This is a genomic window from Clostridium sp. Marseille-Q5894 (assembly GCF_946902305.1).
Lineage (GTDB): Bacteria > Bacillota_I > Bacilli_A > Erysipelotrichales > Coprobacillaceae > Thomasclavelia.
Genome location: NZ_CAMPPT010000004.1, coordinates 57672 through 173014, shown reverse-complemented (window position 1 = coordinate 173014; position 115343 = coordinate 57672). Strand labels below are relative to the sequence as shown.

Here is a 115343-nt window from a genome sequence, read left to right as displayed (position 1 = left end):
TTATGGTGCAAAATGACTAAAAGATTAAGTTTTGAATATGAAATGATTTTAGAATTTGATGATTTTATCTCTAATCAACAGTTCCAGTTGCGTTGTGTTCCTAAAGACGGAACATATCAACGGGTTGAATCAGTAGCGTATTCAATATTTCCTACAGATTTAGTTTCTCGGATGCATGATGGGTTTGGAAATTTGATTTATGTAGGAAGTTCTTTAAAAAAACATAAAAGTTTTACTTTTAGGGTGAGAGGGGTAGTTGTTACAAGTTTGACGCCTTTAGCTGAAAGCGATTATTTTCATCCAATATATAAATATGAAACAAAATTAACGATGGCAGATCAAAATATTAAAAATTTTGCAGACAAAATAAACATAGATGATTATAAAGATTATGCTGTTACATTGATGCATTTAATTTATCAAGAAATGACTTATACTCCAGGAGTTACTAATATATATACCGATGCAATAAATGCATTTGCTTTAAAAAAAGGTGTCTGTCAAGATTATACACATATTATGTTAAGCATGTTAAAATATCGTGGTATTCCATCAAGGTATGTAGCAGGAATGATGGTAGGTGAAGGCGCTACCCATGCCTGGGTTGAAGTGTTTTATAAAGGTTTTTGGGTCGGCGTGGATCCTACTAACGATCGGATAGTAAATGAAGATTATTTTAAATTAGCACATGGCCGGGATTATAATGACTGTATTATTGATAAAGGGGTATTTACAGGTAACTGTAATCAAAAGCAGAAAGTCAGAGTAAGGGTCAAAGAATTAAAATAAATATATTTAGAAGTAACTAATTATTAAATTATAAAACCTTTTATAGGTTTTATTTTTTGTTTTATTAAAAAAAGTGTTGCATTTATCAAATATTAATGTATAATTCGTAAGTGACGCGATATGTGTTACTATGCGTGGAAGGACACTGTCCATTTGACCACAGCACGGACAAATTTTATATAGGAGGTTATGTCACGTGAGTAAAAAAGTTGTAAGAGTTATGAAGATTCAATTCCCTGCTGGGGGAGCTAAACCAGGTCCAGCATTAGCTGGAGCAGGTATCCAAATGCCTAAATTCTGTACAGCGTTCAATGACCAAACTAAAGATCGTATGGGTGAAACTGTACCTGTTGTCTTAACAGTTTATGAAGATAAAGATTTTAGTTTTGTATTGAAAACTGCACCAGCAGCTGAAATGATTAAGAAAGCTTGCGGAATCAAAAAAGGTTCAAGCAACGCTGGAACTACTACTGTTGCTAAGTTATCAGCTGATAAGTTAAGAGAAATCGCTGAATACAAAATGCCAGACTTAAATGCTAACGATATAGAATCAGCAATGAGAATTGTTGCTGGTACTGCTCGTAATATGGGCGTTGAAGTTGAAGCATAGTTAAAAAATAGAGAATTATCGTCATTTGTGGAAGGATAATCCGTTAGACCACTAAGGAGGAAAAGTAATGGCAAAGAAAAGTAAAAGATATCAAGAAGCTGCTAAATTAATTGAAAAAGGTAAAGCTTATTCAATCGAAGAAGCAGTTGCATTAGTAAAAGAAACAAGTAAAGTTAAATTTGATGCTGCTGTAGATGTTGCATTTAGATTAGGAGTAGATCCTCGTCAAGCAGACCAACAATTACGTGGAGCATTAGTATTACCAAACGGAACAGGAAAAACTAAAAAAGTTTTAGTTGTTACTGAAGGAGCTAAAGCACAAGAAGCTAAAGATGCTGGAGCTGATGTTGTTGGTGGTAAAGAAATTTTAGAAGACATCAAAAAAGGATGGTTAGATTTTGAAGTTATGATCGCTACTCCTGATATGATGGCTGAATTAGGTAAATTAGGTCGTATTCTTGGGCCTAAAGGGTTAATGCCTAACCCTAAAACAGGAACAGTAACTATGGATGTTGCTAAAGCTGTTAAAGAAACTAAAGCTGGTAAAGTAACTTACCGTACTGATAAAGAAGGAAATGTTCAATTAACTATTGGACGTGTATCATTCGATAATGAAAAGTTAGTAGAAAATTTCACTGCTATCTATGATTTATTGGTAAAAATCAAACCTTCTACTTCAAAAGGTGTTTATATGAAAAATATTGCTATCTCATCTACAATGGGACCTAGCATTAAAGTATCAGCTGCTAAATAGTAGCTATTAATTAGTCGCAATCAATATACCCAAGACAGTAACTGGGAAACCTTAATTTGTTACCGAGGTGTTAAAGAAATATATTATATATATTAACTTTGACTCTCGTTTTACGAGAGTTTTAGTTTGAGTATATTGTTGCATATATAGAAAATTACAGGAGGTGTGACAATGTCAGCAGAAGCAATTAAAGCAAAAAGCGCATTAGTCGAAGAAATCGCTGCTAAGTTAAAGGAAGCTCAATCTGCAGTAGTAGTTGAATACCGTGGATTATCTGTAGCAGAAGTTACAGAATTACGTAGAAATTTACGTGCTGAAGATGTTGAATTCAAAGTTTATAAAAACACATTGGTTCGTAGAGCAACTGAAATAACTGGTTATGAAGGACTTAATGCACAATTAACAGGACCAAACGCAATTGCATTTGGTAACAGTGATGCTGTAGCACCAGCAAGAGTACTTGCGAAATTCGCTAAAGATCATGAGGCTTTAGTAATTAAAGCAGGAGTGGTTGAAGGTAAAATATTAGATGTTGATGAAGTTAAAGAAATTTCTAAATTACCTAATCGTGAAGGTATGTACTCTATGTTGCTTGGTATGTTACAAGCACCAGTTAGCAAATTTGCGCGCGTAGTAAAAGCTGTTGCAGAGGCTAAAGAAAACGGAAGCACTGCAGAAGCTACAGAAGAAGCTGCACCAGTAGAGGATGCAGCTAGTGAAGAAACTAAAGAAGAAACAGCTGAATAATCAGCTAAATAAAATTGGAGGAAAATAAACATGGCAAAATTAACACATGAAGATATCTTAGCTTATTTAGAAGAAGCTACAATCTTAGAATTAAATGATTTAGTAAAAGCAATTGAAGAAAAATTTGATGTAACTGCTGCTGCACCTGTAGCTGTAGCTGCTGCTGGAGCTGAAGAAGCATCTAGTGAACCAGCTAACGTTACTGTAACATTAACTGCTCCTGGTGGAACTAAAGTTGCTGTAATCAAAGCTGTAAGAGAAATTACAGGATTAGGATTAGTTGATGCAAAAGGTTTAGTTGATAAAGCACCATCTGTAATTAAAGAAAACATTCCTGCTGCTGAAGGAGCTGAAATTAAAGAAAAATTAGAAGCTGCTGGAGCAACTGTTGAAGTTAAATAATTAATTTAACTAATAAGAGCCCTCAAGGGCTCTTTTGTCTTTGGAGGGAATATGAAACATTATTATACCAATAATGAAGATTTAGTGAGTGCTCCTGAACAATTTAGTTTTTTTTATCGTGATAAAGAATTGAAATTTATTAGCGATAATGGAGTTTTTTCAAAAAAAATGATTGATTTTGGTTCGAGGGTACTACTAGATGCAATAATTATTGATGAAAGTAAAAGTAGTTTATTGGATGTTGGATGCGGTTATGGGACTTTTGGCATTGCTTTGAAAAGTGTTTACCCATTTTTACAAATTGATATGGTTGATGTAAATGAGCGGGCGTTATCTCTTGCAAAAAAAAATTTACAGATAAATAAATTGGATGCAAATGTATTTTTGAGTAATGTTTATGATAATGTTGAAGGTAAATATGATTTGATTGTTACGAATCCTCCGATTAGAGCGGGAAAGGAAATTGTGACAAAAATTTTGGTAGATGCCAAAGAACATTTAAATCCAAATGGTGAGATTTGGGTGGTTATCCAAAAGAAACAAGGGGCTCCTTCGGCAAAAAAGAATTTGGGAACAGTTTTTAAAAATGTAAATGTAGTAAAAAAAGATAAAGGGTATTATATTTTAAAGGCTGTTAATTGTTAAGGATGGATGTAAAAGCATTGATTATTAAGTAATAATCAATGTTTTTTATTTGTCAATAGTTTTTTTTAAAAAAGACAAAAAAGTTATTGACTTTAAAATATCCTTGTGATAGAGTATTAAAATGCCTATTAATGTTTAAAATCAAGCGCTATTGCGCGCTCTAAAACATGATGATAGAGAAAAATAAAGGGGTGGAATTAATACGTGGAAAGTAAAATAACCAAAGCAAAGAGCAAAATTACTCGTCGGAATTATTCAAGAATTAGTGGATCTTTAGAACTTCCAAATTTAGTTGAGATTCAAACAAATTCATATAAATGGTTTAAAGAAGTTGGAATTAAGGAAGTTTTTGAAGATATCTACCCAATCACTAACTTTAATGAGACATTATCGTTAGAATTTGTAGATTGTACATTTGATGAAGCAAAATATTCAGTTGAAGAAAGTAAAGATCGTGATGCAAATTATGCAGCTCCAATTCGCGCATCTTTACGTTTAGTTAATTCAGCTACTGGTGAAATTAAGGAACAAGAAGTATTTATGGGTGATTTCCCATTAATGACAGATTCTGGAACCTTTATTATCAATGGGGCTGAACGTGTTATTGTATCACAATTAGTTCGTTCACCTGGTGCTTATTTTGCTGATGCATTAGATAAAAGTGGTAAAACTGTATTTAATGGTAGTATTATACCATCAAGAGGAACTTGGCTAGAATTTGAAAATGATGCTAAGGATGTTTTAAATGTGCGTATCGATCGTAACCGAAAGATGCCAGGAACAGTATTATTAAGAGCTTTAGGATTATCTAGTAATGATGAAATTATCGATGTTTTTGGTGAACATGAGTTTATTATGAATACTTTAGCTAAAGATAATACAACAAATATGGAAGAAGCTTTGATTGAGATTTATAATAAATTAAGACCTGGAGAACCTGCTACATTAGAAGGGGCTAATAACTTATTATTTGCGAAATTTTTTGATTGTAAACGTTATGATTTAGCTAAAGCGGGACGTTTTAAATTCAAGAAAAAATTAAGTCTTTTAGATCGTATTTCTGGACGTATTTTAGCTCAAGATTTAGTTGATATTAATGGTGATATAGTATATCCAGAAGGAACTTTGATTACTCAAGAAATTATAGATGTAATAAAACCAGTACTTGAAGCTGGTGCCCATACGCGTGAACTTAATACCAACCCTAGATTAGAATCAAATGGTGTTATTCAAGTGCTAGATGTGTATGTTGATGACACAAAGAGTAAAAAAATGAGAGTAATTGGGACGGATTTATCTTTAAATAGTAAATTTGTTACAATTTCTGATATGATTGCAGCATATTCATATATGTTCAACTTAGTTGATATATATAATTCTTTAGATTTAACTGCTGAAGATCGTGTTAATTTAATGGCACGAATCGGTTTATTAGATGATATCGATCATTTAGGTAATCGTCGTGTGCGTTCAGTAGGAGAATTGATTCAAAATCAATTTAGAATTGGTTTATCAAGAATGGAAAGAGTTGTTAAGGAAAGAATGTCTTTGTCTGAGGTTGATTCAATCACACCACAGTCATTGACTAATATTCGACCATTGACAGCGGCTATTAAAGAATTCTTCTCTTCTTCACAATTATCTCAATTCATGGACCAAATAAATCCACTTGCTGAATTGACAAATAAAAGACGTTTATCAGCATTAGGGCCAGGGGGATTAAGTCGTGATCGAGCTGGATATGAAGTTCGTGACGTTCATGCTTCTCACTATGGTAGAATTTGTCCAATTGAAACTCCTGAAGGTCCAAATATCGGGTTGATTTCAACTTTGGCATCATATGCTAAGATCAATCAATATGGTTTTATTGAAACACCATATCGAAAGGTTAATAATTGTGTTATTGACGAAGGCGATGTCCACTATTTAACAGCTGATGAAGAAAAAAATTATATTATTGCTCAAGCAAATGTAAAAACTGATAAAGACGGAACTATTTTAGATGACCAGGTTATTGCTCGTCATTTAGGTGAGAATATTATGGCTAAGCGTGAAGAAGTTGATTTTATTGATATTTCACCAAAACAAATCGTATCAGTTGCAACTTCATGTATCCCATTCCTTGAAAACGATGACGCGACTCGTGCTTTGATGGGAGCTAACATGCAGCGTCAAGCAGTACCTTTATTAAATCCCCATACACCATTTGTTGGGACAGGAATGGAATATCAGGCGGCTCGCGATTCAGGAGCTGCAGTAGTAGCCCGTGAAGATGGAATAGTTAAATATGTTGATGCTAAGAAGATCATCGTTGAAGATAATGAAGGAGTAGAGCATCGCTATCGTTTAGCGAAATTTAAAATTTCTAACAATGGAACATGCATTAATCATAAACCAATCGTGGATCTTGGAGAAAAAGTTTTAAAAGGACAAGTAATTGCAGATGGTCCAGCAATGGAACAAGGTGAATTAGCTTTAGGACAAAATGTATTAGTAGGTTTCATGGAATGGAACGGATATAATTATGAAGATGCGGTTATAATGTCAGAAAGATTGGTTAAAGAAGATGTTTATACTTCGATTCATATTGATGAATATGCAATCGAATGTCGTGATACCAAATTAGGACCTGAAGAAATCACTCGTGATATTCCTAATGTTGGTGATGAGGCTCGTAAAAATTTAAATAGCGACGGTATCATTATGATTGGGGCAGAAGTTAAAGAAGGAGATATTTTAGTTGGTAAAGTAACGCCTAAAGGACAAGCTGAACTTTCTGCTGAAGAAAAATTGTTGTTAGCTATTTTTGGAGAAAAATCTCGTGAAGTTAAAGATAATTCATTACGAGTACCACATGGTGGAGCTGGAATTGTTCATGATATTAAAGTATTTGAAAGAAAAAATGGCGATGAATTACAGCCAGGAGTAAATAAAGTAGTTAAAGTATATATTGTACAAAAAAGAAAAATTTCTGAAGGAGATAAAATGGCGGGACGTCATGGTAATAAAGGGGTCATCTCAAGAATATTACCAATTGAAGATATGCCGCATTTAGAAGATGGGACGCCTTTAGATATCATGTTAAATCCATTAGGGGTTCCTTCTCGTATGAATATCGGACAAGTGCTTGAGTTACATTTAGGATATGCCGCTCGGCAATTAGGTCTATATATTGCAACACCAGCTTTTGATGGTTTACATCCAAATGATCTTGAAGATATCATGGCTGAAGCAGGTATGTCTAAAGATGGTAAACAACCAGTAATTTCTGGACGTACAGGTGAATATTTTGATAATAATATTTCAGTTGGAATAATGTATATGATCAAATTAGCGCACATGGTCGATGATAAATTGCATGCACGTTCTGTTGGACCATATTCATTAGTAACACAGCAGCCATTAGGTGGTAAAGCTCAAAATGGTGGACAAAGATTTGGAGAAATGGAAGTTTGGGCTCTTGAGGCATATGGAGCAGCATATACATTGCGTGAGATTTTAACTGTTAAGTCTGATGATGTTGTTGGACGTGTTAAAACTTATGAAGCAATCGTTAAAGGACAGCCATTACCGGAACCAGGATTACCTGAATCTTTCCGAGTATTGAAAAAAGAATTACAAGCTTTAGCTTTAGATATTCGCTTATTAGATGAAAATGATAATGAAGTAGACATGCGTAATATTGAAGAAGAAGAGCATCGTTTCCCTCGCAGTATCGATAAAGATGAAGTGATTGAAACCCCAAATACTGAAGATGAAGTTGATGAAGAAATCATTGAAGATGATTTAGAAGTTGATGAAGATTGTGAAGTATGTGATGAAAATGACTTTGAAGCTGATGACTTCGAAGAAGATGATATTGAAGAAAGTGAATCATTATAGGAGGGATAGAGATGGCAAATACAAATAAATTCTCAGCAATTCAAATTGGTTTAGCTTCTCCTCAAAAGATTCGCGAATGGTCTTATGGTGAAGTAAAAAAGCCAGAAACAATTAACTATCGTTCTCAAAAACCAGAAAAGGACGGATTGTTTTGTGAAAGAATTTTCGGTCCTTCAAAGGATTGGGAATGTAGCTGTGGAAAATACAAAAAAGTACGTTATAAAGGTGTGGTTTGTGACCGCTGTGGTGTTGAAGTAACTAAATCAGCTGTTCGCCGTGAAAGAATGGGACATATTGAATTAGCGACACCTATTGCTCATATTTGGTACTTAAAAGGAATCCCTTCAAGAATGGGACTTATTCTTGATATGTCACCAAAACAGCTTGAAGAAATTATTTATTTTGTTTCTTATGTAGTTATTGATAAAGGAAGTACGCCTTTAGAATATAAGCAGGTATTATCTGAAAGAGACTATCGTAAATGTTTTGAACAGTTTGGTCATACTTTTGAGGCTAAGATTGGTGCTGAAGCAATCCAAACATTATTAAAACAAGTGGATCTTGATGCTGAATTTGAAAAAGTAAGCAAAGAATTAAAAGAGGCTCAAGGTCAAAAGAGAACAAAATTATTGAAACGATTAGAAGCGATAGAAGCTTTTAGATCTTCAGAAAATCAACCAGAATGGATGATCTTAGAAGCTTTACCTGTAATACCACCAGATTTACGGCCAATGTTACAATTGGATGGAGGGCGTTTCGCTACTTCTGATTTAAATGATTTATACCGTCGAGTTATTACTCGTAATAATCGTTTAAAGAAATTATTAGAATTAGGGACTCCATCTATCATTGTTCAAAATGAAAAGAGAATGTTACAGGAAGCAGTAGATGCATTAATTGATAACGGACGTCGTTCTAAACCAATTACTGGAGCTGGGGGACGTGCCTTAAAATCATTAAGCCATACTTTAAAAGGAAAACAAGGACGTTTCCGTCAAAACTTGCTTGGTAAACGTGTCGATTATTCAGGGCGTTCTGTAATTGCAGTCGGTCCAGATTTAAAAATGTATCAATGTGGTATTCCTCGTGAAATGGCACTAAATTTATTCAAACCGTTTGTAATCAACGGATTGGTAAGAGATCAATTGGCAACTAATATTAAAGCTGCTGAAAGATTGATTGAAAAAATGGATGATCGCATTTGGCCAATCGTAGAAGAGGTTATCAAGCAGCATCCAGTATTATTGAATCGTGCACCTACTCTTCACAGATTAGGAATCCAGGCTTTTGAGCCAAAGTTAGTTGAAGGACGAGCAATTCGTCTACACCCATTGGTTACCCCAGCATTTAACGCTGATTTTGATGGTGACCAAATGGCTGTCCATGTACCATTAGGTGAAGAGGCTATTCAAGAAGCACGTCAATTAATGTTAGGGTCAAATAATATTTTGGGACCTAAAGATGGTAAGCCGATCGTTACGCCTTCTCAGGATATGGTATTAGGTAATTATTATTTAACTTTAGAAGATGTAGATGGTATTGGTGAAGGTACTGTTTTTGCTGATCGTAATGAAGTCGATCATGCTTATTTTGCAAAAACAGTTGGATTGCATACGAGAGTGGCAATTAAAGCTTCTGCTTTGAATAATAGTACATTTACAGAAGCTCAAAATAAATGTTATTTAATTACGACTGTTGGTAAGATTCTATTTAATGATATCTTTGATGGACAATTCCCATTTATCAATGATCCAAGTAGTGAAAATTTAATTGCAACACCAGATAAGTATTTTGTACCAATGGGAACAAATATCAAAGAACATATCAAAAAGCAGCCAATTATTAAGCCTTTAAATAAGAAATCTTTAGGAAAAATAATTGATGAAGTATTTAAACATCAAGCGATGTCAGATACTAGTTTGATGCTTGATAAGTTAAAAGATCAAGGTTTCTATTATTCGACTATTGCGGGAACAACTGTATCTGTATACGATATTCAGGTTCCTCATGCAAAATATGAAATTTTTGAAAGAGCTGATGAAAAGCTTGAGCAAATCAAAAAGTTCTATAATAAGGGTAAATTAACAGAATCTGAAAGATATCAAAATGTTATTAAATTATGGACGGATGTCAAAGATGAGGTTCAAGAAGTAGTTCGTCAAGAATTCGAAGCTGATGATCGAAATCCAATCTTCATCATGTCAGATTCTGGAGCCCGTGGATCTTTATCAAACTTTACACAGTTAGTTGGTATGCGTGGATTGATGTCTAACCCAAAAGGAGAAACGATTGAGTTACCTATCAAATCTTCGTTTAGAGAAGGGTTAACAGCATCAGAATTCTTTATTTCTACCCATGGTGCTCGTAAAGGATCTACAGATACAGCGTTAAAGACTGCCGATTCAGGTTATTTAACAAGACGTTTAGTTGACGTTGCACAAGAAGTAATTATTTCTGAAGAAGATTGTGGAACGGATCGTGGCTTTATTGTTACAGAGTTATACAATAATGATGATAAATCAGTTATTGTACCATTGCGAGATCGTTTAGTAGGACGTTTTTCACAAAAAGATATTTTCCATCCAGAAACTCGTGAATTAATTGTCGCTGGAGGAGAGTTGATTACAGAAGCGATAGCTGATGATATTGTTAATGCTGATATTAAAGAGGTTGAAATTCGCTCAGTTCTTGGATGCAGCGCTAAAGGTGGTATTTGTCGAAAATGCTATGGTCGTAATTTAGCTACTGGAGATGTTGTTGAACTTGGTGAAGCAGTAGGAATTATGGCGGCTCAATCAATTGGAGAACCTGGTACCCAACTTACAATGCGTACTTTCCATGACGGTGGAGTAGCTGGTGGTGCTGATATTACACAAGGGTTACCACGTATTCAAGAATTATTTGAAGCTCGTAATCCAAAAGCAAAATCAATTATTAGTGAAATTGAAGGTGAGGTAACTAATTTAATTGATAATGCTGGAAGAATGGAAGTTGTGATTACTAATGATTTGGAAACACGCAGCTATTTAGCTCCTTATGGTGCTAAAATTAGAGTTGGAGTTGGAGATCATATCAATATTGGTGATAAGATTACAAAGGGGTCTATCGATCCAAAAGAGTTGTTATCAGTTGCTGATGTTGAGGCTGTTGAAAATTATATTATTAAAGAAGTTCAAAAGGTTTATCGTATTCAAGGGATTGAAATTTCTGATAAACACATCGAAATTATTGTTAAACAAATGTTAAGAAAGATGAAAGTGATAGAAGGTGGCGATACGGGATGTCTACCTGGTACTAATATTAATGTCAATGCATTTACAGAGTTAAACCGCGATGTTTTGAGATCTGGTAAACATCCTGCTGTTGCAAGACCAGTATTACTTGGAATCACAAAAGCTTCTCTTGAAACAGAATCTTTCTTATCTGCTGCATCATTCCAAGAAACTACAAAGATTTTAACCGATGCATCAATTAAAGGTAAAAAAGATTTATTAAAAGGATTGAAGGAAAATGTTTTAATTGGAAAATTATTACCGGCTGGAACAGGACTTCGTGGACCTTTGAAATCTCCTGAAACTTTAAAACGTGAAGCCGAAGAAGCTTTCGCTGCAAGTCAGGAAGTAGTTGATGAATCTATTGATGAATCAGAAATTGTATCTGAGGATAATGAAGTGATAGAACAAGCAGGATAATCCTGCTTGTTTTTAATTTTTAATATTCATACTTGTATGAATATATAGACTTAAGTCAGTTGAGCATACGAAGTATGCGAAATAAAAAACCACCTGCTATGCGGGTGGAGCGATAAAAAAGTTATACAAATATTCACCTTTCCGATATATATTAAAGTTGTTCAAGCTATCATATATGAAAGGAAAGGTGATAGAAGTATGGCTCAAAAAGCAAATTCATTGGCACATACAAAGTGGATGTGTAAATATCACATCGTCTTCACACCCAAGTATAGACGAAAAGTGATTTATAATCAACTAAGAAAAGATATAGGTGAAATTTTAAGGACGCTATGCAGATATAAAGGAGTGGAAATAATCGAAGGGCACTTAATGTCTGATCATGTACATATGTTAGTAATGATTCCACCAAAGGAAAGTGTATCAAAGTTCATGGGATATTTGAAAGGAAAATCAGCATTAATGATTTTCGATAGACATGCGAATTTAAAATATAAATATGGGAATAGACATTTCTGGGCAGAAGGATATTATGTGAGTACAGTAGGATTGAATGATGCAACAGTCGCAAAGTATATAAGGGAACAGGAACGACATGATATTGCGATGGACAAATTGAGTGTGAAGGAATACCAAAATCCATTCGAGGATAAGGAAATAGAGGAAGAAAAGAAAAAACAAGAAGTTAAGAAGAAAAAAGTAAAAAAATGAAAATAATCCCTTTGAGGGATAGCGAGAGTCAAAAGCAATAGCTTGAGCGAAGTGAAAGCAGCGCCTTGAGACGCGAGCAAGTAACAAAGGCTTATAGCCTCAGAGAAAACCACGTCTTTTAGGCGTGGTTTTTATTGTGAAACAAAATATCACGTGCTATGCACATGATAACAATAATATTAAAGTATGAGAAATAAGATTGGATGTATAAACTTGTATAAGAAAAAATAAAAAAAGTAAAAAATATGTTGACATAAACAAGTAAATAGATTATTATGATTTACGGTGCTCGTTATGGAGCGCGTTGTTTATTACGAAATATGAAACACCCGGTATTGTGTGTTTGAATATGGAAGAAAGGAGAAAAGTAATGCCTACTATTAATCAATTAGTAAGACAAGGTCGTACCGACAAAACTACAAAATCAAAATCACCAGCGTTAAACAGAGGTTTTAACTCATTGGCTAAAAAACCAACAATAACTAATTCACCTCAAAAACGTGGTGTTTGTACTCGTGTTGCTACCATGACACCTAAGAAACCTAACTCAGCTTTACGTAAATATGCCCGTGTTAGATTATCAAATGGTATGGAAGTAACTGCATATATTCCAGGAATTGGACATAACTTACAAGAACATAGTGTTGTTTTAATTCGTGGTGGTCGTGTTAAGGATTTACCAGGGGTTCGTTATCACATTGTACGTGGTACTATGGACTGTGCTGGAGTTAACAATCGTAAACAAGGCCGTTCAAGATATGGTGCTAAAAAACCAAAAGCTTAAAATCAAGTATAGGAGGAAAATTAAATGGCAAGAAAAGGTCAAGTTGCTAAAAGAGACGTTCTACCTGATCCAGTGTACAATTCTAAAACTGTATCTAAATTAATCAACAACATTATGCTTGATGGTAAAAAAGGTGTAGCGCAAAACATCTTATATGATGCATTTAAAAAAGTTGAAGAAAAAACTGGAAATCCAGCAATGGAAGTTTTTGATCAAGCAATTAACAATATTATGCCAGTTCTTGAACTTAAAGTTAGACGTATTGGTGGGGCAAACTACCAAGTACCAGTAGAAGTTTCTGGGGAAAGAAGAATGACTTTAGGATTAAGATGGTTAGTTAATTATTCTCGTTTGAGAAATGAAAATACAATGGTTGATCGTTTAGCTAACGAAATCATTGACGCTTCTAATGGAGCTGGGGCTTCTGTTAAGAAGAAAGAAGATACACATAAAATGGCAGAAGCTAATAAAGCATTTGCTCATTTCCGTTGGTAATATCCAACCAAAAATTAAGAAAGGAGAAAAATTATGTCTCGTGAATTCTCGTTAGAAAAAACTCGTAATATAGGAATCATGGCTCATATTGATGCTGGTAAAACAACAACAACTGAACGTGTTCTTTATTACACAGGGAAAATCCACAAAATTGGAGAAACTCATGAAGGGGCTTCTCAAATGGACTGGATGGAACAAGAACAAGAACGTGGTATCACAATTACATCTGCAGCAACTACTGCTCAATGGAATGGATATCGTGTTAATATTATCGATACACCGGGCCATGTTGACTTCACTGTAGAAGTTGAACGTTCTTTACGTGTATTAGATGGTGCCGTGACTGTATTAGACTCTAAAGCTGGTGTTGAACCTCAAACTGAAACAGTTTGGCGTCAAGCTACAACTTATGGAGTACCTCGTATTGTATTCTGTAATAAAATGGATGCTACTGGAGCTGACTTTATTATGTCTTTAGAATCTTTAGATAAGAGACTAGGAGTGCATGGTGTAGCTATTCAATTACCAATTGGTGCTGAAGATACATTTGAAGGTGTTATCGATTTAATTAAAATGAAAGCAGTATATTTTGAAGGGGATAAAGGTGAAAACGTTGTTTATAAAGATATTCCTGAAGAATATATGGCTCAAGCAGAAGAATATCGTGCTAAAATGTTAGACTCTGCTGCTACTTATGATGATGATTTATTAATGAAAGTCTTAGAAGGTGAAGAACCAACAGAAGATGAAATCAAAGCAGCTATCCGTAAAGGGGTTTTAGCAGTTGAATTATTCCCAGTATTATGTGGATCTGCTTATAAAGATAAAGGTGTTCAACCAATGTTGGATGCAGTTATCGATTTCTTACCTGCACCTACTGATATTCCATCAATTAAAGGTGTTGATGAAAATGAAAATGAAATTGAAAGACATGCTTCTGATGAAGAACCATTTGCAGCATTAGCTTTCAAAATCATGGCTGATCCTTTCGTAGGTAAATTAACATTCTTCCGTGTATATTCAGGAACTGCTGAAGCTGGAAGTTATGTATTAAATTCAACAAAAGACAAAAAAGAACGTTTAGGACGTATTCTTCAAATGCATGCTAATAAACGTAATGAAATTAGTACAGTATATGCAGGAGATATTGCTGCTGCAGTAGGTTTTAAAAATACTACAACTGGTGATACTATTTGTGACGAAAAGAATTTCGTTATTCTTGAAAAAATGGAATTCCCAGAACCAGTTATTGAACTTGCTATTGAACCAAAAACAAAACAAGATCAAGATAAACTTGGTACAGGATTAGCAAAATTAGCTGAAGAAGATCCAACATTTAAAACTTATACAAATCCTGAAACAGGTGATACTGTAATTGCTGGTATGGGTGAATTACACTTAGATGTAATTGTTGATCGTTTAAGAAGAGAATTTAAAGTAGAAGCTAATGTAGGAGCTCCACAAGTTGCTTATCGTGAAACAATTACTCAAGCAGCTGATTGTGAAGGTAAATATGTTAAACAATCAGGTGGTCGTGGACAATATGGTCACGTATGGATTAAATTTGAACCTAATGAAGGTAAAGGATTTGAATTCGTTGATGCAGTTGTTGGTGGTGCTGTACCTAGAGAATATATCAACTCAGTTAAAGTGGGTCTAGAAGATGCACTAGAAACAGGTATGATTGCTGGATATCCAGTTTTAGATGTTAAAGCTACATTATTTGATGGATCATACCATGATGTCGATTCATCAGAAATGGCTTATAAAGTAGCTGCCAGCTTAGCACTTAAAGCTGCAGGTAAAAAATGTGCTCCAGTTATTTTGGAACCAATTATGGCTGTGGAAGTTGTTGCCCCAGCTGAATATTTAGGTAGTGTTATGGGTGACGTATCTTCACGTCGTGGTATGATCGAAGGACAAGAAGAAAGAGGAAATGCTATTTCTGTTCAAGCATCTGTACCTTTATCAGAAATGTTTGGTTATGCAACAGATTTACGTTCATTTACTCAAGGTCGTGGTAACTATACTATGAGATTTGATAGATATGAACCTGTACCAAAATCTATTAGAGAAGAAATTATTAAGAAAAACGGTGGAAACGATTAGCACCAATTAAAATCTTATTGATTTTTTCAAATAAATAAATTAGAATGTATATGTACAAAAATATAAATTAGGAGGAACCTTAAATGGCTAAGGAAAAATTTGACCGCTCTAAAGCGCATGTAAATATCGGAACTATTGGTCACGTTGACCATGGTAAAACAACTTTAACTGCTGCTATTACAACAGTTTTATCAAAAGAAGGGCAAGCACAAGCTATGGACTATGCTTCAATCGATGCTGCTCCAGAAGAAAAAGAACGTGGTATCACAATCAACACTGCACACGTTGAGTATCAAACAGCTACTCGTCACTATGCACACGTTGACTGTCCAGGTCATGCTGACTATATCAAAAACATGATCACTGGTGCTGCACAAATGGATGGAGCTATCTTAGTAGTTGCTGCAACAGATGGTCCTATGCCTCAGACTAGAGAACATATCTTATTATCTCGTCAAGTAGGTGTACCTTATATTATCGTATTCTTAAATAAATGCGATATGGTAGATGACGAAGAATTATTAGATTTAGTAGAAATGGAAGTTCGTGAATTATTAAGCGAATATGATTTCCCAGGTGATGACACTCCAGTTATCCGTGGTTCTGCATTAAAAGCTTTAGAAGGAGATCCAAAATGGGTTCCAGCTATTCATGAATTAATGGAAGCTGTAGATACTTATATTCCAACTCCAACTAGAGATACAGATAAACCATTCTTAATGCCTGTAGAAGACGTATTCACTATCACAGGACGTGGTACTGTTGCTACTGGACGTGTTGAACGTGGACAATTAAAATTAAACGATCCTCTTGAAATCGTTGGTATCCATGAAACTCAAAATACAGTAGCTACTGGTATTGAAATGTTCCGTAAATTATTAGATTATGCTGAATCAGGAGATAACGTAGGGGTTTTATTAAGAGGTATCAACCGTGATCAAATCCAACGTGGACAAGTTTTAGCTAAACCTGGATCAGTTAATCCACACAAAAAATTTAAATCTCAAGTATATATCTTAAGTAAAGATGAAGGTGGACGTCATACTCCTTTCTTCGCTAACTATAGACCTCAATTCTACTTCAGAACTACTGATGTAACTGGTGTAATCCAATTACCAGATGGTGTAGAAATGGTTATGCCTGGGGATAATGTTGAATTAACTGTAGAATTAATTGCACCAATCGCAATTGAAAAAGGAACTAAATTCTCAATCCGTGAAGGTGGTAGAACTGTAGGTTCTGGAAATATTTCTGATATTATTGAATAATATATCAAATAAAAAGGGAGTCATTATGGCAATGTCATTATGAACTCCTTTTTGTTTTTTATATTTGTATATAGATTATGTATATTATGTTAGTTATATTTAGCAAAAAATAATCGAAGAGAAAGGTCCTATCTGATAATTATAGGTGTAAAAATAATTGGTATTAAGTCAATAAAGATGTAAATACCTATGAATATTTTAAAGTAAAAAGAGTTAATAAAAATAAGGCGATTTGTATTGAAAATATGTGTCTAGAAGTTATCGTAAGAAGTTGTATTTAATTGAAAATAACAGTATAATCGGTATTTCTTTTACATTTTGAAAATCATTGAAACCGCTTGAAAATGATATGTCAGTTGGGTATAATATAAGGGCAGATGTATTTCTGAAAATTTGTGTTATAAGGAGAAATCAAAATGGATGAACAAGAACAAATAGTAATTAATCTAATTGTAAACAGCGGTAGTGCTCGTAGTTCTGCAATTGAAGCTATTCAGTACGCTAAAGCTGGTGATTTAGAAAAGGCAGATGAATCTTTACAAGCTGCTAAAGAAACAGTAAATGAAGCTCATCATTCACAAACAGAATTAATTCAAGCTGAAATTCGTGGTGAAAAATCACCATTAAATTTACTAATGGTACATGCTCAAGATCATTTGATGACTGCATTAGTTGTTATTGATTTAGCACAAGAATTTATTGATGTTTATAAAAAAATTGGTTAATAAGGATTTAGTAATTCCATCTCTTGTTTAAGGGGTGGTTTTTTATTGAAAAAACAGTTTTAATTTAAAAGTAGATAAAGAGTGCAAAAAGTAAAGAAAAAACTGTAGTGAAAAGTTAAATTCTATTTATCATAACATATATAACTTATATTTTTTGAGAAAATAAGATTTTAGGTGAATTTGTCTTTTTATTTTAAAAATATCTTATTTGATGAATCCTTCATATATCACATTATTTAGAAATTTTATCATTGCATTTAGTCTTTGAGATTTTATTAATTCAGTAAGTCTTAAAGTTCTAAATCAGTATATTAGGAAATACATATTTGAATTCCTTGTAGTTGTTTTCAAAACCTTAGCGTGCTTATAAAAGTATCATGAGTAAGAGCATCATATGACTGGGTTAAAGCATTAGACATATTTCTTTTTGTTTTATTTTCGTAAGATAGAACAATGATAAAAATTCAAACGTACAAATAAAAAATGCACAATGCATCAGTTAAAACAAGCGTAAGAATTATTTTGTTGAGAACTATTTAAGTTATGAGTTATTATTTTGCTTAAAAAAATAAAAATAATACTTTACAAAGAGGGAGAGATATGGTAAATTAAGGAGGCACTCAAGAGAAGGGATAAAGTAACCCGAAGAAAAAGAAAAAAAAGTAAAAAAAAGATTGACTAAAAAGAGAAAAGAGTGTAAGATAATCGAGTCGGCGAAAGAAGCCGGAGAGATCATTGAAAACTAAACAGAATTAAGAAACACACGTCAAAGAAGGATCCGGAAACGGATAGAAGAGAAAAAGAAGAGCTAAACAAACGAAAGATTGTAAAGATAAAGAGACAATGGAGAGTTTGATCCTGGCTCAGGATGAACGCTGGCGGCGTGCCTAATACATGCAAGTCGAACGCGGGCAGCAATGCCCGAGTGGCGAACGGGTGAGTAATACATAAGTAACCTGCCCTTTACAGGGGGATAACTATTGGAAACGATAGCTAAGACCGCATAGGTAAAGATACCGCATGGTAAGTTTATTAAAAGTGCCAAGGCACTGGTAGAGGATGGACTTATGGCGCATTAGCTAGTTGGTGAGGTAACGGCTCACCAAGGCGACGATGCGTAGCCGACCTGAGAGGGTGACCGGCCACACTGGGACTGAGACACGGCCCAGACTCCTACGGGAGGCAGCAGTAGGGAATTTTCGGCAATGGGGGGAACCCTGACCGAGCAACGCCGCGTGAAGGAGGAAGGTCTTCGGACTGTAAACTTCTGTTATAAAGGAAGAAAGGCGGATACAGGGAATGGTATCCGAGTGACGGTACTTTATGAGGAAGCCACGGCTAACTACGTGCCAGCAGCCGCGGTAATACGTAGGTGGCAAGCGTTATCCGGAATTATTGGGCGTAAAGAGGGAGCAGGCGGCAGCAAGGGTCTGTGGTGAAAGACTGAAGCTTAACTTCAGTAAGCCATAGAAACCGGGCAGCTAGAGTGCAGGAGAGGATCGTGGAATTCCATGTGTAGCGGTGAAATGCGTAGATATATGGAGGAACACCAGTGGCGAAGGCGACGATCTGGCCTGCAACTGACGCTCAGTCCCGAAAGCGTGGGGAGCAAATAGGATTAGATACCCTAGTAGTCCACGCCGTAAACGATGAGTACTAAGTGTTGGGAGTCAAATCTCAGTGCTGCAGTTAACGCAGTAAGTACTCCGCCTGAGTAGTACGTTCGCAAGAATGAAACTCAAAGGAATTGACGGGGGCCCGCACAAGCGGTGGAGCATGTGGTTTAATTCGAAGCAACGCGAAGAACCTTACCAGGTCTTGACATACTCATAAAGGCTCCAGAGATGGAGAGATAGATATATGGGATACAGGTGGTGCATGGTTGTCGTCAGCTCGTGTCGTGAGATGTTGGGTTAAGTCCCGCAACGAGCGCAACCCTTATCGTTAGTTACCATCATTAAGTTGGGGACTCTAGCGAGACTGCCAGTGACAAGCTGGAGGAAGGCGGGGATGACGTCAAATCATCATGCCCCTTATGACCTGGGCTACACACGTGCTACAATGGATGGAGCAGAGGGAAGCGAAGCCGCGAGGTGGAGCGAAACCCAGAAAACCATTCTCAGTTCGGATTGTAGTCTGCAACTCGACTACATGAAGTTGGAATCGCTAGTAATCGCGAATCAGCATGTCGCGGTGAATACGTTCTCGGGCCTTGTACACACCGCCCGTCACACCATGAGAGTTGATAACACCCGAAGCCGGTGGCCTAACCGCAAGGAGGGAGCTGTCTAAGGTGGGATTGATGATTGGGGTGAAGTCGTAACAAGGTATCCCTACGGGAACGTGGGGATGGATCACCTCCTTTCTAAGGAGAAAGAAGAGAAGTGAAGTTTCATTAATACTGTTTAGTTTTGAGTGATGCTCAGGAGGAGTATTGCTTAAAAGAGATCATTGAAAACTGGATAATAGAAGAAATTTGCGATAGAAAAGAAGAGATCGAGATAAGAAGATTATTGAGGTCTTTCTAGAGAAGTCGAAAACTAAGAAAAGAATCACTGAAGAGACGAAAGTAAATAGTAAAGTGATCAAGAACACCAATAGGTAAAGTAAGAAAGAGCGTATGGCGGATGCCTAGGCACAGAGAGGCGAAGAAGGACGCAGCAAACAGCGAAATGCGACGGTAAGCAGTAAGCATGCGAAGAGCCGTCGATATCCGAATGGGGGAACCCACCCGGAGTAGAGACCGGGTATCCTGAAGTGAAAAAATAGCTTCAGAGAGGCGAGACTCAGGGAACTGAAACATCTAAGTACCTGAAGGAAGAGAAAATAAAGAAATGATTCCCTAAGTAGTGGCGAGCGAAAGGGGAGGAGCCCAAACCGATCCAAGGATCGGGGTTGAAGGACTGTCGAGAAAGAGCAAGAAGACATTATAGACGAACGGAATGGGAAGTCCGGCGAAACAGGGTGAGAGCCCCGTAGTCGAAATAGTGAGGAAGCTTGAGACAGCACCTGAGTACGGCGGGACACGAGGAATCCTGTCGGAATCAGCCAGGACCATCTGGCAAGGCTAAATACTACTCTGTGACCGATAGTGAACCAGTACCGTGAGGGAAAGGTGAAAAGAACCCCGGGAGGGGAGTGAAAGAGAACCTGAAACCATATGCTTACAAGAAGTTAGAGCCCGTTAAAGGGTGATAGCGTGCCTTTTGTAGAATGAACCGGCGAGTTACGATATGGAGCGAGGTTAAGCAGGATATGCGGAGCCGAAGCGAAAGCGAGTCTTAAGAGGGCGAAAGTTGCATGTCGTAGACCCGAAACCGAGTGATCTAGCCATGACCAGGTTGAAGTTGGGGTAGAACCCGATGGAGGACCGAACCGACCCCCGTTGAAACGTTGGCGGATGAGTTGTGGCTAGGGGTGAAATTCCAATCGAACTCGGAGATAGCTGGTTCTCCCCGAAATAGCTTTAGGGCTAGCGTCGAGAGAGAGGTCAAGTGAAGGTAGAGCACTGAATATGTGATGGCCCCATCCCGGGGTACTGAATATAATCAAACTCCGAATGTCACAGAGACAGGCTCGGCAGTCAGACAGCGGGTGATAAGGTCCACTGTCAAAAGGGAAACAGCCCAGACCATCAGCTAAGGTCCCAAAATATATACTAAGTGGAAAAGGATGTGGAGATGTCCAGACAACTAGGAGGTTGGCTCAGAAGCAGCCATCCTTTAAAGAGTGCGTAACAGCTCACTAGTCGAATGACTCTGCGCCGATAATTTACCGGGGCTAAGTATATTACCGAAGCTATGGATTTACAGAGATGTAAGTGGTAGGGGAGCGTTCTATAGGCGGAGAAGCTGTACCGGAAGGAGCAGTGGAGCGTATAGAAGAGAGAATGCCGGTGTGAGTAGCGGAACGCGGGTGAGAATCCCGCGCACCGAAAACCCAAGGTTTCCAGAGGAAGGTTCGTCCGCTCTGGGTAAGTCGGGACCTAAGGCGAGGCCGAGAGGCGTAGTCGATGGACAACAGGTAGAGATTCCTGTACTTACGGTATGAATGAAGGAGTGACGGAGCAGGCTAGCGCATCCTGGAGCTGGAAAAGCAGGTGCAAGCGAGGTAGCTGACAGCCAGGCAAATCCGGTTGTCGAAAGGCGAAGGCGTGAAGCGGATGGAAAGCTAAGGCGAGTACAGAAGAGCGTGAAGCAAGCTTCCAAGAAAAGCTTCTAGTGCTAATCATACAGTAACCCGTACCGAAAATGGACACACATGGGTGAGGAGAGAATCCTAAGGTGAGCGAGAGAACTATAGCTAAGGAACTCTGCAAAATGACTCCGTAACTTAGGGAGAAGGAGTGCTCATAGAGATATGAGCCGCAGTGAAACGGCCCAAGCGACTGTTTACCAAAAACACAGCTCTATGCTAAGTCGAAAGACGACGTATATGGGGTGACGCCTGCCCGGTGCTGGAAGGTTAAGAGGATGTGTCAGCGCAAGCGAAGCACTGAATTGAAGCCCCAGTAAACGGCGGCCGTAACTATAACGGTCCTAAGGTAGCGAAATTCCTTGTCAGGTAAGTTCTGACCCGCACGAAAGGCGTAACGATTTGGGCGCTGTCTCAGCTGTAGACTCGGTGAAGTCTTAGTACCTGTGAAGATGCAGGTTACCCGCGACTAGACGGAAAGACCCCATGGAGCTTTACTGCAGCTTGATATTGGACTTTGATGCAGGATGTACAGGATAGGTAGGAGACGAAGAGACATGCACGCCAGTGTGTGAGGAGTCGCTGTTGGGATACTACTCTTCGTGTATTGGAGTTCTAACCGGATGCCATAAACTGGTGACGGGACAGTGTCAGGTGGGCAGTTTGACTGGGGCGGTCGCCTCCCAAAGAGTAACGGAGGCGCCCAAAGATACCCTCAGCTTGGATGGAAATCAAGCGCAGAGTGCAAAGGCAAAAGGGTGTTTGACTGCGAGACCAACAAGTCGAGCAGGGACGAAAGTCGGGCTTAGTGATCCGGCGGTGCTGAATGGAAAGGCCGTCGCTCAACGGATAAAAGCTACCCTGGGGATAACAGGCTGATCTCCCCCAAGAGTTCACATCGACGGGGAGGTTTGGCACCTCGATGTCGGCTCATCGCATCCTGGAGCTGAAGTCGGTTCCAAGGGTTGGGCTGTTCGCCCATTAAAGCGGTACGCGAGCTGGGTTCAGAACGTCGTGAGACAGTTCGGTCCCTATCTGTCGTGGGCGTAGGAAGTTTGAGAAGATCTGTCCTCAGTACGAGAGGACCGGGATGGACATATCAATGGTGCACCAGTTGTCACGCCAGTGGCACAGCTGGGTAGCTAAATATGGAAGGGATAAACGCTGAAGGCATCTAAGTGTGAAACCCACTTCAAGATGAGACTTCCCAAAACGCAAGTGAGTAAGACCCCTTAAAGACGATAAGGTAGATAGGTCAGGAGTGTAAGCATGGCGACATGTTAAGCGGACTGATACTAATAGGTCGAGGACTTAACCTAAAGAGAAGGTTGGAGACGAGCAAATGGAAGGAACTATTATCCGGTTTTGAGTGATTCTCGAAAGGAATTGCTTAAAGAGAAGAGATCTGGTAGCGATAGCATGATGGACACACCTGTACCCATACCGAACACAGAAGTTAAGCATCATAACGGCGAAGATAGTACTGCGGTGCGAAAATAGCAAGCTGCCGGTTCTTTTTTTATTTTGGATACCTCGGGTATCCTTTTTTTGTATTAGGCAAAAAATCAAGGAAAAAAGTAAAAAAATAAAAATAATACTTTACAAAGAGGGAGAGATATGGTAAATTAAGGAGGCACTCAAGAGAAGGGATAAAGTAACCCGAAGAAAAAGAAAAAAAAGTAAAAAAAAGATTGACTAAAAAGAGAAAAGAGTGTAAGATAATCGAGTCGGCGAAAGAAGCCGGAGAGATCATTGAAAACTAAACAGAATTAAGAAACACACGTCAAAGAAGGATCCGGAAACGGATAGAAGAGAAAAAGAAGAGCTAAACAAACGAAAGATTGTAAAGATAAAGAGACAATGGAGAGTTTGATCCTGGCTCAGGATGAACGCTGGCGGCGTGCCTAATACATGCAAGTCGAACGCGGGCAGCAATGCCCGAGTGGCGAACGGGTGAGTAATACATAAGTAACCTGCCCTTTACAGGGGGATAACTATTGGAAACGATAGCTAAGACCGCATAGGTAAAGATACCGCATGGTAAGTTTATTAAAAGTGCCAAGGCACTGGTAGAGGATGGACTTATGGCGCATTAGCTAGTTGGTGAGGTAACGGCTCACCAAGGCGACGATGCGTAGCCGACCTGAGAGGGTGACCGGCCACACTGGGACTGAGACACGGCCCAGACTCCTACGGGAGGCAGCAGTAGGGAATTTTCGGCAATGGGGGGAACCCTGACCGAGCAACGCCGCGTGAAGGAGGAAGGTCTTCGGACTGTAAACTTCTGTTATAAAGGAAGAAAGGCGGATACAGGGAATGGTATCCGAGTGACGGTACTTTATGAGGAAGCCACGGCTAACTACGTGCCAGCAGCCGCGGTAATACGTAGGTGGCAAGCGTTATCCGGAATTATTGGGCGTAAAGAGGGAGCAGGCGGCAGCAAGGGTCTGTGGTGAAAGACTGAAGCTTAACTTCAGTAAGCCATAGAAACCGGGCAGCTAGAGTGCAGGAGAGGATCGTGGAATTCCATGTGTAGCGGTGAAATGCGTAGATATATGGAGGAACACCAGTGGCGAAGGCGACGATCTGGCCTGCAACTGACGCTCAGTCCCGAAAGCGTGGGGAGCAAATAGGATTAGATACCCTAGTAGTCCACGCCGTAAACGATGAGTACTAAGTGTTGGGAGTCAAATCTCAGTGCTGCAGTTAACGCAGTAAGTACTCCGCCTGAGTAGTACGTTCGCAAGAATGAAACTCAAAGGAATTGACGGGGGCCCGCACAAGCGGTGGAGCATGTGGTTTAATTCGAAGCAACGCGAAGAACCTTACCAGGTCTTGACATACTCATAAAGGCTCCAGAGATGGAGAGATAGATATATGGGATACAGGTGGTGCATGGTTGTCGTCAGCTCGTGTCGTGAGATGTTGGGTTAAGTCCCGCAACGAGCGCAACCCTTATCGTTAGTTACCATCATTAAGTTGGGGACTCTAGCGAGACTGCCAGTGACAAGCTGGAGGAAGGCGGGGATGACGTCAAATCATCATGCCCCTTATGACCTGGGCTACACACGTGCTACAATGGATGGAGCAGAGGGAAGCGAAGCCGCGAGGTGGAGCGAAACCCAGAAAACCATTCTCAGTTCGGATTGTAGTCTGCAACTCGACTACATGAAGTTGGAATCGCTAGTAATCGCGAATCAGCATGTCGCGGTGAATACGTTCTCGGGCCTTGTACACACCGCCCGTCACACCATGAGAGTTGATAACACCCGAAGCCGGTGGCCTAACCGCAAGGAGGGAGCTGTCTAAGGTGGGATTGATGATTGGGGTGAAGTCGTAACAAGGTATCCCTACGGGAACGTGGGGATGGATCACCTCCTTTCTAAGGAGAAAGAAGAGAAGTGAAGTTTCATTAATACTGTTTAGTTTTGAGTGATGCTCAGGAGGAGTATTGCTTAAAAGAGATCATTGAAAACTGGATAATAGAAGAAATTTGCGATAGAAAAGAAGAGATCGAGATAAGAAGATTATTGAGGTCTTTCTAGAGAAGTCGAAAACTAAGAAAAGAATCACTGAAGAGACGAAAGTAAATAGTAAAGTGATCAAGAACACCAATAGGTAAAGTAAGAAAGAGCGTATGGCGGATGCCTAGGCACAGAGAGGCGAAGAAGGACGCAGCAAACAGCGAAATGCGACGGTAAGCAGTAAGCATGCGAAGAGCCGTCGATATCCGAATGGGGGAACCCACCCGGAGTAGAGACCGGGTATCCTGAAGTGAAAAAATAGCTTCAGAGAGGCGAGACTCAGGGAACTGAAACATCTAAGTACCTGAAGGAAGAGAAAATAAAGAAATGATTCCCTAAGTAGTGGCGAGCGAAAGGGGAGGAGCCCAAACCGATCCAAGGATCGGGGTTGAAGGACTGTCGAGAAAGAGCAAGAAGACATTATAGACGAACGGAATGGGAAGTCCGGCGAAACAGGGTGAGAGCCCCGTAGTCGAAATAGTGAGGAAGCTTGAGACAGCACCTGAGTACGGCGGGACACGAGGAATCCTGTCGGAATCAGCCAGGACCATCTGGCAAGGCTAAATACTACTCTGTGACCGATAGTGAACCAGTACCGTGAGGGAAAGGTGAAAAGAACCCCGGGAGGGGAGTGAAAGAGAACCTGAAACCATATGCTTACAAGAAGTTAGAGCCCGTTAAAGGGTGATAGCGTGCCTTTTGTAGAATGAACCGGCGAGTTACGATATGGAGCGAGGTTAAGCAGGATATGCGGAGCCGAAGCGAAAGCGAGTCTTAAGAGGGCGAAAGTTGCATGTCGTAGACCCGAAACCGAGTGATCTAGCCATGACCAGGTTGAAGTTGGGGTAGAACCCGATGGAGGACCGAACCGACCCCCGTTGAAACGTTGGCGGATGAGTTGTGGCTAGGGGTGAAATTCCAATCGAACTCGGAGATAGCTGGTTCTCCCCGAAATAGCTTTAGGGCTAGCGTCGAGAGAGAGGTCAAGTGAAGGTAGAGCACTGAATATGTGATGGCCCCATCCCGGGGTACTGAATATAATCAAACTCCGAATGTCACAGAGACAGGCTCGGCAGTCAGACAGCGGGTGATAAGGTCCACTGTCAAAAGGGAAACAGCCCAGACCATCAGCTAAGGTCCCAAAATATATACTAAGTGGAAAAGGATGTGGAGATGTCCAGACAACTAGGAGGTTGGCTCAGAAGCAGCCATCCTTTAAAGAGTGCGTAACAGCTCACTAGTCGAATGACTCTGCGCCGATAATTTACCGGGGCTAAGTATATTACCGAAGCTATGGATTTACAGAGATGTAAGTGGTAGGGGAGCGTTCTATAGGCGGAGAAGCTGTACCGGAAGGAGCAGTGGAGCGTATAGAAGAGAGAATGCCGGTGTGAGTAGCGGAACGCGGGTGAGAATCCCGCGCACCGAAAACCCAAGGTTTCCAGAGGAAGGTTCGTCCGCTCTGGGTAAGTCGGGACCTAAGGCGAGGCCGAGAGGCGTAGTCGATGGACAACAGGTAGAGATTCCTGTACTTACGGTATGAATGAAGGAGTGACGGAGCAGGCTAGCGCATCCTGGAGCTGGAAAAGCAGGTGCAAGCGAGGTAGCTGACAGCCAGGCAAATCCGGTTGTCGAAAGGCGAAGGCGTGAAGCGGATGGAAAGCTAAGGCGAGTACAGAAGAGCGTGAAGCAAGCTTCCAAGAAAAGCTTCTAGTGCTAATCATACAGTAACCCGTACCGAAAATGGACACACATGGGTGAGGAGAGAATCCTAAGGTGAGCGAGAGAACTATAGCTAAGGAACTCTGCAAAATGACTCCGTAACTTAGGGAGAAGGAGTGCTCATAGAGATATGAGCCGCAGTGAAACGGCCCAAGCGACTGTTTACCAAAAACACAGCTCTATGCTAAGTCGAAAGACGACGTATATGGGGTGACGCCTGCCCGGTGCTGGAAGGTTAAGAGGATGTGTCAGCGCAAGCGAAGCACTGAATTGAAGCCCCAGTAAACGGCGGCCGTAACTATAACGGTCCTAAGGTAGCGAAATTCCTTGTCAGGTAAGTTCTGACCCGCACGAAAGGCGTAACGATTTGGGCGCTGTCTCAGCTGTAGACTCGGTGAAGTCTTAGTACCTGTGAAGATGCAGGTTACCCGCGACTAGACGGAAAGACCCCATGGAGCTTTACTGCAGCTTGATATTGGACTTTGATGCAGGATGTACAGGATAGGTAGGAGACGAAGAGACATGCACGCCAGTGTGTGAGGAGTCGCTGTTGGGATACTACTCTTCGTGTATTGGAGTTCTAACCGGATGCCATAAACTGGTGACGGGACAGTGTCAGGTGGGCAGTTTGACTGGGGCGGTCGCCTCCCAAAGAGTAACGGAGGCGCCCAAAGATACCCTCAGCTTGGATGGAAATCAAGCGCAGAGTGCAAAGGCAAAAGGGTGTTTGACTGCGAGACCAACAAGTCGAGCAGGGACGAAAGTCGGGCTTAGTGATCCGGCGGTGCTGAATGGAAAGGCCGTCGCTCAACGGATAAAAGCTACCCTGGGGATAACAGGCTGATCTCCCCCAAGAGTTCACATCGACGGGGAGGTTTGGCACCTCGATGTCGGCTCATCGCATCCTGGAGCTGAAGTCGGTTCCAAGGGTTGGGCTGTTCGCCCATTAAAGCGGTACGCGAGCTGGGTTCAGAACGTCGTGAGACAGTTCGGTCCCTATCTGTCGTGGGCGTAGGAAGTTTGAGAAGATCTGTCCTCAGTACGAGAGGACCGGGATGGACATATCAATGGTGCACCAGTTGTCACGCCAGTGGCACAGCTGGGTAGCTAAATATGGAAGGGATAAACGCTGAAGGCATCTAAGTGTGAAACCCACTTCAAGATGAGACTTCCCAAAACGCAAGTGAGTAAGACCCCTTAAAGACGATAAGGTAGATAGGTCAGGAGTGTAAGCATGGCGACATGTTAAGCGGACTGATACTAATAGGTCGAGGACTTAACCTAAAGAGAAGGTTGGAGACGAGCAAATGGAAGGAACTATTATCCGGTTTTGAGTGATTCTCGAAAGGAATTGCTTAAAGAGAAGAGATCTGGTAGCGATAGCATGATGGACACACCTGTACCCATACCGAACACAGAAGTTAAGCATCATAACGGCGAAGATAGTACTGCGGTGCGAAAATAGCAAGCTGCCGGTTCTTTTTTTATTTTGGATACCTCGGGTATCCTTTTTTTGTATTAGGCAAAAAATCAAGGAAAAAAGTAAAAAAATAAAAATAATACTTTAGAGTGCTTGTTATTTCAATGAGGGTAATAAAAGTATGAGCCTTGACAAGTTTAGAATTGTTAGGAATCTTATGATTCTTCAATCTTTTTTTAAGACAGCCAAGCAGAAGAATCAGTATGTCCATTGAGAAAAGCATCTTTAACAGTAATAGTGGCATAATTACTAATAGAATGGACATTAAAAACAAGAGTATTAATAGAAACAGATAAAAATTCAATGAATTGAGTTTTATTAGTATTACGTTTATGTTAATATGTACTGCATTAACCCGATTAGGTGTTGACAATAAATTCATAGTAAATTGAAAATATTTATTTTTAGTTTTTTCGCGATTTAGTATAGGTGTTCATATATAGTTTTGTTTATTTGGTTTTGATCGACTAAAATAAATACAATTTCTATGAACAGTTTTATGTAAAAATGAATAACGAATCTTAAGAGACAGCAAAGAAATATAAAAATGACGAATTGATTTTTACAGTCTCTTAATTCCAGTTTCATTTTACAATACACAGATTAAAATAAACTTGAAATAAATATAAAAAAACCTTGCAATGAGGCATCTTTTTTGTTAAAATATCACCGTTGGCGTTGCGTAGATGTGCGAGGTTGCTGAAACACCGAAGAGCGTTGTCATGAAACGGCATGTTTCAGGGAATTCGTATTGAGCAAGTCAAATCCTATGAAGTTGAAAGGAGAAAAATCATGGCAAATAATAAAATTAGAATTAGATTAAAATCGTTTGATCACAAAATTCTAGATAACTCAGCAGAAAAAATCATTGGTGCTGCTAAGAAATCTGGAGCACAAGTAGTAGGACCAGTTCCTCTACCAACAGAAAAAGAAATCTATACTATTTTAAGAGCTGTTCACAAATATAAAGATTCTCGTGAACAATTCGAAATCAGAACTCACAAACGTTTAATCGATATTGTTAATCCTACACAAGAAACAGTTGATATTCTAACAAGATTAGAATTACCAAGTGGTGTAGACATTGAAATTAAATTATAAGAAAGGTAAATGGTGTAACTCATGAAAGGAATCTTAGGTCGTAAGATTGGAATGACTCAAGTCTTCACAACTGATGGTTTATTAATCCCTGTAACTGTAGTAGAAGCTACTGAAAATGTTGTATTACAAAAGAAAACAGTTGCAACTGATGGATATGATGCTATTCAAGTTGGATTTGAAGATAAGAGAGAAAAATTAGCTAATAAAGCTGAATTAGGTATTGTAAAGAAAGCTAACACAGCTCCTAAGCGCTTCATCAGAGAATTTCGTTATGACGAAATGATGAGTTATGAAGTTGGAGATAAAATTACAGTTGATAGCTTCGTAGCTGGTGAAGTTGTGGATGTAACTGGAACTTCTAAAGGTAAAGGTTATCAAGGTGTTATTAAAAGACATGGACAACATATCGGTCCAAAAGGACATGGTTCAGGAGCTCATAGAATTGTTGGTTCAATGGGACCAATTGCTCCAAACAGAATTGCTCCAGGTAAAAAGTTACCAGGGCAAATGGGACATGTAACAAGAACAGTTCAAAATTTAGAAATTGTGGCTGTTGATGTAGAAAATAATTTATTATTAATCAAAGGTTCAGTACCAGGACCTAAAAAAGGATTAGTAATTGTAAAATCTGGAATTAAAGCAGCTGGTAAGGTAAATGAAGCTTATGAATTAGTAGATTTCACACCAGCAGTAGAAGAAACTAAAGAAGCAGATGCAGCAACTGAAACAGCAGTTGAAGCAGCTGAATAATTTAGGGAAGGAGGATTCGATATGCTTACAGTTAAAGTATATAACCAAGAAGGTTCTGAAGTAAAAGATTTAGAATTAAATGAAGCGGTATTTGGAATTGAACCAAATAAACAAGCATTATTTGATATGGTCTTATTACAAAGAGCATCATTAAGACAAGGTACTCATAAAGTAAAAAACCGTACTGAAGTTCGTGGTGGTGGTAAAAAACCATGGCGTCAAAAAGGTACTGGTAGAGCTAGACAAGGATCAATCCGTGCACCACAATGGCGTGGAGGAGGAGTTGTATTTGGTCCAACACCTAGAAGTTATAAATTTAAATTAAATCGTAAAGTTAGAAGATTAGCTCTTAAGTCAGCATTATCTACTAAGGTTAACGATAACGAATTCATGGCTTTAGAAGCTATTAAATTCGATGCTCCAAAAACTAAAGAAATGGTTAAAGTATTAGCTAATTTAGAAGCACCAGCTAAGACATTAATAGTTGTAGACGAAATTTGTCCAAATGTTGCTAGAAGTGCTAATAATATTCCAGGAGTTAAATTATTAGATGCAAAACATGTAAATGTTTATGATATATTAAACAGCAATAAGTTAATTATGACTGAAGCTGCTATTAAATCTGTTGAGGAGGTACTAGGATAATGGCACACATTACAGATGTATTGAAAAAACCTGTACTTACTGAAAAATCAATGACCCTTCAAGCAGAAGAAAACAAATACACATTTGATGTAGACGTTAATGCTAATAAAATTGAAATTAGACAAGCTGTAGAAGCAATGTTTGATGTAAAAGTTGAAAGTGTTAATGTAATCAATGTTAGACCTAAATCAAAAAGAGTAGGTAAATACGAAGGTAAAACTAACCGTAGAAGAAAAGCTATTGTTAAATTAGCTGAAGGTAGTGAAATTAGTTATTTCGGTGAGGAATAATCGATAAAATATTGGAATACATAATTCCAGATAAATAGGAGGAAACTAAAGATGGCAATCAAAACTTATAAGCCAGTGACTAATGGTCGTCGTAATATGACTTCATTAACTTTTGAAGAAATTACAACAAATAAACCTGAAAAATCTTTAGTTGCAAAAGTAAGTAAAAACGGTGGTCGTAATAACCAAGGTGTTATTACAACTCGTCATCATGGTGGAGGACATAAACGTAAATATCGTATTATTGATTTCAAACGTAATAAAGATGATATCGTTGGAACTGTTGCAACTATCGAGTATGATCCAAATAGATCAGCAAACATCGCATTGATCAACTATGCAGATGGTGAAAAAAGATATATCTTAGCTCCAAAAGGATTAGAAGTTGGAAGCAAAATCATATCTGGTGAAAATGCCGATATCAAAGTAGGAAATGCTTTACCAATGGGAAATATGCCTGAAGGTACAGTAATCCACAATATTGAAATGCAACCTGGTAAAGGTGGACAAATCGCACGTTCTGCTGGTGTGTCTGCTCAAATCTTAGGTAAAGAAGAAAGATATGTAATTGTCAGATTAGCATCTGGTGAAGTACGTAAATTATTAGCTGTATGTAGAGCAACTGTTGGAGTTGTTGGAAATGAAGACCATGGATTAGTTAACTATGGTAAAGCTGGACGTATGAGATGGAAAGGTGTAAAACCTACTGTACGTGGTTCTGTAATGAATCCTAACGACCATCCTCATGGTGGTGGTGAAGGTAGAACTTCTATCGGACGTAAGGCTCCAATGACACCTTGGGGTAAAAAAGCTATGGGTGTTAAAACTAGAAAAAATAAGAAAGCGTCTACTAAATTAATTGTACGTCGCAGAAATTCTAAATAATAAGAGGAGGAAGAAATAATGGCACGTAGTTTAAAAAAGGGACCATTTGTTGATGAACACTTAATGAAAAAAGTTGAAGCATTAAATGCGTCAGGTAAAAAAGAAGTTATCAAGACTTGGTCTAGACGTTCAACAATCTTCCCTCAATTTATTGAGCACACATTTGCAGTGTATAATGGAAGAGAACATATCCCAGTATATGTAACTGAAGATATGGTCGGACATAAATTAGGAGAATTCGCTCCAACAAGAACTTATCACGGTCATAGTGCTGATGATAAAAAAGCTGGAAAATAGAGAGAGGAGAATTTAAAACATGGAAGCAAGAGCTCAAGCTAAAATGATTCGTGTTTCACCTCAAAAAGCAAGATTAGTTGTTGACTTAGTGAGAGGTAAGCAAGTTAAAGAAGCACTTGGTATGTTAGAATATGTTAATAAAAGTGCAACTCCTGCAATCATTAAAGTTGTAAAATCTGCTGCACAAAACGCTGTTTATAATAACGGTGCTGAAGCAGAAAAGTTATATATTAAAGAAATCTATGTAGATGAAGGTCCTACATTAAAAAGATTCGCTGCTAGAGCAAAAGGTAGCGGAACAAGAATTTTAAAAAGAACTAGCCACATCACTTGTGTGGTAGAAGAAAGATAGGAGGTCACATTATGGGTCAAAAAGTAAGTCCAATTGGTTTGCGAGTTGGAATTAACCGTAATTGGGATTCTAGATGGTATGCTAACGATCAAGATTTTGCAGGTCTATTACATGAAGACATCAAAATTCGTGAATACTTATTAAAGAAACTTAAAGCGGCTTCAGTTGCTCGTGTTGAAATCGAAAGATCAAAAAACCGTGTTACTATCTTTGTTCATACATCTCGTCCAGGTGTTGTAATTGGTAAAGATGGTGAAGCTGTTGATGCGTTAAGAAAAGAAGTTAGTAAAATGGTTAAAGATAAACAAGTGTTTATCAATATAGTGGAAATTAAAAATCCAGATGTTGTTGCTCAATTAGTAGCTAATAACATTGCGGAACAATTAGAAAATCGTGCATCTTTTAGAACAGTTCAAAAACGTGCTATTCAAAGAGCAATGAGAGCTGGAGCTAAAGGAATTAAAACTAGTGTTTCAGGACGTTTAGGAGGAGCTGATATGGCTCGTGCTGAAGGTTACTCTGAAGGGAATGTCCCTCTTCATACTTTAAGAGCTGATATTGATTATGCAACTGCAGAAGCAGATACTACTTATGGTAAATTAGGAGTTAAAGTTTGGATTTGTAAGGGAGAAATCCTTCCTGAAAAGAAGAAAGGGGATAAATAATCATGTTGATGCCTAAAAGAACAAAATACAGAAGACCTCATCGTGTTAAATATGAAGGTAAAGCTAAAGGCGGAACTCAAGTATCATTTGGTGAATTTGGATTACAAGCAACAGAAGGTGCTTGGATCACTTCTCGTCAAATCGAAGCTGCCCGTGTTGCTATCAACCGTCGTTTAAACCGTGGTGGTAAAGTATGGATTAGAATTTTCCCTCACTTAGCTAAAACTAAAAAACCATTAGAAGTACGTATGGGATCTGGGAAAGGTTCTCCAGAAGAATGGGTAGCAGTTGTTAAAACTGGTCGTGTTCTTTTTGAAGTAGCAGGTGTTGATGAAGAACTTGCTAGAGAAGCTCTTAGACTTGCATCTCATAAATTACCTATTAAATGTAAAATCATTGGAAAGGGTGAATAGTCATGACAGTTCAAGAAATTAGAGAATTAGATAACGCTGCTTTGTTAGAAAAAGTAGAAGAATACAAAAAAGAGCTATTTGGACTTCGTTTCCAACAAGCTACTGGACAATTAGAAAACACAGCACGTATTAGAACGGTTCGTAAATCTATCGCTAGAATTAAAACAATTATTAGAGAAAGAGAATTGAACCAATAGGAGGAGATACAATGGAAAGAAACAATCGTAAAGTTTACACTGGTACAGTTGTATCTACTAAAATGGATAAAACTATTACAGTGCTAGTAGAAACACATGTAAAACATAAATTATATGGTAAACGTATGAAATCTTCAACTAAGTTTCATGCTCATGATGAAGAAAACGTTGCAAATGTTGGTGATACAGTAAAAATCATGTCAACAAGACCATTATCTGCAACAAAACGTTTCCGTTTGGTAGAAATCGTTAAAAAAGCAGAAACTGTTTAATATATTAAAACTCTAAAAGGAGGTAACCAAGAATGATCCAAAACGAAAGTAGACTTAAAGTCGCTGATAACACTGGAGCTAAAGAAGTATTAGTAATCCGTAATTTAGGTGGATCTAATCGTAAATTTAGTAACATCGGTGATGTTGTTGTGGCTACAGTTAAACAAGCAGCACCAGGTGGTTCTGTAAAAAAAGGTGAAGTAGTAAAAGCGGTTATCGTAAGAACTAGATATGGAGTCGGAAGAGAGAATGGTTCATATATCAAATTCGATGACAACGCTTGTGTAATTATAAAGGAAGATAAGTCTCCAAAAGGGACTCGTATCTTCGGACCAGTTGCAAGAGAGTTAAGAGATGCAGATTTTATGAAAATCGTATCATTAGCTCCAGAAGTATTATAGGAGGAACTTAAACATGAAAATCCGTGTAGGTGATACTGTAGAAGTTATCGCAGGTAAAGATAAAGGAAAACAAGGTGAAGTGTTACAAGTTCTTGCAAAACAAGACAAAGTAATCGTTGAAGGAGTTAATATGGTAACTAAACATATTAAACCTTCACAAGCAGATCCTGAAGGTGGAATTGTAACAAGAGAAGCGCCTATTCATGTTTCTAATGTTGCATTCTATGATTCAAAAGCTAAGGCTCCTGTTAAACTTGGATATAAATTTGTTGAAAAAGATGGTAAACAAGTAAAAGTTCGAGTTAACAGAAAAACTGGAGCTGAAGTTGATAAAAAGAAAAAGAAGTAGGAGGATAAAGAATGAGCCGTTTAATGGAACGTTATCAAAACGAAGTGGTTAAATCTTTAATGGAAAAATTCAATTATTCTTCAAAAATGCAAGCTCCTAAGATTGAAAAAATCGTTTTAAATATCGGTGTAGGTGATGCAGTATCTAATTCAAAATTATTAGATGAAGCTGTTAATGAATTAACATTAATCAGTGGGCAAAAACCTGTTATCACTAGAGCTAAAAAATCAATCGCTGGATTCAAATTACGTGAAGGAGCACCAATTGGGTGTAAAGTAACTTTACGTGGTGAAAGAATGTATGAATTTTTAGATAAATTAGTTAATATCTCTTTACCTCGAGTTAGAGATTTCAGAGGTGTTTCAAACAATTCATTTGATGGAAGAGGAAATTATACTTTAGGTATTAAAGAACAATTAATTTTCCCTGAAATCAACTTTGATAAAGTAAATAAATTAAGAGGAATGGATATCGTATTCGTAACTACAGCTAAGACTGATGAAGAAGGTCATGAATTATTAGCTCAATTAGGAATGCCATTCAAAAAATAAGAAGGAGGACTCACAAAAATATGGCAAAAACATCAATGAAAGTGAAACAACAACGTCCTCAGAAATACAAAGTGCGTGAATACACACGTTGTGAACGTTGTGGAAGACCACATTCAGTAATTAGAAAATTCAAACTTTGTAGAATTTGCTTCCGCGAATTAGCTTACAAAGGTGAAATTCCAGGTGTTAAAAAAGCAAGCTGGTAATAATTTTATCCAGATGGAAGGAGGATTTAGCAAATGGTTATGACAGATCCAATTGCAGATATGTTAACAAGAATCCGTAATGCAAACAGACAACATCACGAAACAGTAATGGTGCCTGCTTCAAAATTAAAAGTAGATATTGCTGAAATTTTGAAAAATGAAGGATTCATTAAAGGATATAAAGTTGAGGGCGAAGGTCCAATTAAAAATATCGTTATCACTTTAAAATATAGAGGTAATGATCGAGTAATCACTGATTTAAAGAGAATCTCTAAACCAGGATTACGTGTGTATGCTAAAGTAAATGAAATTCCTAAAGTATTAAATGGATTAGGAATTGTAATCTTATCAACTTCTCAAGGTGTAATAACTGACAAAGAAGCTCGTGCTAAACAAGTCGGTGGAGAAGTTCTTGCATATATTTGGTAATAAAAAATATAATTCAGGAGGTGCAAACTGATGTCTCGTGTCGGTAATAAAATTATTAATGTACCTGAAGGAGTTACAGTAGAAGTCGCTGAGGATAATACAGTAACTGTTACAGGTCCAAAAGGGACTTTAGTAAGACAATTTTCACCAGTAATTTCAATTAATCAAGAAGATAATGTAATTACTGTTGCTAGAAGTAGTGAACAAAAAACTCATAAACAATTACATGGTACAACAAGAGCATTACTTGCAAACATGATCGAAGGAGTACACGTTGGATTCAAGAAAGAATTAGAAATCGTCGGAATCGGATATCGTGGACAAATGAAAGGGAATACCTTAGTTTTAAATATCGGTTATTCTCATCCAGTAGAAGTTGAAGGTGAAGAAGGAGTTAAAATTGAAACTCCATCAAATACTAAGATCGTTGTATCTGGTATTTCAAAAGAACGTGTTGGACAAGTTGCTGCTCAAATTAGAGAAGTAAGAAAACCTGAACCATACAAAGGTAAAGGAATTAAATATGTTGATGAAAGAATCATCAGAAAAGAAGGAAAAACTGCTGGTAAGAAGTAGTTTTGAAAGGAGCAAATTAAAATGTCAAAATTACAATCTCGTAATGATGTTCGTTTAAAAAGACATGCTAGAGTTCGTGCTAAAATCAGTGGGACTCCAGAATGCCCAAGATTAAATGTGTTCCGTTCAAATGCTCATATTCATGCGCAAGTTATTGATGATGTTAATGGTGTAACTTTAGCTAGTGCATCAAGTGTTAATATGAAATTAGAAAACGGGTCTAACATTGCTGCAGCAACTGCTGTTGGTAAAGCTGTTGGAGAAGCAGCACTTGCAAAGAATATTAAAAAAGTAGTATTTGATCGTGGTGGATATGTTTATCATGGTCGTGTAAAAGCCCTAGCTGAAGCTGCTAGAGAAGCTGGATTAGAATTCTAGAGGGAGGTCAATATGGAACAACGTAAACCAAGAAACAATGGACCAAGAAACAATGGACCTAAAAAAGGTCAAAGAAACAATGGACCTAGAAGAGAAGAAAAAGAATTTGAAGAACGTGTTGTTACTATTAACCGTGTAACTAAAGTAGTTAAAGGTGGACGTAAATTCCGCTTTGCAGCATTAGTTGTAATTGGTGATAGAAAAGGTAGAGTTGGTTTTGGTACAGGTAAAGCTAACGAAGTACCTGATGCAATCAGAAAAGCTTCTGAAAATGCAAAAAGAAATATTATCAACGTTCCTTCAGTTCATGGAACAATTCCTCATGATGTTACTGGTATTTATGGATCAGGTAAAGTATTTATTAAACCTGCTTCTCAAGGTACTGGAATCATTGCCGGAGGACCAGTTCGTGCCGTTGTAGAATTAGCTGGATATACTGATATTTTATCTAAATCATTAGGTTCTAGAACACCTATTAACATGGTTAGAGCTACAATGGAAGGATTAGCATCATTAAAAACAGTTAACCAAGTTGCTGAATTAAGAGACAAAAAAGTAGAAGAAATTTTTGGATAGGAGGGCGTAAAGATGGCAAAAACAGTTATGATTACGCTTGTAAAAAGTCCAATTGGTCGTTTACCAAAACAACGGGCTACTCTTAAAGCGTTAGGTTTAACAAAATTAAATAAAACTGTAGAAAAAGAAAACAACGAATTTATTCAAGGAATGATCAAAGTTGTTGAACACCTAGTAAAAGTAGAAGAAAAATAGGGAGGTGTAACTAATGAAACTACACGAATTACAATACACTGAAGGTGCACGTAAAGCTAGAAAACGTGTTGGACGTGGTACAAGTTCTGGTACTGGTAAGACTGCTGGTAGAGGACAAAAGGGTCAAGGTGCTAGATCAGGTGGTGGAAAGAAACCTGGATTTGAAGGGGGACAAACACCATTATTCATGCGTTTACCAAAACGTGGTTTTACAAATTTCAACAGAATAGAATACGCTATTGTTAATCTAGAACAATTAAATTCATTTGAAGCAGGGGCAACTGTTTGTCCTCAGACTTTAAAAGAAGCTGGAATTATTAAAAAAGAATTAGACGGTGTGAAGGTTCTTGGTAATGGTAAATTAGAAAAAGCTATTACAGTTAAGGCTCATAAATTTTCTAAATCTGCTGTTGCCGCAATCGAAGCTGCAGGTGGAAAAACTGAGGTGATTTAAGATGTTTACATTTTTGAAAAGCGTTTTCAAAAAAGGTGAACTTCGCCAAAAAATAATTTTCACTCTAGGAATTCTATTTGTTTACCGTTTAGGGGCTGCAATTACTATTCCGAGTGTCAACACTGGAGCATTAAGTTCTAGTGATGCCACTAATGGGATTTTTGGGATTATGAACTTACTTGGTGGGGGAACTTTAGAAAGATTCTCATTGTTCTCACTAGGAGTTTCACCTTATATCACTTCTTCTATCATTATTGAACTTTTATCAATGGATGTAATTCCTGTTTTAAGTCAATGGCGTAAAGAAGGTAACACAGGTAAAAAGAAAAAAGACCGTGTTACAAGATATGTAACTTTATTTTTAGCAGCATTACAAGGAGGCGTGTTAACATACGCTTTTGATAATGGATATAATATTTTATCAGATTCAAGTATTTGGACATACATCTATGTTGTTTTAGTTATGATGGCTGGAAGTATGTTAGCTGTATGGTTAGGGGATCAAATTACAAATAAGGGAATTGGTAATGGGGTTTCATTATTAATTTTCACAGGAATTGTTTCTAACTTACCAACTAGCTTTATAACTACTTTTAATAATTTAGTTGATACTAGTGGTAAAGCTGTTGATATGTGGTTAGGAATAGCTTGGTATGCATTATTTGTGATAGTTTATCTTTCAATTGTAATCTTTGTTGTTTTCAATGAAGGCGCTGTAAGAAAGATACCAATTATTTATGCAACTAGCTCTAATACAACAATGAGAACTAAAGATCAAACACATATGCCTATTAAGATTAATAGCTCAGGGGTTATTCCTGTTATCTTTGCTTCTTCAGTATTAGCAGCTCCAAGAACTATTGTTAGTTTTATGGAAACTAGCAGTGTTACTACTTGGATAAATACAATTTTTAATTATCAAGAACCAGTTGGATTTATTCTATATATCTTGATGATTATTGGATTTACATTTTTCTATTCTAATTTACAGATCGATGCCGATAAAATCAGTGATGATTTGAAGAAAAATGGTGGATCTATTCCTGGAGTTAGAACGGGAACAGATACTAAAAATTACATTAAAAAGGTCTTAAACAGAATTACAGTAGTAGGATCTTTATCACTATGCATTATTGCCGCTATTCCTATCATCACACCAGTTATTTGGTCACAAACTGCTAATGCGTCATTATCACTTGGTGGTACTGGATTAATCATCGTTACTGGTGTAGCATTGGAAACTGTAAAACAGATTAAAACACATATTACAAGAAAAGAATATCACGGTTATATTCGTAGATAGTATAAGAAAGAGGGCGCATATACATGAATATTATTCTAATGGGACCACCTGGAGCCGGTAAGGGTACTCAGGCAGCAAACTTAGTTAAAGAGTATGGACTTACTCATATCTCTACAGGGGACATTTTTAGAAAAGCACTAAAAGAACAAACAAAATATGGTGTAATTGCTAAATATTTTATGCAGTTTGGTCATTTAGTTCCTGATGATTATACTATCCAAATGGTAAGAGAATATTTACAAGAAAATGAATTCCCAAAAGGATTTATTCTTGATGGATTTCCTCGTACTATAATTCAGGCTCGTGAACTAGAAAGTATTGCTAAGGAATTTGGTTTTGAGATCGATGCTGTAATTAATTTAGACATTGAATTAGATCGCTTAGTACCACGACTTTCTGGTAGAAGAACTTGTAAAGAATGTGGAGCAAGTTATCACATTGAGTATAATCCACCTAAAGTTGAAGGAATTTGCGATATTTGTGGTGGAGAATTGTATCAAAGACCTGATGAAAGCGAAGAAGCTGTAAAAGTTAGACTTGATACTTATGAAAAACAAACTAGACCTTTAATTGATTATTATACAATGAAAGGACAAATCACTAATATTAATGGTGATCAATCTATGGAAGACGTCTTTAAGGATATCAAAGCTAGCCTGGAGGTTAAATAATGATTGTTACCAAAGACCGTAGAGAAATTGAATTGATGAGAGAAGCTGGAAGAATTGTTGCATTAGTGCATGAAAAACTTAAAGAAGTGATTGTACCTGGAATTACAACTAAACAAATTGATGAGATTTGTGAGAAAGTAATTCGTGACAATAATGCAACTCCTTCATTCCTTCATTTATATGGATTTCCAAATAGTGTTTGTACTTCAATAAATGAAGTTGTTGTTCATGGAATTCCAAGTGATCGAAAATTGGAAGAAGGAGATATTATTTCAGTTGATGTTGGGGCTTGCTATAAAGGATATCACGGTGATAGTGCCTGGACTTATGCAGTCGGAAAAATAAGTGATGAAGCTAAACGTTTAATGGAAGTTTGTGAAGCTTCGTTATATGCAGGTTTACAACAAGTTAAACCAGGGAATCGCTTATCAGATATTTCTCACGCTGTACAGGTATATCTTGAAGATCATGGTTGTACTACACCACTTGATTATACTGGACATGGAATAGGTAGTGAAGTACATGAGGATCCAGCTGTTCCAAATTATGGTAAAGCGGGTCGTGGACCAAGACTTAAAGCAGGAATGACACTTGCAATTGAACCGATGGCTCATTTAGGAGGCTGTGAGACTGAGGTATTGGAAGATGGCTGGACAGTTGTAACAAAAGACCGCTCTTTAGCGGCTCATTATGAACATACAATCGTCATTACAGATGATGGTTATGAAATTTTAACTAAACTTTAATTAAAAGGGAGTTGAGACCTATGGCAAAGAAGGATGACGTTCTTGAAGTAGAAGCAACGGTACTTGAGACATTACCAAATGCAATGTTTAAAGTAGCGTTAGAAAATGGAGTAGAAATCCTTGCTCACGTTTCTGGTAAAATCCGTATGCATTACATTCGCATTTTACCGGGGGACAGGGTTACGGTAGAAATTTCTCCATATGATTTAACACGTGGGCGAATAACATTTAGACATAAATAAAACTTAAATCTTCCAGGAGGAGGTAGACAAGATGAAAGTAAGACCATCTGTAAAACCAATCTGTGATAAATGCAGAGTAATTAAAAGAAAAGGGCGCGTAATGGTTATTTGCGAAAACCCTAAACATAAACAAAGACAAGGTTAATTAGTAGTTAATTAGGAGGAAATAAAATGGCTCGTATTGCTGGAGTTGATATCCCACGTGACAAACGTGTGGTTATCTCATTAACTTATATCTATGGTATTGGTAAACCAACAGCACAAGAAATCTTGAAAAAAGTTGGAATTAATGAAGATACCAGAGTAAAAGATTTAACTGAAGATGAAATTGGTAAAATTAGAAAAGAAGTAGAATCAATCAAAGTTGAAGGTGATCTTCGTCGTGAAGTAGCTTTAAACATTAAACGTTTAATGGAAATTGGAAGCTACAGAGGAATTCGTCACCGTAAAGGACTTCCTGTTCGTGGTCAAAAAACAAAAACAAATGCTCGTACTCGTAAAGGTAAAGCAAAACCAATCGCAGGAAAGAAAAAGTAAGATAGGAGGATGAACTAGAATGGCAAAGGTAAGACAAGTACGCGGAAAAAAACGTGTAAAGAAAAATATTGCAAAAGGTGTAGCACATGTTCATTCAACTTTCAATAATACTATTGTGACAATTACTGATGAACATGGAAATGTATTAACATGGTCTAGTGCAGGGGCATTAGGATTCAAAGGTTCTAGAAAATCTACGCCATTTGCTGCACAAATGGCTTCTGAAGCTGCTGCAAAAGCATCAATGGATCATGGAGTAAAATCTGTAGAAGTATGTGTAAAAGGTCCAGGACCAGGTCGTGAAGCTGCAGTTAGAGCTTTACAAGCTGCTGGATTAGAAGTAACATCAATTAATGATGTAACACCAATTCCACATAACGGGTGCCGTCCACCAAAACGTCCTCGTGGATAATTATTGTATGATCAAAAAAATGATAATTCCTAGTGAGGAGGGAAACAATGCAAAAGTTTGAAAAAGCAAATTTTAATATAGCTAATTATGATGAAACAGATAATTATGGTAAATTTGTTATTGAACCTCTAGAAAGAGGGTTTGGTACAACTTTGGGGAATTCACTTCGTCGAGTTCTTCTATCTTCTTTACCTGGATCTGCTGTTTATGCAATTAAAGTTCAAGGAGCAATTCATGAATTTTCTGCAGTAGATGGTGTTGTAGAAGATGTTACATCAATTATCTTAAATCTTAAAAAGTTAGTTTTTGATGTAGATAGTGATGAATCGGCTACAATGATTATTGATGTTGAGGGACCTGCTACAGTAACAGGTGCTGATATTCAATGCCCTTCTGAAGTAACAATGATCTCTAACGATATGGTAATTGCTCATGTTGCTCAAGGTGCTCACTTATACATGGAATTATATGCAAAAAAAGATCGTGGTTATGTAAGTGCTGATCAAAACAAGAAAGATATTAATACAATTGGTATTATTCCAACTGATTCAATCTTTTCGCCAGTTGAAAAAGTATCTTATGCAGTTGAACCAACTCGTGTTGGGGAAAGTGCAAAATACGATCAATTAACATTAGAAATTGAAACAAATGGAGCATTAAAACCTTATGAAGCTATTTCTCTAGCTGCTAAGATTTTGGTGGAACACTTAAATATGTTTGTTGAGTTGACTGATATGGCTGTAAATATGGAAGTTATGTCTGAGGCTCAAAGTGATACTACTAATAAAGTATTGGATATGACAATTGAAGAATTAGATTTATCAGTACGTTCATACAATTGTTTAAAAAGAGCAGGAATCCAAACTGTTCAAGATCTTGCCGCTAAATCTGAAGATGATATGATCAAAGTAAGAAATTTAGGTAAGAAATCTTTAAAAGAAGTAAAAGAAAAATTAGTTGAATTAGGGTTAGGGTTTAAACCTATCGATTAATTCGCAAATACGAAGGAAGGAGCGCTAATCTCATGGCTAAAAATAGAAAATTAGGACGTACTTCTGATATTAGAAAGTCAATGTTACGTTCTCTTGCGACAGAAGTAATAATGTATGGTAAATTAGAAACTACAGAAACAAGAGCAAAAGAAGTTCGTTCTGTTGTAGATGAATTGATTACTTTAGGTAAACGTGGTGACTTACATGCTAGACGTCAAGCTGCTGCAGTATTACACAATGTAATTGATGAATCAACTGGTAAAACAGCTGTGCAAAAATTATTTGATGAAGTAGCACCAAAATATAAGAATGTAAATGGAGGATACACTCGTATCTTAAAAACTTACAATCGTAAAGGTGACAATGCCCCAATGGCAATCATTTCATTAGTATAATTAAAAAGACCTTTTGGTCTTTTTTCTTTTACTTGACTAAAGTGTTTAATAAATATAGAATGATTAACAGTAGTATAGTAAGGCGGTGAATAAATGGAAAAAATAATTGAGGTAAAAGATTTATCATTTGAGTATGAACCAGGATTAAAAACAATTAATAATATTTCTTTCGAAATTAATAAGGGAGATTATGTAGCTATTTTAGGACATAATGGTAGTGGAAAAAGTACGATTGCAAAATTGTTAATTGGATTATTAGAGAAAAAAAGCGGCTCAATCATCGTTAATGGGTATGAGCTTAACTTAGAAAATTTATATAAAGTTCGTGATAATATTGGAATTGTTTTTCAAAATCCAGACAATCAATTTATAGGTGCTACAGTTCGTGATGATATTGCCTTTGGTTTAGAAAATACATGTGTACCTCAAGAACATATGGATGAAATCATTAATACTTATGCTGCTAAGGTTGGAATGAGTGATTTTCTTGATCATGAACCAACAAAATTATCAGGGGGTCAAAAACAGCGGGTGGCTATTGCAGGAATCTTAGCAATGCATCCAGCAATAATTATTTTAGATGAAGCTACAAGTATGCTTGATCCGATGGGCCGACGTGAAATTAATAGTTTGGTTAAAGAATTAAATAAGACGAAAGATATTACAATAATTTCAATTACTCATGATATCGAGGAAGCAAAAAATGCAGATAAAGTAATAATGCTAAATAATGGTAAAGTAGTTATTAGCGGTAGACCAGAAGATATTTTTAGCGATGAAATGAAACTAGTAAAATACGAATTAGATATACCATTTGCCTTAAAAGTTGCCCAAGGGTTAGAAAAATTAAATATAAAGACTAGCAAATCTTTAGATATGGAGGTATTGATAGAAGAATTATGCCAATTACATTTAAAGAAGTAGAGCATGTATATGGACAAAATACACCTTTTGCTTATCATGCTTTACGCGGAGTAAATTTAAATATTAAAGATAAGAGCTTTACAGCAATTATTGGTCAAACTGGAAGTGGTAAGAGTACTTTGATTCAACATATAAATGCATTATTACTACCAACTAGTGGAAGTATTAATATTGATGAATATTTGATTACAGTAACAGATAAACCTAATAAACTCAAGCCATTAAGACAAAAAGCAGGATTAGTTTTTCAATTTCCTGAATATCAGCTATTTGAAGAAACAATTGAAAAGGATATTATATTTGGACCAATGAATTTTGGTGTAAATGAAGATGAAGCAAAATTAATTGCATGTAAAGTACTTAAAACAGTAGGATTAGATGAAAGTTATTTAGATAAATCACCCTTCGATTTATCAGGAGGTCAAAAACGCCGTGTAGCTATTGCTGGTATTCTTGCGATGAATCCTGATATTTTAATTTTGGATGAGCCAACAGCGGGATTAGATCCACAAGGTACAAATGAAATGATGAGTTTATTTAAAAAGATAAATGATAGTGGAAAAACAATTATTTTAGTGACGCATGATATGAATCATGTTTTACAGTATTGTGATGAAGTTGTTGTAATGAATCATGGTAAAGTAGAAAAGCATGATACAGTAACTAATATTTTTAAAGATAGTGGCTATTTAAATAACTTAGGTATTGATTTGCCAATTATTACAGAATTTATTTTAAAACTAAATAACAGAGGGTTTAATATAGATTCATCAATTAATAATATAGAAGATTTAATTAGTGCAATTGGTGGTGAGTTAAATGGATAGTATGACGTTTGGTAAATATATTCCAGTTAATTCAATTATTCATCGTTTAGATCCGCGCTTAAAAATTGGAGCATTACTAATTTTCTTAGTAGCAGTATTTTTTGATGCTGGGTTTATTGGTTATGGTATAATGGCATTATTTGTTTTAGTTACTGCTTTTCTATCAAATATCTCAATAAAACATATTTTAAAAGCAATCAAGCCAATGCTATTTATGATGCTGTTTTTAATGATTTTTAATATTTTTCTAATTAATACAGGAGACGTAATATTTACAATCGGATCTTTAAAAATTTATTCTGGAGCATTGTTACAATCGGCTTATATTTTTATTCGATTAGTTTTAATAATTACTATGACGACAATTTTAACATCATCAACAAAACCATTAGATCTTACATTAGCGATCGAAAATCTTTTAAATCCTTTAAAGAGATTTGGTTTCCCTGCTCATGAATTAGCCATGATGATTTCTATTGCATTACGTTTTATCCCGGATTTATTAGATGAAGCAAAAAGAATTATGAAAGCACAAGCAAGCCGTGGAGTTGATTTTAATGAAGGAAAGTTAGCAGAAAAGATTAAATCAATTGTTTCTTTAATAATTCCGTTATTTATTTCTGCTTTTCAGCGTGCTGAAGATCTTGCAAATGCAATGGAAAGTCGTAACTATAACCCAGAAGCTAAAAGAACCCGTTATAAATCTTTATCTTGGAAAGGACACGATACTATAGCACTTATTTTTACTGTATTAGTATCGATGAGTGTAATTGCTCTAAGTGTTATTCTGTAATGGTTAGAGTAAAATGTGTGGTTAGTTATGATGGTAGTAAATTTCATGGCTTTCAAGTTCAAAATAAATTACGAACTGTTCAAGGAGAAATTCAAAAAGCATTAAAAAATATTTGTAAAGAGGAAGTTATTATTCATGGTTCAGGACGTACTGATGCTAAAGTACATGGAGTTAAGCAGGTATTTCATTTTGATACGACAAGACAAATTGCTGAGGAACAGTGGAAAAGAGCAATAAATCATTTTTTGCCAAATGATATTTATATCATAGATTCAAAATTTGTTAGTGATGATTTTCACAGTCGTTATAGCGCTAAGAAAAAAGAATATCATTATTTATTAAGTACGAACGAATATAATCCTTTTGAAACAAATTACATATTTCAATATGGAAGACCTTTAGATATAACATTAATGAAAGAAGCAGCTAAGATTTTTATTGGAGAACATGATTTTGCTTCCTTTTGCAGTTATGATCAATATGGTAATACAATAAGAGAATTATATGAATTATTGATTATTGAAGATCAAGGAATTATTAAATTTATTTTAATTGGTAATGGTTTTAGACGTTACATGGTTAGACATATAGTAGGCGGATTGATTCAGGTTGGAGCTAAAAGAATTACAAAAGATAGGCTACAAGAATTATTATATAGTAAAGGACAAAAAAAGTGTTTATTTAAAGCTAAACCACAAGGATTATATTTATATGAGGTATTTTATGATAAAAACTAATTATCATACTCATACTTTCCGTTGTGGTCATGCCAATGGTGATGAAGAAGCAATGATAAAAAGTGCCATTGATAATAAGATAGAGATTCTAGGTTTTAGTGAGCATATACCATTACCTAACTATCGTTATCATATATTAAAAGGACTTCCTCATACATTAAAAGATATTAATGCTTTTAGTGTGGCTATAAAAACAATTATCACTAATGGGCCATCAATGCGGATGCCATATAGTAATAAAAAATTTCATCTTGAAGAGATAAAGAGGCTAAAGAGAAAATACAAAGATCAAATTACTATCTATCAAGGATTTGAAGCTGAATATTTTGAAGAGTATTTAGACTATTATCAAGATTTATTGAGTTCAAAAGAAATAGATTATTTGATTTTGGGGAATCATTTTAATAGATACGCTGTTCATACTTGTTATTATGGAAAATCAAACATAACTAATGAAGAAATCATTAGTTATAAAAATGATTTATTAAAAGCAATGGATACAAATTTATTTTCATATATTGCACATCCCGATTTATTTATGATCGGTAAAGGAAGATTTGATGATTTTTGTAAAAATATTACCCAGGAAATTTGTCAAAAAGCATTGGAAAAAGATATTCCTTTAGAGATAAATGCTGGAGGAATACGTAAAGGGTTATGTAAAATAGATGATGAAATGCTTTATTCATATCCCAATGATCTTTTTTTTGAAATAGTCGGGGAGATGGGATGTAAAGTAATTTTAGGTATAGATGCTCATGATCCAAATGATTTTAATGATGAGATATTTGAGACATTAAATAGATTTGTTAATAGACATCATCTAAATATTATTGATAGTTTTAAATTTAGAAAGGGAAAATAGGTTACAGATAACAGGAATTATTATACATAATAGTTTCAATAAAATATTAGTTACTTATTTTCTTTATTATTTTTTTATAAATGGTAAAATATGGATAGAAAGGGAGGTGGAGTTATGATACGTGATTGTATTCATAAATATTTAGAGGAGCATAAAAGTAATTATCAAGGAAAATACCGTTGTCATAGCTGTGTACAGACAAAAAAATTTGAACGTAAATTTCACTATTATATTAGAGATATTCAATTTAGAGAAATCAGTGTTTTTCTAACTTTAGATTATTATGGTCCAGAGATTAAATCTACTTTTTCAGTTGACCTCCACGAGCAAGAAGAAGAATATATAATAAAAGATGCTCTAAAACAGATTTTATATTTTGATAAATATCATACGATCCTACATTGTCATGTTTTTCAATATTTTATAGATAGTAAAAACACCGGTATCATGTTAGAACCTTTAGACTATCGAAATATTTTGGATTATTTAGAATATCATAGTGGTATCAATCAAGAAACTATTGACTCATTCTATGAATTTTTTATGCCATATTTATGTAGGTTAATAGAAAATGGAAACTGTAAAAAATTTATGGACTCTGTTAATTTACTACTTGATAAAATCTTATATGAATATGAATGGGATGGAACTACTGCTAAATACTTAGATACCCAATATCAGTATCATTTATATTATTTTAGAAAAATTATTAGGATGGTATTTGAAAAACTTGATGTTTTTTATGATCAGGTCAAAGAAAGCTTATTAGAAGCAATTTGGCGATTATGTAATTCCCAAAGATTTGCTTTTGCAATTATGACAGATTTTGGAAATTTAGTTTTGTCACATTATCGAGTTACTAAAGCTATTTTCAAATATATTGATGAGTGTTTTCAAAATGAAGGAGATCCTAATATTGTTGTAAGGTATTTAAAAGCAATTTTTGAAAGTAATCATGAGGCCTATCGTGAAGCAGCAATGGATGTAATTAGATTTGTTATGCGAGATATGCTTACATTCGCAAATCATGACTTACAGTTAGCGATTGGAAATTCCATGGTACAAAACGAGGGATATGATTTATTAATAAACTTATTTTCAAAAGATTATAATACATTTGTTTTTGTATGTTTTCCAATATCCACTTTTCCAGACGAATATCATGAAAAAATACGTGGAGAATTGGAAAAAGCAATTAGATTCTATGCAGGTAGAATGGAACATGATGAATATCGTTTAAGTTCCTTTGAGCAAGTATGTAATATAAACCGGTTATTAATGGAAAATTATAAGGAGTATGGTAAAAATGAATAAGAATGGAAAAAAAGTATTTACTTCATTAGCTGTTTTAGCAGGATTAGCATCAGGTGCTGGCGCTTTGAATGCCTTTGTCAATCGAACTGTTAAAACTATGTTATATCGTCATCATAAAGAAGATGATAAGCCAAGTATTTTAGAAACTAAATATAATGCAAAAAATATTCATATCAAAAATAATCAAGGAATAAAACTAAGAGGATTACTAATAGATGAAAAGGAAGCTGCTAAAACTTTAGTGATTCTACATCCATTTGGCTTGGAAGCAAAAGATATGGCATTATATGTTCCGTTTTTTAAAGAACGTTATCCAAGCTGGAATATTTTGTTAATTGATGCATGCGGACATGGTCAAAGTGATGGATATATTCGAGGATTAGGAATAAAAGATGTTAATGATTTAATTTGCTGGAACAGATATTTAATTAAAGAATATGGAAATAAGCATCAAATCATTTTATATGGTAAAGAGGCTGGAGCTAATACAATATTAAAAGCTACAAGTAAGCACTTGTTAAAAAATGTTAAAGCTATTATTAGTGATGGTGCTTATACTAGCGTATATGATATATTGGGATATCGAATGGTTAAAGATTATAAAGTACCTAAATTTCCAACAATGCGGATGATCAAAAGAAAAATTAAACAAGAAATCAAAATTAATATTAAAGAGTCATATCCATTAATGTTGAAGCATAACGATATTCCAACTATATTTATTCATATGAAAGATGATGATTTTGTACCTTTAGATATGGTGTATCCTCTATATAATACGAATCGTGGAAGTAAAGTATTATTTGTTTTAAAAGATGAACACTATTTATATGAACTTGAAGAAACAGACGAGTTTAAAAATACATTAAAAGATTTTATCTCAAAATATGTTGAAATGTAAAAATGTCATTGAAACTCATAAAAATATATTAATTAGAAAAGTATAGGAAGATTAATAATAGAGTATTATATAATACTTATAGTATTCAGACTTTGAGCAGGAATCAAAGTCTGTTTTTTAAATAAAATATCATTGTGCTACATTATAGTTTCAATAAGATCTTAGCGCAACAAAAGTTTCTTTAGCTAAAATATTTATAATAAACACAATTTTAAAGGTTAAATAATATAATTTGATACTAATCGTTATAAAATTATCATAAATATATCAATTTTTTGATATATTTAAGCGTGAAATATGTTAACGTTCAGCGAAAATGTCACCAAAAATGAAGAAGGGTTCAACTAGTGAGAACCCTTTGTTTTATTGTCTAATTCTTGGATGAGATTATTTAAGTCTTTGTGATTGTTAATCACAACTTTTCTGTTTTTATGATTAGTACCAACTATTGCACAATCATAAATTCTACCTATATATTTCATTCTTACTTTGTTTTCCAACACAAAATATAAAACAGTAATTTCCGTTGATGATCTGATTTTTATGACTTCTCCATTATTATCATATGGAACATAATAATAACCTTCATAAGAAAACATATTACCTTCAACGATTTTTCTTTTATTTGAAATTGTAAATACTAAATTTAAATCATAATTTTCGGTTAATTCTACAAATTCATAGATTGGATCAATGGGTAAATGCGCAAATTTTTCATTTAGATATTTTATATAGAAGTCATTGAACCATAAGTTTAGCTGATCATAATCTTTTATTTTAAATCTAATAATATCATTCGGTAATCTTCGTTGTGCGGTTCCATTGTATCTTTCTATTAATCCTTTTGCTTGTGATGTATTAGCGAAAATCATTTCAATACCGAGCTTTTCCATCATTAATCCAAAAGATGTCGTATTACCTTCAGAACTTTTAAAAATAGTATGTTTGTCTGAATAAATCGCTATGGGAATTCCTTTTTTTCTAATAATCAGTTCCATTATTTTACAATATCCAAACATACATTCGTTTTTGGTAAACCATCCTGCAAGTATATCATTGGTTGCATCATCTACAGCCATATGTAATGTGTAGAGCTGACCATTACCAAACCAGTCAAAAGGAGTTCCATCAACTTGAATAAGCATACCAGCTCGAGGACTTCTTTTTCTTAATAAATGTAGAGGAGAAGCTCTTTTATGACTTCTATGTTTTACCGGAGATGACCACTTGAATTGTTTATAAAGGCGCTGAAAGAATGAAATACTTCTAGGTTTAAGCTGATATTTTAGAACATCAAGCTCTTTAGATGGATTGAAAATAACATCTTCAAGATAAATATCTCTAAATTGTGATATAGTGATATTAGGGTATAGTTTTTTGAAATTGACGATATAGTCAACTTCAGTATTTGAAGCACGGTTATTGGCGGCCAAACCTTTATTGCCGTGAATCAAAGTGGAATCTATACCTTTTTCTTTTAATGATTTAGAAATACGAATAAGTTGACGCCTAGAATAGCCAGTAAGAATAGATAATTGATCATAAGACATATTTAAATCACCATTTATTTTTTTAGACAACAGATCAACAATTTCTTTTTTGTCCAATAAAAAAACCTCCTTCATATAACATGATAGAGGATAATTTTAACAAAGAGAATACTGGTGACATTTTCGCTGAATTTTGCGGTGACATAATCGTTGAATTTTAACATATTTAAGCGTGAAATATTGACATTAATATTTTGTAATGCAATAATATAAATATATAAGGGTTGTTACTATTCAATTAGGCAAGACTAAGAGTGTTTTTTGTGCATTCTAATGTCTTGCCTTTTTTATCGAATAGAAAGTTTTTAAACAAAACTTATAACAGTATAGAAGAAAAGTAAAAGGTAATATTCAATCGTAGTAAAAAATTATATTTTAAAAAATGAATAGAACTTTTCTTCAATAAAGATTAAAATACTAGATTATTATAAAAATATTTACTGGTAGAATTTACACAAACTTTGAGACATAATTCAAAATAACAATTTGAGTTATTAAAGTTAAAAACTTCATATTAAATATTATAATAACAGATTATTTTTATTAACTACGATTGAAAAAATTAATTCGTTCAATAAAAACGGATAGAAATGGAGGAAGGCATGAAAAAAATTTTTAAAAGTATTAGCATGCCTGATGATAATGATATCATCAGTTGCCACAAGCATTGATTTAGTATCGGCCCAAGAGTACAAATCAGGAATATTTGTAGATGCAAAAAATGGCGATGACAACAATTCAGGAACATTTGACAATCCAATTCAAACACTTATAAAAGCTCAAGAATTAATAAGAGAAAAGTCGAATGAAATGGATGAAGATTTAAAGGTTTATTTAAGAGGTGGTACATATTTACTTGATGAAACAATTACTTTTACTAGTGCAGATAGTGGGAAAAATGGTCATAATATAATATGGAGCGCTTTTAATAATGAAGAAGTTATTATATCAGGCGGAACATCAATTGTTAATTGGACTAAAGTAGATGATGAAAAGAATATCTGGCAAGCTTCTGCAAATGGTTTAGAAAGTAGAGACTTATATGTAAATGGAAAACGTGCTACTCGTGCTCGTAGTGAACTTAAAGCCTATGAATTTACAAAAAAATATATCTATGTAGATGCTGAAGGCTTACCTGTTAGTTTCTCGCGCCCTGATGATTTGGAAGTAGTATTTGCACGTAAATGGAAATGGTGTATCGAACGTGTAAGTTCAATCGGAGCAAATGATGATTATGAAAATTGTCAAAGAATAAAGATTACCGATGAATCATACAATAGTTTAAAAACTAATCTTACAGGAGCAGCGATCGATGCTGAAGGAATGCGAGATGGTGTGAGATATTTACAAAATGCCTATGAACTTTTAGATGAACCCGGAGAATGGTATTTAAATACAGAAGAAGATCAAATTTACTATATACCTCAAGAGGGACAAGATATGAATAATATTGATACAGTACTTGGGCGGTTAGAAAATCTAGTTGTATTTGATGGACAGCTAGGAAATCCTGTTAAAAATATTACTTTTACTGGTTTGACATTCCAATATACAACCTGGTTGAAACCAAATTGGCCTGATGGTTTACAAACATTCCAGGCAAGTGCGATTATCAATCCAGAAGATGTTTGGGATAGAGAATGGATCCCTTCAACTGGTAGTGCAATCTATGGTAAATATGTCGATAATATCAATATTGTTGAAAATAATTTCAAAGAGCTTGGAAATGCTGGTGTTCACTTAGGCAGAGCAACAAAAAATTCATCAATTACAAATAATAAATTTGAAAATTTAGCAAGTGGTGGTTTGTTGTTAGGAGATGTTACCTACCAGGATCATATACCAGTGCTAGAAGATTTAACAGAAAACAACAAAATTACGGATAACTATATTACGAATGTCGGTGAAACGTATCGGGCATGTGCAGGTATCCTTGTCGGTTTTACAAAAGGAACAACAGTTGAGTATAACACAGTTAAAAATCTTCCATATACAGGAATTAGTGTTGGCTGGGGCTGGGGTTATAATGATTTTGATGAAGGTAAAGAATTTATGCTTGGAAATAATAGCATTTCTTATAATTATGTTGAAAATGTATTGACGGAACCTTCTTTAATAGATGGTGGTGGAATTTATACACTAGGTAGACAAGATGATTCGATCATTACAGGTAATTATATTGATGGTGTATGTAATGAGTATGGAGGAATTTATCTTGATGAAGGATCATGTGGTTTTACTATCACAAATAACGTTCTTACCAATTGTGTCCGTAACTGGCTTTATAAAGGTGATTATAATTATATTTATGATAATTATGCAACTAAAGCACAAGAACCAGATAGAGATGAACGTTTACCAATTGGTTTAGAATCACAATATAGATTTGAAAACAATGATATGTGGGATGAGACTGCAGTAGCCACTATTAAAGCAGCCGCAGGAGTAAGAATCAAATCAGAACCAGAAAAACCTATTGAACCTGATGATCCAATCGTAGATGTTCCAGAAACGAATGATCCAAATTTAGGAAATAGTACTAATGGAAATGTTCAAGAACAACCGATTAATAAAGATGAAAAAAATATTGTAAAAACATCTGATGATACATTGATAGAAGTCTATGGAATAATGACTGTTATTACGGTTTTAGGGTTACTTGTATTAAAAAAAGGAAAACATATGAGTAGATAACATGGGGTTTACCCCATGTTTATCTATATATGATAAAAATAAGTTTTTTATATTTTAGTTTTCCTTTAATTTTAAAATAGTTTAGATTTAGAGATAAAGAAAATAATTAGATATTTTTAATATTTATTAAAAAGGAAATAAAAAGTTCATTTTTAATTTTTAATTTGTGTATAATATATCTTATAAAGAGAGGAGGGAGTGTTATGAGTTGTAAGGAAAATGCAGAACTTGATATCCTATATAATTTATTAACTTATATAAATGCATCCTATAGTCAAGATATGTATTATACAATTTGTTATCAAGTATTAAATAATATTGAAAAAATACCTAGTATTAGTATAAATGAATTGGCAGATTTATGTTATACTTCACCAGCAACTATTTCTCGCTTTTGCAAAGCACTAAAATGTGACAATTTTGCAGATTTTAAAAAAGAAGTTCAAATTGGATTACAGCAGGCTAGTCATGAGATAAAATTAGAGCCAGAAGATTTGGTAGCAATTCATAAAGATCCTTCAAGATGTGTAGATATGGTCTATGATCTATCTATTACATCTTTATTGGAAAGTAAAAAATATGTTAATATACATGAGATTGATCGATTATGTGATATTATATATGATGCTAAAAAGCTACACTTCTTTGGGTTTCAGTTTAATAAAATTTTAGCTTCAGATATACAATTTAAATTAGTGAAATTAGGTAAATTTTCATATGCATTTGCTGATCGCGGGGATGATAGACAACGAATTGAATTATTAGATGAAAATAGTGTTGCAATTGTACTTTCAGTGAGAGCTCGTCCAATACCGATAGGTGAGCTAGTTAAGTCAATAAAAAAACGAGGTGCTAAAGTAATTTTAGTAACATTGAATGCAAATAGTGAAGTAATTGATTTAGCTGATCATACATTTATTATACATGGAAAAGAGAGTGATTTTACAGAATCATCGCTATCAGGAACAACAGTAATGAAAACTTATTTTGATGTTTTATATGTGCGTTATGGATTATTGTATCCAAGAAGATAAGGAGGTTGCTATGTATAGTTTTACAAATGATTATAGTGAAGGGGCACATCCTAAAATAATGGAAGCCTTGTTGAAAACAAATTATGAACAATGTGATGGATATGGGTTAGATAAATATTGTTTAGAAGCTACTAGTATTTTGAAGAAACTAGTAAAAAATGATAATATTGATGTACATTATCTCGTTGGAGGAACCCAGACTAATGCAACTTTTATATCATCTGCATTAAAACCATATCAAGCTGTAATAGCTGCTGATTGCGGACATATTAATGTACACGAAACAGGAGCTATTGAAGCAACAGGACATAAAATATTAACAAGAGTACATAAAAATGGGAAATTACTACCAGAAATGATTAAGGAAATCATTGATGAGCATATTGATGAACATATGGTACAACCTAAAATGGTATATATTTCACAAACTACAGAGTACGGAAGTGTGTATACGCTAGATGAGATAAAAGAAATCTCACAGTTATGTAAAGATAAAAATTTATACTTATTTGTTGATGGGGCAAGGCTGGGCAGTGCATTAGCGCTTGAAGGAACTCCAACATTAAAAGATTTAGTTAAATATAGTGACGCCTTTTATATTGGTGGTACTAAAATGGGAGCTTTATGTGGAGAGTGTCTAGTTATTATAAATGATAAACTTAAAACTGATTTTAGATATTCAATGAAACAACAGGGAGCGATGTTAGCTAAAGGACGATTGTTAGGAATACAGTTTAAAGAACTATTTAGTAATGATCTTTATTTAGAAATAGGAAAGCATGAAAATGCAATGGCGGATATTTTAAGAGATGGTCTTAAAGATTTTGAAATGTACGTTGATTCTTTAAGCAATCAAATTTTTCCTATTTTACCAAAAGCATTGATCGAATATTTGAAACAGGATTATTCTTTCATTATAATGAAGCAGATAGATATGGATCATTATTGTATTCGATTAGTAACTTCATGGGCAACACAGAAAAAAACAGTAGAGAGTTTTGTGAAAAAAGTTAAAGAATTTATTAATAAATAGAGGTATATTATAGCTTGTAATCAATAATAATAAGTAATATAATGGGTGTAGGATAATTTCCTATAAAAGAAAGATTGGAGAAATAAAATGAATAAAACTGAATTGGTGGAAGCAATTGCTTCAAACACAGAAATGACAAAAACTGATGTTGATAAGGTAGTAACTGCTTTTGTAGATGTAGTAACAGAAGCGTTAGTAAAAGGTGAAAAAGTATCTTTAAAAGGATTTGGAAATTTTGAAGTACGTGAAAGAGGAGAAAGAACAGGACGTAATCCAAGAACAGGTGAAACTATGACTATTGCAGCCAGCAAAGCACCAGCTTTTAAATCTAGTACGGCTTTAAAAAATGCAGTAAATAAATAAAATTATAGAAATGGTCTAAAGACCATTTTTTTTGTCTTAAATTTGTTATATAAAGCTCAAAAATTTGATAATATTAAGTTGATAAAATATAATTAATATTAAGGAGGGATATTGCAAAAAAAGTAAATAGAATTTATTAGGAATAAAAATTTTATGCTTATCTAAAATCAAATAACATGTTTACACATTTAAATATTAACTGGTGAAAAATTTAAATTATACTGGGGAACTTATGTTTTATATCATTGTAAAAGAAAATAATCAATTTTTATGATGATATGCAGTTTTTAAATCGAAAATGGAGAGGAGTTAGATTAAGTGTACAAATATGAAAAAATTGAGTATGATAACAATTTGCCTACTAAATTACATGATTTTTTTGTAGAAAATAGTAGTGGAGTTCCCGTTGATAAACATTGGCATCGTGGAATTGAGATCATAGTACCATTATATGGAACATTTAATTTGTGGATAAATGGTGATATGGTAAGAATAATTGCGGGAAAGATTTATATTATTAATTCTCAAGATATTCATGCTGTTCATGTTATTGAAGGTGAAGAAATATATAAAGGTTATGCATTACAGATAGGTTATGATTATTTAAAAGAGTGTTATCATGATATTGATAAAATTTATTTTCAGCAGCCTAACGAAGAAATAAATCGAGTGTTATTAAAAAAAATACTGGATATAATTAGATTTTATGAGGATGAGGATGTATTTAATAATATTAGAATAAAGGGACATATTCAAATGCTTGTTTTTCTTTTGATGGATAACTTGGCTAAAGAAAAAAGTGATTATATAGAATTGAAAGATAATAAATATAAAAATAGAATTATAAATATTATTAAATATATGGAAACTAATTATCAAGAAGATCTTTCAGTAGATAATATTGCTGAAAGATTTGAAATATCAAATGGATATTTATCAAAGTTATTTAAAGATAATTTGGATGTAACTGTGAAAGAGTATTTAACTCGATTAAGATTATGGCATGCGGAAGAAGAATTGATTTCAACGGACTATCCAGTTATTGATGTTGCTCTAAATAATGGGTTTCCTAATGTAAAATCATTTAATCAAACATTTAAAAGGAAATATTTTTTAACACCAGCAAAATATCGAGAAAAGATGAGAAAATGACATATTTTAAAGGATAAAAAGCCATTCTTGTAAGCGCTTAAAATTATATAATAAAATTATAAGAGAGAGAAAGGAATGGTAAAATGATGAAAAAGGTTTTAAGTTGTTTGATCTGTGCCTTGATGGTCATGGGTCTTGTAAGGGTGTCAGTTTCGGCATCGGAAGGAGTAGCAGAAGGAACTCAAAAAGCCTATGTTATTGGTGATGACTGGGGACCAGCTGTTTCTAAAACTGTAATTGAATTAGATAAGACAATTAATAGTGATTCAGTAAATAAAGACAGCTTTACTGTTGAAGAAAGTAAAGAAGTATATGACTGGTCTGATCCAAGAGCTGGTAAAACAACAGTAAGTGAACCAGCAGCAAGAACAGTTTTAGATGCATATACATCTGATGCTAACGGAAATCAGGTTAGTACAGATTCTAATTATGTAACAATTGAAATGTATGTATCACCAAATGAAGGATCACCTTTCATCTATAATTTGGTTACAGGATTCAATACATGGTGTACACCATATAACTTATATGTTTCATTAAATGATGGAGCAGTATTGATGTCAGGAAATGAAACAATCAATGCATTAAATGTTACAGCAAGCATCGATGTAGCAGGAGATGGAAAAATCTGTCCACAAGGTGAAGTATTCAACATGAAATCATATACAACATCTGATGGAACAAATTATACATATGCAGAATTCATACCAGCAGAAGATGACAAAAAGAATGCTTTAGTAATCTGGTTACATGGAGCAGGAGAAGGTGGAAAAGATCCATATATAGATATATTAGGAAATGAGGTAACGGCATTAGCTGGAGAACAGTTCCAAGGATTATTTGAAGGAGCATATATTTTAACACCACAAAGTCCAACAATGTGGATGGATGATGGAACAGGAGCATATCAAAACGGAGATAAAGGATCATGCTATGCAGACAGTTTATTTGAAATGATCGATGCATATGTAAAAGCAAATGATGATATCGATCCAGATCGAGTAATCATCGGAGGATGTTCAAACGGTGGATATATGACGATGGAAATGATATTAAAACATCCAGATTATTTTGCAGCAGCATATCCGATCTGTGAAGCATACCAGGATCAATATATAACAGATGAACAAATCGAAGCAATAAAAGATATGCCAATCTGGTTTACATATGCAAAAAATGATAGAACAGTAAATCCAACATTATGCAGCGAAGCAACGATCGAAAGATTATTAGCAGCAGGAGCAACAAATGTACATGTATCAGCATTTGAAGATGTACATGATATAACAGGAAGATTTACAGATGCAGAAGGAAATCCATATCAATATGATGGACACTGGTCATGGACATATTTTGATAATAATGAATGTTATGATGAAAATGGTGTAAATGCATGGCAATGGTTATCAAATCAAACTAATGCTGAGTTAGTTTACGCTTCAGGAACTCAAAAAGCCTATGTTATTGGTGATGACTGGGGATCAGCTGTTTCTAAAACTGTAATTAAATTAGATAAGACAATTAATAGTGATTCAGTAAATAAAGACAGCTTTACTGTTGAAGAAAGTAAAGAAGTATATGACTGGTCTGATCCAAGAGCTGGAAATACATATGTATGTGATCCAGTAGCAAGAACAGTTTTAGATGCATATACATCTGATGCTAACGGAAATCAGGTTAGTACAGATTCTAATTATGTAACAATTGAAATGTATGTATCACCAAATGAAGGATCACCTTTCATCTATAATTTGGTTACAGGATTCAATACATGGTGTACACCATATAACTTATATGTTTCATTAAATGATGGAGCAGTATTGATGTCAGGAAATGAAACAATCAATGCATTAAATGTTACAGCAAGCATCGATGTAGCAGGAGATGGAAAAATCTGTCCACAAGGTGAAGTATTCAACATGAAATCATATACAACATCTGATGGAACAAATTATACATATGCAGAATTCATACCAGCAGAAGATGACAAAAAGAATGCTTTAGTAATCTGGTTACATGGAGCAGGAGAAGGTGGAAAAGATCCATATATAGATATATTAGGAAATGAGGTAACGGCATTAGCTGGAGAACAGTTCCAAGGATTATTTGAAGGAGCATATATTTTAACACCACAAAGTCCAACAATGTGGATGGATGATGGAACAGGAGCATATCAAAACGGAGATAAAGGATCATGCTATGCAGACAGTTTATTTGAAATGATCGATGCATATGTAAAAGCAAATGATGATATTGATCCAAATCGAGTAATCATCGGAGGATGTTCAAACGGTGGATATATGACGATGGAAATGATATTAAAACATCCAGATTATTTTGCAGCAGCATATCCAATCTGTGAAGCATATCAGGATCAATATATAACAGATGAACAAATTGAAGCAATAAAAGATATGCCAATCTGGTTTACATATGCAAAAAATGATGGAACAGTAAATCCAACATTATGCAGCGAAGCAACGATCGAAAGATTATTAGCAGCAGGTGCGCAAAATGTACACGTATCAGCATTTGAAGATGTACATGATACAACAGGAAGATTTACAGATGCAGAAGGAAATCCATATCAATATGATGGACACTGGTCATGGACATATTTTGATAATAATGAATGTTATGATGAAAATGGTGTAAATGCATGGCAATGGTTAGCTAAACAAACTAAAGCTGTAGATGTAGATCCAGATGTAATTGAACCATCAGTATCTGATTCTGATAATTCAATTACAACAGGCGATGATGTTAACTTTGCAGGTCTAGGTATGTTGATCATGTTGACAGTTGCAGGAGCTTATGTTACTAAAAAAAGAATTTAATTAAACTAAAAGAGACTGTGATGAGTAAATAATTATTTTACAGTTTCATAAAACAAAAAAACGCTCAAGCGAGCGTTTTTTTGGTATAATAATTTTAAATTATAACTCATTTTAATCTTATTTGCGACTGGATTTTTCTTTTTCTTTAAAAAGATGTTTCCATGATGATATTTGTAGAACTGTTTTAGAAGTCGCTCGGGAGGTAAATATAAATAAGTATGTCGACTTCTCTCACAGAAATACCCATGGTTATGATGTTTCGTTTTAGTCCTGCTTGCTAAAGTTGAGTAAGACCATATATCAAAAAGAAGTCAGAGAAAATCTAGAAAGCAAAGAAGGAAAAAAACTAATAAATAAGCAGTGCAACAGAAAGAACATTTGGTGATATAAAAGCAAATCAAGGATATGGAAGATTACGACGAAGGGGAGAAAATGGTGAAAAAAAGAGATACTGTTAGTTGGAATAAGACATAATCTAAGGAAATATCACAGATATAAATAAAAAAACAAAGAATATGAAGAAAAAATCAATAAGCTAGAAATTAAAAAAAGAAAGCTAGTTTCTTTTTTAGTGCGGCAAAAATACCTGAAAGTATCCAAGTAAATAAATATTTGGATATTTTTTTGTTATGAATGAGGAGAAATTAAAAACGAGACAAAAAAGTGAATGAATAATTAAAAACTATTCAGGGAGTGTAAAATAAAGTGTGTAAGTAAGTAATATGTGTTATATTACTGCTACACACTTTTCTTATTATCAAAATTAAAAATATGGAGGTTAATGAAATATGGCAAGAATAAAAAGAGATCCAAAAACAGTAGCTTTGGCTCAACAAATTATTGATACTTATAATCCACAATCAGCACAGGATATGGATGAAGCTTTAAAAGATATTTTTGGACCATTATTTGAATCAATGCTTCAGGGAGAAATGAACAACCATCTTGGTTATGCATCTAACAGTAAAGAAGAAAAAAAGACATTAAACAGAAGAAATGGTTATTCTCCTAAAAAAATAAAAACATCAAGAGGAGAATTAGATATTAATATACCTAGAGACAGGGAGGCATCTTTTGAACCGCAAATTATTCCTAAGAGAACGAGAGATGTTTCGGACATTGAAAATAAAGTCATCTCAATGTATGCAAAAGGAATGTCTCAAAGAGATATATCAACCACAATTGAAGATATCTATGGATTTTCGGTTTCTCATGAAATGATTTCCGATATAACCGATGCTATCATTCCTGAACTGGAAAACTGGCAAAACCGACCACTATCTCAATGTTATGCATTCTTGTTTGTTGACTGTTTATATGTGACAGTAAGAAATGATTATGAGGTAAAGGAATATGCTGTATATGCTGTTTTAGGCTATGACATCAATGGAAACAAGGAAATACTGGGGTTATGGTTAAACGAGACAGAAAGCAAGCATAAATGGATGCAGATTTTTGATGAAATCAAAGCGAGAGGTGTGGAAGATGTTTTCTTTATATCTATGGATGGTGTTAGTGGACTTGAAGATGGTGCGAAAGCAATATTTCCCAATGTTGTGGTACAAAGATGTATTGTCCACCTTATAAGGAATTCTATTAAATATGTCCCAAGCAAGGATTATAAGCGATTTACACAATCATTGAAAAAAGTTTATGGAGCTCCTAGTTTAAAGGCGGCCAAAAACGCATTTGAAACATTCAAGAATGAGTGGAAACAATATCCGGGAGCAGTTGATGTATGGGAAAGGAACATTCATCATGTAGAACAGCTGTTTGATTATGGATCAGCCATCAGAAAAGTTATGTATACAACCAATGCAATTGAAAGTGTCAATTCAAGTTTTAGAAAGGTCATAAAAAAAGGAGCATTTCCAAATGAGACAGCGGTATTAAAAGTGTTATATTTAAGAGTTCTTGAATTATCGAAAAAATGGTCAGGTGGGCGTGTATCAAATTGGGCAATGGTTATGAATCAATTAATGATGGATGATAGATTTTCAACAAGAATCCAAAAATATTTAGAAAAATAAAATGACCTATATATACTCGATATAAGTCATTTCTATAGTTCTTTGACAATTTAATAAAATTACTTACACAAATTTCTTGACATTCCCACTATTCATTCGTTTTTGCAATATTATGAGAAGTTAGTTTGTATCTGATTCTAAAAATTTTACTTCTATTTCATATGAATCACTAATTCCAGGAATAGCATTTAAATATTTTTTTATTGTGCTTTGTGTTTTAGTAGCAGCTTCACTTAATAAGCCATTTTCGATTGCTTCTTCTGCTACGGTTTCTTTTTGTTTTTTTGCAAAAGCAGTGTAATCAGATATTGAAATAGGATTAAAAACGTTTTTGGTTTCATCGTAGACTTCAATGCTGTTTTCATCTATTTCATTACTTAAGATTTCAATTTCTGGAATAGAAACTACAATAGTATTGTTTTCAATTGACGTTTTTATTTTATCCATTTTAATACCAGCTTTTAATTTACCATTATATGTAATTAAAAAACTTTTTTGAGTTAATGGGATATCCCAGCCATTGAATTTGAGATTATCTGAAAATTTACCAACTTTAGTATAATTGTATGACATTGTAGCTAATTCTTCAATTTCTTGTAACTGCTGGGTCAAACCAGTTGCAGTAATTTTTGGTTCATCACTACCACTAGCAAACCTTGTTCCAGCATAGAAAATAAGTATTGCTACTAGTAAAATTGCAACTATACCACCGATTGCTTTTTTTGTTTTACCTAATGCATCTAGTATTTTCATATCATCACCTAGAAACATTATAACATAATTCGACAATAATTTAATAAAATAAAAAAAGCCAAAGGCTTTTTTATTTTACGATTGTTCCATATACTTCTCTACCACAACCAGCTGCATTAGATTCATCTGTATCAATATGCATTGCAGTAGCATAATTTTCACTTACACGGCAAACTACATCACCAAAGATTAATGAACGACCTTCAGTATCGATTTTAACACTAACGATTTCCTTATCTTCAACACCAAATTCTTTAGCATCAGCAGGTGTCATGTGAATATGTCTTTTAGCTGCGATTACTCCACAAGGAATTTCAACTTCACCAGCAGGACCGATTAATTTACAACCTGCAGTTCCTTCAATATCTCCAGATTCTCTAATTGCCGCTTGAAGTCCTAATGAACGAGCATCAGTTAAAGATAATTCAACTTGAGTAGCATTACGTGTAGGACCTAAAACAGACATTTTTTGTTCTCCTTTAGTACCAACAACAGTTACTTTTTCAACACATGCAAATTGTCCTGGTTGTGAAAGATCTTTTTTGTTTGTTAATTGATATCCCTTTCCAAATAATGTTTCTAAGTCTTCATTTGATAAATGAATATGTCTTGCAGAAGTTTCAACGATAAATTTTTTAGCCATAATTATTCTCCTTTTTCCTTTATATATATTACTCTTTTTGTGGCTGTTTTCAAGAATTTTGTAATAAATTGAAAAAAAAATAAAAAATTTAAAAAAATATATTAGAAAAATTTATTAAAATAGTAAAATTATATTATTACAAAACATAAAATTTATCATTTTTAGACCAAAAAAGGGTATTTTCAAAGGTTTTATTTTAAAAAATATCAAAAAATTTAGTAAAAAGCTAAAAAGTAAACATCTCTTTACACAATTGTCTAAATAGTGTATTATGAGTCTACACTAAAAGGGGGAACCTATATGAAAGAGAATGAAAATCTAGGATTATATGACAAATCTTTTGAACATGACAATTGCGGGATTGGTGCAGTTGTTAATATTAAAGGTGTTAAAACGCATATTACCGTTAGCAATGCATTAAAGATCGTTGAACAATTAGAACATCGTGCTGGTAAAGATGCAGCTGGTGAAACTGGTGATGGAGTGGGAATCTTGACTCAAGTACCATACAGTTATTTTAAAAAATCAATTACACAATTCACATTACCACAAGAAGGAAAATTTGGAGTAGGAATGTTATTCATGCCAACAGATGAACACCTTCGTAATCGTGTTAAAAAAATGTTAGAGACAATTGTTTCTAAAGAAGGAATGGAATTTATTGGATGGCGTGAAGTTCCAACTGTACCTAAAGTATTAGGAAAAAAGGCACTCGATGCAATGCCTTCTATTTGGCAATGTTTTATTAAAAAACCGCATGGTGTTGAAAAAGGTATCCAATTCGATAGAATGCTTTATCAAGTACGAAGAATATTTGAACAAAGTAATTTCAATGATACTTATGTATGTTCTTTTTCATCACGAACAATTGTATATAAAGGAATGTTTTTAGTAGGTCAATTACGTTCATTTTTTAAGGATCTTCAAGATGAAGAATATAAAAGTGCAATAGCACTAGTACATTCACGTTTCTCTACTAATACTATGCCATCTTGGCAAAGAGCGCATCCAAATCGTTTCATTGTTCATAATGGGGAAATCAACACGATCAAAGGTAATGCAAATAATATGTTATGTCGTGAAGAAATTATGAATACAGATTTATTAGATACTAATAAAGTGTATCCTGTTGTTGATATCAACGGTTCAGATTCCGCAATGCTAGATAATACTTTAGAATTTTTAGTAATGTCAGGTATGGAGTTGCCTCGTGCTGTGATGATGTGTATTCCTGAACCATATGATAATGATAAAAGTATGTCACAATCTAAGAAAGATTTCTATGAATATAACTCAACATTAATGGAACCATGGGATGGACCTGCTTCAATTCTATTTAGTGATGGAGAAGTTATGGGGGCAGTACTTGATCGTAATGGATTAAGACCATCACGTTACTATATTACTCGCGATGACTACTTAATTTTGTCTTCAGAAGTAGGAGCATTAGATATTCCTGCTGAGGATATTGTTGTAAAAGATCGTTTGCGTCCTGGTAAAATGTTATTAGTGGATACAAAAGCTGGTAAATTAATTGAAGATGATGATTTAAAGGAAAGTTATGCACATAAACAACCATATGGAGAGTGGTTAGAAAGTAATTTAATTAAGTTAAAAGATATGCGAATCCCAAATGCTCGAGTGGAAAGATATCAGGGAGATGAGTTAACTAAATTACAAAAAGTTTATGGATATAGTTATGAAGATGTCAACACATATATCAAAAAGATGGCGCTTGATGGTAGTGAAGAAGTTGTAGCTATGGGGAATGATTCACCACTTGCAGTATTATCAAAACAGCATCCGCCACTATTTAACTATTTTAAACAGTTATTTGCGCAGGTTACTAATCCACCAATCGATGCGATTCGTGAAGAAATTATTACATCTACGGCATTATGTATTGGAACAGAGGGAAATATTTTGACAGATAATGAGAAAAATTGTCGGTTATTAAAAATTGATCATCCAATCTTAAGCAATACAGATCTATTAAAAATCAAGAATATTAAAAAAGAAGGTTTTAAAGTAGCCGTTTTATCAATTTTATATTATAAAAATACTTCACTTGAAAAAGCCTTAGATAAATTATTTGTCGAAGCTGATAAAGCATATCATGCTGGAGCTAATATTTTAATTTTATCAGATCGTGGTGTTGATGAAAATCATGTTCCAATTCCTTCTTTATTAGCAGTTGCTGCGATGAATCAACATTTAGTAAATACTAAAAAAAGAATGTCTGTGGCTTTGATCTTGGAATCAGGAGAACCACGAGAGGTTCATCACTACGCAACTTTAATTGGATACGGTGCTAGTGCAGTTAATGGTTATTTAGCCCAAGATACGATTTTTGAATTAGTCGATGAAGGTTTATTGGATAAAGATTACTACGCTGCTGTTGAAGATTATAATGATGGTATTTTGCATGGAATAGTTAAGATCGCTTCTAAAATGGGAATTTCAACGATTCAATCATATCGTGGTTCACAAAATTTTGAAGCAATTGGTCTAGCTAAAGATTTTGTTGATAAATATTTCCCTAAAACAGTAACGAGAATAGAAGGAAAGACGATCAAAGATATTGAAGATGATGTTGACTATCGTCATAGTAAAGTTTATGATCCTTTAGGATTAGATGTTGATATTACATTAGATAGTCGTGGTGATCATAAAGAACGCAGTGGTAAAGAAGAACACTTGTATAATCCTCAGACTATTCATAAATTACAATTAGCTACTCGTAATGGTGATTATAAATTATTTAAAGAATATTCAGCGATGATCAATGAAGAAGGAAAAGATTTAAATCTTCGTGGTTTATTGCAATTCAAGAAAACTAAAGCTATTTCAATGGATGAAGTAGAAAGTGTCGATAGTATTGTTCAGCGTTTTAAAACAGGAGCAATGTCTTATGGATCAATTTCTAAAGAGGCTCACGAAACAATGGCAATTGCCATGAATCGTTTGAAAGGTAAATCAAACAGTGGTGAAGGTGGCGAAGATCCAGAACGTTTTATTCCTGATAACAATGGTGATAGTAGATGCTCAGCGATTAAACAAGTTGCTTCAGGACGCTTTGGGGTTACTTCTGAATATTTATGTTCAGCTAAAGAAATACAAATCAAGATGGCTCAAGGAGCTAAACCTGGTGAAGGTGGACAATTACCAGCAGGTAAAGTCTATCCATGGGTTGCTAAAACTCGTCATAGTACGCCGGGAGTAGGGCTTATTTCACCACCACCACATCATGATATTTATTCAATTGAGGATTTAGCACAATTAATTTATGACTTAAAGAATTCTAATAAAGATGCGCGGATTTCTGTTAAATTAGTATCTGAAGCTGGAGTTGGTACAGTAGCTGCTGGGGTTGCAAAAGCGGGAGCAGGAGTTATTTTGATTTCTGGTTATGATGGAGGAACTGGAGCAGCACCTAGAAACTCAGTGTATAATGCAGGATTACCTTGGGAACTAGGGTTGGCTGAAGCTCATCAAACTTTAATTATGAATGATTTACGGGGTCGCGTAGTTTTAGAAACAGATGGAAAACTAATGACTGGTCGTGACTTAGCGATTGCAACCTTGTTAGGAGCAGAAGAATACGGTTTTGCTACAGCTCCTCTTGTAACGATGGGATGTGTAATGATGCGTGTTTGTAACTTGGATACATGTCCAGTAGGTGTGGCTACGCAAAATCCAATCTTAAGAAAACGATTTACTGGAAAGCCTGAATATGTTGAAAACTTTATGCGTTTTATTGCTCAAGAGTTGCGAGAATACATGGCTCAGCTTGGTTTTAAAACAATTGATGAAATGGTTGGACGTAGTGATTTATTAGAAGTACGCCAGGGTGTTAATAATATTGATTTATCACGAGTTATTAATAATCCATTTATAAAAGCTAAAGAAACTCATCATAATCCAAAAAATAGTTATGATTTTGAATTAGAAAAAGTTAAAGATACAACAGTTTTATTAAAAGAGTTTAAAGTGGCTTTAGAAAATAATCAAAGCAAAGAGATTCATGTTGATATAACTAATATAGATCGAACATTAGGAACCCTATTTGGTTCAGAGATTACAAAACGATATAAAGATACTTTAGATGATGATACATTTAAAGTAAACTGTTATGGTTCTGGAGGACAAAGTTTTGGAGCCTTTATTCCAAATGGTTTAACATTATCACTTCATGGTGATAGTAATGATTATTTTGGTAAGGGATTATCAGGTGGAAAATTAGTAGTAGTTCCACCAGAGAATTCAAATTTTAAAGCTGAAGAAAATATAATTGTGGGAAATGTTGCTTTATATGGAGCAACATCTGGTGAAGTATATATTAACGGTGTTGCTGGTGAGCGTTTTGCGGTAAGAAATTCTGGAGCGACTGCTGTTGTTGAAGGTGTTGGAGATCATGGCCTTGAATATATGACAGGGGGGCTTGTAGTTGTACTTGGTGAAACAGGACGAAATTTTGCAGCCGGAATGTCTGGCGGAATTGCCTATGTTTATGATCCAAACAATCGCTTATATGCTCGTATTAATAAAGAGCTAGTATCATATACTACAGTGACTAGTAAATATGATGAAGAAGAGTTAAGAAGAATTGTTCAGAAACATTATGATCACACTAGATCTAATGTTGCTAAGAAAATTTTAGATAATTTTGGCGAACAAGTATCATTATTTAAAAAAGTTGTACCACACGATTATAAACATATGATCGAGTTGATTAAATATTATGAAAAACAAGGCTTAAGCAGTGAACAGGCTAAAGTTGAAGCATTTAACGAAGCTAGAAAGGGGGCATAACCATGGGTAAACCAACTGGATTTTTAGAAATTGACCGTCAAGTAAGCAAAGCGGTTGAACCAAAGAAAAGAATTCAAAATTTTAATGAGTTTCATAAGCATTTAAGTAAAGATGAACAGGCTTGTCAAGGAGCACGTTGCATGGATTGTGGTGTACCATTTTGCCAGTCTGGAAAAGAACTAGAAGGTATGGTTTCTGGCTGTCCGTTAAATAACTTGATTCCTGAATGGAATGATCTTGTTTATCATAATAATTATAAACAGGCACTAAGCAGATTATTAAAGACTAATAATTTTCCGGAATTTACTTCAAGAGTATGTCCAGCATTGTGTGAGGCAGCTTGTACATGTGGATTAAATGGTGAACCTGTAACTGTTAAAGAAAATGAGCATGGAATTATTGAGGATGCGTACGCTAAAGGTTTGATGAAACCTTGTCCACCAACTCATCGTATTGATAAAAAAATTGCGATTGTTGGATCAGGACCTGCTGGTTTAACTGCTGCTGACCAATTAAATAAGCGCGGTTATCAAGTAACAGTTTTTGAACGTGATGATCGGATAGGGGGATTATTAATGTATGGTATCCCTAATATGAAATTAGAAAAAAGTGTTATAGATTGTCGCATCAGTATCATGAAAGCTGAAGGTGTTACTTTTAAAACTAATTGTGCAATTGAAGATAGAAAACAGGTTAAAGAATTATTAGATAATTTTGATCGAGTAATTTTAGCTTGTGGTGCTCGTAAACCGCGAGATATTGATGTTCCAGGACGTAAAGGTAAAGGAATCTTGATGGCTGTTGACTATTTAACGGCTGTAACTAAGTCTTTATTAAATAGTGATTTAAAAGATAAAAATTTTGCTTCTACAAAAGATAAACATGTACTTGTAATTGGTGGGGGAGATACAGGTAATGATTGTGTTGGTAGTGCGATTCGTCTAGGCTGTAAAAGTGTTACTCAATTAGAAATGATGCCTGAATTACCAGAAATTAGAAGTGAGAATAATCCTTGGCCGCAATGGCCAAGGGTCAAGAAAACAGATTATGGTCAAGAAGAAAGTATTGCTGTTTTCAATCAAGATCCGCGTATTTATCAAACTACTGTTAAAGAGTTTGTTTTAGATAAAGATGGACATGTAAAACAAGCTGTAATTGTGTCGTTGGAGCCAAAAGAAAATAAAACAACTAAACGGGTAGAAATGGTACCCGTAGCTGGTAGTGAAAAAGTTATTCCTGCTGATTTAGTTTTAATTTCAGCTGGATTTGTGGGATGCGAAGATCATGTGGCAAAAGCGTTTAACGTTTCTTTAAATCCTCGCGGTAATGTTGTAAGTAATCACAATTACCAAACAAATATTAAAAATTTATATGTTGCAGGTGATATGCGTCGAGGTCAATCTTTAGTTGTTTGGGCAATTAGAGAGGGACGAGAAGTTGCTAGAGCTGTAGATATAGATTTAATGGGATATAGTAATTTATAATTATAAAAATGTCTGTAATTTTCACAGACATTTTTAATTTTGTGATAAAGATAAGATTAATTTGAGATTATTGTTTAATGGTATGATTTTTATGGATGATCATCTTTATTTAGGGAGGTAACAATAAATGGAATATTTATCGTATCATCTAATAATAATCCGCGAAGCGTTGAATGAAGTATTTAGGCTGAATTTAGATAGAGAATAATATTAGCTAAAGTTCTCAATAAAAGATTTCAAAATGACATTTCCATACAACCTTTTTAAAGATGCGAACCTCCTTGTTTATCAAGGACTTTCGCATTTTTTTATGTTCTAACTGTCGAATTCAAGGTTATAATATTTAGATGTAAAAATTAAGAACTATAATAAATTTTATGATAGTATATATGTAATTTGTGAAAAGAAGATAATATGAATAAAAATTAGTATTTAAAAAGATGTAATTCCAATATAGTTTATCTAACTAAGCTAAGAATTACATCTTTTCATTTTTTATAGTGTTAAAGAAGGAGCGCTATATACACGATTAGCTAATTCACTATCAAGCATGTATAATCCTTTAGGATCATTTCCAAATAAATCAAATTTAGTAATCATATCATTAGCATTAGTTTCTTCTTCACCTTGTTCTTTAACAAACCAATCAAGGAATTGCATCGTTCTAAAATCTTTGATTGAATAAGCAGCATCATAAAGATTATGAATTAAACTAGTTACATATTCCTCGTGTTCTAATCCCTCAACCAAAGGATCTTTTAAGGCATTAAGATTTTTATCAGGCTTGTCAATAGCTTCTAAGATTACTCTTTCATTGTTGTTTTGTAAATATTGAACAAATAACATCGCATGATCTCTTTCTTCCTGAGCTTGGATATTATACCAATTTGCAAAACCATCTAATCCTTTATCTTTATAAAAATTTGCGAAATCTAAATAAAGATATGCAGAATAAAATTCTTTATTAACTTGATCGTTTAATAATTCAACTATTTTTTTATCTAACATTTTATTACCTCCTACCATAAATAGTATAAACTTAATTTAATCCAATGTTAATAGAAAAATGTAAAAAAATGCTACATTGTTAATTAGAAACATTTGTAGTTAATGCTAGATCGTATATTAAAAGCTGCTTTGATATAAACTGCTATAGTAAGTTTATAACTAAATAAAATTGTTGTAATTTGCCGACTTAAAGAATCTTAAATATATGATAAAAGATTTTTAATTTATAAATGTTAATGTTATAATAGACCATGAAAGAAGGTGTATTTTGATGCCAATTGTTTCTGCAATTACATTTAATTTAAGTTCAATATTTAATGTGGTTAGAACAATTATTGATTTAATTTTAGTCTGGTACGTTATTTATGTACTGGTTTCAATGATGAGACAAAATATGCGAACAATGCAACTGTTTAAAGGGGTATTGTTGATTTTAATTTTGAAAATGTTTACAAGTTTACTAGGTCTAAGTGCAATGGACTATTTAGTTGATACTGTACTTACTTGGGGAGTGATTGCGGTTATTATAGTATTTCAGCCTGAAATTAGAGGTCTATTAGAAAAGATCGGAAGAACTAAATTAGAGATTAAACATAATAATTTGACAGATGACGAAAAAGAACGATTAATGGATGAATTAGTTAGTGCTATTACAAAGTTGTCTGAGGATCAAACTGGAGCGTTGATCACATTTGAAAGAGAACATACTTTAATTGATTATATCAATACTGGGACAAGAATAAACGCTGATATAAAAGCAGAGTTATTTACAACGATATTTTGGGAAGGAACACCATTACATGATGGGGCAACGATCATAAAAGATGATCGTGTGGTATGTGCAGCGGCTTTTTATCCCCCAACGAATCAGGAATTAAGCCCATTGTATGGAGCAAGACACCGAGCAGCGTTAGGAATTAGTGAAATAACGGATTCTTTGACAGTCGTTGTATCTGAAGAGACAGGAACGATTTCATTTGCAACTGATGGAAAATTGCGGAAAATTCCACGCAAAGAGTTACGTGCTTCTTTGGTTAATGAGCTGGATTGGTTTAATACAAAAGAAAAGGATGGTGAAAAAGATGTCAAAAAAGGATAATCAAAAACCATCAATAAAAAAGGATTCTACAACTGACTTTTTTTTAAATTTTATAACTCGCCAAAAATCTGAAAATAAAAAGAATGATAAACCGGTAGTTACTAAAATTAATGAAGATTCATTTAGTGTAAAAGATAAAGCTTTTGGAATTATTTATAAAACAGTTAATTCTTTAAATGTTTTTTTAGATCGGATGTTACAATCCAATCTTTCAATGAAAATTTTATCTTTTATTATGGCAGTAGTGTTACTGTTTACAATAAACGGTAGTATAAATAACATTTTTTCTACACCTAATGGGGGTGATTACATCAATGATGTAAATATTGATGTCCAAGGATTACAGGACGATTATGATGTTGTAGGCTTGCCATCAACTGTAAATGTAGCTTTAGTAGGTCCATCATTAGATATCTACACTGCCAAAATAGCTAAGAATTATAAAATTATTGCTGATTTCTCTGGTCTTGGAGAAGGCGATCATACTATAGAGTTGAAAAGTGAAGGCTTTTCTAGTAATTTACAAGTAATGATCGTTCCGCAAACTGTAAATGTTAAAATTACCCAAAAAGTTACAAAGACTTTTGAACTAGGATATAATTTTATCAATGAAGATGAGATGGATAGTAAATATTCTGTTTCTGTAGAGTCAATGGAACATGAACAAGTTGAAGTTCGTGGTTCTCAAGATACGATTGGTAAAATAAATACAGTTAGAGCAGCAATTGATTTAAAAGGTGTTAAAAAAGATTTTGAGAAAAAAGCAAAAATATATGCTTATGATCGAAGCGGTAAAAAACTTGATGTTGAGATTATTCCTAATACAGTCAAGGTACAATGTGATGTTTCTTCATATAGTAAAGAAGTTCCGATCGTTCCTCAATATACAGGACAATTTGAAAGCGGATTTGGTTTAGAGAGTATTACTTTATCTAAAGACAAAGTTAAGATATATGGTAAAGAAGAATTGCTTAATAGTGTTGATAGTGTGTATGTAACCATTGATCTTTCAGGATTAAGCAGTGATAAAAGTTATACAAAGTTAGCAATTACAGGAACCGAAAAAATTAACAAACTGGCCTTTGATACAGTTGATGCAACTTTACGTGTTTCACCTGCAGAGAAAAAAACAATAACAGATATTCCAATTAATATAATTAATAATGAAAATAATTATAAAGTGACTTTTGCTAGTGGACAAGATAAGGTCTCTGTTGAAGTAGAAGCTGTAGAAGCAGAGTTGAATGAAGTATCAATTGCAGATTTTAATGCAATAATTAACTTGGAAGACTTGAAAAGTGGTACTAATACTGTTAAAGTAGATTTAACTTCGAATAAAGGGTATTTGAGCTATAAATTAGTCTCACCTGAAAAAATAACAATTACTTTAAGAAAATAGGAGGAAAAAAGTAATGGGTAAGTATTTTGGAACAGATGGATTTAGAGGGGAAGCAAACGTTGACTTAACAGTTGAACATGCTTATAAAGTAGGGCGCTATCTAGGATGGTACTATTCTCAAAATGGAAAAGCAAAAGTTGCTATTGGTAAGGATACTAGAAGAAGTTCATATATGCTTGAATATGCTTTAGTATCAGGACTTACAGCAAGTGGTGCAGATGTTTATTTATTACATGTAACTACGACCCCTTCAGTTTCATATGTAGTGGCAAGTGAAGATTTTGACTGTGGGATCATGATTTCAGCTTCACACAATCCATATTATGATAATGGAATAAAGATATTAGATGGCAATGGTCATAAAATGGATGCTAGAGTTGAAAATTTAATTGAACAATATATAGATGGATTGATTGATGAATTGCCATATGCAACAAAAGACGAGATCGGATGTGCTTTAGATTATTCAATGGGGCGAAATCGTTATATTGGCTATTTAATGTCTATTCCAACTAGAGCATTTAGAAATTATCGGGTCGGATTAGATTGTGCTAATGGTGCTAGTAGTGCAATTGCAAAAAGTGTTTTTGATGCTTTAGGAGCTAAAACATATGTAATTAATAGTGATCCTGATGGTTTGAATATTAATACTAATTGTGGTTCAACACATATTGAAGTATTACAGCAATATGTTAAAGAAAATGCTTTAGATATTGGTTTTGCCTATGATGGTGATGCTGATCGTTGTATTTGTGTTGATGAATTTGGTCGCGTTGTTGATGGTGATTTAATTTTATATGTTTGTGGAAAATACTTAAAAGATCATGGGGAATTAGCTAATGATACAGTTGTTACGACAATTATGTCTAACTTAGGTTTATATAAAGCATTTGACAAAGAGGGAATTAAATATGAAAAAACTGCGGTTGGAGATAAATACGTTAATGAAAACATGGTGAAAAATGGTCATGTATTGGGTGGTGAACAATCTGGACATATTATTTTTTCTAAACATGCAACAACTGGTGATGGAATTTTGACATCATTAAAAGTAATGGAAGCTGTAATTGAAAGTAAACGAACAATTGCACAATTGATTGAACCAGTTACAATTTATCCTCAATTGATGAAAAATGTTCCTGTACGTGATAAAAAAGAAGCTCAAGAAGATCCTGATGTAAAGGCTGTGATTGCAGAAGTGGAAGCTGCTCTAGGTGATAATGGTCGGGTCTTAGTTCGTGAAAGTGGAACAGAGCCAGTAGTTAGAGTTATGGTAGAAGCTGATAGTGATGAAAAATGTTTGGAAAATGTAAGTAAGATCGTTAATAAGATGAAAGAAAAGGGATTTGTTATAAAAAGATAAAATAACATAATATCACAAAATATTGCCATATAATATGGCAATATTTTATATATATTAAAAGTGAGGTGAAATACATGCAATTTAAAATAAATATAATCGATGATGAAAAAAATTTAAATGATTTAGTAAGAACTTATTTGGAAAAAGAAGGCTATATTGTGTATTCATTTTATACATATGATGAAGCATTAATGCATAAAAATGATGATGTTCATTTATGGTTGATCGATATTATGCTGGATCGATCAAGTGGGTTTGAATTATTTAATGAAATAAAGAGTATTCGTCCTAAGATGCCAATTATTTTTATGTCAGCTCGTGACCAGGAATTTGATCGAATTATTGGATTAGAAAAAGGGTCTGATGACTATATTACAAAGCCTTTTAATATTAAAGAGGTTATTTTAAGAATTAATAATTTAATTAAACGATCATATGATGATCCATCAAAAATTAAAATGGATGGTTATGATATTGATTTAGAAAAAAGAAGGGTTTTTTGTCAAAATGAGGAAATTGTTTTAACAACTAAAGAATACGATTTATTAGTTTATTTTATTACTAATAAAGGATTAGCTATTTCACGTGAACAAGTCCTCAATAAAGTTTGGGATGAAAATTATTTTGGTAGTGATCGTGTTGTTGATGATACTTTGAGAAGACTTAGAAAGAAAATGCCAGAAATCAATGTACGTACGATATATGGATTTGGCTACCGTTTAGACTAATGTTAAAAAAGTTCTCGTTACAAAGGCAATTGATTATTATTTTTTCATTAATAGCATTAGTTGTCTTAGCAATTTTAGTACCTCTTATCAATAAAAATTTAAATAATTTAATTGATAGTCAGATGTTTCAAACATTAGAAACAGCACAACAAGGATATGTTGATTATGGGTATAGCCCAATTGAAAAATCATCAGATAAACAAATTTATCATATGACATATGATGCTGAAAATAACGTGCTAATTCCATCAACAAATATAACATATAAAGAAGCTGAAAAAATAAGTTATGTTTTTAGCGAGTGTTTGTTTGATATGATTGATGATGGTAAGGAGAAGGTTCAGAAAAAAGGTGACTTTTATGGGACTACTGTTTATTATCAAATAACCAAAAAAGATACGAATACATATACTGTTTCTTTAGTTTATAGTGATTATTCAGCAAATCTAATTTCAGCAATAAGACAACAGATAATAAATATCCTTTATGTTTCATTTGCAATTATTGGAGTTGTAATATTTTTATGGGTCAGTAGCTTGATAAAACCTTTAAAAGCAATTAGAAATTATATTGAAGATATAAGAAATGATAAAGAAGGCGAATTAAAAATAGATCGTAGTGATGAAATTGGAATTGTTTCTAATGAACTTGTAGTGATGAAAGAAGAAATAGATCATCAAAGTAAAACTAAAGAGGAAATGATTCATAATATTTCCCATGATTTAAAAACACCGATTGCTTTAATTAAGTCATATTCACAAAGTGTTAAAGATGATGTTTATCCATATGGTGATAAAGATTCATCAATGGATGTTATTATTGAAAATGCTGATCGTTTAGATAGTAAAGTTAAAAGTCTATTATATTTAAATCGTTTAGATTTTCTAAGTAATAAAAATATTGATAATGAAGTAGATATGAAAGCATTGATTGAACATATAACAATTCAATTACAAGGAATGCATCCAGAAATTGAAATAGAAACAGATTTGGCATTTGTTTCTTTTAAGGGTGATGAAGAATGTTGGCGTATCTGTGTAGAAAATATTATTGAAAATGCATATCGCTATGTTAATAGTAAAATAAAAATAATTTTAAAACAAAATTATTTAGAAATATATAATGATGGTGAACCAATTGATAATGAAAACATCGAAGCTTTATTCAAACCATACGAAAAAGGAACCAAAGGACAGTTTGGCTTAGGGTTATCGATCGTCTATAAGACATGTACAATGTATGGATACAATGTAACAGCAGAAAATAAAGATGTTGGTGTTAGTTTTATTATTGAAAGAAATTTAAATGGATAGTTTAGGCTATCCATTTTATGTTAAGATAATCATATATGGAGGTAGAGAGATGAAACTACTATTTAAGCAAAGGCTTTTTTCCTGGTTTGATAGCTATGATATATATGATGAATCGGGAAATGTTGTATATATTGTAAAGGGAGAATTGAGCTGGGGACATAAATTGTGTATCTATGATGCTAATGGTTTACATATTGGTACGATTAAAGAAGAGATATTAACGATTTTACCGCGGTTCAAGATGTTTATAAATGACTGTTATATTGGACAAATAAAAAAAGAGTTCACTTTTTTAAAACCAGTATTTTATTTGGATTGTAATGATTGGCAAATAAGAGGAAATTTTTTACAATGGGATTATGAAATAATTGATAGTAATGGTCTTCTTATTGGAAATATAAATAAAGAAATTTTTAACTTTACTGATACTTATTCTTTAGATATAGTTGATTCAAAAAATGCATTACAGGTATTAATGATCGTTTTAGCTATCGATGCTCAAAAATGCTCAGAGGGAAATCATTAAAATGATTGATGATAAAAATGATTTTGCCCATGGCAGTGTTGTTTGCCATATTATTAATTTGGCAGGACCGATGATCGTTGCACAGCTTATCAATGTTTTATATAACATAATTGATCGTGTTTATATCGGTCGAATACCTGATGTTGCAACTCTAGCAATGGGTGGTTTAGGATTATGTTTACCGTTAATATCCATTATCATTGCCTTTGCAAATCTATTTGGGATGGGTGGAGCACCACTTTGTTCAATTGCAAGAGGTCAAGGAAAAAATCAAGAAGCAGAAGAAATAATGGCTAATTCATTTATTTTACTAGTTATCTTTGGAATCATTTTAATGGTCATTGGCTTTGGTTTTAAAGAAGATTTATTATGGTTGTTTGGCGCTAGCAAAAAGACGCTAAGTTATGCTAATGAATATATGAGCATATATCTATTAGGAACAGTATTTGTTTTAATTGGTTTAGGAATGAACAGTTTTATTAATAGTCAGGGTTTTGCCAAGATCGGAATGTTAACAGTATTGATAGGAGCTGTAGTTAATATTATTTTAGATCCAATTTTTATTTTTTCTTTTAAATTAGGGGTACAGGGTGCTGCCCTAGCTACTATCATTTCCCAATTTATTTCCGCTTTTTGGACTTTATATTTTTTAACTGGAAATAAAACAATACTAAAGTTAAAAAGAAAAAATATGTTTTTACAAAAGAAATATGTAACAAAAATATTTTCTTTAGGAATGGCGGGGTTTATGATGGCTATCACTAATTCGATTGTGACGATTGTTTGTAATGCAACATTACAAACATATGGTGGTGATTTATACATTGCAATCATGACAATTATTAATTCAATTAGAGAAGTTGCCTCTTTACCAGGACAAGGGATGGCTAATGCCTGTCAACCAGTATTAGGTTATAATTATGGAGCTAAAAAATATTCTCGGGTACTACAAGGAATCAAGTTTGTAACTTTAAGTGCCTTATCAATGATGCTGATACTTTGGTTTGCAATAACAGTTTTTCCTGATTTATTTATTAAAATATTCTCTCATAATCAAGAAATAATTAAGGATGGTATAAGAGCATTAAGACTATATTTCTTTGGCTTTTTTATGATGGCTTTTCAAATGGTCGGACAAGCAGCGGCAATTGGTTTAGGTAAAGTTAAACAGGCTATTTTCTTTTCAGTATTTAGAAAAGTTATAATTGTTGCCCCATTAACAATTATTTTACCTGTTTACATTGGTGTAGATGGGATTTTTATCGCAGAAGCAATTAGTAATTTTATCGGTGGTGGAGCTTGTTATATTACGATGTGGCTAACGATTGGCAGAACTTTGAAGAAACAAGTTTGATTGGTCAGAAAAAACAGGCTGATAATTCTTTAGATATAAATATTTATTAAAAGAAACTGTATAAGTGATGTATTGATTAATAAGGTATTTATTGTTTTGTTATTATTTTATTTATGTTAATATATAAATAAAATAATAGTAAGATTGTGGGGAAGAAAAATTATATGATTACAGTAGGAGTAGTAGATGATGAACAAATATTTTGTGAGATGATAAAAGATATTTTATTGCAAAAATTTGACGATATAAATATTCATACATATAATTCAGTAAAACAGCTGGATAAAGATTTTGACTTTATATTAATGGATATCAATATGCCAGATACTGATGGAATTGAGTATGCTAAAAAGAATGAAGATAAAAAAATAATATTTGTAACTTGTCATGATAGTAGATGTAGAGAAGCATTTGGACCAAATATTTATGGGTTTATTGATAAAGGTAATTTAGAGATAGAATTAGTTGAAAATATTTCAAAAATGATTGCGAGAATTGAAAAAAATCGTATTACAGTTGAATTTAAAACAGGTAGAGAAAAAATTAAGATAAAAGTAAGTAAGGTCATATATTGTACATATCTAGGAGATATGAATACTGCTATAATAATCGAGAATAAACAAATAGTAATAAAAAATAAATCTTTTAAGGAAGTATTAGAATTTTTAGGTGATGATTTTATAAGGATCAGTCGAAGAACAGCTATCAATAAAAATAAAATCTCTACTATATCTGATAAAGGTATTTATTTAAAAGGAGAAAAAAGATTATTAAATGTTAGTCGGCGACAAAGAAAGATAGTATTAAAAGCTTTTTTTGAGAGTTTTATGAATGATTGATTAAATGATTTTATTATAGCGATTACCGTTTAATTGTATTTTTGACCGTTAGAACAGGGAAGTAACAATTCCCTGTTTTTTTATGCTATAGTAAAAATAAGGTAATGATGATATAGAATTAAATGGAAATAATAGTTAGTTCAAATTGTTAGGGGGTGAAGTATTTTATTATATAATAATATCAACAATAGTGTTTATTGTTATAGCGAGGTAAATTTATATCATCTATACTAATTTTTAATAATATTAAAAGGAAGGAAATTAATTTATAAAAAAATAGTTAGTAGTTGTTGTATGATGTTGTTTTGTTTGATTGCTACTGTAGGTGTATTTGCGGGTACTGTAACTGTATCGGATACTGAATCATTTGCTGTTGATATGGATAATTATGCTGTTGTAACATTAAGTGGTTCAAGAGATACTTCTACGGATAGATTAAGTAATGTTAAAACTGACAAAAAAATAACTGGTTCAATAGTAGTATCATTTGATCCAATTAGTAGACCTAGTCAATATCGAGCTAACTGCACAGCACATTTTAGATATCAAGGTCTTTATAAAGGATATAGAGATTTAAGTATTTAAAGACTGATAGAAAAGGGAGGAAAATCTCCCTTTTGGTTTAAATATAGTTATAGGGAGGGAAGAAAAGTGATCGAATTAAAAGAAATTAATATATCTTTTGGAAAAAAAGAATGTATAAGAAATGGACACTTTATAGCATATCCTTTTCAAATTACATCGATAATAGGCGAAAGCGGTACAGGTAAAAGTTCTTTACTATATTTAATAGGGATGTTATCTTCAAAAAAACATAAGTATTATTATAATAATCAATTACTTGAATTAGATGAAAAACAAAAATTTGATTTTAGAGATAAGCATATTTCGTTTGTTACTCAAAATAATTTATTGATAGAAACTATTAATGTTGAAAAAAATCTTGAATTTTGTTTTCAACGATCAAATGGATCTTATACTGTAGATGAGTTGTTGGATAAAATAAATTTGACTGATAAAAGAAAAGCAATGCCACGAAATTTATCAGGAGGTGAACGTCAAAGGGTAGCAATTGCGTGTGCTTTAGCTAAAAATTCTGATATTATTTTGGCAGATGAAATAACTTCAGCATTAGATGATAGTAATAAGGAAATCATCATGAGGTTATTTAGGGAGTATGCAAATCTAGGAAAAACAGTAATTTTAGTAACTCATGAAAATGATGTTATTGAAAAAAGTGATCGAATTTATCGTTTAGAACATTTGGAATTAATTTTGGAAAAAGATAATGAACCAAATCAAGAAATAATAAAAGAACAAATCATTAAAAATAAGTCTAGTTTATTAAAAAATTTTGAAATTTTATTTTATTCAAATCGAAAATATAATTGGCGAAGGATATTAATTAGTTTTATTGTTATGATTATGATTTTTATAAGTGCTTCAATTTTTAATCATGATTATAAAAAAACGAATTTTGAGAGTTTCTCTACGAGTGATTTAACTAATGTAAAGTTACTGGCTTTTAGCGATGAAACTGGTTTTTATCATAAAAATAGAGATGCTTTTGGATACGGCATGCATCAAATTATATATCAGCAACCTATTCTTCCATCAATTGTTGAACACTTAAACAAAATTGAACATATAGATAAAAGTTACGATTATTATACATTTGAATATTCTAGTTTGACAGAAAATAATGAGTATAACGATATGAAAATAAAAGTTCTTAGAGATGATCAAGAAATATCTAAACATGAAATTACAGATGAAGATATAGTTGGTTCTAATAGTTATTCGTTTTCAGTTTTACCATATTATGATGAAGATAATTTTGAATCTGATGAAGGGGTATATATAAATACAAATATAGCATATTATTATAATATTGAAATTGGTGACACTTTAGAATTAGAACTTAATGTACCATATGCCATGATTAAATCAAAAGAAGTAATTTCTGGTAATCAAGAAATTACACCAAACGCATATCATTCAGTGACATGTTTGACTGAGCAAGTATCTTATAAAGCAGAGGTACTAGGAATAATTGAATCAAATTCTTCTTTTAATAATGAAATTTATTTACCATGTAATATAATGCAGGAAATGATTGATGAACAAATATCTAGGTATAAAAATAATGAAATTAAAATTAACTATGATACGTATGAAGAATATTCAACAATTGAAGATTTAAAACCTTATGCTAAAGCGATTTTTGTTGATAAAGAAGAAAATGTATTAAAAGTGCAAAATGATATTAATAAAATATCTGATCAAATATTTGCATATAATGAATATCAAAATATACTGGATTTAGAGAGTATGAATAATCAATTAATAAATGATACTTTAAAAACAGCATTATTTGGTATTACAGTTTTTGTTTTTGGAGCATTAATAGTAGAATTTTTATATTTAAAAAAATACAAATCGATTTATATGATGTTGAAATTAATTGGATATAATAATCAAGAAAAAAATAAACTTTTTATTCTACATGGATTATGGCAATTATTAATTGCATTTTGTTTAAGTATGTTAATGTATATTTTCGCTTCAATTCCATTAATTTTAGCAACGATACGCAATCAAAACTATTATGATGTATTATTGGATTTTCCAGAATTATATATAACATATGTGACTTATTCTAAATTCTCATGGCAGCACTTTATTTTCTTTGCTTGTTTTTTAGTGGTAATAATTAGTAGTGTTCATTGCAGTATAAAAATTTTTTATGATAAACAGAATTTGGTTAAATGGGTAAGAGGCAAATAATATGATTGAAATAGAAGGAATCCATTTACAAATTAAAAATCAAGTATTATTAGAAAATGAGAATATAAAAATTTATGAAGATTGTATACATGTAATCACGGGTGAAAGTGGTTCAGGAAAAACAACTTTATTATATGAAATTTCTTTATTATCTAATATATCTAATGCTGTTTATAAATGGAATGAACTAAGAATTGATAAATTAAGTAATAACCAAAGAGCTGAAATCAGGAGAAATCATATAGGTTATGTTTTACAAGATTTAGAACTTATAAGTGAGGAATTATCACTTCAAGATAATATAGATTGTATGTTTGCTTTGATTGGACAAAATTATGATTACGAAAAAGTAAATGAATATATGAAGCAAATGAATTTAAAATGCTCTTTAAGTCAAAAGGTTGATGAAATGTCTCGTGGTGAAAGGCAGCGATTTGCGTTAGTATTAGCATTAATAAAAGATGTTGAACTGATTATTTGTGATGAACCAACATCAGCTTTAGATAAAGAAAATACAATAGAGCTAATGAATTATCTTCATATTATTGCTAGAAAGTATCATAAAATGATTGTTATTGCATCTCATGATAATTATGTAGGAGAAAGAGGAGATTATTTATATAGTATTGAAAATAAACATTTAGTTCAAAAAAAACAACAGGATATTATTAAAGTAAAAGATAATGTTTTAATAAAGAAAGATAGAGATATAGATAATAGGTTTTATAAAGTATATCGAAAAAGTAATCATATGATATTAAAATCAATCATGAAAATAATTTATGCTATTATTATTGTGGTGTTATGTATGGTACCGTTTGCTTTAAATTCTTATTTAGATAAATTAGAACAGTTGTATGATATATATGTAACTAATGAAATAATTGTAGTAAATACCAAAGAATCTCTACCATCTATTTCATACAATGGAGTTAGTCAGATATTTAGTGAAGAACAAATTAATATGTTAAAAGAAATTGAACATATTCAAAGTGTTGATGATTATTGGGAAATGAATGGAATTTTAAAATTTAGTAATGGTAGTGAAGAAGTAACGATTTTACCAAAGCAGAATATTAAAACAGCAATATTTCCAACCTCATTATCAAAAAAAGTTAATAAAGATGTAAAAATATATGCTACATTGAAACTTGAAAGTAAAGAATATAAATTTGAAATACCTATAGATGAATATATAATCAGGGATTATCCGATAAACAAAAATATTTTAAATGAAGCAATTTACCTTCCTTATTCACAGGTAGAAAAGTTATGTAGTCAAAATAATATTACTTCTAGTAGTGCTGTATTAATTAAATGTGATGATTTAAATAATATTGAAAGTACAATTTCACATATTAAAAGATGGCTTCCTAATGCCACTGTTTTTTCAAGTGGAAGTCAGTATAAGAATCAAATTAGAAATATGGAAAATTCTAAACAGTTTATAAATCTATTGAAAATAGTAGTAATTGTAGGTATTGTTTGTATCACATATATAATTCAAATGATGGAAAATAAGAATCGAAATAAAGAAATAGCAAATTTAAGAATAAATGGCATTAGTAAAAAAGATTTTTATAAATTATATTATTATGAAACTAAATACCAATTTCTGTTAGCTGTTATTCTTTGCCTTATTGGTTATATTGGTGTTATAGTTATTTTGGAAGAACAATTTTCAGTTACCGATTTATTAATAGTCTTTACTGAATCTATAATATACGTTTTTTTAACATGCATAATGCCATTACTTATATCAATGAAACAAATTTTTATTAAAGATATTTTTGTAATTCTTAGAGAAGAAGGATAATATATTTGAATACTTGATTATAAAGTTAAGGAGAAACTTGTTTTATGAAAGTTAAACTTATAAATAAAAAGATAGCGATAGGATTACTACTTATATTACTGATTGTTGGTATTAAAATCTATAATAGTAAGTCTGCAAATGAAATTGATAAAAGTTTATGTCACTTTCAATATGGTGTTCGTTATGGTCTTGATGCTCCGGACAATAAGCATACTGTGATAGTAGATATATGTAAAGAAGATAAAAGTAGTAATGTATCATATATAAAGGGAGATTTGGCGGTTTCAAAAGATCGTGTTTATCACGTTTTAAAAACTATTTATTGGCAAAAAGTAGCAAGCAGAGAAGTATCAAATGGTTTAGATGGTGACGAGTATTGGGAAACGTGTGATGTTGAATGGATAGATAATCAACATATTCAAATCAATGGTAGAGTTGTTGATATTTATAAAGGTTATGATTATCGTGATAAGAAAAACTGATAATAATTAAACAGATAGAACGTATTTTTATTTGTTTAAAGTAAAAAGCAATCTGAAATACTTGAACATAAAGGAGTTAACTTTCTTTTAAGTAAAGTAATTGTAAAAAATTGTATAAATGGCAATGTAGATAAAGGAAACGAAATCGAAATTTTGCAAACTGTTATTGATAACAATGAAATAGAAATATTATCATTAGATAAAGATTATGTTTTATTTTTAGAAAAATATCGTGGACCAATTGTTAAAAACGCTTATGTTATCAGTGGCATGAATCTAGGAGTGTTAAAAGTAACGGGAGAAGAAGTTGAATTAAATAAAGTACAGAATGATAATTTTAAAATTTTTAAAAATAATTCTAAAATTCACAAAAGGGAATTGATCAATGAAATATCAAAAAGGATTGAATAAATTTAAACTGCTGATTTTATTTGTTGTTTTTATTTTTTCAGGGTGCAGTTCGGTAAACAATTTAAAATTTAAGAATATTGTAAAGGTTAATGATGTATATTATCAAAAAACATCTGACGTGGTTTCTCTGGATGAATTAGGTCCTGAATTGGGCAAAGTAAAATTAACAACTCCTAAAACTAATGGAAAGTATGAATTTGTTAATTATGAAGCAAGTAAATTAGAAGTTGGAACAAAAATCTATAAATTAGAAAATGAAAATTTTATTGCAGTAGAAATACAGGGTACTGATACGGTTTATCAAAAGTATAAAATAATTTCACCAGATGACATAATTGAAAAATAATCATAATATAAATTATTTCAATAGGCTGATAAATATAGCTAAAAGTACTTTCAAATAAGTTGATTTTATCTTTTTTAAAAAGAAGAAGTTAATTAAATGTGAGGATAAGAATTATAAAATCTATAGGATTACTGCTTGCAATGTTGGTTTTAAAATATGCAATATTCAGCCTGCAAATGAAATTGATAAAAGTTTATGTCACTTTCAATATGGTATTCGTTATGGAGTTTCCAAAACAAAAGGATATTAAGAAATAACCTGTATTTACCTGCTTGCAAAAAATATGATATATAAAAGAATGGCACTTGTAATATAGTGCCTTTTTCTATATTTTAAACAAATTTAATTAGGTAATCGAAAAAGAATGACCGCTTATTTTTCTAGTGATATAATGAAAAACATAGAAAACAATAAATTGGAATTTAGTGAGATAAAAGAAATGGTAGAAATTAGATATGTTCAATCAGAAGATAAAGAATTTTGGTATAGTCTTGATAGTCATTTGCCAGAACAAGAATTTAACAATAAAGTTAGTGATAAAAGAGGATATGTTTTATTAGATGACAATAAACCAATAGGATTGTTGAGATATAATCTTTTTTGGGATAATACACCATTTTGTACAATGTTATTTATTGATTGGAATTATCACAGAAAAGGTTATGGAAAGAAACTTATGGAACATTGGGAAAATGATATGAAATCACAAGGATATGGCATGCTTTTGACATCTACACAGGTTGATGAAGAAGCACAGCATTTTTATAGAAAATTAGGATATAAAGATTGTGGTGGTTTTGTTATAGATGTTCCAGGATATGAGCAACCAATGGAGATGTTTTTAATTAAAGGAATCTAGCAAATTCAATTTGTCGGGAACTGAAAATCCCAGTTTACAAAGGAAACGATGAAGGAGGTAATCTGAAAATACTTAAAAAGTGTCAAAATTGGGTGTGTTGAAACGCAAAAAGGACTCTAAAAAGAGCCAAAAAAATTTTATTCCCATCTAAAAAACAAGTAGCACACCTGCACATTAAGATACAAATCGATGGGTAAATTTGAAATTAATGCCGGGAAGCTTATATAACCACACATATTATAGCACTTACTTTGATAAAAAGAAATGATTGATTTTCATGACTATGTGTGCCTTGTAGCTGCAGGCGGAAAGGAATGTAAGGTTTATATGAATGAACAATCGACCAGAGTTTAACGAAATTAAGTCATATGATGAGTTTATAAAATATTATTGGTATAGAGAAGAATTATCAAAAATATGTAAATAACTCAATGTTTATTATACAGGAACAAAACAGGAGTTAAATTATAATATTAAGGAATATTTTCAAGGCAATTTGATTAGAAAAAAGAAATCACATATTGCTTAAAAGTGTCGTTAAAGAAATTATATTAGATAGTCCATTATTATATTGTGATTTTTATTTTAATACAAAATTTAGAGAGTTTTTTTCTAAGCAAACTGGTGTTGTTCCTTTTAAATTTACAGCAGATATTACGCATGCAGTTTTTATGGACAGTTTGGCAAAGGCTACTGTTCCATGCACTATATCCGTTATGACGTACTTTATGAAGCTGTATTGGAACGATTATAGTATTGGGCGAAGGCTGTTCAGCAGGACGAAGAAAAAGTCTTGAAAAAGATACAGAAAGTCGGCAATGCAGAGCGAATAAGGGAAAAGAAGAAAAAGACAGCCAAGTTAAAGAAAGCTGAAAACCGTCAAAATGAAATTGACCGCTTATTTGCGGAAATGTATGAGGACAGAGCCAGTGAGAAGATAACGGAGCGAAACTTCATTATGTTGTCGGGCAAATATCAACAAGAACAAATCGAGCTGGAAAATGAGATAAAAAACCTAAGAGAAGAATTAAATAAAATGGAGCAAGATATGATTGGTGCTGAAAAATGGATTGAGTTAATCAAGGAATATTCCATACTAAAAGAACTGACTGCACAATTATTAAATGCCATGATAGAAAAAATCTTCATTCATTTGGCAGAAACCAATGAGAATGGGGAGCGAATACAAGAAATCGAAATATATTACCGATTTATTGGCAAAGTCGATTGATAAACAAGAGCAATATTTTTAACTAAGGGAAACAAGTCTTGATGCTCTGGATAATAAGCATACTGTGATAGTAGATATATGTAAAGAAGATAAAAGTAGTAATGTATCATATATAAAGGGGATTTGGCGGTTTCAAAAGATCGTGTTTATCACGTTTTAAAAACTATTTATTGGCAAAAAGTAGCAAGCAGAGAAGTATCAAATGGTTTAGATGGTGACGACTATTGGGAAATGTGTGATGTTGAATGGATAGATAATCAACATATTCAAATCAATGGTAGAGTTATTGATATTTATAAAGGTTATGATTATCGTGATAAGAAAAACTGATAATAATTAAACAGATAGAACATAATTTCTATCTGTTTTTGATAAAATATATGTTTTTATAACAGCTTATATGTTATAAAAACATAAAGAGATGATAATGTTAATAATTAAAAAAAATTGATAATATTTTATTTAATGGTTAAATAGTTTTTATTGTTAGTAATATCGTTATTGAAATTGTATTTTTTGGGATTGGCTTATTATATTTTTAACAGAAAATAATTTTATATTAATATGTTGAAGGACAGCTATTAATAAAAATAAAATTTCTAATGTATTTAGATAAAGGTGTTTATTTAAATGGAGAAAAAGATTATTTAATGTAAGTTGGCGACAAAAAAGATAGTATTAAAAGCTTTTTGAAAGTTTTGTAAATGATTGGTGGTTATATAACGATTACCGTTTAATTGTATTTTTGACCGTTAGAACAGGGAAGCAACAATTCTTTCTTGTTTTTATGTTATAGTAGAAGTATAGAAGTGATTACATAAAAAATTAATATAAACTATGGAATCAAAGAAGGTCATCATAGTTACTACTGTAGGATCTTTGAAAGCTGAAGATTTAATTAATCAATCAGATAAGTTAGGAGGTAAAATATTTATAATATCAAGATTTATTAAATAATAAAGTATATATAGCTATGATAGTGACTGTTATAATAGTAAATCTAAAAATAAATTACTTTATTTTTGGTTTACGATAAATTATAAAAAGAAGTAAAATATATTATCACTAACCTGCTATATGTAGCATTAATAACATTGATATGTTTAAAGACTAAATTTTTTGAATATGATGATGTCATTGTAAATTATGAAAAAATTTAAATAATAATTAATTACTTGTTCAATTAACTAGAGCAGATACCTTACAATATTAAACCAACAGATCATGTTTACCTAAAAACTTGACCTATTCTATTATTATAGTAGTTAGCGGTTATTCTGGACTCCCTAGTTAGGCTGTTGAAGCATGGATAACTGCTGAAAAAATTTTATGAAGTATATGATTCAACGGGATATTTCTTGGGATACAACAAAAACAGAAGCAAAAATTAATGGAAAAAGGCAATTGGTGGATACACAAAAGGAAACTATACTACATTATATCTTGGATAATAATTATCTTAATTAACGGAGAGATTACAAATGAAAATTTATAAGAAGGTTGAATTTTATATATTATTAATTTTAGGTGTCACATTTATAATTTTGATGTTTAAAAAAGCTTTATTGGAAGCAATAGTTCTCATGTTTTTGTTTATTTCGATGGCTATTAAAGATATATGTATTAATGTAAAATTAGATATAGATAATGAAAGAGTTAGAGCAGCTGCCTGGGTTTTATTTAATGATATACTTGGTATATGTTTAACAATTTATAACTTTATTTTTGGGGAGCTTATTATAGGGATAGTGTTAATAATTTTTGTTTTGGTAATTACTTATCAAAGTATCATGATTTTAAAAAATAAAGTAATGATCAAAAAAATCTTATAAAATAATATTAATTAAATCAATCATATCTGTTTTATCATAAACAAATTAAAAAAATGGGGTGAAAAGCGATGAAAAGACAACTGATTATTTTATTGGGAGTTTATGCTGTATTTATGATTAGCGGTTATTTTTGGTGTTTATTAAAAACAGATTCTATTAATCTAATAGAGGTTTTTGTTAAAACGGCTTTATGGTCTATTTTAGGATATGGTTTGTGGTTTGTTTTGGTTGTTTTAGATCGTATTAGTGTATTAAGTAAATTAATTAAAAAATTAGATATGCTTACACCGTGTTTTTTATATGTGTATTTAATATGCTTTTTGGTTGAAGCATTTATTGGACTTTTAATGGTTGTTTTCTTTAAACGTTTTGATTATTCATATACTTATTTTGCGATATTAACTGTCTTACATGCAACAAAGCTTTCTAAAAAGATTATTGATCGTTATCATTATAGCTAGTAGTGTAATGAGGGAAAGATTGTGAAAAAATTTCTGATTTTGATAGATATGTTTTATATAATATGTATTTTAGTTATATTGTATTTGTATATGTGTTATAGCTTAAATAATAATTTGTTATCATTTTCAATGATTTTATTATTAGGGGGAATGATTTTGAATTGGTATTTATGGCATCGATTAATAAAAAAGAAAAAATGATTTGAAACATCTTCTTATTGATAGAAGATGTTTTAAATTGTGATATTTTTAGTTGATGATATAATCTAAAATTGTTGTGGTATAATAAGTAAGTTCATGAATAGTTAATAATAAAAAAATATACTATGTCATAGAAATTTAATATTGGGGTGCTTATATGAAAGATAAATTTTATCAATTTATGCAAGGTAGATATGGTAGTGATCAATTAAATAGTTTTTTAATTATTATCAGTATTATTTGTTTTATTATTAATATTTTTATTAGTAATATTGTTATTGAAATTGTATTTTTGGTAATCTGGTTTATTGTACTTTTTAGAATGTTCTCTAAAAATATATATGCAAGAAACCAGGAAAATGAAAAATATTTAAATTTTTTAAGTCCTTTAAATCGTTATTTAAGACTTAAGTTGATGAATCAGCAAGAACCAACGCATAAGCACTTTGCTTGTCCTAATTGTAAACAAATGGTAAGAGTGCCTAAGGGGCATGGTAAAATTATTATTACCTGTCCAAATTGTAAAAATAAATTTGAAAAGAGAAGTTAATTATGTTTGGTTATGTAGTAATAAATAAACCAGAGATGAAATTTAAAGAGTTTGATATCTATCATTCTTATTATTGTGGTTTGTGTAAAACATTAAAAGATAAATATGGATTAAGAGCACAGGTTTCTTTAAATTTTGATATGAATTTCTTAGCCATCTTATTAAGTGGTTTATACGAACCTGATACAAAGCTTAAAAATGAACGTTGTATCATCCATCCTTTAAAAAAACATCAGGCACGTTATAATGAATGTGTCGATTATGCGACTAAAATGACAATCGTTTTAACGTATTTTAAATGTGAAGATGATTGGCTGGATGAAAGAAAGATTAGTCGGCAAACATATAAAAAACTGATAAAAAAAGCCTATAATAAGGTTAAAAAAGAGTATCCTGATAAAGTAGATGAAATAGAGAAGTGTTTGCATAAGATCAATGATTATGAAAAACAGGGTTTAAATAATCTTGATGAAGTATCAAAATACTTTGGTAGAGTCATGGGACTCATTTGTGCTTATAAAAATGATGAATGGTATGATGAGTTGTATGAATTAGGATTTTATTTAGGAAAGTTTATTTATTTTATTGATGCTTATGAAGATATTGAAGATGATTTAAAGAAAGAAAATTATAATCCTTTAAAACAAACATATCAGACGACGCAGTTTGATGAGCGCTGTAAAGATATTTTAGAGTTAATGATATCAGAGGCTACGATGGCTTTTGAAAGAATGCCAATTATTGAAAATGCTGCTATTATACGTAATATCTTATATAGTGGTGTATGGACTAAATATGAATTGATCAAGAAAAAACGAATGGAAGGTAGGAAATAATGAATCCATATCAAATATTAGGAATAGATCCCCAAGCAAGCGATGACGAGGTAAAAAAAGCGTATCGAACATTAAGTAAGAAATATCATCCTGATGCTAATATAAACAATCCTAATCAAGCTGCTTATACAGAAAAATTTAAAGAAGTTCAAACTGCTTATAAAACAATTATGGATGATCGTAAACGAGGTTTTACTAATCGTAATTATGGAGGTAATCAAAATACTGGTCAGTATAGTTATCAATATAGTGGTAATGATCAGGCTGCTTTTAATGAAGCAGCAGGTTTTATTAACGCCCGAAGATATCAAGAAGCACTTAATGTATTGAATCAAATAAGAACGCGAAATGCAATGTGGTTTTATTATAGTGCAATTGCTGAAAATGGTGTGGGTAATAACATTACCGCAGTTGATTACGCGCAAACAGCAGTGCAGATGGAGCCAAGTAATTTACAGTATTTATTATTATTACAGCAGTTACAAGGTGGTCAAAGGCAGTATCAAACAGGTCGGCAAACATACGATTCGCCGTTTGGTGATATGACATTTTGTTATAATGTAATGTTATGCAGTTGTTTATTAAATTGTTGTGGCTGTAGAATTTGTTAAAAGGAGAGAATAAAGATGAGTAAAGTAATTGGAATCGATTTAGGAACTACGAATAGTTGTATGGCTTATATGGAAAATGGTAAAGCAGTTATCATTCCTAATAGTGAAGGTAATAAAACGACACCAAGTGTAGTTGCATTTACAGCTGATGGTAAACGTTTGGTTGGTGAAAACGCTAAGCGTCAGGCAGTAACTAATCCCAATAATACAATTTCTTCAATCAAGCGTGAAATGGGAACAAATTATCGTAAAACAATCAATGGTAAAGCTTATAGTCCTCAGGAAATTTCAGCAATGGTATTACAAAAGTTAAAGATCGATGCTGAGGCTTTTCTTCAAGAAAAAGTAACTGAAGCAGTAATTACAGTACCAGCATATTTTAATGATGCGCAACGTCAGGCAACTAAAGATGCTGGAAGAATTGCTGGTCTTGAAGTAAAAAGAATCATTAATGAACCTACCGCAGCCGCTTTAGCATATGGACTTGAAAATAGTTATGGTCAAAAAGTAATGGTTTTTGATTTAGGTGGGGGAACTTTTGATGTTTCGATTATTGAAATTGGAAATGGTGTGATTGAAGTTCTTTCGACCTCAGGTGATAATCATCTTGGTGGAGATGATTTTAATGAGTGTGTTGCTAAATATATTGTTGAAGAGTTTAAAAGAGCTGAAGGAATTGATTTAAGTCATGATCAGGTAGCGATGCAAAGAATCAATGAGGCTGGTGAAAAAGCTAAAATTGAGTTATCATCAATGGTTACAACAATTGTAAATTTACCATTTATTACTAATACAAATACGGGGCCTAAAAATTTAGAAGTTGAATTAACACGCGCTAAATTTAATGCTTTAACTAAGAATCTAGTTGACCGCCTTGTTTTACCGATGCAAAATGCTTTAAATGATGCAAGATTGACTCCTGCAGATTTAAATAAAATAATTTTAGTAGGAGGATCTTCTAGAATTCCGGCAGTTCAAGATAAAATCAAGGAGATAACGGGTAAAGAAGCTAGTAAATCTTTAAATCCTGATGAATGTGTAGCTTTAGGAGCAAGTATTCAAGGAGGTAAGTTATCAGGTGATGTTAGTACAACTGGTAATTTTGATGTGTTGTTATTAGATGTAACACCATTAACGCTATCGATTGAAACAGTCGGTGGGGTAGCTACACCATTGATTGAACGTAATACAACTATTCCTACTAGTCATTCACAAATCTTTACAACTTCTGCAAATTTTCAAACTCAAGTAGAAATTAATGTTTTACAAGGGGAAAGACCGCTTGCTAAAGATAATAAGAGTTTAGGTAAATTTAAATTAAAGAAAATTAAAAGAGCGATGCGAGGAGTACCGCAAATTGAGGTAACATTTGATATTGATGCCAATGGAATCGTTAATGTATCAGCTAAAGATCTAGCTAGTGGAAATATGCAAAGTATCACCATTGAAAATACTTCTAATATGTCTGATGCTGATATTGAAAGAGCAATTCATGAAGCTAAGCAGTTTGAACAGCAGGACGCTCTTACTAAAGAACGTTTAGTTTTTAAAAATGAGGTAGAAAATCTGGTTCTTTCAATTGAAGCTGCTTTAGCTAAAAATGGTAAACAAATTGATAAAGCAATGAAATCGAATATTAAAAATGAACTTGCTAGTTTTAAAAAGTTAACTAAAAAAGTTGATTTTGAAACTTGTGACCAGGCTAAGTTTGATGAAATTAAAAGTGCTAAGATCAATTTAGAATCAGTAGCTGCATCATTATTATCAATGCAATAAGGTATTTGCTATAATTGTAGCAAGTGGATAATAGATTCTAGTTTTGTTACTAGAATCTTTTAATTATGTAAAGAAATAATGTATAATGGAAGAAAGAGTATATCTTGAAATAATATCTGGTGTCTTGTTAACTATTTCACTTGACAATGGGTGTGATTTATGGGATATTTTATCTAATGTACAAGAACTTTGAAATGGGGATAGTTATATGAATAATATTGTTGATGAAATTAAAAAACTAAAAGAAGAAAGAAATGCTGTTATTCTAGCACATTACTATGTTGATGGAGCAATCCAGGATATTGCTGATTATTTAGGAGATTCATATTATTTATCTAAAATTGCTGTAGATTGTCCACAAGATGTTATTGTGTTTGCTGGAGTTGAGTTTATGGGCGAAAGTGCAAAACTTTTAAGTCCTAATAAAACGGTCTTAATGCCAGACAGTGAGGCTGATTGTCCGATGGCACATATGGTTGATGAGTATTTTATTGCCCGAATGCGAGAAAAGTATGAAGATTTGTGTGTTGTATGTTACATAAATTCAACAGCAGAGATCAAGACGATGGCTGATGTTTGTGTAACATCATCAAATGCCAAAAGAATTGTAGAGGCTTTGCCAAATAAAAATATTTTATTTATACCTGATCAAAATTTAGGTAAACATATTGCTAAGATCGTTCCAGATAAAAATTTTGTTTTTTGCAACGGGTATTGTCCAACTCATTATCGAATTAAGGTTGAAGATATTCAAAAGGCTAAACAGTTGCATCCTGGTGCACCAGTGTTGATTCATCCTGAGTGCCGACCAGAATGTGTAGCGTTAGCTGATTATGCTGGTAGTACATCGGGTATTATTGATTATGCTACTAATGATCAAGAACATGATGAATTTATCGTTGTTACTGAAGTAGGGGTAATTCATGAAATGGAAAAACGTAATCCAGATAAAAAATTCTATCCAGCAACAGATAAATTAGTTTGTCCAAATATGAAGAAAAATACGCTTGAAAAAATCAGAGATTGTTTAAAAAATAATACAAATCAAGTTATTCTTGATGATGAATTCATGGTCAAAGCTAAAAAACCATTGGAAAGAATGCATGAACTAGCAAAATAAGAAGGTGGAGAATAATGGATAATAATTTTGATGTAATCATTGTCGGAACAGGAGCAGCTGGGCTATTTGCTGGGCTATGTTTACCACGTGATTTAAAGATTCTAATGATTACTAAAGATAAAATTGAAAATAGTGATTCTTACTTAGCGCAAGGTGGAATTTGTACTTTAAAAAGTGCTGATGATTTTGATGCCTTTTACCAAGATACTTTGAAAGCAGGACGTAATGAAAATAATCCTGAATCAGTTAGAATAATGATTCAACAGGCACCACAGATAATGAAAGATCTAATGGATTATGGGGTTGAATTCGATCGTGATAGTGAAGGAAATTTGGCTTATACTCGTGAAGGAGCACATTCTGAATTTAGAATTTTGCACCATCAAGATGTTACTGGTAAAGAAATCACATCAAAACTAATTAAACAAATTGAATTATGTGGTAATATTACAGTTATTGAAGATGCAACGATGCTAGATATTATTAATGATAATAATAGAGTAACAGGAATTATTATGGAAAATAATAACGAAATCGTGCAAATTAATGCTAAGGTCGTTATTCTAGCTACTGGAGGAATGGGTGGTTTGTTTGAACATTCTACTAATTTTAGACATATTACTGGAGACAGCTTTGCAATAGCGTTAAGAAATAATATTGAATTAGAGAATATAAATTATATTCAAATTCATCCAACTACTTTATATACAACTAAACCAGGAAGAAGTTTTTTGATCAGTGAGTCAGTTAGAGGCGAAGGAGCTCATTTATTGAATCCAAATATGGAACGGTTTGTAGATGAGTTATTACCACGAGATGTCGTTAGTAATGCGATAAAAAAAGAAATGGATAAATATAATAGTCCTTATGTTTATTTATCAGTTATGCATATGGATCATGATCAGATTCAAACTAGATTTCCCCATATTTATAAGCAATGTCTTGAAGAAGGTTATGATATGTATCGTGAACCAGTACCTGTTGTTCCGGCTCAGCATTATTTGATGGGAGGAATCAAAAGTGATACTTTTGGTAGAACTTCTATGGAAAATTTATTTGCTGTTGGTGAAACAGCATGTAATGGTGTACATGGAGCGAATCGTTTAGCCAGCAATTCTTTATTAGAAAGTCTAGTTTTTGCTAAAAGAGCTGCTAGAGTAATTAAAGATGAAATCAATAAAATCAATTTTGATCCACAGTATATCGATATTAGTAAATACAACAAAGATAAATTAATGATTGATAATAGAAGAATAATTATGGAAGAAATTAAAAGAAAAGACGGTGAGTTCTATGATAAATGGTGTAAATCTTAAGGTTAATATCGATGATTATATTTTAAGTGCTCTAAAAGAAGATATTACAAGTGATGATGTTACAACTAATGCTGTTATGCCTGAAGCTAAGTTGGGTCATGTTGATTTAATTTGTAAACAAGATGGAATCATTTGTGGTTTAGAAGTTTTTGAAAGAACGTTTAAGCTATTAGATAGCAATTGTAAATTTACCACTAAATATCATGATGGTGATAAAATAAAAAAAGGTGATTATATTGGTGAAGTAATTGGTGATATCAGAGTATTATTATCTGGTGAAAGAGTAGCTTTAAATTATTTGCAACGAATGAGTGGGATTGCAACATATACTCATGAGTCGGTAGAAATCTTGAAAGGTTTTAAAACTAAATTATTAGATACACGTAAAACTACACCTAATAATCGTATTTTTGAAAAATATGCAGTTAAAATAGGTGGTGGAACAAATCATCGTTATAATTTATCAGATGGAGTGTTGATCAAAGATAATCATATCGGAGCAGCCGGAAGTATTACTAAAGCAATTGAAATGGCACGTGATTATGCACCGTTTGTTCGAAAAATTGAAGTAGAAGTAGAAACTCTAGAACAGGTTGAAGAAGCTTTAAATGCTAAAGCAGATATTATTATGTTGGATAATATGGATAATGAGATGATGAAAAAAGCTGTTATCATGATTGGTGATAAAGCACAAAGTGAATGTTCTGGTAATGTTACTAAAGAGAGACTTTTAGAAATTGCTAAAATAGGCGTGGATTTTGTTTCTTCTGGGGCTATTACTTATGGAGCACCGATTCTAGATTTTTCAATGAAAAACTTAAAACCTTATTAGATACTGAAGTTTCAGTATCTTTTTTATTTTAAAGGACATAATTTTATAAGGTGATAAAAATGGAAAATGAATCATATTGGCAAAAAACAGTAAAATTGCCAAACTATCCTAAAATAGAAGCTGACTGTAATTACGATATTGTTATAATTGGTGGGGGAATGAGTGGCATAACTTTAGCTTATCGTCTGAATGATAGTAATTTTAAAGTAGCATTAATTGAAAGTGATAAACTAGCAAGCAAAACAACAGGGCATACGACAGCAAAAATAAGTTATTTACATGATGTTCTTTATGAAGATATTTGCAATGCTTATGATAAAAGTAAAGCTAAAGAATACTTAGATTCTAATTACGAAGCTTTACAAGAAATCAAAAATATTATTGAAATAAACCAGATTGATTGTGATTTTAAAGAAAATCTTGCTTATATTGAAGCTAAAGATAGTGAAAATAACAAAAAAATCGTAAATCAAATTAAATTATTTAAATCATGGGGATTTGATGTTGTTGAAAATGTTACTAATGATGGATATGTATCGATGGGACTTTATCATCAAGCTATATTTCACCCATTAAAATATCTTAAAGGAATATTAGAAAAATGTGATAAAATAGATATTTATGAAAATTCATTAGTAACAAAAAAAGAAATCAAAGATAATGAATTTTATTTAGAAGTCAACAAAAAGAAAGTTCAAGCAAAAAAAATAGTTTGGATGACACGCTATCCACCTAATTTACAAAAAGGCTATTTTTTTAGAATTTTACAAGAAAAAGAACATGTTATTTATAGAGAAGGGAAAAGACAAAAAGATAGTATCTTGAATTTAACTACTAATTTTTCTATTCGTCCAGTAAATGAAAATGCAGTTATTGAAATAAATAAAAATTTTACTAAGGATCAATGGCATTGGTATGGACAAGATAGTGTGCCATTAAGAAAAATACCCTATATTGGTAAAATTAATGAAAATGAATTCATAGCTTATGGTTATAATAAATGGGGCATGACTTTGAGTCATGTAGCTAGTAAACTAATTTATGAGTTGATTATAAATAATGATAGTAAATTTGCTGCATTGTATGATCCTAATTATGGTCATTATTTACATTCTTACAAAGATATTATTAAATTGGTTAAAAATAATTATCATGGAATGATAAAGAATCGGATTTTAGTATCTAAGGAAGTAAAATTAAATTGTAATCAAGGGAAAGTAGTACGCTATCATGGACATTTAATTGCAATCTATAAAGATAAGCAAGGAAGAGTTTTTTACTTTTCACCATATTGTCCTCATTTAAAATGTGTAGTAGAATTTAATGAAAAAGATCAAATATGGCATTGTCCATGTCATGGATCTATCTTTGATTGTCATGGTCATCTTATTAGTGGACCTGCAACAAGACAATTAAAGAAATATTAAAAACATGAGCTATAAACTCATGTTTTTAATTAATTATTTTTGTTGTGTTCTTCTTTTCTTTTCAACATATCTTGATACGAATAAATACAACCACAATAACTTTGACGATACAAGTGATATTTATCAGCAAAACGAACAGATTTTAAATAGCCATTATTTTTTTTAAAATCACTGAATAAAAACTTTGTTTTTTCTTGATCAAATGAAGCTCCGATTTCATTGATCCATTGGCTATTTTTATGTGGTGAAACACTCAATACCGTAGTCCAATATTCGAATTTATTTTTAGAGGCATAATCAAAAGCTCTAGACATCCTTTTTTGATAACAAAGATAACAACGTTTACCTCCTTCAGGTTCATCTTTGTAAATAGCAATTTTTTCAAGATATTCTTTAGGCAAATAAGGATCTTCAATAACTTTGATGTGGTGATTGAAGTCCAAATTAAATTGATCAATAAAAGTCAATAATTCTTGATAACGTCGCTGATATTCATCATTAGGATAGATGTTAGAATTAGAATAGTATATGGTAATATCAAAAATATCAGCAATTTCTTTAATAACATTACCACTGCAAGGGCCACAGCATACGTGTAAAAGTAATGTTGGTCTTGTTCCTTTTATTTTTTGTAATTCTTCTTGAAATTTTAAGTCATAATTTATTTTCATGCACTAATTATAGCATATTTGGAGATTAAAATTAATGATTTTAATATTTATCATGGATTTTAAGTGAAAAATTAGAAAGCTATTAATTATTTTTAAACTAAATCCATAGTCGTTTATCAGATTCTTTTAAATCACTTATTCTTTGTTTAAACTGTTTATAATCATTTTCTTTAACTAATTTTCTAGCGAACTTCAATAAAATCAATAGTATCTTATAAAGCTAGACAATCTATTTCCTTTTTTGACTCGTTTGCGGCTAGAATATTTATCTTTTCTTTTTTCATTAAACTGGCTTAATGATCTTGATCATCATAGAGCAGGAATTTGAATAAGATGTCACATTATACAGTACTAGTTCTTTTGATGTTTATTACATCTAATATACATAGGAATTTAGTGTTTTACTTTAAAAAATAAAACCAGGAGTAGAAATGTGATATTTCTACCTCTGGTATGTATAAATTTAGATTATAAACATACTATCACCAAAACTAAAGAAACGGTATTTTTCATTAATTGCTTCTTGATATGCTTTAAATATAAATTCTTTTGAAGCAAAAGCACTAATTAACATTAATAATGTTGATTTTGGTAAATGAAAATTAGTAATTAAACAATCAATAGCTTTATATTGATAGCCTGGATAAATAAAAATATCAGTATTTTCATGAGTTGCTTTAAATTTGCCATACTTTTGCATGTTTGCTTCTAAAGTTCTAGTTGAAGTTGTTCCCACCGCAATGATTCTTTGCCCATTAACTTTAGCCTGATTTAATTTATCAGCAACTTCAGGTTCGATCATATAATATTCGCTATGCATATGATGTTCTAAAACATTATCTACTTTTACAGGTCTAAAAGTTCCTAAACCAACATGTAAAGTTACATCAAGAATTTCAATTCCTTTAGCTTTGATTTTTTCAATAATTTCATTAGTGAAATGTAGTCCTGCAGTTGGTGCCGCCGCACTACCTTCAATTTTAGCATATACAGTTTGATAACGATTTTGATCTTCTAATTTTTCTTTGATATAGGGAGGAAGCGGCATTGTTCCTAATTGATCTAAAATCTCATAAAAAATTCCTGTATAGATCATTTTAAATATTCTAATACCTTCATCTTTTATTTCAAGACATTTTGCTTTTAATAAACCATCACCAAAACTAATAATAGTCCCGATTTTAACGATTCTAGCATTTCCGACTAAACATTGCCAAATATCATCACCTTGGTCCTTTAATAACAAAACTTCAACATGACCATTAGTTTCTTCTTTGATGCCAAATAAACGTGCCGGAATAACTTTAGTATTGTTTCTTACTAGAATATCGCCTGGTTTTAAATAATCAATGATGTCATAAAAATGCTTATGTTCTATTGTTTGTTTTTCGCGATTCAAGATCATCAATCTTGAGGTATCCCGCTTGTCTAACGGTGTTTGGGCAATCAGTTCTTCTGGTAGTTCAAAATCAAATTCACTTAGTTTCATTTTAAAAGGCCCTCTTATAGACATCATGACCGTATTTATTTAGAAACTCTTCTTTAAAATCAAGCAAGCGGTCTTCTTTTATAGCTTCTCGAATATCTTTAGCGAGTTCTAATAAGAAATTAACATTATGAATAGATAATAACGTTTTTCCAAATATTTCATCACATTTATGTAAATGACGAACATAAGCTTTTGTATAATTTTTACAAGTATAACAATTACAATTAGAATCAAGTGGTGAAAAATCATATTTAAATTTTTCATTATTGATATTAATTCGTCCCATACTTGTCATAACTGCACCATGACGAGCGACTCTTGTTGGTAAAACACAATCATACATATCAATTCCTCTTATTGCACATTCAATTAAATCGATAGGATTACCGACTCCCATTAAATAACGCGGTTTATCTTCAGGCAACCATTTAATTGCATCATCGACCATTTTATACATAACATCTTTAGGTTCACCGACACTTGTACCACCAATCGAATATCCAGGGAAATCCATTTTAACTAGTTCTTTAGCACATCGTTCTCTTAAATCAGAAAATTCGCCACCCTGCACAATTCCAAAAAGAGCTTGTTTATCAGTGTTTTTATGGGCCTCTTTACCACGCTTAGCCCATCTTAAGGTTCTTTCCATACTATCTTTCATATATTCATAAGTGCATGGATATGGAGCACATTCATCAAATGACATAATGATATCAGCTCCTAATTTATTTTGAATTTCAATTGCTTTTTCTGGAGAAAGAAAAAGCGCCCTTCCATCAATAATGCTTTTAAATTTAACTCCTTCTTCTTCGATTTTACGGGTATTTCCTAATGAAAATACTTGAAAACCACCACTATCAGTAAGCATTGGTCCATCATAATTCATAAATTTATGTAAACCGCCAGCTTGTTCAACTACATCTTCACCTGGTCGAAGCCAAAGATGATAAGTATTGGCAAGAATCACTTGTGAATGCATTTCTTTCAACATTTCTGGGGAAATTCCTTTTACAGTAGCTAACGTCCCAACCGGCATAAACATTGGTGTTTCAACATCACCATGAGGAGTATGTAAGATTCCATAGCGGGCACCTGATTGTTTACAAACATGTTTTAATTCATAACTTATTGCTGCCATAATTGTCCTCCTTAAAGCAAGCATTATTATACCTTAATCTTATTACAAATACAATTTTTGTTTAAAAAATAAACCAGTTTGTTTAAACTGGTTTAAATCAATTTTAAATGCTCTAAAGCGTGATAAATACCATCATCTTCAATATCTTTAGTAACATAATAAGCATATTTAAATAATTCTGGATCACCATTTCCCATTACAATCGCATGCTTAACATAACCTAGCATTGGTTCATCATTAAAACTGTCTCCAAAAACATAAGCATCATCTTTTTCTAAATTAAAATAATCTAATAAAAATTGAATTCCTGTTGCTTTAGAATAACCTTTAGGCACTATTTCACCAAAATTTTTATCTCTAGTAATATAATCAAAATCATCAGCAATGCTTTCTTTAAAAGTATTAATATCACTATCTTCATCAAACCAGATAGTAAGTTTATCAAAAGATAATTTAGGATCGTCAAAAGTTGATAGTGTGAATTCAGGGGTATTTTGATAGCGTTGTTTTATCTCTTTTACTAATGGATGACGAATATGCTGATCAAAATATATTGAATCAGTTCCTTCTAATACCCCATCAATATTAGTTTTTCTAACTAATTCTTTTATCTCATTACATCGTTTAGATGATAATGTAAAAGAAGATAAGACTTTATCATGGTAACGAATATATGTTCCACAACCACAAACATAACCATCAGGGTCTAGATCTTTTATGCAGTTATCAATCAGTGAAAATGTTCTGCCTGTGTTTATAAAAATAAGATGCCCGTTTTCTTTTGCTTTTTTCAAAGCTGTGATCGTACTTTCTGGAATCGAATGGGTTTTTTCAGATAACAAAGTACCGTCAATATCAAAAAACATAATTTTATTATTCATAACTACCTCCAATGTCATTATTATATAATAATAAAATAGAAATTATTAGTTTTTATCAAAAATAGAAAATTTTTGTTTTATGTAAAAATAATAAAGTATAAATTTAGAATAAATAAGTTAACTTGTAGGATTTATGTTGATTTTTATGTCGATACAATATTATATTGCCTATAGTTATTAATATTTCATGTTTAGATTAAAACGCTTAATATTTAGTTTATGCATGATTTTAATACTTAGCTTTGATTAGAGGGGATATTGTATACAAAAAAAGCGAATTTTCATTGTTTTTTTTTGTTAAGCAAGCTACAATAAGTAGGTATAAATAATGTAGGGGGAATAAATATGTACAAGATTTTGAAAAAAGAAGTACTGAACGATGTGGTAGAACTGATGGAAGTTCATGCACCTTATGTTGCAAGAAAATGTGAACCTGGGCAATTTATCATCTTACGAGTAGGCGAAGATGGTGAAAGAATTCCATTAACAATTGCCGATTTTGATCGCGAAAAAGAAACAATTACAATTATTTATCAAATTGTTGGATATTCAACAAGAGAATTGGCTAAGTTAAATGCAGGTGACGAATTAACAGATTTTGTCGGACCATTAGGAGTGCCAACAAAATTTCATGAAGCTAAACATGTAATTGGTGTGGCTGGCGGTGTTGGTAGTGCACCATTATACCCACAACTTCGTGAGCTGGCAAATCGTGGGGTAGATGTTGATGTGATTATTGGTGGACGTGAAGCACAATATGTTTTACTTGCCGATGAGTTTAGAAAATTTTGTAAAAATGTCTATATCGCTACTGATGATGGATCTTTAGGGACTAAGGGATTTGTCACTACAGTATTAAGTGATTTAATTGAAAAAGGTGAAAGTTTTGATGAAGTAATTGCGATTGGTCCAGTACCAATGATGAAGGCTGTTGTTAATGTTACAAAGCCAAAAAATATTAAAACATCAGTATCATTAAATCCAATCATGATAGATGGTACAGGAATGTGCGGCTGCTGTCGTGTTAGTGTTGATGGTAAAATTAAATTTGCTTGTGTAGATGGACCAGATTTTGATGGTTTACAGGTTGATTTTGATGAATTGATGATGCGCCAAAGAATGTTTAAAGAAGAAGAACATACAGTTAACGAAAATGCGAACCGGATGTGTAATTTAATGGGAGGTGCAAAATAATGCCAAATATGTCATTGACCAAGGTTGTAATGCCTGAACAAGAACCAAATGTAAGAAATAAAAATTTTGATGAAGTTGCGTTAGGATATACGAAAGAAATGGCAATGGAAGAAGCAACACGCTGTTTAAACTGTAAGCATCAGCCATGTAAAAAAGGATGTCCTGTTGGAGTACCGATCCCCGAATTTATTCAGCAGGTTGCAGCTGGTGATTTTGAAGAAGCTTATAAAATAATTACTAGTGAAAATGCTTTGCCGGCAATTTGCGGACGAGTTTGTCCTCAAGAAAATCAATGTGAAGGTAAATGTGTACGAGGAATTAAAGGAGAAGCAGTAGGAATTGGACGACTTGAAAGATTTGTTGCTGATTATCATATGGCTAATGGTAAAGCGCCAGAATTAAAAATTGAAAGCAATGGGAAAAAAGTTGCTATCATTGGTTCTGGGCCAGCGGGAATTACATGTGCTGGAGAATTGGCTAAAAAAGGATATGATGTAACGGTATTTGAAGCTTTGCATAAAACCGGTGGTGTTTTATCATATGGAATTCCAGAATTCCGTTTGCCAAAATCTTTAGTTCAAAAGGAAGTTGATAATGTTTCGGCTTTAGGTGTTAAATTTGAAACTAATGTAGTTGTAGGACGTTCAATTACAATTGATGAGCTTCAAGAACAAGGATATCAAGGGATTTTTATTGGGAGTGGGGCAGGGTTGCCACGATTCCAGAATATTCCTGGTGAAAACTTGAATGGTGTTTATGCTGCTAATGAATTTTTAACGAGAGTTAATTTAATGAAAGGTTATGAATTCCCTGATCATCCGACACCAGTTAAAATTACCGATACAGTATGTGTTATCGGAGCTGGAAATGTTGCGATGGATGCGGCTAGAACAGCTAAACGTTTAGGGGCTAAAAATGTTTATATTGTGTATCGCCGAGGAGCTGAAGAAGTTCCAGCCCGCGCAGAAGAAGTACATCACGCAAAAGAAGAAGGAATTATTTTCAAATTATTAACAAATCCTGTTAAGATCGAAGGAGAAGATGGCTGGGTTAAATCAATGGAATGTGTTGAGATGGAACTTGGAGAACCTGATGAAAGTGGCAGAAGAAGACCAGTAGTAAAAGAAGGTTCAAACTTTACGATCGAAACAGGTACAGTAATCGTTTCAATTGGTCAGAGTCCGAATCCATTGATTAGACAAACGACACCAGGACTAGACACTCAAAAATGGGGTGGAATCATTGTTGATGAAGAATCAATGAAAACCAGCAAAGAAGGTGTCTATGCTGGTGGTGATGTTGTTACTGGAGCGGCCACTGTAATTCTTGCTATGGGGGCTGGTAAAACAGCAGCTAAAGCAATGGATGAATATCTTCGTGATAAATAAGGATAGAATCTATAAGGATGAAAAAAGTGTTTTACTGGTTTTAGTAAAACACTTTTATTATGTTTAGAAGGGAGTGTAAAATAAAGTGTGTAAGTAAGTAATATGTGTTATATTACTGCTACACACTTTTCTTATTATCAAAATTAAAAATATGGAGGTTAATGAAATATGGCAAGAATAAAAAGAGATCCAAAAACAGTAGCTTTGGCTCAACAAATTATTGATACTTATAATCCACAATCAGCACAGGATATGGATGAAGCTTTAAAAGATATTTTTGGACCATTATTTGAATCAATGCTTCAGGGAGAAATGAACAACCATCTTGGTTATGCATCTAACAGTAAAGAAGAAAAAAAGACATTAAACAGAAGAAATGGTTATTCTCCTAAAAAAATAAAAACATCAAGAGGAGAATTAGATATTAATATACCTAGAGACAGGGAGGCATCTTTTGAACCGCAAATTATTCCTAAGAGAACGAGAGATGTTTCGGACATTGAAAATAAAGTCATCTCAATGTATGCAAAAGGAATGTCTCAAAGAGATATATCAACCACAATTGAAGATATCTATGGATTTTCGGTTTCTCATGAAATGATTTCCGATATAACCGATGCTATCATTCCTGAACTGGAAAACTGGCAAAACCGACCACTATCTCAATGTTATGCATTCTTGTTTGTTGACTGTTTATATGTGACAGTAAGAAATGATTATGAGGTAAAGGAATATGCTGTATATGCTGTTTTAGGCTATGACATCAATGGAAACAAGGAAATACTGGGGTTATGGTTAAACGAGACAGAAAGCAAGCATAAATGGATGCAGATTTTTGATGAAATCAAAGCGAGAGGTGTGGAAGATGTTTTCTTTATATCTATGGATGGTGTTAGTGGACTTGAAGATGGTGCGAAAGCAATATTTCCCAATGTTGTGGTACAAAGATGTATTGTCCACCTTATAAGGAATTCTATTAAATATGTCCCAAGCAAGGATTATAAGCGATTTACACAATCATTGAAAAAAGTTTATGGAGCTCCTAGTTTAAAGGCGGCCAAAAACGCATTTGAAACATTCAAGAATGAGTGGAAACAATATCCGGGAGCAGTTGATGTATGGGAAAGGAACATTCATCATGTAGAACAGCTGTTTGATTATGGATCAGCCATCAGAAAAGTTATGTATACAACCAATGCAATTGAAAGTGTCAATTCAAGTTTTAGAAAGGTCATAAAAAAAGGAGCATTTCCAAATGAGACAGCGGTATTAAAAGTGTTATATTTAAGAGTTCTTGAATTATCGAAAAAATGGTCAGGTGGGCGTGTATCAAATTGGGCAATGGTTATGAATCAATTAATGATGGATGATAGATTTTCAACAAGAATCCAAAAATATTTAGAAAAATAAAATGACCTATATATACTCGATATAAGTCATTTCTATAGTTCTTTGACAATTTAATAAAATTACTTACACAAATTTCTTGACATTCCCGTTTAGAAAGTTAGAGTTGTTAATTACGATCTTCTTCATATTTAATAATTTCTCCGCTAATAGCATCGATATCGATTTCGTATTCAATATTACCGTTTTTAATTTCTATTTCATATTTTTGGATACCATCATCTATGTCCAATTCACATTTTACTAAGTATCCATTATTACCAACTTTTTCCATTGCAATTCTTTGGGCTTCATCAATGCTAATGGTTGTCGCTTGAGAATTGTTATTTTGAGATGCTTCATTAGAACTAGGAACATAGTCAGTATCTTTTTCATTTTTAATTATTTTGCCAGTATTAGCATCAACTTCAATTTCATATTTTTGATTATCACTAATGATTTCAAAATCATAGTAATCAATACCATCATCACGCTCTTTCTTGGCTTTGGTAACTTTGCCGTCAATAGCTTTCAATGCAATTTCCTGTGCTTCATCTAAAGAAATAGCTTCTACCGAACTATTTGTACATCCTGTTAAAATTATTGTAATAAATAAGATAGTCATTAATTTTTTCATAAGTCATTCTCCTTTAAATTGATTGTAAATTCTGTATATTCATTAATTTTACTGATAACATTAATTTGATAACCATAATAATCACATAATCTTTTAGCGATAGCTAAACCTAAACCAAAGCTGTTATTGTTTTGAACTCTTGATTCATCAACTTTATAAAAACGATTAAAAATATGATCTATTTTATCTTTATCGATCCCAATCCCATAATCTTTAATTTTAAGCTGATTTTCTAAATACTGGATTTCAATTCTGATTTCATTAGGTTTAGAGTATTTTACAGCATTATCTATTAAAATTATTAATAACTGTTTTAAATGCTCTTCATTAATTTTGATTTCTTGATGGGAATCGATCGTGACTGTAAAAATGATATTAGGGTTTAATTTTTTGAAATCTTCAACTGTATCATAAATAATGGGAACAATATCAATTTTTTTATCACACTTAACTTTTATTTCTCTAGTTAAATGTAATAATTCATTGCATAATGTAACTAAACGATCAACTTCTTTACTAGAGACTTCTAGCGCTGATGATAAAACCTTTGGATCATCTTTTCCCCAGCGTCTCAACATATCTAGATTTCCTTTAATGATAGCTAAAGGTGTTTTTAATTCATGAGATGCATCACTGACAAATTGACTTTGTTGATTTAAAGAATTTTCAAGCTGATCTAAAACGTCATTAAATTCTTTTCCTAACTGTCCAAGTTCGTCATTGTTATCTATTTGCAGACGGTGTTTTAAACCTTCTTTTTTTATCTGTTGAATACTGTTTGTAAATTTTTTTACAGTTTTTAAATATCGATCACTGATTGTTATGCCACAGATAATACTAGTTATTAGTGCTACTATAGTTAGAATGATCAACAAGATAATGATGATACTGGCAATTGGAGTCATTACTGCTTCATCCATAGCATAGATTTTACTAATGATCAAAAGATAATAAGACATATATATAAGCAAGATCAAACTGAAAAGACTGATAAAGATCATAATGATCAATGAAGTAGAGAAAGTTAATTGAAAGCGAAAAGAGTGATTTTTTTTCATATTAAACGATATCCGATTCCGCGAATTGTTTCAATTTTAATATCCGGCAGTTTGTTTCTTAGATAGCGGATATAAACTTCTACGACATTTGTTGAAACACTTTTTTCATAGCCCCATACTTCATTTAAAATTTCGTCTCTTGTAACAATATTGCCATTATTTTTTATTAATAATACTAATAAATCAAATTCTGTTGTAGTAAGTGAAACTTCTTTTTTCATAAATAATACTTGATGTTTTATAACATCAACTTCAAGATCTTTGTGTTTATACTTAAGAACATTACTTTGGATTTTTATCCGTCTAAGTAATGCGTTGATTCTTGCCAATAACTCTTCTATTGCAAAAGGTTTTGCAAGATAATCATCAGCACCAGCTTGAAGACCGTTAACTTTATCAATTACTTCATCGCGAGCTGTTAACATAATGATTGGTGTTTGTTTTTCTAGGCGGATACGTCGACATACCTCAATGCCGTTGATTCTTGGTAACATTAAATCAAGGAGGATCAGTTCATAATCCTGGTTAAGAGCTTTGATCAGACCAGTTTCACCATCAAAAGCTTGATCGCATAAATAATTTGCATGTGTAAGTTCTAGTTTTAAAAGATCTGACATGTTTTTTTCGTCTTCGATAATTAAAATCATTTATTATTCCTCCTTGTATTCATAGCTTGTAATGGTTCCATCTTTAGCGTCAATAATTACTTCGATTATTTCTTGATTAGAATTTTTGATTTTTAATTCATAATAAGTTTGAAGATTTTCGTATTCAATATTTGATGAGATAATTGTTCCCGGAAATCTATTTAGAGCAATTACATGAGCTTGATTTTTTGAATATTCAATGTTTTGTAACGTCACATGGAGGATATAAATACCAAATATTATAATCATCAGAATTATTATGGAAATAGTCAAAATTATTTGTTTTTTATACTTTAGAAATGTTTGCATCTTTATTTCCTCCTCATGTATATAATACCTTAATTTTTAATTTGATGCCTTAAAGTTTGATAATAAATAAATAAGAATTTTCTCATATTTCTTGTTATAATGGAAGGGGTGGTAATTATGAAAGTATTGATTATATACTGTCATCCTAGTAATAATAGTTTTACTTCAAGGGTGAGAGATGAATTTATTAAAGGATTAAAGATAAGTAATCATGAATATTGTTTATTAGATCTATATGATTTGAATTTTAAAGAAGCGTTTAGTGAGGCAGAGTATTTAAGAGAAGCATTTTATAATGATAAATTAGATATCCCTGAAGATGTGAAAAAACACCAGCAGCTGATTAATGAAAGTGATGCCTTAGTATTTATTTATCCGGTTTTTTGGACTGAAGCACCAAGTAAGTTAGTGGGCTGGTTCCAGCGGGTTTGGACTTATGGTTTTGCTTATGGCAGCAAGGCAAAAATGAAACAGCTGGACAAAGTATTGATGTTAGTGACGATGGGTGGCGATTTAACGGAAAAACTTCGTCAAAAACAGGTGGAAGCAATGAAAACCGTAATGCTGGGGGATCGCATTAATGATCGTGCTAAAGAAAAAGAAATGATTATTTTTGATCGGATGTCGCGAGATTATCCTAATCGTGAAGCTAATTATGAAGAAAATTTAAAACGTGCATATCAAATAGGGAAGGAGTTTTAAAAATGTATGTAGAAAGAATTAAAGATTCACTAGAAACACCAAGATTAAGATTAAGAAAGTTTAAGCGTAGTGACTGGGAAGCTGTTTATAAATATGGAAGTGATCCTAGAGTGCTAAAATATCTTGAATGGGCTGGAGTAACAACTAAACAAGAAGCGATGAGTAGTATTTATGATTATTATTTGAGTCGTGCCGGTATTTATGCAATTGTTTTAAAGGATACTGATCTATGTATTGGAGCAATAGATATTAGACTTGATGAAGCTAATGATAAAGCAGGTTTTGGATATTTGTTAGATCATGATTATTGGAATAAAGGCTATATGAGCGAAGTTTTGACGAAAATATTGGAATATTGTTTTGTGGATTTGAAACTAAATCGAGTTGAAGCACTGCATTATAAAATTAACGAGGCTTCTGGTAGAGTAATGGCAAAATGTGGAATGAAATTTGAGGGAATCGGAATTCAGGAATTAAAGGTAAAAGGTGTTTATCAGGATGCTGTTCACTATGGAATAACTAAAGAAATGTGGCAAAATCAATGATTTGGTCATTACAACTCCAAGTTGCTAAAAAATTGATAAAGGCAATGGTTTGTTGGTAGTAATAAAATCTTTGCTCATTTAAGATATGCATGAGGTGATAAAAATGGGTTTAAGTAATAATTTAAAAAAAGGGTTATCTCAAGAACAGTTAGCTAAACAGTTAAACATATCGCGACAGGCAGTATCTAAATGGGAAATGATAGTGGTTTACCAGAAGTGGAAACGTTGATTTCTTTAAGTGAAATATTTGGCTGTACAATAGATGATTTATTAAATTATGATCCTACCAGTAAACAAGAATATGAAAAACATTATAATTTAATGGCTAAGGTATATACTTTTGGCACAGTTTTTATTTTACTAGGAATTTGTGTATCTCTATTTACAGAGATTTATTTCCCGGAAAATACTAAATACGAGTTTGTTTGCCAAATTTTACTGTTATTCTTTGTTTTGATAGGGGTAATATGCTTTGTTTATTTTGGAATGATAGACGCACATTTTAAAAAGCAAAAAAATGAATTAAAGGATTTTTATAGTGAAAATGAACAGAGTAAGTTTGAACAAAAATATTCATTAGTCACAACTATAGGAGTAGGGATAATTATTGTGTAAATATTAGTTGAAAATATTTATAATGAAAACTTGGCTACTGCTTTATTCATGATTTTAATAACGGTAGCTGTGGGGATATTTGTATACTTTGGTACGCTTAAAAACAAGTATGATCTGGCTGATTTTTGAAGAAGAGAATTAATAGAAGAAATTATTTTAGTATTATTACAATGATAATTTATTGGTTAAAAACTATATTTTTTATTATCATGATAAAAAATGCTACTAATTTATTTAGAATTCGTGTATAATTGCAGTAAAGAGGAGTGATTAATAAAAATGTATAAATATTTGGAACCATATGCTGCAATGACAGAATTTTTAGGTAAAGCTTTAGGTGATAATGTAGAAATAGCTTTACACGATTTAACTTCTAAAGAACAAGAAATAGTTGCAATTGCAAATAATCATAATTCTGGAAGAGAAATCGGTGCTAAATTATCAAATTTATCATTACACTATTTGGAAGAAAAACAATACTTAGATCATGATTATGTATTGAACTATAAAACAACTGGACCTGATGGTAAATTGATGCGTTCAGCAACATATTTTATCAAAGAAAATGGTAAAGAAATGCCAGTAGGGATGTTATGTGTTAATGTAAATATTTCTGATTTAGAGTATTTGACATCGACGATTAAAAAGATCTTAGGAATCAAAGATGAAAAAGATATTGAATTTAGAATGGATAATCCAGTTGAAATCTTATCTTCTCCTTTAGATGAGATGATCGATATGTATATAAAAGAATGTTTGGAGAAGATGGGATTCCCAAGTTATTTTTTAGCTGAACGTTTAAATGTTGATGAAAAAATAAAAGTTGTTAAGTATTTACAAGAAAAAGGAACTTTTAAAGTGAAAGGTGCTATTGTGCTGGTTGCAGAAAAGTTAGCTGTTTCAGAACCAACAGTATATCGTTATTTAAAAAAGATGGAAAAATAGGAGGTTAAAATGAAAGAATTAGTTTATGTAAGTGGTCATAGAAATCCAGATACAGATTCTATCTGTTCAGCGATTGGATATGCGTATTTATTGAAAGCAATCAACCGTTATAATGCAGTTCCCGTTAGACTTGGTGAAATTAGTCGGGAAACGGAGTATGTTTTAAAAAGATTTAATGTAGAAATTCCGGTACTGCTTAAAACAGTTAAACAAAAAGTTGAAGATTTAAATTATGATAAAGTAACTGTTTTTTCTAAAGAATTAACATTAAAAACTGCATGGTCATTGATGAAGCAGCAAAATGTGAAATCAGCACCAATCTTAGATGATCATGGCCAGTTATTAGGTCTATTATCAACTTCTAATATTGTTGAAGGTTATATGGAAAAATGGGATAGTAGTTTATTAAAAGATGCTCATACGCCAATTGAAAATGTTATTGATACTTTAGAAGCATCAGTCCTTTATCTAAATCGTGATTTAAGATTTATAGAAGGTGACTTACATATTGCGGCAATGCGTGGTGAAGAAGCTAAAAAGCGGGTTAAGCCAGGTGATATTGTCATTATTGGTGGAGATCGTGATGATGCTGTTAATTCTATGATTGATGCTGAAGTTTCGTTGATCATTTTAACTGGGTCTTTGGATGTAGAAACAGAAGTCTTGGATAGATTAAAGGAAAAAGGAATTAGTGTTATCTCGACACCATTTAATACATATTTAACATCACAGCAAATTATTCAGGCAATTCCAGTTGAATATATTATGCAAAAAGGTGATTTGAAATTATTTACAACTGATGATACTTTAGATCATGTTAAAGAAGTGATGAGTGAAACGAGATATCGAAGCTATCCAGTATTAGATTTAAATAATCGTTGTGTTGGAAGTATTTCGCGTTTTGCGTTATTAAAGGGCTTAAGAAAAAAAGTTGTTTTAGTTGATCATAATGAAAGAGGACAGTCAATTCCAGGTATTGAAGAAGCGGATATTTTAGAAATCGTTGATCATCATAGGGTAGCGGATATCCAAACGATTGGACCATTATTGTTTAGAGGTGAACCTTTAGGATCAACAGCTACGATCGTAACAAAGATTTTTGAAGAAAATGACATTGAAATTCCGCAATCAATTGCAGGAATATTATTGGGTGCTGTGATTTCTGATACTTTGTTATTCAAATCACCTACATGCACTCCTGTTGATACTAAAACAGCACGCAAATTAGCTAAAATTGCTGGTGTTGAAATTGAAGAATTTGCTATGGAAATGTTCAAAGCAGGTACTTCATTAGTTGGTAAAACAGTAGAAGAAATTTTTAATCAAGATTTTAAAAAGTTCCCATTTGAAGAAGGAACTGTCGGAGTGGCTCAGGTTAATTCAATGGATATTGAAGGATTCTTGCCATATAAAGAAGATATGTTGAATTATATGAATAAATTTGCGGAAGATAATAACTTGGATTTCACATTATTATTGTTGACAGATATTATTAATGCAAATAGTGAAATTTTTGTTGCCGGACCTAAACCTCAATTAGTGGAACAGGCATTTGACATCTCTCTAACTGATTATCAGGCAACATTAAAAGGAGTTATTTCTCGTAAAAAACAAGTGGTTCCAGCGATTACTGCGGTGATGAGTAAATAAGATGAGATTAGATAAATTTTTGAAAGTTTCAAGAATTATTAAAAGGAGAACATTATCTAAAGAAATAAGTGAAAGTTCAAGAGTCAAGGTTAATGGAAAAGTCGCTAAACCTAGTACAAGACTTAAAGTTGGCGATGAAATTGAAATTGAATTTGGTCGTAGTTTATTAACTATTAAAGTTAAAGAGTTACGGGAACATGTGTTAAAAGAAGATAGTGCGATGCTTTATGAAATAATTAAAGAGGAAAGAATTGATCGGAATAATAAAGCTGCTGATAAATAATCAGTAGCTTTATTGATTTAAATGTGGAATTTATTGAAGATTCAATAATATAACAGTTTTTACATTCGTTATGATTGAGAATTTATTGAAATTGGTATACTATATATACAAAGTTGAAAGGAGATTTATATGTACGCAAAAAATGCATGGGAAAAATATAATGAAACGCAAATTAAAGAAATAATGAATTTTAATGAAGGATACAAGGACTTTATCACAAAAGGAAAAACAGAAAGATTATGTGTTAAAGAAGCTGTTAAAAAAGCGATGGCAGCTGGATATAAAGATTTAAATGATGTTGATATTTTAAAACCTGGGGATAAAGTATATGTTACTAATATGAATAAAAATATTGCTTTATTTGTGATTGGTAAACAATCAATTGAAAATGGTCTTAGAATCTTAGGAGCACATATTGATTCACCAAGATTAGATTTAAAACAAAATCCATTATATGAAAGTGAGGGATTTGCTTTATTAGATACTCATTATTATGGTGGAGTAAAGAAATATCAATGGGTGACAATTCCTTTATCAATGATTGGGGTTGTGGTGAAAAAAGATGGGACTGTGATAAATGTAAATATCGGTGAGGATGAAAATGACCCAGTTGTAGGGATTAGTGATTTATTGATTCACTTATCAGCTGATCAGTTAAAAAAAGAAGCAGCAAAAGTAATTGAAGGAGAAGATTTGGATGTCACTTTTGCAAGTATGCCACTA

General features: G+C 32.8%; 112 protein-coding genes, 6 rRNA genes and 1 other annotated feature (2 of these 119 cut by a window edge). Of the genes, 106 read left to right on the top strand and 12 right to left on the bottom strand.

What is annotated here, in order from left to right; genetic code table 11:
- The 58 genes from OC535_RS07965 to OC535_RS07680 form a co-directional block, all read left to right on the top strand.
- Positions 1 to 20, top strand: partial view of an alpha-E domain-containing protein gene (locus OC535_RS07965; protein WP_227052641.1) — the end only. It extends 661 nt beyond the left edge of the window; 20 of the gene's 681 nt are visible here — the last part of the coding sequence; its start codon lies off the left edge, out of view; the stop codon is at positions 18 to 20.
- Positions 13 to 789 (top strand): transglutaminase family protein, encoded by a 777-nt coding sequence (locus OC535_RS07960; RefSeq protein ID WP_227052640.1) that lies wholly within the window; start codon positions 13 to 15, stop codon positions 787 to 789. The genes OC535_RS07965 and OC535_RS07960 overlap by 8 nt, the downstream gene beginning before the upstream one ends.
- Positions 790 to 985: 196 nt before the next feature.
- Complete coding sequence (rplK, locus tag OC535_RS07955; RefSeq protein ID WP_024722181.1) at positions 986 to 1399, top strand: 50S ribosomal protein L11; 414 nt, start codon at positions 986 to 988, stop codon at positions 1397 to 1399.
- A gap of 67 nt (positions 1400 to 1466) precedes the next feature.
- A complete protein-coding gene (rplA, locus tag OC535_RS07950) occupies positions 1467 to 2153 on the top strand; it encodes a 50S ribosomal protein L1 (protein ID WP_024722182.1) in 687 nt (228 codons plus the stop codon).
- 10 nt (positions 2154 to 2163) lie between these two features.
- Positions 2164 to 2287: a sequence feature (ribosomal protein L10 leader region), on the top strand.
- Positions 2288 to 2324: 37 nt separating this feature from the next.
- A complete protein-coding gene (gene rplJ, locus OC535_RS07945; protein WP_498823536.1) occupies positions 2325 to 2900 on the top strand; it encodes a 50S ribosomal protein L10 in 576 nt (191 codons plus the stop codon).
- Between the two features lie 30 nt (positions 2901 to 2930).
- Positions 2931 to 3302, top strand: a complete 372-nt coding sequence (gene rplL / locus OC535_RS07940) for a 50S ribosomal protein L7/L12 (RefSeq protein WP_024722184.1) — start codon at positions 2931 to 2933, stop codon at positions 3300 to 3302.
- A gap of 51 nt (positions 3303 to 3353) precedes the next feature.
- A complete protein-coding gene (locus OC535_RS07935; protein ID WP_498823535.1) occupies positions 3354 to 3947 on the top strand; it encodes a class I SAM-dependent methyltransferase in 594 nt (197 codons plus the stop codon).
- 204 nt (positions 3948 to 4151) lie between these two features.
- Complete coding sequence (gene rpoB / locus OC535_RS07930) at positions 4152 to 7829, top strand: DNA-directed RNA polymerase subunit beta (protein ID WP_498823534.1); 3678 nt, start codon at positions 4152 to 4154, stop codon at positions 7827 to 7829.
- An 11-nt stretch (positions 7830 to 7840) separates the two neighbouring features.
- Positions 7841 to 11521 carry a DNA-directed RNA polymerase subunit beta' gene (gene rpoC / locus OC535_RS07925; RefSeq protein WP_024722186.1) on the top strand — a complete coding sequence of 1227 codons (3681 nt, stop codon included), beginning with the start codon at positions 7841 to 7843 and terminating at the stop codon, positions 11519 to 11521.
- A 198-nt stretch (positions 11522 to 11719) separates the two neighbouring features.
- On the top strand, positions 11720 to 12232 hold the full coding sequence (gene tnpA / locus OC535_RS07920) for an IS200/IS605 family transposase (RefSeq protein WP_024722880.1): 513 nt from the start codon (positions 11720 to 11722) through the stop codon (positions 12230 to 12232).
- 370 nt (positions 12233 to 12602) lie between these two features.
- On the top strand, positions 12603 to 13016 hold the full coding sequence (gene rpsL / locus OC535_RS07915) for a 30S ribosomal protein S12 (RefSeq protein WP_024722187.1): 414 nt from the start codon (positions 12603 to 12605) through the stop codon (positions 13014 to 13016).
- A gap of 24 nt (positions 13017 to 13040) precedes the next feature.
- The gene (rpsG, locus tag OC535_RS07910) at positions 13041 to 13511 is read left to right on the top strand and encodes a 30S ribosomal protein S7 (RefSeq protein WP_003539656.1); all 471 of its coding nucleotides are present in this window, start codon (positions 13041 to 13043) and stop codon (positions 13509 to 13511) included.
- A 33-nt stretch (positions 13512 to 13544) separates the two neighbouring features.
- Positions 13545 to 15620 carry an elongation factor G gene (gene fusA, locus OC535_RS07905; RefSeq protein WP_024722188.1) on the top strand — a complete coding sequence of 692 codons (2076 nt, stop codon included), beginning with the start codon at positions 13545 to 13547 and terminating at the stop codon, positions 15618 to 15620.
- An 83-nt stretch (positions 15621 to 15703) separates the two neighbouring features.
- Complete coding sequence (tuf, locus tag OC535_RS07900; protein WP_024722189.1) at positions 15704 to 16888, top strand: elongation factor Tu; 1185 nt, start codon at positions 15704 to 15706, stop codon at positions 16886 to 16888.
- A gap of 416 nt (positions 16889 to 17304) precedes the next feature.
- Positions 17305 to 17613: a PTS lactose/cellobiose transporter subunit IIA gene (locus OC535_RS07895; RefSeq protein ID WP_024722190.1), complete on the top strand. Its 309-nt coding sequence runs from the start codon at positions 17305 to 17307 to the stop codon at positions 17611 to 17613.
- Between the two features lie 840 nt (positions 17614 to 18453).
- A 16S ribosomal RNA gene (locus OC535_RS07890) occupies positions 18454 to 19978 on the top strand.
- Positions 19979 to 20213: 235 nt separating this feature from the next.
- Positions 20214 to 23126, top strand: a 23S ribosomal RNA gene (locus OC535_RS07885).
- Between the two features lie 85 nt (positions 23127 to 23211).
- Positions 23212 to 23320 (top strand): 5S ribosomal RNA (gene rrf / locus OC535_RS07880).
- A 344-nt stretch (positions 23321 to 23664) separates the two neighbouring features.
- A 16S ribosomal RNA gene (locus OC535_RS07875) occupies positions 23665 to 25189 on the top strand.
- Between the two features lie 235 nt (positions 25190 to 25424).
- Positions 25425 to 28337: ribosomal RNA gene (locus tag OC535_RS07870) — 23S ribosomal RNA — on the top strand.
- A gap of 85 nt (positions 28338 to 28422) precedes the next feature.
- Positions 28423 to 28531, top strand: a 5S ribosomal RNA gene (gene rrf / locus OC535_RS07865).
- The 16S, 23S and 5S rRNA genes sit together here, the layout of an rRNA operon.
- Positions 28532 to 29325: 794 nt before the next feature.
- Complete coding sequence (rpsJ, locus tag OC535_RS07860) at positions 29326 to 29634, top strand: 30S ribosomal protein S10 (protein WP_024722595.1); 309 nt, start codon at positions 29326 to 29328, stop codon at positions 29632 to 29634.
- Between the two features lie 21 nt (positions 29635 to 29655).
- Positions 29656 to 30384, top strand: a complete 729-nt coding sequence (rplC, locus tag OC535_RS07855) for a 50S ribosomal protein L3 (RefSeq protein WP_024722594.1) — start codon at positions 29656 to 29658, stop codon at positions 30382 to 30384.
- Positions 30385 to 30405: 21 nt separating this feature from the next.
- Positions 30406 to 31029: a 50S ribosomal protein L4 gene (gene rplD, locus OC535_RS07850; protein WP_024722593.1), complete on the top strand. Its 624-nt coding sequence runs from the start codon at positions 30406 to 30408 to the stop codon at positions 31027 to 31029.
- The gene (gene rplW / locus OC535_RS07845) at positions 31029 to 31319 is read left to right on the top strand and encodes a 50S ribosomal protein L23 (RefSeq protein WP_024722592.1); all 291 of its coding nucleotides are present in this window, start codon (positions 31029 to 31031) and stop codon (positions 31317 to 31319) included. The genes rplD and rplW overlap by 1 nt, the downstream gene beginning before the upstream one ends.
- Positions 31320 to 31370: 51 nt before the next feature.
- Complete coding sequence (rplB, locus tag OC535_RS07840; RefSeq protein ID WP_024722591.1) at positions 31371 to 32204, top strand: 50S ribosomal protein L2; 834 nt, start codon at positions 31371 to 31373, stop codon at positions 32202 to 32204.
- 18 nt (positions 32205 to 32222) lie between these two features.
- Positions 32223 to 32501 carry a 30S ribosomal protein S19 gene (gene rpsS, locus OC535_RS07835; RefSeq protein WP_024722590.1) on the top strand — a complete coding sequence of 93 codons (279 nt, stop codon included), beginning with the start codon at positions 32223 to 32225 and terminating at the stop codon, positions 32499 to 32501.
- A 19-nt stretch (positions 32502 to 32520) separates the two neighbouring features.
- Positions 32521 to 32853 carry a 50S ribosomal protein L22 gene (gene rplV, locus OC535_RS07830; RefSeq protein ID WP_024722589.1) on the top strand — a complete coding sequence of 111 codons (333 nt, stop codon included), beginning with the start codon at positions 32521 to 32523 and terminating at the stop codon, positions 32851 to 32853.
- Between the two features lie 11 nt (positions 32854 to 32864).
- A complete protein-coding gene (rpsC, locus tag OC535_RS07825) occupies positions 32865 to 33518 on the top strand; it encodes a 30S ribosomal protein S3 (protein ID WP_027089961.1) in 654 nt (217 codons plus the stop codon).
- A 2-nt stretch (positions 33519 to 33520) separates the two neighbouring features.
- The gene (gene rplP, locus OC535_RS07820; RefSeq protein ID WP_024722587.1) at positions 33521 to 33931 is read left to right on the top strand and encodes a 50S ribosomal protein L16; all 411 of its coding nucleotides are present in this window, start codon (positions 33521 to 33523) and stop codon (positions 33929 to 33931) included.
- A gap of 2 nt (positions 33932 to 33933) precedes the next feature.
- Complete coding sequence (gene rpmC / locus OC535_RS07815) at positions 33934 to 34128, top strand: 50S ribosomal protein L29 (RefSeq protein WP_024722586.1); 195 nt, start codon at positions 33934 to 33936, stop codon at positions 34126 to 34128.
- An 11-nt stretch (positions 34129 to 34139) separates the two neighbouring features.
- Positions 34140 to 34400, top strand: coding sequence for a 30S ribosomal protein S17 (rpsQ, locus tag OC535_RS07810; RefSeq protein ID WP_024722585.1), 261 nt, complete (start codon positions 34140 to 34142; stop codon positions 34398 to 34400).
- Between the two features lie 32 nt (positions 34401 to 34432).
- Positions 34433 to 34801 (top strand): 50S ribosomal protein L14, encoded by a 369-nt coding sequence (gene rplN / locus OC535_RS07805; protein WP_024722584.1) that lies wholly within the window; start codon positions 34433 to 34435, stop codon positions 34799 to 34801.
- A 13-nt stretch (positions 34802 to 34814) separates the two neighbouring features.
- Entirely contained in the window at positions 34815 to 35150 is a 336-nt protein-coding gene (gene rplX, locus OC535_RS07800) for a 50S ribosomal protein L24 (protein WP_024722583.1), read from the top strand.
- An 11-nt stretch (positions 35151 to 35161) separates the two neighbouring features.
- A complete protein-coding gene (gene rplE, locus OC535_RS07795) occupies positions 35162 to 35701 on the top strand; it encodes a 50S ribosomal protein L5 (RefSeq protein WP_024722582.1) in 540 nt (179 codons plus the stop codon).
- Between the two features lie 20 nt (positions 35702 to 35721).
- Positions 35722 to 35907, top strand: a complete 186-nt coding sequence (locus OC535_RS07790) for a type Z 30S ribosomal protein S14 (RefSeq protein ID WP_003536834.1) — start codon at positions 35722 to 35724, stop codon at positions 35905 to 35907.
- 33 nt (positions 35908 to 35940) lie between these two features.
- Positions 35941 to 36336, top strand: a complete 396-nt coding sequence (rpsH, locus tag OC535_RS07785; RefSeq protein WP_024722581.1) for a 30S ribosomal protein S8 — start codon at positions 35941 to 35943, stop codon at positions 36334 to 36336.
- Positions 36337 to 36366: 30 nt separating this feature from the next.
- Positions 36367 to 36912, top strand: a complete 546-nt coding sequence (gene rplF, locus OC535_RS07780; protein WP_024722580.1) for a 50S ribosomal protein L6 — start codon at positions 36367 to 36369, stop codon at positions 36910 to 36912.
- A gap of 21 nt (positions 36913 to 36933) precedes the next feature.
- A complete protein-coding gene (rplR, locus tag OC535_RS07775; protein WP_024722579.1) occupies positions 36934 to 37290 on the top strand; it encodes a 50S ribosomal protein L18 in 357 nt (118 codons plus the stop codon).
- A 12-nt stretch (positions 37291 to 37302) separates the two neighbouring features.
- Complete coding sequence (rpsE, locus tag OC535_RS07770; protein ID WP_024722578.1) at positions 37303 to 37866, top strand: 30S ribosomal protein S5; 564 nt, start codon at positions 37303 to 37305, stop codon at positions 37864 to 37866.
- Positions 37867 to 37878: 12 nt separating this feature from the next.
- Positions 37879 to 38061, top strand: a complete 183-nt coding sequence (rpmD, locus tag OC535_RS07765) for a 50S ribosomal protein L30 (protein ID WP_004610089.1) — start codon at positions 37879 to 37881, stop codon at positions 38059 to 38061.
- Positions 38062 to 38074: 13 nt separating this feature from the next.
- The gene (gene rplO, locus OC535_RS07760) at positions 38075 to 38515 is read left to right on the top strand and encodes a 50S ribosomal protein L15 (RefSeq protein WP_024722577.1); all 441 of its coding nucleotides are present in this window, start codon (positions 38075 to 38077) and stop codon (positions 38513 to 38515) included.
- Between the two features lies 1 nt (position 38516).
- The gene (secY, locus tag OC535_RS07755; RefSeq protein ID WP_024722576.1) at positions 38517 to 39818 is read left to right on the top strand and encodes a preprotein translocase subunit SecY; all 1302 of its coding nucleotides are present in this window, start codon (positions 38517 to 38519) and stop codon (positions 39816 to 39818) included.
- 23 nt (positions 39819 to 39841) lie between these two features.
- Entirely contained in the window at positions 39842 to 40489 is a 648-nt protein-coding gene (locus tag OC535_RS07750; protein ID WP_024722575.1) for an adenylate kinase, read from the top strand.
- Positions 40489 to 41235, top strand: coding sequence for a type I methionyl aminopeptidase (map, locus tag OC535_RS07745; protein WP_024722574.1), 747 nt, complete (start codon positions 40489 to 40491; stop codon positions 41233 to 41235). Before OC535_RS07750 ends, map begins: the two co-directional genes overlap by 1 nt.
- Before the next feature lie 20 nt (positions 41236 to 41255).
- Positions 41256 to 41477 (top strand): translation initiation factor IF-1, encoded by a 222-nt coding sequence (gene infA, locus OC535_RS07740; protein ID WP_003536851.1) that lies wholly within the window; start codon positions 41256 to 41258, stop codon positions 41475 to 41477.
- A 31-nt stretch (positions 41478 to 41508) separates the two neighbouring features.
- Complete coding sequence (gene rpmJ / locus OC535_RS07735) at positions 41509 to 41622, top strand: 50S ribosomal protein L36 (protein ID WP_006505646.1); 114 nt, start codon at positions 41509 to 41511, stop codon at positions 41620 to 41622.
- 26 nt (positions 41623 to 41648) lie between these two features.
- Positions 41649 to 42014, top strand: coding sequence for a 30S ribosomal protein S13 (rpsM, locus tag OC535_RS07730; RefSeq protein ID WP_027089968.1), 366 nt, complete (start codon positions 41649 to 41651; stop codon positions 42012 to 42014).
- A gap of 19 nt (positions 42015 to 42033) precedes the next feature.
- Positions 42034 to 42426, top strand: a complete 393-nt coding sequence (gene rpsK, locus OC535_RS07725) for a 30S ribosomal protein S11 (protein WP_024722572.1) — start codon at positions 42034 to 42036, stop codon at positions 42424 to 42426.
- Between the two features lie 47 nt (positions 42427 to 42473).
- Positions 42474 to 43418, top strand: coding sequence for a DNA-directed RNA polymerase subunit alpha (locus OC535_RS07720; protein ID WP_024722571.1), 945 nt, complete (start codon positions 42474 to 42476; stop codon positions 43416 to 43418).
- A 32-nt stretch (positions 43419 to 43450) separates the two neighbouring features.
- A complete protein-coding gene (gene rplQ / locus OC535_RS07715) occupies positions 43451 to 43813 on the top strand; it encodes a 50S ribosomal protein L17 (RefSeq protein WP_024722570.1) in 363 nt (120 codons plus the stop codon).
- A gap of 93 nt (positions 43814 to 43906) precedes the next feature.
- Complete coding sequence (locus OC535_RS07710; RefSeq protein ID WP_024722569.1) at positions 43907 to 44737, top strand: energy-coupling factor transporter ATPase; 831 nt, start codon at positions 43907 to 43909, stop codon at positions 44735 to 44737.
- Positions 44713 to 45564, top strand: a complete 852-nt coding sequence (locus tag OC535_RS07705; RefSeq protein ID WP_498823533.1) for an energy-coupling factor transporter ATPase — start codon at positions 44713 to 44715, stop codon at positions 45562 to 45564. The genes OC535_RS07710 and OC535_RS07705 overlap by 25 nt, the downstream gene beginning before the upstream one ends.
- A complete protein-coding gene (locus OC535_RS07700; RefSeq protein ID WP_024722567.1) occupies positions 45557 to 46357 on the top strand; it encodes an energy-coupling factor transporter transmembrane component T family protein in 801 nt (266 codons plus the stop codon). The genes OC535_RS07705 and OC535_RS07700 overlap by 8 nt, the downstream gene beginning before the upstream one ends.
- Positions 46357 to 47094: a tRNA pseudouridine(38-40) synthase TruA gene (gene truA / locus OC535_RS07695; protein ID WP_498823532.1), complete on the top strand. Its 738-nt coding sequence runs from the start codon at positions 46357 to 46359 to the stop codon at positions 47092 to 47094. The genes OC535_RS07700 and truA overlap by 1 nt, the downstream gene beginning before the upstream one ends.
- Positions 47081 to 47959 (top strand): histidinol-phosphatase, encoded by an 879-nt coding sequence (locus tag OC535_RS07690; RefSeq protein ID WP_498823531.1) that lies wholly within the window; start codon positions 47081 to 47083, stop codon positions 47957 to 47959. The genes truA and OC535_RS07690 overlap by 14 nt, the downstream gene beginning before the upstream one ends.
- A 114-nt stretch (positions 47960 to 48073) precedes the next feature.
- Complete coding sequence (locus OC535_RS07685) at positions 48074 to 49273, top strand: hypothetical protein (RefSeq protein ID WP_024722564.1); 1200 nt, start codon at positions 48074 to 48076, stop codon at positions 49271 to 49273.
- On the top strand, positions 49266 to 50174 hold the full coding sequence (locus OC535_RS07680) for an alpha/beta hydrolase (RefSeq protein WP_498823530.1): 909 nt from the start codon (positions 49266 to 49268) through the stop codon (positions 50172 to 50174). Before OC535_RS07685 ends, OC535_RS07680 begins: the two co-directional genes overlap by 8 nt.
- Positions 50175 to 50518: 344 nt before the next feature.
- On the opposite strand, the gene OC535_RS07675 is transcribed toward OC535_RS07680, so the two are convergent.
- The gene (locus tag OC535_RS07675; protein ID WP_498823036.1) at positions 50519 to 51781 is read right to left on the bottom strand and encodes an ISNCY family transposase; all 1263 of its coding nucleotides are present in this window, start codon (positions 51779 to 51781) and stop codon (positions 50519 to 50521) included.
- A gap of 579 nt (positions 51782 to 52360) precedes the next feature.
- Between OC535_RS07675 and OC535_RS07670 the strand changes: the two genes are divergently transcribed.
- The 7 genes from OC535_RS07670 (at position 52361) to OC535_RS07640 (ending at position 62867) form a co-directional block, all read left to right on the top strand.
- Positions 52361 to 54418 (top strand): right-handed parallel beta-helix repeat-containing protein, encoded by a 2058-nt coding sequence (locus tag OC535_RS07670; protein WP_498823529.1) that lies wholly within the window; start codon positions 52361 to 52363, stop codon positions 54416 to 54418.
- Positions 54419 to 54621: 203 nt separating this feature from the next.
- Complete coding sequence (locus OC535_RS07665) at positions 54622 to 55452, top strand: MurR/RpiR family transcriptional regulator (protein ID WP_027089978.1); 831 nt, start codon at positions 54622 to 54624, stop codon at positions 55450 to 55452.
- 10 nt (positions 55453 to 55462) lie between these two features.
- Positions 55463 to 56485 carry a threonine aldolase family protein gene (locus tag OC535_RS07660; protein ID WP_498823528.1) on the top strand — a complete coding sequence of 341 codons (1023 nt, stop codon included), beginning with the start codon at positions 55463 to 55465 and terminating at the stop codon, positions 56483 to 56485.
- An 87-nt stretch (positions 56486 to 56572) separates the two neighbouring features.
- A complete protein-coding gene (locus OC535_RS07655; RefSeq protein WP_024722559.1) occupies positions 56573 to 56848 on the top strand; it encodes an HU family DNA-binding protein in 276 nt (91 codons plus the stop codon).
- A gap of 318 nt (positions 56849 to 57166) precedes the next feature.
- Positions 57167 to 58000: a helix-turn-helix transcriptional regulator gene (locus OC535_RS07650; protein WP_498823527.1), complete on the top strand. Its 834-nt coding sequence runs from the start codon at positions 57167 to 57169 to the stop codon at positions 57998 to 58000.
- A gap of 86 nt (positions 58001 to 58086) precedes the next feature.
- Positions 58087 to 60837, top strand: coding sequence for a prolyl oligopeptidase family serine peptidase (locus tag OC535_RS07645; RefSeq protein ID WP_498823526.1), 2751 nt, complete (start codon positions 58087 to 58089; stop codon positions 60835 to 60837).
- A gap of 788 nt (positions 60838 to 61625) precedes the next feature.
- On the top strand, positions 61626 to 62867 hold the full coding sequence (locus OC535_RS07640; protein ID WP_498822983.1) for an IS256 family transposase: 1242 nt from the start codon (positions 61626 to 61628) through the stop codon (positions 62865 to 62867).
- A gap of 120 nt (positions 62868 to 62987) precedes the next feature.
- Here the strand turns inward: OC535_RS07640 and OC535_RS07635 are convergent, their stop codons facing one another.
- Positions 62988 to 63620, bottom strand: coding sequence for a DUF4230 domain-containing protein (locus tag OC535_RS07635; protein WP_024721797.1), 633 nt, complete (start codon positions 63618 to 63620; stop codon positions 62988 to 62990).
- A 70-nt stretch (positions 63621 to 63690) separates the two neighbouring features.
- A complete protein-coding gene (pduL, locus tag OC535_RS07630) occupies positions 63691 to 64263 on the bottom strand; it encodes a phosphate propanoyltransferase (protein WP_024721796.1) in 573 nt (190 codons plus the stop codon).
- 300 nt (positions 64264 to 64563) lie between these two features.
- Here pduL and gltB point away from each other — a divergent pair, with 300 nt between their 5' ends.
- Together gltB and OC535_RS07620 are read left to right on the top strand one after the other, a co-directional pair.
- Positions 64564 to 69075 (top strand): glutamate synthase large subunit, encoded by a 4512-nt coding sequence (gene gltB / locus OC535_RS07625; RefSeq protein ID WP_498823525.1) that lies wholly within the window; start codon positions 64564 to 64566, stop codon positions 69073 to 69075.
- 2 nt (positions 69076 to 69077) lie between these two features.
- Positions 69078 to 70559: a glutamate synthase subunit beta gene (locus tag OC535_RS07620; RefSeq protein WP_498823524.1), complete on the top strand. Its 1482-nt coding sequence runs from the start codon at positions 69078 to 69080 to the stop codon at positions 70557 to 70559.
- Between the two features lie 495 nt (positions 70560 to 71054).
- On the opposite strand, the gene OC535_RS07615 is transcribed toward OC535_RS07620, so the two are convergent.
- The gene (locus OC535_RS07615; RefSeq protein ID WP_024721794.1) at positions 71055 to 71567 is read right to left on the bottom strand and encodes a ferritin; all 513 of its coding nucleotides are present in this window, start codon (positions 71565 to 71567) and stop codon (positions 71055 to 71057) included.
- A 271-nt stretch (positions 71568 to 71838) separates the two neighbouring features.
- On the opposite strand from OC535_RS07615, the gene cdaA reads away from it, so the two are divergent.
- From cdaA to OC535_RS07475, 28 genes are all read left to right on the top strand, one after another.
- Positions 71839 to 72666 carry a diadenylate cyclase CdaA gene (cdaA, locus tag OC535_RS07610; protein ID WP_024721793.1) on the top strand — a complete coding sequence of 276 codons (828 nt, stop codon included), beginning with the start codon at positions 71839 to 71841 and terminating at the stop codon, positions 72664 to 72666.
- A complete protein-coding gene (locus OC535_RS07605; protein WP_227052433.1) occupies positions 72650 to 74065 on the top strand; it encodes a CdaR family protein in 1416 nt (471 codons plus the stop codon). The genes cdaA and OC535_RS07605 overlap by 17 nt, the downstream gene beginning before the upstream one ends.
- Before the next feature lie 13 nt (positions 74066 to 74078).
- A complete protein-coding gene (gene glmM, locus OC535_RS07600) occupies positions 74079 to 75428 on the top strand; it encodes a phosphoglucosamine mutase (protein ID WP_024721791.1) in 1350 nt (449 codons plus the stop codon).
- Positions 75429 to 75502: 74 nt separating this feature from the next.
- On the top strand, positions 75503 to 76156 hold the full coding sequence (locus tag OC535_RS07595) for a response regulator transcription factor (protein WP_024721790.1): 654 nt from the start codon (positions 75503 to 75505) through the stop codon (positions 76154 to 76156).
- On the top strand, positions 76156 to 77469 hold the full coding sequence (locus OC535_RS07590) for a HAMP domain-containing sensor histidine kinase (protein ID WP_498823523.1): 1314 nt from the start codon (positions 76156 to 76158) through the stop codon (positions 77467 to 77469). The genes OC535_RS07595 and OC535_RS07590 overlap by 1 nt, the downstream gene beginning before the upstream one ends.
- A gap of 49 nt (positions 77470 to 77518) precedes the next feature.
- Positions 77519 to 77995, top strand: coding sequence for an LURP-one-related/scramblase family protein (locus OC535_RS07585; protein WP_498823522.1), 477 nt, complete (start codon positions 77519 to 77521; stop codon positions 77993 to 77995).
- Position 77996: 1 nt separating this feature from the next.
- On the top strand, positions 77997 to 79349 hold the full coding sequence (locus tag OC535_RS07580) for an MATE family efflux transporter (protein WP_498823521.1): 1353 nt from the start codon (positions 77997 to 77999) through the stop codon (positions 79347 to 79349).
- Between the two features lie 164 nt (positions 79350 to 79513).
- A complete protein-coding gene (locus tag OC535_RS07575) occupies positions 79514 to 80188 on the top strand; it encodes a LytR/AlgR family response regulator transcription factor (protein WP_498823520.1) in 675 nt (224 codons plus the stop codon).
- 294 nt (positions 80189 to 80482) lie between these two features.
- Complete coding sequence (locus tag OC535_RS07570; protein WP_498823519.1) at positions 80483 to 80773, top strand: hypothetical protein; 291 nt, start codon at positions 80483 to 80485, stop codon at positions 80771 to 80773.
- A gap of 66 nt (positions 80774 to 80839) precedes the next feature.
- Entirely contained in the window at positions 80840 to 82975 is a 2136-nt protein-coding gene (locus OC535_RS07565; protein WP_498823518.1) for an ATP-binding cassette domain-containing protein, read from the top strand.
- 1 nt (position 82976) lies between these two features.
- Positions 82977 to 84791, top strand: coding sequence for an ATP-binding cassette domain-containing protein (locus tag OC535_RS07560; RefSeq protein WP_498823517.1), 1815 nt, complete (start codon positions 82977 to 82979; stop codon positions 84789 to 84791).
- 44 nt (positions 84792 to 84835) lie between these two features.
- Positions 84836 to 85273 (top strand): hypothetical protein, encoded by a 438-nt coding sequence (locus tag OC535_RS07555; protein ID WP_498823516.1) that lies wholly within the window; start codon positions 84836 to 84838, stop codon positions 85271 to 85273.
- Between the two features lie 153 nt (positions 85274 to 85426).
- On the top strand, positions 85427 to 85684 hold the full coding sequence (locus OC535_RS07550; RefSeq protein ID WP_498823515.1) for a hypothetical protein: 258 nt from the start codon (positions 85427 to 85429) through the stop codon (positions 85682 to 85684).
- Positions 85659 to 86030 (top strand): hypothetical protein, encoded by a 372-nt coding sequence (locus tag OC535_RS07545; protein WP_024721784.1) that lies wholly within the window; start codon positions 85659 to 85661, stop codon positions 86028 to 86030. The genes OC535_RS07550 and OC535_RS07545 overlap by 26 nt, the downstream gene beginning before the upstream one ends.
- A 391-nt stretch (positions 86031 to 86421) precedes the next feature.
- Complete coding sequence (locus OC535_RS07540; protein WP_498823514.1) at positions 86422 to 86889, top strand: GNAT family N-acetyltransferase; 468 nt, start codon at positions 86422 to 86424, stop codon at positions 86887 to 86889.
- A 640-nt stretch (positions 86890 to 87529) separates the two neighbouring features.
- On the top strand, positions 87530 to 87643 hold the full coding sequence (locus tag OC535_RS07535; RefSeq protein ID WP_498823585.1) for a recombinase zinc ribbon domain-containing protein: 114 nt from the start codon (positions 87530 to 87532) through the stop codon (positions 87641 to 87643).
- A 39-nt stretch (positions 87644 to 87682) separates the two neighbouring features.
- On the top strand, positions 87683 to 88120 hold the full coding sequence (locus OC535_RS07530; protein WP_498823513.1) for a DUF4368 domain-containing protein: 438 nt from the start codon (positions 87683 to 87685) through the stop codon (positions 88118 to 88120).
- 123 nt (positions 88121 to 88243) lie between these two features.
- Positions 88244 to 88450, top strand: coding sequence for a hypothetical protein (locus OC535_RS07525; RefSeq protein ID WP_498823512.1), 207 nt, complete (start codon positions 88244 to 88246; stop codon positions 88448 to 88450).
- A 1151-nt stretch (positions 88451 to 89601) separates the two neighbouring features.
- The gene (locus OC535_RS07520; protein WP_498823511.1) at positions 89602 to 89952 is read left to right on the top strand and encodes a hypothetical protein; all 351 of its coding nucleotides are present in this window, start codon (positions 89602 to 89604) and stop codon (positions 89950 to 89952) included.
- A gap of 68 nt (positions 89953 to 90020) precedes the next feature.
- The gene (locus tag OC535_RS07515) at positions 90021 to 90413 is read left to right on the top strand and encodes a hypothetical protein (RefSeq protein ID WP_498823510.1); all 393 of its coding nucleotides are present in this window, start codon (positions 90021 to 90023) and stop codon (positions 90411 to 90413) included.
- 358 nt (positions 90414 to 90771) lie between these two features.
- The gene (locus OC535_RS07510; protein ID WP_024721777.1) at positions 90772 to 91164 is read left to right on the top strand and encodes a hypothetical protein; all 393 of its coding nucleotides are present in this window, start codon (positions 90772 to 90774) and stop codon (positions 91162 to 91164) included.
- A 2-nt stretch (positions 91165 to 91166) separates the two neighbouring features.
- Complete coding sequence (locus OC535_RS07505; RefSeq protein ID WP_498823509.1) at positions 91167 to 92000, top strand: DUF5685 family protein; 834 nt, start codon at positions 91167 to 91169, stop codon at positions 91998 to 92000.
- On the top strand, positions 92000 to 92611 hold the full coding sequence (locus tag OC535_RS07500; RefSeq protein WP_024721776.1) for a J domain-containing protein: 612 nt from the start codon (positions 92000 to 92002) through the stop codon (positions 92609 to 92611). Before OC535_RS07505 ends, OC535_RS07500 begins: the two co-directional genes overlap by 1 nt.
- A gap of 15 nt (positions 92612 to 92626) precedes the next feature.
- Complete coding sequence (dnaK, locus tag OC535_RS07495) at positions 92627 to 94387, top strand: molecular chaperone DnaK (RefSeq protein WP_227052421.1); 1761 nt, start codon at positions 92627 to 92629, stop codon at positions 94385 to 94387.
- 208 nt (positions 94388 to 94595) lie between these two features.
- Positions 94596 to 95507: a quinolinate synthase NadA gene (gene nadA / locus OC535_RS07490; RefSeq protein ID WP_227052420.1), complete on the top strand. Its 912-nt coding sequence runs from the start codon at positions 94596 to 94598 to the stop codon at positions 95505 to 95507.
- A gap of 14 nt (positions 95508 to 95521) precedes the next feature.
- Complete coding sequence (locus OC535_RS07485; protein ID WP_227052419.1) at positions 95522 to 96823, top strand: L-aspartate oxidase; 1302 nt, start codon at positions 95522 to 95524, stop codon at positions 96821 to 96823.
- Entirely contained in the window at positions 96801 to 97655 is an 855-nt protein-coding gene (gene nadC, locus OC535_RS07480) for a carboxylating nicotinate-nucleotide diphosphorylase (RefSeq protein ID WP_024721774.1), read from the top strand. Before OC535_RS07485 ends, nadC begins: the two co-directional genes overlap by 23 nt.
- A gap of 59 nt (positions 97656 to 97714) precedes the next feature.
- A complete protein-coding gene (locus OC535_RS07475; protein WP_227052418.1) occupies positions 97715 to 99082 on the top strand; it encodes an FAD-dependent oxidoreductase in 1368 nt (455 codons plus the stop codon).
- A 29-nt stretch (positions 99083 to 99111) separates the two neighbouring features.
- Here OC535_RS07475 and OC535_RS07470 read toward each other — a convergent pair whose 3' ends face one another.
- The 4 genes from OC535_RS07470 to OC535_RS07455 form a co-directional block, all read right to left on the bottom strand.
- Positions 99112 to 99753 carry an epoxyqueuosine reductase QueH gene (locus tag OC535_RS07470; protein ID WP_024721772.1) on the bottom strand — a complete coding sequence of 214 codons (642 nt, stop codon included), beginning with the start codon at positions 99751 to 99753 and terminating at the stop codon, positions 99112 to 99114.
- A 463-nt stretch (positions 99754 to 100216) separates the two neighbouring features.
- Positions 100217 to 101242 (bottom strand): tRNA preQ1(34) S-adenosylmethionine ribosyltransferase-isomerase QueA, encoded by a 1026-nt coding sequence (gene queA / locus OC535_RS07465; protein WP_227052417.1) that lies wholly within the window; start codon positions 101240 to 101242, stop codon positions 100217 to 100219.
- A gap of 1 nt (position 101243) precedes the next feature.
- The gene (gene tgt / locus OC535_RS07460; RefSeq protein ID WP_024721770.1) at positions 101244 to 102380 is read right to left on the bottom strand and encodes a tRNA guanosine(34) transglycosylase Tgt; all 1137 of its coding nucleotides are present in this window, start codon (positions 102378 to 102380) and stop codon (positions 101244 to 101246) included.
- A 92-nt stretch (positions 102381 to 102472) separates the two neighbouring features.
- Complete coding sequence (locus OC535_RS07455) at positions 102473 to 103261, bottom strand: Cof-type HAD-IIB family hydrolase (RefSeq protein WP_024721769.1); 789 nt, start codon at positions 103259 to 103261, stop codon at positions 102473 to 102475.
- A 345-nt stretch (positions 103262 to 103606) separates the two neighbouring features.
- Between OC535_RS07455 and OC535_RS07450 the strand changes: the two genes are divergently transcribed.
- From OC535_RS07450 to OC535_RS07440, 3 genes are all read left to right on the top strand, one after another.
- Entirely contained in the window at positions 103607 to 104455 is an 849-nt protein-coding gene (locus OC535_RS07450) for a sulfide/dihydroorotate dehydrogenase-like FAD/NAD-binding protein (protein ID WP_024721768.1), read from the top strand.
- Complete coding sequence (gene gltA, locus OC535_RS07445) at positions 104455 to 105843, top strand: NADPH-dependent glutamate synthase (protein WP_024721767.1); 1389 nt, start codon at positions 104455 to 104457, stop codon at positions 105841 to 105843. Before OC535_RS07450 ends, gltA begins: the two co-directional genes overlap by 1 nt.
- A 168-nt stretch (positions 105844 to 106011) precedes the next feature.
- Complete coding sequence (locus OC535_RS07440; RefSeq protein WP_498822983.1) at positions 106012 to 107253, top strand: IS256 family transposase; 1242 nt, start codon at positions 106012 to 106014, stop codon at positions 107251 to 107253.
- 106 nt (positions 107254 to 107359) lie between these two features.
- Here OC535_RS07440 and OC535_RS07435 read toward each other — a convergent pair whose 3' ends face one another.
- Genes OC535_RS07435 through OC535_RS07420 form a run of 4 tightly spaced genes read right to left on the bottom strand, consistent with a single transcriptional unit; the run spans position 107360 to position 109880 of the window.
- Entirely contained in the window at positions 107360 to 107866 is a 507-nt protein-coding gene (locus tag OC535_RS07435) for a PepSY domain-containing protein (RefSeq protein WP_024721766.1), read from the bottom strand.
- The gene (locus OC535_RS07430) at positions 107863 to 108924 is read right to left on the bottom strand and encodes a sensor histidine kinase (RefSeq protein WP_227052416.1); all 1062 of its coding nucleotides are present in this window, start codon (positions 108922 to 108924) and stop codon (positions 107863 to 107865) included. The genes OC535_RS07435 and OC535_RS07430 overlap by 4 nt, the downstream gene beginning before the upstream one ends.
- The gene (locus OC535_RS07425) at positions 108921 to 109571 is read right to left on the bottom strand and encodes a response regulator transcription factor (RefSeq protein WP_024721764.1); all 651 of its coding nucleotides are present in this window, start codon (positions 109569 to 109571) and stop codon (positions 108921 to 108923) included. The genes OC535_RS07430 and OC535_RS07425 overlap by 4 nt, the downstream gene beginning before the upstream one ends.
- Positions 109572 to 109574: 3 nt before the next feature.
- Positions 109575 to 109880, bottom strand: a complete 306-nt coding sequence (locus OC535_RS07420; RefSeq protein ID WP_024721763.1) for a PepSY domain-containing protein — start codon at positions 109878 to 109880, stop codon at positions 109575 to 109577.
- A 117-nt stretch (positions 109881 to 109997) separates the two neighbouring features.
- Here OC535_RS07420 and OC535_RS07415 point away from each other — a divergent pair, with 117 nt between their 5' ends.
- The 8 genes from OC535_RS07415 to OC535_RS07380 form a co-directional block, all read left to right on the top strand.
- The gene (locus tag OC535_RS07415) at positions 109998 to 110582 is read left to right on the top strand and encodes an NAD(P)H-dependent oxidoreductase (RefSeq protein ID WP_227052415.1); all 585 of its coding nucleotides are present in this window, start codon (positions 109998 to 110000) and stop codon (positions 110580 to 110582) included.
- Between the two features lie 2 nt (positions 110583 to 110584).
- The gene (locus OC535_RS07410) at positions 110585 to 111127 is read left to right on the top strand and encodes a GNAT family N-acetyltransferase (RefSeq protein WP_498823508.1); all 543 of its coding nucleotides are present in this window, start codon (positions 110585 to 110587) and stop codon (positions 111125 to 111127) included.
- Positions 111128 to 111230: 103 nt separating this feature from the next.
- On the top strand, positions 111231 to 111356 hold the full coding sequence (locus tag OC535_RS07405) for a helix-turn-helix transcriptional regulator (RefSeq protein WP_227052413.1): 126 nt from the start codon (positions 111231 to 111233) through the stop codon (positions 111354 to 111356).
- On the top strand, positions 111317 to 111742 hold the full coding sequence (locus OC535_RS07400) for a hypothetical protein (RefSeq protein WP_227052410.1): 426 nt from the start codon (positions 111317 to 111319) through the stop codon (positions 111740 to 111742). Before OC535_RS07405 ends, OC535_RS07400 begins: the two co-directional genes overlap by 40 nt.
- A 279-nt stretch (positions 111743 to 112021) precedes the next feature.
- Entirely contained in the window at positions 112022 to 112687 is a 666-nt protein-coding gene (locus OC535_RS07395) for a helix-turn-helix transcriptional regulator (RefSeq protein ID WP_024721760.1), read from the top strand.
- 9 nt (positions 112688 to 112696) lie between these two features.
- Positions 112697 to 114337: a putative manganese-dependent inorganic diphosphatase gene (locus OC535_RS07390; RefSeq protein ID WP_498823507.1), complete on the top strand. Its 1641-nt coding sequence runs from the start codon at positions 112697 to 112699 to the stop codon at positions 114335 to 114337.
- 1 nt (position 114338) lies between these two features.
- Complete coding sequence (locus OC535_RS07385; RefSeq protein ID WP_024721758.1) at positions 114339 to 114620, top strand: RNA-binding S4 domain-containing protein; 282 nt, start codon at positions 114339 to 114341, stop codon at positions 114618 to 114620.
- A 129-nt stretch (positions 114621 to 114749) separates the two neighbouring features.
- A protein-coding gene (locus OC535_RS07380) for an aminopeptidase (protein ID WP_024721757.1) crosses the window boundary here: on the top strand, positions 114750 to 115343 show its 5' portion. It continues 774 nt past the right edge of the window; 594 of the gene's 1368 nt are visible here — the first part of the coding sequence; the start codon lies at positions 114750 to 114752; the stop codon falls past the right edge of the window.

Bases quoted from the DNA above. Each gene is read 5' to 3' on its own strand.
- OC535_RS07960 (WP_227052640.1), top strand. From the start codon at position 13: ATGACTAAAAGATTAAGTTTTGAATATGAAATGATTTTAGAATTTGAT.
- rplA (WP_024722182.1), top strand. From the start codon at position 1,467: ATGGCAAAGAAAAGTAAAAGATATCAAGAAGCTGCTAAATTAATTGAA.
- rplJ (WP_498823536.1), top strand. From the start codon at position 2,325: ATGTCAGCAGAAGCAATTAAAGCAAAAAGCGCATTAGTCGAAGAAATC.
- rplL (WP_024722184.1), top strand. From the start codon at position 2,931: ATGGCAAAATTAACACATGAAGATATCTTAGCTTATTTAGAAGAAGCT.
- OC535_RS07935 (WP_498823535.1), top strand. From the start codon at position 3,354: ATGAAACATTATTATACCAATAATGAAGATTTAGTGAGTGCTCCTGAA.
- rpoC (WP_024722186.1), top strand. From the start codon at position 7,841: ATGGCAAATACAAATAAATTCTCAGCAATTCAAATTGGTTTAGCTTCT.
- tnpA (WP_024722880.1), top strand. From the start codon at position 11,720: ATGGCTCAAAAAGCAAATTCATTGGCACATACAAAGTGGATGTGTAAA.
- rpsL (WP_024722187.1), top strand. From the start codon at position 12,603: ATGCCTACTATTAATCAATTAGTAAGACAAGGTCGTACCGACAAAACT.
- rpsG (WP_003539656.1), top strand. From the start codon at position 13,041: ATGGCAAGAAAAGGTCAAGTTGCTAAAAGAGACGTTCTACCTGATCCA.
- fusA (WP_024722188.1), top strand. From the start codon at position 13,545: ATGTCTCGTGAATTCTCGTTAGAAAAAACTCGTAATATAGGAATCATG.
- tuf (WP_024722189.1), top strand. From the start codon at position 15,704: ATGGCTAAGGAAAAATTTGACCGCTCTAAAGCGCATGTAAATATCGGA.
- OC535_RS07895 (WP_024722190.1), top strand. From the start codon at position 17,305: ATGGATGAACAAGAACAAATAGTAATTAATCTAATTGTAAACAGCGGT.
- rpsJ (WP_024722595.1), top strand. From the start codon at position 29,326: ATGGCAAATAATAAAATTAGAATTAGATTAAAATCGTTTGATCACAAA.
- rplC (WP_024722594.1), top strand. From the start codon at position 29,656: ATGAAAGGAATCTTAGGTCGTAAGATTGGAATGACTCAAGTCTTCACA.
- rplD (WP_024722593.1), top strand. From the start codon at position 30,406: ATGCTTACAGTTAAAGTATATAACCAAGAAGGTTCTGAAGTAAAAGAT.
- rplW (WP_024722592.1), top strand. From the start codon at position 31,029: ATGGCACACATTACAGATGTATTGAAAAAACCTGTACTTACTGAAAAA.
- rplB (WP_024722591.1), top strand. From the start codon at position 31,371: ATGGCAATCAAAACTTATAAGCCAGTGACTAATGGTCGTCGTAATATG.
- rpsS (WP_024722590.1), top strand. From the start codon at position 32,223: ATGGCACGTAGTTTAAAAAAGGGACCATTTGTTGATGAACACTTAATG.
- rplV (WP_024722589.1), top strand. From the start codon at position 32,521: ATGGAAGCAAGAGCTCAAGCTAAAATGATTCGTGTTTCACCTCAAAAA.
- rpsC (WP_027089961.1), top strand. From the start codon at position 32,865: ATGGGTCAAAAAGTAAGTCCAATTGGTTTGCGAGTTGGAATTAACCGT.
- rplP (WP_024722587.1), top strand. From the start codon at position 33,521: ATGTTGATGCCTAAAAGAACAAAATACAGAAGACCTCATCGTGTTAAA.
- rpmC (WP_024722586.1), top strand. From the start codon at position 33,934: ATGACAGTTCAAGAAATTAGAGAATTAGATAACGCTGCTTTGTTAGAA.
- rpsQ (WP_024722585.1), top strand. From the start codon at position 34,140: ATGGAAAGAAACAATCGTAAAGTTTACACTGGTACAGTTGTATCTACT.
- rplN (WP_024722584.1), top strand. From the start codon at position 34,433: ATGATCCAAAACGAAAGTAGACTTAAAGTCGCTGATAACACTGGAGCT.
- rplX (WP_024722583.1), top strand. From the start codon at position 34,815: ATGAAAATCCGTGTAGGTGATACTGTAGAAGTTATCGCAGGTAAAGAT.
- rplE (WP_024722582.1), top strand. From the start codon at position 35,162: ATGAGCCGTTTAATGGAACGTTATCAAAACGAAGTGGTTAAATCTTTA.
- OC535_RS07790 (WP_003536834.1), top strand. From the start codon at position 35,722: ATGGCAAAAACATCAATGAAAGTGAAACAACAACGTCCTCAGAAATAC.
- rpsH (WP_024722581.1), top strand. From the start codon at position 35,941: ATGGTTATGACAGATCCAATTGCAGATATGTTAACAAGAATCCGTAAT.
- rplF (WP_024722580.1), top strand. From the start codon at position 36,367: ATGTCTCGTGTCGGTAATAAAATTATTAATGTACCTGAAGGAGTTACA.
- rplR (WP_024722579.1), top strand. From the start codon at position 36,934: ATGTCAAAATTACAATCTCGTAATGATGTTCGTTTAAAAAGACATGCT.
- rpsE (WP_024722578.1), top strand. From the start codon at position 37,303: ATGGAACAACGTAAACCAAGAAACAATGGACCAAGAAACAATGGACCT.
- rpmD (WP_004610089.1), top strand. From the start codon at position 37,879: ATGGCAAAAACAGTTATGATTACGCTTGTAAAAAGTCCAATTGGTCGT.
- rplO (WP_024722577.1), top strand. From the start codon at position 38,075: ATGAAACTACACGAATTACAATACACTGAAGGTGCACGTAAAGCTAGA.
- secY (WP_024722576.1), top strand. From the start codon at position 38,517: ATGTTTACATTTTTGAAAAGCGTTTTCAAAAAAGGTGAACTTCGCCAA.
- OC535_RS07750 (WP_024722575.1), top strand. From the start codon at position 39,842: ATGAATATTATTCTAATGGGACCACCTGGAGCCGGTAAGGGTACTCAG.
- map (WP_024722574.1), top strand. From the start codon at position 40,489: ATGATTGTTACCAAAGACCGTAGAGAAATTGAATTGATGAGAGAAGCT.
- infA (WP_003536851.1), top strand. From the start codon at position 41,256: ATGGCAAAGAAGGATGACGTTCTTGAAGTAGAAGCAACGGTACTTGAG.
- rpmJ (WP_006505646.1), top strand. From the start codon at position 41,509: ATGAAAGTAAGACCATCTGTAAAACCAATCTGTGATAAATGCAGAGTA.
- rpsM (WP_027089968.1), top strand. From the start codon at position 41,649: ATGGCTCGTATTGCTGGAGTTGATATCCCACGTGACAAACGTGTGGTT.
- rpsK (WP_024722572.1), top strand. From the start codon at position 42,034: ATGGCAAAGGTAAGACAAGTACGCGGAAAAAAACGTGTAAAGAAAAAT.
- OC535_RS07720 (WP_024722571.1), top strand. From the start codon at position 42,474: ATGCAAAAGTTTGAAAAAGCAAATTTTAATATAGCTAATTATGATGAA.
- rplQ (WP_024722570.1), top strand. From the start codon at position 43,451: ATGGCTAAAAATAGAAAATTAGGACGTACTTCTGATATTAGAAAGTCA.
- OC535_RS07710 (WP_024722569.1), top strand. From the start codon at position 43,907: ATGGAAAAAATAATTGAGGTAAAAGATTTATCATTTGAGTATGAACCA.
- OC535_RS07705 (WP_498823533.1), top strand. From the start codon at position 44,713: ATGCCAATTACATTTAAAGAAGTAGAGCATGTATATGGACAAAATACA.
- OC535_RS07700 (WP_024722567.1), top strand. From the start codon at position 45,557: ATGGATAGTATGACGTTTGGTAAATATATTCCAGTTAATTCAATTATT.
- truA (WP_498823532.1), top strand. From the start codon at position 46,357: ATGGTTAGAGTAAAATGTGTGGTTAGTTATGATGGTAGTAAATTTCAT.
- OC535_RS07690 (WP_498823531.1), top strand. From the start codon at position 47,081: ATGATAAAAACTAATTATCATACTCATACTTTCCGTTGTGGTCATGCC.
- OC535_RS07685 (WP_024722564.1), top strand. From the start codon at position 48,074: ATGATACGTGATTGTATTCATAAATATTTAGAGGAGCATAAAAGTAAT.
- OC535_RS07680 (WP_498823530.1), top strand. From the start codon at position 49,266: ATGAATAAGAATGGAAAAAAAGTATTTACTTCATTAGCTGTTTTAGCA.
- OC535_RS07670 (WP_498823529.1), top strand. From the start codon at position 52,361: ATGATAATGATATCATCAGTTGCCACAAGCATTGATTTAGTATCGGCC.
- OC535_RS07665 (WP_027089978.1), top strand. From the start codon at position 54,622: ATGAGTTGTAAGGAAAATGCAGAACTTGATATCCTATATAATTTATTA.
- OC535_RS07660 (WP_498823528.1), top strand. From the start codon at position 55,463: ATGTATAGTTTTACAAATGATTATAGTGAAGGGGCACATCCTAAAATA.
- OC535_RS07655 (WP_024722559.1), top strand. From the start codon at position 56,573: ATGAATAAAACTGAATTGGTGGAAGCAATTGCTTCAAACACAGAAATG.
- OC535_RS07645 (WP_498823526.1), top strand. From the start codon at position 58,087: ATGAAAAAGGTTTTAAGTTGTTTGATCTGTGCCTTGATGGTCATGGGT.
- OC535_RS07640 (WP_498822983.1), top strand. From the start codon at position 61,626: ATGGCAAGAATAAAAAGAGATCCAAAAACAGTAGCTTTGGCTCAACAA.
- OC535_RS07635 (WP_024721797.1), bottom strand. From the start codon at position 63,620: ATGAAAATACTAGATGCATTAGGTAAAACAAAAAAAGCAATCGGTGGT.
- pduL (WP_024721796.1), bottom strand. From the start codon at position 64,263: ATGGCTAAAAAATTTATCGTTGAAACTTCTGCAAGACATATTCATTTA.
- gltB (WP_498823525.1), top strand. From the start codon at position 64,564: ATGAAAGAGAATGAAAATCTAGGATTATATGACAAATCTTTTGAACAT.
- OC535_RS07620 (WP_498823524.1), top strand. From the start codon at position 69,078: ATGGGTAAACCAACTGGATTTTTAGAAATTGACCGTCAAGTAAGCAAA.
- OC535_RS07615 (WP_024721794.1), bottom strand. From the start codon at position 71,567: ATGTTAGATAAAAAAATAGTTGAATTATTAAACGATCAAGTTAATAAA.
- cdaA (WP_024721793.1), top strand. From the start codon at position 71,839: ATGCCAATTGTTTCTGCAATTACATTTAATTTAAGTTCAATATTTAAT.
- OC535_RS07605 (WP_227052433.1), top strand. From the start codon at position 72,650: ATGTCAAAAAAGGATAATCAAAAACCATCAATAAAAAAGGATTCTACA.
- glmM (WP_024721791.1), top strand. From the start codon at position 74,079: ATGGGTAAGTATTTTGGAACAGATGGATTTAGAGGGGAAGCAAACGTT.
- OC535_RS07595 (WP_024721790.1), top strand. From the start codon at position 75,503: ATGCAATTTAAAATAAATATAATCGATGATGAAAAAAATTTAAATGAT.
- OC535_RS07590 (WP_498823523.1), top strand. From the start codon at position 76,156: ATGTTAAAAAAGTTCTCGTTACAAAGGCAATTGATTATTATTTTTTCA.
- OC535_RS07585 (WP_498823522.1), top strand. From the start codon at position 77,519: ATGAAACTACTATTTAAGCAAAGGCTTTTTTCCTGGTTTGATAGCTAT.
- OC535_RS07580 (WP_498823521.1), top strand. From the start codon at position 77,997: ATGATTGATGATAAAAATGATTTTGCCCATGGCAGTGTTGTTTGCCAT.
- OC535_RS07575 (WP_498823520.1), top strand. From the start codon at position 79,514: ATGATTACAGTAGGAGTAGTAGATGATGAACAAATATTTTGTGAGATG.
- OC535_RS07570 (WP_498823519.1), top strand. From the start codon at position 80,483: ATGATGTTGTTTTGTTTGATTGCTACTGTAGGTGTATTTGCGGGTACT.
- OC535_RS07560 (WP_498823517.1), top strand. From the start codon at position 82,977: ATGATTGAAATAGAAGGAATCCATTTACAAATTAAAAATCAAGTATTA.
- OC535_RS07555 (WP_498823516.1), top strand. From the start codon at position 84,836: ATGAAAGTTAAACTTATAAATAAAAAGATAGCGATAGGATTACTACTT.
- OC535_RS07545 (WP_024721784.1), top strand. From the start codon at position 85,659: ATGAAATATCAAAAAGGATTGAATAAATTTAAACTGCTGATTTTATTT.
- OC535_RS07540 (WP_498823514.1), top strand. From the start codon at position 86,422: ATGAAAAACATAGAAAACAATAAATTGGAATTTAGTGAGATAAAAGAA.
- OC535_RS07520 (WP_498823511.1), top strand. From the start codon at position 89,602: ATGAAAATTTATAAGAAGGTTGAATTTTATATATTATTAATTTTAGGT.
- OC535_RS07515 (WP_498823510.1), top strand. From the start codon at position 90,021: ATGAAAAGACAACTGATTATTTTATTGGGAGTTTATGCTGTATTTATG.
- OC535_RS07510 (WP_024721777.1), top strand. From the start codon at position 90,772: ATGAAAGATAAATTTTATCAATTTATGCAAGGTAGATATGGTAGTGAT.
- OC535_RS07505 (WP_498823509.1), top strand. From the start codon at position 91,167: ATGTTTGGTTATGTAGTAATAAATAAACCAGAGATGAAATTTAAAGAG.
- OC535_RS07500 (WP_024721776.1), top strand. From the start codon at position 92,000: ATGAATCCATATCAAATATTAGGAATAGATCCCCAAGCAAGCGATGAC.
- dnaK (WP_227052421.1), top strand. From the start codon at position 92,627: ATGAGTAAAGTAATTGGAATCGATTTAGGAACTACGAATAGTTGTATG.
- nadA (WP_227052420.1), top strand. From the start codon at position 94,596: ATGAATAATATTGTTGATGAAATTAAAAAACTAAAAGAAGAAAGAAAT.
- OC535_RS07485 (WP_227052419.1), top strand. From the start codon at position 95,522: ATGGATAATAATTTTGATGTAATCATTGTCGGAACAGGAGCAGCTGGG.
- nadC (WP_024721774.1), top strand. From the start codon at position 96,801: ATGATAAATGGTGTAAATCTTAAGGTTAATATCGATGATTATATTTTA.
- OC535_RS07475 (WP_227052418.1), top strand. From the start codon at position 97,715: ATGGAAAATGAATCATATTGGCAAAAAACAGTAAAATTGCCAAACTAT.
- OC535_RS07470 (WP_024721772.1), bottom strand. From the start codon at position 99,753: ATGAAAATAAATTATGACTTAAAATTTCAAGAAGAATTACAAAAAATA.
- queA (WP_227052417.1), bottom strand. From the start codon at position 101,242: ATGAAACTAAGTGAATTTGATTTTGAACTACCAGAAGAACTGATTGCC.
- tgt (WP_024721770.1), bottom strand. From the start codon at position 102,380: ATGGCAGCAATAAGTTATGAATTAAAACATGTTTGTAAACAATCAGGT.
- OC535_RS07455 (WP_024721769.1), bottom strand. From the start codon at position 103,261: ATGAATAATAAAATTATGTTTTTTGATATTGACGGTACTTTGTTATCT.
- OC535_RS07450 (WP_024721768.1), top strand. From the start codon at position 103,607: ATGTACAAGATTTTGAAAAAAGAAGTACTGAACGATGTGGTAGAACTG.
- gltA (WP_024721767.1), top strand. From the start codon at position 104,455: ATGCCAAATATGTCATTGACCAAGGTTGTAATGCCTGAACAAGAACCA.
- OC535_RS07440 (WP_498822983.1), top strand. From the start codon at position 106,012: ATGGCAAGAATAAAAAGAGATCCAAAAACAGTAGCTTTGGCTCAACAA.
- OC535_RS07435 (WP_024721766.1), bottom strand. From the start codon at position 107,866: ATGAAAAAATTAATGACTATCTTATTTATTACAATAATTTTAACAGGA.
- OC535_RS07430 (WP_227052416.1), bottom strand. From the start codon at position 108,924: ATGAAAAAAAATCACTCTTTTCGCTTTCAATTAACTTTCTCTACTTCA.
- OC535_RS07425 (WP_024721764.1), bottom strand. From the start codon at position 109,571: ATGATTTTAATTATCGAAGACGAAAAAAACATGTCAGATCTTTTAAAA.
- OC535_RS07420 (WP_024721763.1), bottom strand. From the start codon at position 109,880: ATGCAAACATTTCTAAAGTATAAAAAACAAATAATTTTGACTATTTCC.
- OC535_RS07415 (WP_227052415.1), top strand. From the start codon at position 109,998: ATGAAAGTATTGATTATATACTGTCATCCTAGTAATAATAGTTTTACT.
- OC535_RS07410 (WP_498823508.1), top strand. From the start codon at position 110,585: ATGTATGTAGAAAGAATTAAAGATTCACTAGAAACACCAAGATTAAGA.
- OC535_RS07405 (WP_227052413.1), top strand. From the start codon at position 111,231: ATGGGTTTAAGTAATAATTTAAAAAAAGGGTTATCTCAAGAACAGTTA.
- OC535_RS07400 (WP_227052410.1), top strand. From the start codon at position 111,317: ATGGGAAATGATAGTGGTTTACCAGAAGTGGAAACGTTGATTTCTTTA.
- OC535_RS07395 (WP_024721760.1), top strand. From the start codon at position 112,022: ATGTATAAATATTTGGAACCATATGCTGCAATGACAGAATTTTTAGGT.
- OC535_RS07390 (WP_498823507.1), top strand. From the start codon at position 112,697: ATGAAAGAATTAGTTTATGTAAGTGGTCATAGAAATCCAGATACAGAT.
- OC535_RS07385 (WP_024721758.1), top strand. From the start codon at position 114,339: ATGAGATTAGATAAATTTTTGAAAGTTTCAAGAATTATTAAAAGGAGA.